This window comes from Frigoribacterium sp. VKM Ac-2836 (assembly GCF_013248995.1).
In the GTDB taxonomy this organism is placed as follows: domain Bacteria; phylum Actinomycetota; class Actinomycetes; order Actinomycetales; family Microbacteriaceae; genus Frigoribacterium.
Genome location: NZ_JABRPK010000001.1, coordinates 1 through 111638 on the forward strand (window position 1 = coordinate 1; position 111638 = coordinate 111638).

111 protein-coding genes (1 of these 111 running past the window's edge) are annotated in these 111638 nt (G+C 72.0%); 49 read left to right on the top strand and 62 right to left on the bottom strand.

What is annotated here, in order from left to right:
* A partial coding sequence (locus HRF36_RS00005) for a CopD family protein (protein WP_173204444.1) occupies positions 1-891 on the bottom strand: 891 nt, incomplete at its 3' end.
* Between the two features lie 231 nt (positions 892-1122).
* Positions 1123-1734 carry a hypothetical protein gene (locus HRF36_RS00010; RefSeq protein WP_173204446.1) on the bottom strand — a complete coding sequence of 204 codons (612 nt, stop codon included), beginning with the start codon at positions 1732-1734 and terminating at the stop codon, positions 1123-1125.
* 126 nt (positions 1735-1860) lie between these two features.
* On the opposite strand from HRF36_RS00010, the gene HRF36_RS00015 reads away from it, so the two are divergent.
* Positions 1861-2058, top strand: coding sequence for a hypothetical protein (locus HRF36_RS00015; RefSeq protein ID WP_173204448.1), 198 nt, complete (start codon positions 1861-1863; stop codon positions 2056-2058).
* Here the strand turns inward: HRF36_RS00015 and HRF36_RS00020 are convergent.
* Entirely contained in the window at positions 2036-2809 is a 774-nt protein-coding gene (locus tag HRF36_RS00020) for a hypothetical protein (RefSeq protein ID WP_173204451.1), read from the bottom strand. The genes HRF36_RS00015 and HRF36_RS00020 overlap by 23 nt on opposite strands.
* A gap of 177 nt (positions 2810-2986) precedes the next feature.
* On the opposite strand from HRF36_RS00020, the gene HRF36_RS00025 reads away from it, so the two are divergent.
* Complete coding sequence (locus tag HRF36_RS00025) at positions 2987-4738, top strand: PHP domain-containing protein (protein ID WP_173204453.1); 1752 nt, start codon at positions 2987-2989, stop codon at positions 4736-4738.
* A gap of 35 nt (positions 4739-4773) precedes the next feature.
* Here the strand turns inward: HRF36_RS00025 and HRF36_RS00030 are convergent, their stop codons facing one another.
* Genes HRF36_RS00030 through HRF36_RS00050 form a run of 5 tightly spaced genes read right to left on the bottom strand, consistent with a single transcriptional unit; the run spans position 4774 to position 9150 of the window.
* Positions 4774-5190 (bottom strand): Rid family detoxifying hydrolase, encoded by a 417-nt coding sequence (locus tag HRF36_RS00030; RefSeq protein WP_173204456.1) that lies wholly within the window; start codon positions 5188-5190, stop codon positions 4774-4776.
* Positions 5187-6350 carry an aminotransferase class V-fold PLP-dependent enzyme gene (locus HRF36_RS00035; protein ID WP_173204459.1) on the bottom strand — a complete coding sequence of 388 codons (1164 nt, stop codon included), beginning with the start codon at positions 6348-6350 and terminating at the stop codon, positions 5187-5189. Before HRF36_RS00035 ends, HRF36_RS00030 begins: the two co-directional genes overlap by 4 nt.
* On the bottom strand, positions 6347-7162 hold the full coding sequence (locus tag HRF36_RS00040) for an amino acid ABC transporter ATP-binding protein (RefSeq protein WP_371739929.1): 816 nt from the start codon (positions 7160-7162) through the stop codon (positions 6347-6349). The genes HRF36_RS00035 and HRF36_RS00040 overlap by 4 nt, the downstream gene beginning before the upstream one ends.
* Positions 7159-8181, bottom strand: coding sequence for an amino acid ABC transporter permease (locus HRF36_RS00045; protein WP_217270837.1), 1023 nt, complete (start codon positions 8179-8181; stop codon positions 7159-7161). The genes HRF36_RS00040 and HRF36_RS00045 overlap by 4 nt, the downstream gene beginning before the upstream one ends.
* Positions 8182-9150, bottom strand: a complete 969-nt coding sequence (locus HRF36_RS00050) for an ABC transporter substrate-binding protein (protein ID WP_173204462.1) — start codon at positions 9148-9150, stop codon at positions 8182-8184. It lies immediately after the preceding gene.
* A 113-nt stretch (positions 9151-9263) separates the two neighbouring features.
* On the opposite strand from HRF36_RS00050, the gene HRF36_RS00055 reads away from it, so the two are divergent.
* A complete protein-coding gene (locus HRF36_RS00055) occupies positions 9264-10001 on the top strand; it encodes a transcriptional regulator (RefSeq protein WP_173204464.1) in 738 nt (245 codons plus the stop codon).
* 17 nt (positions 10002-10018) lie between these two features.
* Here the strand turns inward: HRF36_RS00055 and HRF36_RS00060 are convergent, their stop codons facing one another.
* The 8 genes from HRF36_RS00060 to HRF36_RS00095 form a co-directional block, all read right to left on the bottom strand.
* On the bottom strand, positions 10019-10315 hold the full coding sequence (locus tag HRF36_RS00060) for a transcriptional regulator (RefSeq protein ID WP_173204466.1): 297 nt from the start codon (positions 10313-10315) through the stop codon (positions 10019-10021).
* Complete coding sequence (locus tag HRF36_RS00065; RefSeq protein WP_173204469.1) at positions 10312-10803, bottom strand: hypothetical protein; 492 nt, start codon at positions 10801-10803, stop codon at positions 10312-10314. The genes HRF36_RS00060 and HRF36_RS00065 overlap by 4 nt, the downstream gene beginning before the upstream one ends.
* A gap of 229 nt (positions 10804-11032) precedes the next feature.
* Positions 11033-11503, bottom strand: coding sequence for a MarR family transcriptional regulator (locus HRF36_RS15585; protein ID WP_173204472.1), 471 nt, complete (start codon positions 11501-11503; stop codon positions 11033-11035).
* 80 nt (positions 11504-11583) lie between these two features.
* Positions 11584-12324 carry a ZIP family zinc transporter gene (locus HRF36_RS00075; protein ID WP_173204475.1) on the bottom strand — a complete coding sequence of 247 codons (741 nt, stop codon included), beginning with the start codon at positions 12322-12324 and terminating at the stop codon, positions 11584-11586.
* A gap of 111 nt (positions 12325-12435) precedes the next feature.
* On the bottom strand, positions 12436-13116 hold the full coding sequence (locus tag HRF36_RS00080; RefSeq protein WP_173204478.1) for an SDR family NAD(P)-dependent oxidoreductase: 681 nt from the start codon (positions 13114-13116) through the stop codon (positions 12436-12438).
* Positions 13117-13276: 160 nt separating this feature from the next.
* Entirely contained in the window at positions 13277-13861 is a 585-nt protein-coding gene (locus HRF36_RS00085) for a GrpB family protein (RefSeq protein ID WP_173204480.1), read from the bottom strand.
* 59 nt (positions 13862-13920) lie between these two features.
* On the bottom strand, positions 13921-14418 hold the full coding sequence (locus HRF36_RS00090) for a DUF2231 domain-containing protein (protein WP_173204483.1): 498 nt from the start codon (positions 14416-14418) through the stop codon (positions 13921-13923).
* Between the two features lie 64 nt (positions 14419-14482).
* The gene (locus tag HRF36_RS00095) at positions 14483-15286 is read right to left on the bottom strand and encodes a hypothetical protein (protein WP_173204486.1); all 804 of its coding nucleotides are present in this window, start codon (positions 15284-15286) and stop codon (positions 14483-14485) included.
* Between the two features lie 119 nt (positions 15287-15405).
* On the opposite strand from HRF36_RS00095, the gene HRF36_RS00100 reads away from it, so the two are divergent.
* From HRF36_RS00100 to HRF36_RS15590, 4 genes are read left to right on the top strand one after another with little or no spacing between them, the layout of a single operon-like run.
* Positions 15406-16215, top strand: a complete 810-nt coding sequence (locus tag HRF36_RS00100; RefSeq protein WP_173204488.1) for a phosphatase PAP2 family protein — start codon at positions 15406-15408, stop codon at positions 16213-16215.
* Positions 16212-16841, top strand: a complete 630-nt coding sequence (locus tag HRF36_RS00105; RefSeq protein ID WP_173204491.1) for a DedA family protein — start codon at positions 16212-16214, stop codon at positions 16839-16841. Before HRF36_RS00100 ends, HRF36_RS00105 begins: the two co-directional genes overlap by 4 nt.
* Complete coding sequence (locus tag HRF36_RS00110) at positions 16828-17499, top strand: response regulator transcription factor (protein ID WP_173204494.1); 672 nt, start codon at positions 16828-16830, stop codon at positions 17497-17499. The genes HRF36_RS00105 and HRF36_RS00110 overlap by 14 nt, the downstream gene beginning before the upstream one ends.
* Complete coding sequence (locus tag HRF36_RS15590; protein WP_173204497.1) at positions 17496-18599, top strand: HAMP domain-containing sensor histidine kinase; 1104 nt, start codon at positions 17496-17498, stop codon at positions 18597-18599. The genes HRF36_RS00110 and HRF36_RS15590 overlap by 4 nt, the downstream gene beginning before the upstream one ends.
* 3 nt (positions 18600-18602) lie before the next feature.
* Here the strand turns inward: HRF36_RS15590 and ykgO are convergent, their stop codons facing one another.
* A complete protein-coding gene (ykgO, locus tag HRF36_RS00120) occupies positions 18603-18725 on the bottom strand; it encodes a type B 50S ribosomal protein L36 (RefSeq protein WP_055970826.1) in 123 nt (40 codons plus the stop codon).
* 69 nt (positions 18726-18794) lie between these two features.
* Here ykgO and HRF36_RS00125 point away from each other — a divergent pair, with 69 nt between their 5' ends.
* Complete coding sequence (locus tag HRF36_RS00125; protein ID WP_173204500.1) at positions 18795-19844, top strand: GTP-binding protein; 1050 nt, start codon at positions 18795-18797, stop codon at positions 19842-19844.
* A 38-nt stretch (positions 19845-19882) separates the two neighbouring features.
* On the top strand, positions 19883-20188 hold the full coding sequence (locus HRF36_RS00130) for a DUF1905 domain-containing protein (protein ID WP_173204503.1): 306 nt from the start codon (positions 19883-19885) through the stop codon (positions 20186-20188).
* 6 nt (positions 20189-20194) lie between these two features.
* Here HRF36_RS00130 and HRF36_RS00135 read toward each other — a convergent pair whose 3' ends face one another.
* Positions 20195-21241 carry a hypothetical protein gene (locus HRF36_RS00135; RefSeq protein WP_173204506.1) on the bottom strand — a complete coding sequence of 349 codons (1047 nt, stop codon included), beginning with the start codon at positions 21239-21241 and terminating at the stop codon, positions 20195-20197.
* A gap of 203 nt (positions 21242-21444) precedes the next feature.
* Between HRF36_RS00135 and HRF36_RS00140 the strand changes: the two genes are divergently transcribed.
* Both HRF36_RS00140 and HRF36_RS00145 read left to right on the top strand, forming a co-directional pair.
* Positions 21445-21915: a VOC family protein gene (locus HRF36_RS00140; RefSeq protein WP_173204508.1), complete on the top strand. Its 471-nt coding sequence runs from the start codon at positions 21445-21447 to the stop codon at positions 21913-21915.
* A gap of 91 nt (positions 21916-22006) precedes the next feature.
* On the top strand, positions 22007-22243 hold the full coding sequence (locus HRF36_RS00145) for a hypothetical protein (protein WP_173204510.1): 237 nt from the start codon (positions 22007-22009) through the stop codon (positions 22241-22243).
* 16 nt (positions 22244-22259) lie between these two features.
* On the opposite strand, the gene HRF36_RS00150 is transcribed toward HRF36_RS00145, so the two are convergent.
* From HRF36_RS00150 to aztB, 5 genes are all read right to left on the bottom strand, one after another.
* The gene (locus tag HRF36_RS00150; RefSeq protein WP_173204512.1) at positions 22260-23294 is read right to left on the bottom strand and encodes a helix-turn-helix transcriptional regulator; all 1035 of its coding nucleotides are present in this window, start codon (positions 23292-23294) and stop codon (positions 22260-22262) included.
* Between the two features lie 274 nt (positions 23295-23568).
* Positions 23569-24798: a zinc metallochaperone AztD gene (aztD, locus tag HRF36_RS00155; RefSeq protein ID WP_173204514.1), complete on the bottom strand. Its 1230-nt coding sequence runs from the start codon at positions 24796-24798 to the stop codon at positions 23569-23571.
* Positions 24799-24827: 29 nt separating this feature from the next.
* Positions 24828-25772 carry a zinc ABC transporter substrate-binding protein AztC gene (gene aztC / locus HRF36_RS00160; protein ID WP_173204516.1) on the bottom strand — a complete coding sequence of 315 codons (945 nt, stop codon included), beginning with the start codon at positions 25770-25772 and terminating at the stop codon, positions 24828-24830.
* The gene (locus tag HRF36_RS00165) at positions 25769-27034 is read right to left on the bottom strand and encodes an ABC transporter (RefSeq protein ID WP_173204518.1); all 1266 of its coding nucleotides are present in this window, start codon (positions 27032-27034) and stop codon (positions 25769-25771) included. Before HRF36_RS00165 ends, aztC begins: the two co-directional genes overlap by 4 nt.
* Positions 27035-27087: 53 nt before the next feature.
* On the bottom strand, positions 27088-27972 hold the full coding sequence (gene aztB, locus HRF36_RS00170; protein ID WP_173204521.1) for a zinc ABC transporter permease AztB: 885 nt from the start codon (positions 27970-27972) through the stop codon (positions 27088-27090).
* Between the two features lie 51 nt (positions 27973-28023).
* Here aztB and aztA point away from each other — a divergent pair, with 51 nt between their 5' ends.
* On the top strand, positions 28024-28713 hold the full coding sequence (aztA, locus tag HRF36_RS00175) for a zinc ABC transporter ATP-binding protein AztA (protein WP_173204523.1): 690 nt from the start codon (positions 28024-28026) through the stop codon (positions 28711-28713).
* Positions 28710-29666: a PhzF family phenazine biosynthesis protein gene (locus HRF36_RS00180; RefSeq protein WP_173204526.1), complete on the top strand. Its 957-nt coding sequence runs from the start codon at positions 28710-28712 to the stop codon at positions 29664-29666. Before aztA ends, HRF36_RS00180 begins: the two co-directional genes overlap by 4 nt.
* A 448-nt stretch (positions 29667-30114) precedes the next feature.
* On the opposite strand, the gene HRF36_RS16125 is transcribed toward HRF36_RS00180, so the two are convergent.
* Positions 30115-32703 carry a lamin tail domain-containing protein gene (locus HRF36_RS16125; protein ID WP_173204528.1) on the bottom strand — a complete coding sequence of 863 codons (2589 nt, stop codon included), beginning with the start codon at positions 32701-32703 and terminating at the stop codon, positions 30115-30117.
* A 142-nt stretch (positions 32704-32845) separates the two neighbouring features.
* On the opposite strand from HRF36_RS16125, the gene ligD reads away from it, so the two are divergent.
* Entirely contained in the window at positions 32846-33862 is a 1017-nt protein-coding gene (gene ligD / locus HRF36_RS00190) for a non-homologous end-joining DNA ligase (RefSeq protein ID WP_173204531.1), read from the top strand.
* Between the two features lie 12 nt (positions 33863-33874).
* Here ligD and HRF36_RS00195 read toward each other — a convergent pair whose 3' ends face one another.
* From HRF36_RS00195 to HRF36_RS00205, 3 genes are read right to left on the bottom strand one after another with little or no spacing between them, the layout of a single operon-like run.
* Complete coding sequence (locus tag HRF36_RS00195) at positions 33875-34999, bottom strand: ATP-dependent DNA ligase (protein ID WP_254280978.1); 1125 nt, start codon at positions 34997-34999, stop codon at positions 33875-33877.
* A 50-nt stretch (positions 35000-35049) separates the two neighbouring features.
* On the bottom strand, positions 35050-35463 hold the full coding sequence (locus HRF36_RS00200) for a hypothetical protein (protein WP_173204535.1): 414 nt from the start codon (positions 35461-35463) through the stop codon (positions 35050-35052).
* Positions 35460-36080, bottom strand: coding sequence for a DUF294 nucleotidyltransferase-like domain-containing protein (locus HRF36_RS00205; protein ID WP_173204538.1), 621 nt, complete (start codon positions 36078-36080; stop codon positions 35460-35462). The genes HRF36_RS00200 and HRF36_RS00205 overlap by 4 nt, the downstream gene beginning before the upstream one ends.
* A 102-nt stretch (positions 36081-36182) precedes the next feature.
* Between HRF36_RS00205 and HRF36_RS16155 the strand changes: the two genes are divergently transcribed.
* On the top strand, positions 36183-37280 hold the full coding sequence (locus HRF36_RS16155; RefSeq protein WP_173204541.1) for a glycosyltransferase family 2 protein: 1098 nt from the start codon (positions 36183-36185) through the stop codon (positions 37278-37280).
* Between the two features lie 412 nt (positions 37281-37692).
* Here the strand turns inward: HRF36_RS16155 and HRF36_RS00215 are convergent, their stop codons facing one another.
* Complete coding sequence (locus HRF36_RS00215; protein WP_173204544.1) at positions 37693-38622, bottom strand: endonuclease/exonuclease/phosphatase family protein; 930 nt, start codon at positions 38620-38622, stop codon at positions 37693-37695.
* Between the two features lie 193 nt (positions 38623-38815).
* On the opposite strand from HRF36_RS00215, the gene HRF36_RS00220 reads away from it, so the two are divergent.
* Entirely contained in the window at positions 38816-39619 is an 804-nt protein-coding gene (locus HRF36_RS00220; protein WP_173204547.1) for a sugar phosphate isomerase/epimerase, read from the top strand.
* On the top strand, positions 39616-40743 hold the full coding sequence (locus HRF36_RS00225; protein ID WP_173204550.1) for a Gfo/Idh/MocA family protein: 1128 nt from the start codon (positions 39616-39618) through the stop codon (positions 40741-40743). The genes HRF36_RS00220 and HRF36_RS00225 overlap by 4 nt, the downstream gene beginning before the upstream one ends.
* A gap of 139 nt (positions 40744-40882) precedes the next feature.
* Here HRF36_RS00225 and HRF36_RS00230 read toward each other — a convergent pair whose 3' ends face one another.
* The 10 genes from HRF36_RS00230 to HRF36_RS00275 all read right to left on the bottom strand — a co-directional run bounded on the left by HRF36_RS00230 (position 40883) and on the right by HRF36_RS00275 (position 50492).
* Entirely contained in the window at positions 40883-41173 is a 291-nt protein-coding gene (locus tag HRF36_RS00230) for a hypothetical protein (protein ID WP_173204553.1), read from the bottom strand.
* Positions 41174-41437: 264 nt separating this feature from the next.
* On the bottom strand, positions 41438-42151 hold the full coding sequence (locus HRF36_RS00235) for an SDR family NAD(P)-dependent oxidoreductase (RefSeq protein WP_371739930.1): 714 nt from the start codon (positions 42149-42151) through the stop codon (positions 41438-41440).
* 3 nt (positions 42152-42154) lie between these two features.
* Positions 42155-43411 (bottom strand): exo-alpha-sialidase, encoded by a 1257-nt coding sequence (locus tag HRF36_RS00240; protein ID WP_173204556.1) that lies wholly within the window; start codon positions 43409-43411, stop codon positions 42155-42157.
* The gene (locus HRF36_RS00245; protein ID WP_173204559.1) at positions 43408-44208 is read right to left on the bottom strand and encodes an HpcH/HpaI aldolase/citrate lyase family protein; all 801 of its coding nucleotides are present in this window, start codon (positions 44206-44208) and stop codon (positions 43408-43410) included. Before HRF36_RS00245 ends, HRF36_RS00240 begins: the two co-directional genes overlap by 4 nt.
* 73 nt (positions 44209-44281) lie before the next feature.
* On the bottom strand, positions 44282-45280 hold the full coding sequence (locus HRF36_RS00250; RefSeq protein WP_173204561.1) for an aldo/keto reductase: 999 nt from the start codon (positions 45278-45280) through the stop codon (positions 44282-44284).
* Positions 45277-46107, bottom strand: coding sequence for an ABC transporter ATP-binding protein (locus HRF36_RS00255; RefSeq protein ID WP_071254904.1), 831 nt, complete (start codon positions 46105-46107; stop codon positions 45277-45279). The genes HRF36_RS00250 and HRF36_RS00255 overlap by 4 nt, the downstream gene beginning before the upstream one ends.
* The gene (locus HRF36_RS00260; protein ID WP_173204563.1) at positions 46100-46972 is read right to left on the bottom strand and encodes an ABC transporter ATP-binding protein; all 873 of its coding nucleotides are present in this window, start codon (positions 46970-46972) and stop codon (positions 46100-46102) included. Before HRF36_RS00260 ends, HRF36_RS00255 begins: the two co-directional genes overlap by 8 nt.
* Complete coding sequence (locus HRF36_RS00265) at positions 46969-47982, bottom strand: ABC transporter permease (RefSeq protein ID WP_173204566.1); 1014 nt, start codon at positions 47980-47982, stop codon at positions 46969-46971. The genes HRF36_RS00260 and HRF36_RS00265 overlap by 4 nt, the downstream gene beginning before the upstream one ends.
* Complete coding sequence (locus HRF36_RS00270) at positions 47979-48914, bottom strand: ABC transporter permease (protein WP_173204569.1); 936 nt, start codon at positions 48912-48914, stop codon at positions 47979-47981. Before HRF36_RS00270 ends, HRF36_RS00265 begins: the two co-directional genes overlap by 4 nt.
* Positions 48915-48917: 3 nt before the next feature.
* Positions 48918-50492, bottom strand: coding sequence for an ABC transporter substrate-binding protein (locus HRF36_RS00275; RefSeq protein ID WP_217270838.1), 1575 nt, complete (start codon positions 50490-50492; stop codon positions 48918-48920).
* Positions 50493-50650: 158 nt separating this feature from the next.
* Between HRF36_RS00275 and HRF36_RS15615 the strand changes: the two genes are divergently transcribed.
* From HRF36_RS15615 to HRF36_RS00295, 4 genes are all read left to right on the top strand, one after another.
* Positions 50651-51940, top strand: a complete 1290-nt coding sequence (locus HRF36_RS15615) for a four-carbon acid sugar kinase family protein (RefSeq protein WP_173204575.1) — start codon at positions 50651-50653, stop codon at positions 51938-51940.
* Positions 51937-52980 (top strand): 4-hydroxythreonine-4-phosphate dehydrogenase PdxA, encoded by a 1044-nt coding sequence (pdxA, locus tag HRF36_RS15620; protein WP_173204578.1) that lies wholly within the window; start codon positions 51937-51939, stop codon positions 52978-52980. Before HRF36_RS15615 ends, pdxA begins: the two co-directional genes overlap by 4 nt.
* Before the next feature lie 48 nt (positions 52981-53028).
* The gene (locus tag HRF36_RS00290; protein ID WP_173204581.1) at positions 53029-53805 is read left to right on the top strand and encodes a DeoR/GlpR family DNA-binding transcription regulator; all 777 of its coding nucleotides are present in this window, start codon (positions 53029-53031) and stop codon (positions 53803-53805) included.
* Between the two features lie 140 nt (positions 53806-53945).
* On the top strand, positions 53946-54725 hold the full coding sequence (locus tag HRF36_RS00295; RefSeq protein WP_173204583.1) for an SDR family oxidoreductase: 780 nt from the start codon (positions 53946-53948) through the stop codon (positions 54723-54725).
* Positions 54726-54787: 62 nt separating this feature from the next.
* Here the strand turns inward: HRF36_RS00295 and HRF36_RS00300 are convergent, their stop codons facing one another.
* From HRF36_RS00300 to HRF36_RS00320, 5 genes are all read right to left on the bottom strand, one after another.
* Positions 54788-55558 (bottom strand): gamma-glutamyl-gamma-aminobutyrate hydrolase family protein, encoded by a 771-nt coding sequence (locus HRF36_RS00300; RefSeq protein WP_173204586.1) that lies wholly within the window; start codon positions 55556-55558, stop codon positions 54788-54790.
* Positions 55559-55642: 84 nt separating this feature from the next.
* Entirely contained in the window at positions 55643-56419 is a 777-nt protein-coding gene (locus HRF36_RS00305; protein WP_217270839.1) for a hypothetical protein, read from the bottom strand.
* Between the two features lie 111 nt (positions 56420-56530).
* Positions 56531-58621, bottom strand: coding sequence for a fructose-specific PTS transporter subunit EIIC (locus tag HRF36_RS00310; protein WP_173204590.1), 2091 nt, complete (start codon positions 58619-58621; stop codon positions 56531-56533).
* A 33-nt stretch (positions 58622-58654) separates the two neighbouring features.
* Positions 58655-59623: a 1-phosphofructokinase family hexose kinase gene (locus HRF36_RS00315; RefSeq protein WP_173207700.1), complete on the bottom strand. Its 969-nt coding sequence runs from the start codon at positions 59621-59623 to the stop codon at positions 58655-58657.
* A gap of 59 nt (positions 59624-59682) precedes the next feature.
* Entirely contained in the window at positions 59683-60471 is a 789-nt protein-coding gene (locus HRF36_RS00320) for a DeoR/GlpR family DNA-binding transcription regulator (RefSeq protein WP_173204592.1), read from the bottom strand.
* Positions 60472-60821: 350 nt separating this feature from the next.
* On the opposite strand from HRF36_RS00320, the gene HRF36_RS00325 reads away from it, so the two are divergent.
* Complete coding sequence (locus tag HRF36_RS00325) at positions 60822-61136, top strand: hypothetical protein (protein WP_173204594.1); 315 nt, start codon at positions 60822-60824, stop codon at positions 61134-61136.
* 442 nt (positions 61137-61578) lie between these two features.
* Here the strand turns inward: HRF36_RS00325 and HRF36_RS16160 are convergent, their stop codons facing one another.
* Positions 61579-63255: a GAF domain-containing protein gene (locus HRF36_RS16160; protein ID WP_173204596.1), complete on the bottom strand. Its 1677-nt coding sequence runs from the start codon at positions 63253-63255 to the stop codon at positions 61579-61581.
* A 191-nt stretch (positions 63256-63446) separates the two neighbouring features.
* Between HRF36_RS16160 and hxlB the strand changes: the two genes are divergently transcribed.
* The 10 genes from hxlB to HRF36_RS00380 all read left to right on the top strand — a co-directional run bounded on the left by hxlB (position 63447) and on the right by HRF36_RS00380 (position 75851).
* Positions 63447-64076 (top strand): 6-phospho-3-hexuloisomerase, encoded by a 630-nt coding sequence (gene hxlB / locus HRF36_RS00335; RefSeq protein WP_371739931.1) that lies wholly within the window; start codon positions 63447-63449, stop codon positions 64074-64076.
* Positions 64077-64206: 130 nt separating this feature from the next.
* Positions 64207-65145 carry a hypothetical protein gene (locus tag HRF36_RS00340; protein ID WP_173204598.1) on the top strand — a complete coding sequence of 313 codons (939 nt, stop codon included), beginning with the start codon at positions 64207-64209 and terminating at the stop codon, positions 65143-65145.
* Positions 65146-65342: 197 nt separating this feature from the next.
* Positions 65343-67070 (top strand): ABC transporter substrate-binding protein, encoded by a 1728-nt coding sequence (locus tag HRF36_RS00345; RefSeq protein ID WP_173204600.1) that lies wholly within the window; start codon positions 65343-65345, stop codon positions 67068-67070.
* Positions 67071-67074: 4 nt separating this feature from the next.
* Positions 67075-68028, top strand: coding sequence for an ABC transporter permease (locus HRF36_RS00350; protein WP_173204602.1), 954 nt, complete (start codon positions 67075-67077; stop codon positions 68026-68028).
* Positions 68025-68912, top strand: a complete 888-nt coding sequence (locus HRF36_RS16165; RefSeq protein WP_371739932.1) for an ABC transporter permease — start codon at positions 68025-68027, stop codon at positions 68910-68912. The genes HRF36_RS00350 and HRF36_RS16165 overlap by 4 nt, the downstream gene beginning before the upstream one ends.
* A gap of 7 nt (positions 68913-68919) precedes the next feature.
* Positions 68920-70857 carry a gamma-glutamyltransferase family protein gene (locus HRF36_RS00360; RefSeq protein ID WP_371739933.1) on the top strand — a complete coding sequence of 646 codons (1938 nt, stop codon included), beginning with the start codon at positions 68920-68922 and terminating at the stop codon, positions 70855-70857.
* Complete coding sequence (locus HRF36_RS00365; RefSeq protein ID WP_173204604.1) at positions 70841-72505, top strand: ABC transporter ATP-binding protein; 1665 nt, start codon at positions 70841-70843, stop codon at positions 72503-72505. Before HRF36_RS00360 ends, HRF36_RS00365 begins: the two co-directional genes overlap by 17 nt.
* A 13-nt stretch (positions 72506-72518) precedes the next feature.
* Positions 72519-73262, top strand: a complete 744-nt coding sequence (locus tag HRF36_RS00370; RefSeq protein ID WP_371739934.1) for a GntR family transcriptional regulator — start codon at positions 72519-72521, stop codon at positions 73260-73262.
* Between the two features lie 172 nt (positions 73263-73434).
* Entirely contained in the window at positions 73435-74814 is a 1380-nt protein-coding gene (locus tag HRF36_RS00375; RefSeq protein ID WP_173204606.1) for a hemolysin family protein, read from the top strand.
* Positions 74811-75851 carry a hemolysin family protein gene (locus HRF36_RS00380; protein WP_173204609.1) on the top strand — a complete coding sequence of 347 codons (1041 nt, stop codon included), beginning with the start codon at positions 74811-74813 and terminating at the stop codon, positions 75849-75851. The genes HRF36_RS00375 and HRF36_RS00380 overlap by 4 nt, the downstream gene beginning before the upstream one ends.
* A 33-nt stretch (positions 75852-75884) precedes the next feature.
* Here HRF36_RS00380 and HRF36_RS00385 read toward each other — a convergent pair whose 3' ends face one another.
* Together HRF36_RS00385 and HRF36_RS00390 are read right to left on the bottom strand one after the other, a co-directional pair.
* Positions 75885-76544, bottom strand: coding sequence for a GntR family transcriptional regulator (locus HRF36_RS00385; protein ID WP_173204610.1), 660 nt, complete (start codon positions 76542-76544; stop codon positions 75885-75887).
* 181 nt (positions 76545-76725) lie between these two features.
* Positions 76726-78468, bottom strand: coding sequence for a glycerol-3-phosphate dehydrogenase/oxidase (locus tag HRF36_RS00390; protein ID WP_173204613.1), 1743 nt, complete (start codon positions 78466-78468; stop codon positions 76726-76728).
* Between the two features lie 192 nt (positions 78469-78660).
* Here HRF36_RS00390 and HRF36_RS00395 point away from each other — a divergent pair, with 192 nt between their 5' ends.
* From HRF36_RS00395 to HRF36_RS00415, 5 genes are all read left to right on the top strand, one after another.
* Entirely contained in the window at positions 78661-79560 is a 900-nt protein-coding gene (locus tag HRF36_RS00395; protein WP_254281009.1) for a sugar-binding transcriptional regulator, read from the top strand.
* 109 nt (positions 79561-79669) lie between these two features.
* Complete coding sequence (locus tag HRF36_RS00400) at positions 79670-80236, top strand: type 1 glutamine amidotransferase domain-containing protein (RefSeq protein WP_173204618.1); 567 nt, start codon at positions 79670-79672, stop codon at positions 80234-80236.
* A gap of 171 nt (positions 80237-80407) precedes the next feature.
* Complete coding sequence (locus tag HRF36_RS00405) at positions 80408-81010, top strand: hypothetical protein (RefSeq protein WP_173204621.1); 603 nt, start codon at positions 80408-80410, stop codon at positions 81008-81010.
* A gap of 135 nt (positions 81011-81145) precedes the next feature.
* Entirely contained in the window at positions 81146-82351 is a 1206-nt protein-coding gene (locus HRF36_RS00410) for a GAF domain-containing protein (RefSeq protein ID WP_173204624.1), read from the top strand.
* A gap of 23 nt (positions 82352-82374) precedes the next feature.
* Positions 82375-82704 (top strand): hypothetical protein, encoded by a 330-nt coding sequence (locus HRF36_RS00415; RefSeq protein WP_173204627.1) that lies wholly within the window; start codon positions 82375-82377, stop codon positions 82702-82704.
* Between the two features lie 116 nt (positions 82705-82820).
* Here HRF36_RS00415 and HRF36_RS00420 read toward each other — a convergent pair whose 3' ends face one another.
* Genes HRF36_RS00420 through HRF36_RS00435 form a run of 4 tightly spaced genes read right to left on the bottom strand, consistent with a single transcriptional unit; the run spans position 82821 to position 87147 of the window.
* Positions 82821-83168, bottom strand: coding sequence for a LysR family transcriptional regulator (locus tag HRF36_RS00420; RefSeq protein ID WP_123518545.1), 348 nt, complete (start codon positions 83166-83168; stop codon positions 82821-82823).
* A complete protein-coding gene (locus HRF36_RS00425; protein WP_173204630.1) occupies positions 83165-83992 on the bottom strand; it encodes a ferritin-like domain-containing protein in 828 nt (275 codons plus the stop codon). The genes HRF36_RS00420 and HRF36_RS00425 overlap by 4 nt, the downstream gene beginning before the upstream one ends.
* Before the next feature lie 21 nt (positions 83993-84013).
* The gene (locus HRF36_RS00430) at positions 84014-86329 is read right to left on the bottom strand and encodes an SDR family oxidoreductase (protein WP_173204633.1); all 2316 of its coding nucleotides are present in this window, start codon (positions 86327-86329) and stop codon (positions 84014-84016) included.
* The gene (locus HRF36_RS00435) at positions 86326-87147 is read right to left on the bottom strand and encodes a hypothetical protein (RefSeq protein WP_173204636.1); all 822 of its coding nucleotides are present in this window, start codon (positions 87145-87147) and stop codon (positions 86326-86328) included. Before HRF36_RS00435 ends, HRF36_RS00430 begins: the two co-directional genes overlap by 4 nt.
* Before the next feature lie 98 nt (positions 87148-87245).
* On the opposite strand from HRF36_RS00435, the gene HRF36_RS00440 reads away from it, so the two are divergent.
* The 5 genes from HRF36_RS00440 (at position 87246) to epsC (ending at position 92499) form a co-directional block, all read left to right on the top strand.
* Complete coding sequence (locus tag HRF36_RS00440; protein WP_173204639.1) at positions 87246-88025, top strand: SDR family oxidoreductase; 780 nt, start codon at positions 87246-87248, stop codon at positions 88023-88025.
* Entirely contained in the window at positions 88022-88981 is a 960-nt protein-coding gene (locus HRF36_RS00445; RefSeq protein ID WP_217270840.1) for a lysophospholipid acyltransferase family protein, read from the top strand. The genes HRF36_RS00440 and HRF36_RS00445 overlap by 4 nt, the downstream gene beginning before the upstream one ends.
* Positions 88978-90675, top strand: coding sequence for an FAD-binding oxidoreductase (locus HRF36_RS00450; protein WP_371739935.1), 1698 nt, complete (start codon positions 88978-88980; stop codon positions 90673-90675). The genes HRF36_RS00445 and HRF36_RS00450 overlap by 4 nt, the downstream gene beginning before the upstream one ends.
* Before the next feature lie 332 nt (positions 90676-91007).
* Positions 91008-91946: a cysteine synthase A gene (cysK, locus tag HRF36_RS00455; RefSeq protein WP_173204645.1), complete on the top strand. Its 939-nt coding sequence runs from the start codon at positions 91008-91010 to the stop codon at positions 91944-91946.
* Between the two features lies 1 nt (position 91947).
* A complete protein-coding gene (epsC, locus tag HRF36_RS00460) occupies positions 91948-92499 on the top strand; it encodes a serine O-acetyltransferase EpsC (protein ID WP_173204648.1) in 552 nt (183 codons plus the stop codon).
* 33 nt (positions 92500-92532) lie between these two features.
* On the opposite strand, the gene HRF36_RS00465 is transcribed toward epsC, so the two are convergent.
* Together HRF36_RS00465 and HRF36_RS00470 are read right to left on the bottom strand one after the other, a co-directional pair.
* Entirely contained in the window at positions 92533-93294 is a 762-nt protein-coding gene (locus HRF36_RS00465; protein WP_173204651.1) for an ABC transporter permease, read from the bottom strand.
* A gap of 64 nt (positions 93295-93358) precedes the next feature.
* Positions 93359-94300 (bottom strand): ABC transporter ATP-binding protein, encoded by a 942-nt coding sequence (locus HRF36_RS00470; protein WP_173204654.1) that lies wholly within the window; start codon positions 94298-94300, stop codon positions 93359-93361.
* A 131-nt stretch (positions 94301-94431) separates the two neighbouring features.
* Between HRF36_RS00470 and HRF36_RS00475 the strand changes: the two genes are divergently transcribed.
* Both HRF36_RS00475 and HRF36_RS00480 read left to right on the top strand, forming a co-directional pair.
* The gene (locus HRF36_RS00475) at positions 94432-95568 is read left to right on the top strand and encodes a sensor histidine kinase (protein WP_173204657.1); all 1137 of its coding nucleotides are present in this window, start codon (positions 94432-94434) and stop codon (positions 95566-95568) included.
* Complete coding sequence (locus tag HRF36_RS00480) at positions 95565-96167, top strand: response regulator transcription factor (protein WP_173204660.1); 603 nt, start codon at positions 95565-95567, stop codon at positions 96165-96167. Before HRF36_RS00475 ends, HRF36_RS00480 begins: the two co-directional genes overlap by 4 nt.
* Before the next feature lie 42 nt (positions 96168-96209).
* Here HRF36_RS00480 and HRF36_RS00485 read toward each other — a convergent pair whose 3' ends face one another.
* The 4 genes from HRF36_RS00485 to HRF36_RS00500 form a co-directional block, all read right to left on the bottom strand.
* Positions 96210-97385: an acyltransferase gene (locus HRF36_RS00485; protein ID WP_173204663.1), complete on the bottom strand. Its 1176-nt coding sequence runs from the start codon at positions 97383-97385 to the stop codon at positions 96210-96212.
* A gap of 97 nt (positions 97386-97482) precedes the next feature.
* The gene (locus HRF36_RS00490) at positions 97483-98991 is read right to left on the bottom strand and encodes an MFS transporter (RefSeq protein WP_173204666.1); all 1509 of its coding nucleotides are present in this window, start codon (positions 98989-98991) and stop codon (positions 97483-97485) included.
* A gap of 424 nt (positions 98992-99415) precedes the next feature.
* Positions 99416-99772: a PRC-barrel domain-containing protein gene (locus HRF36_RS00495; RefSeq protein WP_173204668.1), complete on the bottom strand. Its 357-nt coding sequence runs from the start codon at positions 99770-99772 to the stop codon at positions 99416-99418.
* A 73-nt stretch (positions 99773-99845) separates the two neighbouring features.
* Complete coding sequence (locus tag HRF36_RS00500; RefSeq protein ID WP_173204671.1) at positions 99846-100541, bottom strand: MOSC domain-containing protein; 696 nt, start codon at positions 100539-100541, stop codon at positions 99846-99848.
* A 155-nt stretch (positions 100542-100696) separates the two neighbouring features.
* Here HRF36_RS00500 and HRF36_RS00505 point away from each other — a divergent pair, with 155 nt between their 5' ends.
* Positions 100697-102292 (top strand): 3'-5' exonuclease, encoded by a 1596-nt coding sequence (locus tag HRF36_RS00505; RefSeq protein ID WP_173204674.1) that lies wholly within the window; start codon positions 100697-100699, stop codon positions 102290-102292.
* Positions 102293-102537: 245 nt separating this feature from the next.
* Here HRF36_RS00505 and HRF36_RS00510 read toward each other — a convergent pair whose 3' ends face one another.
* Together HRF36_RS00510 and HRF36_RS00515 are read right to left on the bottom strand one after the other, a co-directional pair.
* The gene (locus tag HRF36_RS00510; protein ID WP_371739937.1) at positions 102538-103251 is read right to left on the bottom strand and encodes an ANTAR domain-containing protein; all 714 of its coding nucleotides are present in this window, start codon (positions 103249-103251) and stop codon (positions 102538-102540) included.
* A 43-nt stretch (positions 103252-103294) separates the two neighbouring features.
* Positions 103295-103978, bottom strand: coding sequence for a GAF and ANTAR domain-containing protein (locus tag HRF36_RS00515; RefSeq protein WP_173204677.1), 684 nt, complete (start codon positions 103976-103978; stop codon positions 103295-103297).
* Positions 103979-104212: 234 nt separating this feature from the next.
* On the opposite strand from HRF36_RS00515, the gene HRF36_RS00520 reads away from it, so the two are divergent.
* From HRF36_RS00520 to HRF36_RS00530, 3 genes are all read left to right on the top strand, one after another.
* On the top strand, positions 104213-104368 hold the full coding sequence (locus tag HRF36_RS00520) for a hypothetical protein (protein ID WP_173204680.1): 156 nt from the start codon (positions 104213-104215) through the stop codon (positions 104366-104368).
* Between the two features lie 97 nt (positions 104369-104465).
* The gene (locus tag HRF36_RS00525; protein WP_173204682.1) at positions 104466-105590 is read left to right on the top strand and encodes an AI-2E family transporter; all 1125 of its coding nucleotides are present in this window, start codon (positions 104466-104468) and stop codon (positions 105588-105590) included.
* Positions 105591-105731: 141 nt separating this feature from the next.
* On the top strand, positions 105732-106583 hold the full coding sequence (locus HRF36_RS00530; protein ID WP_173204685.1) for an alpha/beta fold hydrolase: 852 nt from the start codon (positions 105732-105734) through the stop codon (positions 106581-106583).
* A 222-nt stretch (positions 106584-106805) separates the two neighbouring features.
* On the opposite strand, the gene HRF36_RS00535 is transcribed toward HRF36_RS00530, so the two are convergent.
* Together HRF36_RS00535 and HRF36_RS00540 are read right to left on the bottom strand one after the other, a co-directional pair.
* A complete protein-coding gene (locus tag HRF36_RS00535) occupies positions 106806-107045 on the bottom strand; it encodes a hypothetical protein (protein ID WP_173204688.1) in 240 nt (79 codons plus the stop codon).
* A 1219-nt stretch (positions 107046-108264) separates the two neighbouring features.
* Positions 108265-108462 (bottom strand): hypothetical protein, encoded by a 198-nt coding sequence (locus tag HRF36_RS00540; RefSeq protein WP_173204690.1) that lies wholly within the window; start codon positions 108460-108462, stop codon positions 108265-108267.
* A 206-nt stretch (positions 108463-108668) separates the two neighbouring features.
* Here HRF36_RS00540 and HRF36_RS00545 point away from each other — a divergent pair, with 206 nt between their 5' ends.
* Positions 108669-110375 carry an ATP-dependent DNA helicase RecQ gene (locus tag HRF36_RS00545; RefSeq protein WP_173204692.1) on the top strand — a complete coding sequence of 569 codons (1707 nt, stop codon included), beginning with the start codon at positions 108669-108671 and terminating at the stop codon, positions 110373-110375.
* Positions 110376-110396: 21 nt separating this feature from the next.
* On the opposite strand, the gene HRF36_RS00550 is transcribed toward HRF36_RS00545, so the two are convergent.
* Together HRF36_RS00550 and HRF36_RS00555 are read right to left on the bottom strand one after the other, a co-directional pair.
* Entirely contained in the window at positions 110397-111092 is a 696-nt protein-coding gene (locus HRF36_RS00550; RefSeq protein WP_173204695.1) for an alpha/beta hydrolase, read from the bottom strand.
* 39 nt (positions 111093-111131) lie between these two features.
* On the bottom strand, positions 111132-111638 hold the end of the coding sequence (locus HRF36_RS00555) for a LysM peptidoglycan-binding domain-containing protein (protein WP_217270841.1). It continues 519 nt past the right edge of the window; 507 of the gene's 1026 nt are visible here — the last part of the coding sequence; the start codon falls outside the window, past its right edge; the stop codon is at positions 111132-111134.

A 111638-nucleotide genomic window follows, 5' to 3' on the forward strand; every position in this document is an offset into this window, starting at 1 on the left:
CACGTGGCGTCGGTGGAGGGCTCCGGCGACACCGAGGAACACGAGGATGAGGATCTTCGCCGACACGAGCAGCCCGTACTCGGTCGTGACGAGGTCGCCGATACCGGTGAAGCGGAGCGAGACGTTCACGACGCCCGAGAGTGCGACGGCCACGAACGACCACCCCGCCAGGGCAGAGTACCGGGCGGCGACGACGGGCAGGCCACCACGGACCTTCTTCCGCAAAAGGATCAGGGCGGTCAGCCCTCCGACCCAGACGGTGACGCCGAGGAGGTGGATGGCGAGGCTGTTCACCGCGTTGGCGTGCTCGTCGCTGCCCGCCGCGTGCCCGGAGAGCGACAAAGGCAGCAGAGCGAGCAGGGAGAGGGCTGCCGCGGCTCCGGTCCACGAGACGCTGCGGGTCAGGTAAGTGATGACGAACACGACCAGCACGCACAGGGCCGACACGAGCAGGGACTGACCCAGCTCGAGGCCGGTGGCGAAGAACAGGAGCTGGCGGCGGAAGATCGGGTCCGACAGGGGCACCCCGATGACGCCCGCCGCGGTGAGGACGATGACGACGCTGCCCGCGACGAACCAGACGCCGGCAGCCCACGCGGCCCACCGGACGGCGGTGAACTGGGTGGAGCCGAGCACGCCCGGGGCACGGCTCTGCCCCGGGAGGGCGAACGCGGCGACCACCAGCAGCCCGATGGTGAGGGCGGCCGCGAGATCGTGCACGATCCGGGCGACCGGCAGGCCGTAGGTGACGAGGTCTCCGGGGTCGACGATCAGTGTCTGCGTCGTCGCACCGGTGACGAGCAGGCCCACCAGCGTCGCGGCCACGGCGAGGGGCACGCACGCGACGAGGAGCGAGTTGACGGGGCGCAGCGGAAGAAGGGAGGGGAACACGGGGCACGTCCTGACGGGTGCCGGCGAGCGGCACCGAACGGACCTCCCACCACGGCCGCACGAGTCGGGGCAGGGGTCGAGATCACGGTCACACCCGGCACCGGCCGACCCTCGGCCACGTCGTGGGGCAGGGAAGGTCAGGGGCGGGTGTGTGGACACGCTGGCGCCCATCGGAAGGGGGCGCCGAGCGTCACGAGGCGGCACCGGGCGGTGTCGTCGCGGAGGGACAGGTCAGGCGACGGTCGGGGGGCCGCGGTCGGGCTGCGTCGACCAGGCGAGACCCGAGTCGTGGAGGACGAGTCGGGCCGCTGGAGCCACGACCGTCCGGAGCGTCACGGGTTCGGCGACGAGCACGAGGACGACGCCCAGGGCATGGCCGACTGCCGAGATGCCTTCGCGGGCGAGGTCGGCCAGAGACCGTACCGTCCGCTCCGCGAACCAGATGCCGACCACGGTCGCGACAGCGGCGACACCGTGTGCGAGCCACATCGACGGGCCGGCGTGCATCCCCGCCATCGCGGCAGCGTCACCCGTGGTCAGGACGAGTGCGTCGCGCCCGTGGTGTCCACCACCGGTGGCCGTCACGGCCGTGGTGCTCGCGCCGAGGGAGAACAGGGTGTGGAAGGCGAGCTGGGCGAACGTGACCGCGAGCGACAGGCGGACGGCCGAGAGCTTCGTGCCCGTCAGTGCGACGGCCAGGGGGAGGGCGAAGGCCAGGGCGAGGCCCGTGCCGAGGACACCCGGTGCGGAGCCCCCGCCGGCGACGTGCGAGAACGCGGCGACGGTGAGCGCGAGGACGGTGGTCAGTGAACCACGAAGAAGACGTGACCACCTCGAACCCACGACGTTCTCCTCACCGGCTGCCGAACGCACCCAGCTTACGGGGAACCCTCGGACGGCCGTCTCGCAGCGGGGCGACCCCCGGGTGGCCGCCTTGACCTCAGCCGCCGGGCGCGAGAGTGTGAAGACATGGACACCGACGGCGGCCGAAGCGTCAGCAGATCCGTCTCGATCTTCCTGGTGGTCGCCGCGTCCTCGGTGGCCGTCGCCGCGGTGGTCCTGCTCGTGCTCGACGGCTCTCGAACGGCCATGTATTTCACGCTCGCCGGTGCACTCGTGACGATCTACCTCAACGTGAAGAACATCAGGCGCGATCGCGCCGCCTGAGCACGAGGGCAGTGCCGCCCGCCAGCAGGCCCGCGGCGAGGGCGCCGATCCCGGCGATCTGCCCGCCCGTGTACGCCAGGTCCCCGTCGGCGGCGGGTCGTGTGGCGCCCGACGGCCGTGGCGTCGGGTCCGAACCCGTTCCGGCACCGTCGGTCGGTGTGGGGGAGGGCACCGTGCCGGGCTCGGTCGGGACCGCGGTCGGCCCGTCCGTCGGCGGCGTCGGCTCGACCCCGGCGCCGGGCACCGACCACGTCCCCGCGGTGAACGTGATCGGTGACGTGGCCGCCACGACGACGGACGACGGGACGCCGGACTCGACGACGAGGCACTCGAGCGTGAGCGTCGCGCCACCGTCTTCGACGCCACCCGCGACGACCTCCTCGAACGAGATCGCCATCGGCACCTCGACCGGCTGCCCCGTGACCACCGCGACGGTCGGCGAGGTGACGACCGTCGCGCCTCCTGCCGTCACCGAGAGCCGGGCGGCGTCGTCCGCGTCGGCCGGGCATCCCCCGGCGAGCAGCGCCGAGGCGAACGACGGATCGGCGCGGGCGTCGCCCGACGTGACCGCGGAGCCGGTGGCGTCGCGCAGCACGAGCGGTGCCGGATCGGTGGGCGTCGGGGCGGCGAGGGCGGCACCGGGGCCGGCCAGTCCGGCGATCGTGCCGGCACCCCACACCGCGGCGACGAGCAGGGCACGTCCGGAGGCGCGCGAAGGGGAGCGGCGGACGACGGGGGCGGAGGAGGGCATCGGGACCTTCGGTGGGGGCGGTGGGCGTCCGTGGCGGGAGCGCACGGCGAGGCCTGGACTGTGGCGCACCGGGGGGAACGGGTCGTGAACGGCAGGGGTCGCGCCCGACCCCGACCGTTGGCCGGCGGTTCAGGCCCGCTGCCTACGGTCGGGGCGCCCGCCGACGAAAGTGATGCCATGCCCCACGACCCCCGACCCGAGCAGCCCGCACCCCTCGACGAGGCCTCCAGCCCGGCCGCGCCGGGACGCGGTGGGGCCGAACGGGGTGCGCCGGGGCGGTCGGTCGTCTCTCGACGGACGTTCCTCGGGGCCTCGGTCGCCGCGACGGTCGTCGCGGGGGTCACGGCCCAGGGACTCGGGGGTTCGGGCCCCGCCCACGCCGCCGCCCCGTCGGCGCCCGTCGTCGTCGACCCGGCCGCGCTCTCGTGGTTGGTCTTCGACCACCACGTGCACTCGGTGTACTCGCACGACGCGAAGTACCCCATGACGACGATCCTCGACCGGGCACAGCGCCACGGGGTCGACGCGATCGCCTTCACCGAGCACAGCAACAAGGGCCACGCCAACGTCGGCGGGGTGTTCAACGCCGCCCGCGAGATCGAGACGGCGCGGGCGGCGCGCCCCGACCTGCTCGTGCTGCAGGGGCTCGAGTGGTACATCCCCGGCGCCGAGCACGCCACCGTGCTCGTCGCGCCCGGTCCCGCGACCACCCGCGTGCTGCGCCGCTTCGAGCTGGACCACGACGGCAAGCTCAACGGCTGGGAGAAGCCGCGCCCCGGCACCGACGACGCCGCCGAGTGGCTCGTGCACGCCACCGACGCGATCGCCTGGCTCGGTGCCCAGAAGAGAGCGGGCGTCGTCGACGACGTGATCGTCCTGGCGAACCACCCGAGCCGCCTCGGCATCGACTCGCCCGGCGAGCTGCGAGCCTGGCAGGACGCCGACCCCGAGGTGTTCGTCGGCATGGAAGGGGCCCCCGGGGCCCAGGCCGGCGCGATCGCGGCGAACGCCACCGACCGCTCGCGTCGGGGCGAGTACGAGAACGCCCCCAGCGAGTTCTCGTTCCCCGGCTACCCCGCGGAGGCCTACCTGACCCACGGAGGCTTCGACTGGACGACGGCCGTCGTCGGCGGCGTGTGGGACTCTCTGCTCAGCGAGGGGCGGCGCTGGTGGATCACCTCGAACAGCGACCTCCACCTCAAGGAGTCCGACTCGACGCGCGTGGGCGACTTCCCGACCGGGCCCGGCTGGGAGGCCGGTGCGACGCTCGCGAACTTCGACCGTGCCGGTCGTCGGCCCGATCCGATCGTCACGGCCACACCCCAGAACGGCGCCGACTTCTGGCCCGGCGAGTTCAGCAGGACCCACGTCGGGGCCGTCGACCGGACGTCCGCCGCCCTGCTCGACGCCATCCGCGCCGGCCGGCTCTGGGTCGACCACGGGCACCTCGTCGCCGGGCTCTCGGTCGTGCTCCGGGCAGCCGGCGGGCAGGAGGCGCAGGCCACCTTGGGCGGGACCCTCACCGTCCCGCGCGGCACCGCCCTCGAGCTCGTGGTCGACGTCGTGCCGACGACGACGCCCACCTCGCGGGGCACGACGCCGCGGCTCGCCCACCTCGACGTGATCCGCGGCCGGGTGACCGGACGCGCGGCCGACCGTGACGAGCAGCGCGCACCCGGCACCCGGGTCGTCGAGCTGCTCGACGTCTCCGATCGCTCCGCCACGGCGTTCCGCGTGGTGGTGCCGCTCGAGCCCGCGACCGAGGACGGCTACGTGCGACTGCGCGGCAGCGACGGCCGGGTGCACGGTGTGGGCCCGCTCGGCGCCGAGGTCGACCCCCGCGCACCCCAGCCGTACCCGGTCGCCCCGGCCGACCCGTGGGCCGACACCTGGTTGTACGCGAACCCGATCTTCGTCAGCGTGCGCTGAGCCTGCCGCGCCTCACCGTGCGGCGTGCGGCGACGCTACCCGGCGTGCCCCGGCGCGACCGCCGCGACGAACTCGATCTCGACCCGGGCACCCCTCGGCAGGGCGGCGACCTGGTAGGCGGCGCGGGCCGGGAGCACCTCGCCTCGGAACACCTCGGCGTAGGCCTCGTTCACCACGGCGAAGTCGGCGATGTCGGCCAGCAGCACCGTCGTCTTGACGACGAGATCGACGCCCGAGCCCGCGGCCTCGAGCACGGCGGCGCCGTTGCGCAGCGACTGGGCCGCCTCGTCGCGGACGTCCGGTCCGGCGAACTCGCCCGTGGCCGGGTCGATCGGCAGCTGGCCCGACACGAAGACGAGGTCGCCGACACGGACGGCCTGCGAGTACGGGCCGATCGCGGCCGGGGCCGCGTCGGTGTGCACGGCGCGGATGGGGCTCGTGTCGAGGGTCATCGTCGTCCTCCCAGGACGGTCAGGGCCGCGTCGATCGCGGCCGGTGTGGTCGTGGCGTGCACGCTGAGACGCACGCGGTCGTCGCCGTGGACGGTCGCCGTGACGCCGGCGTCCTCGAGCCGGGCGCCGACGGCCGCGGCCTCGCCCGTGGGCACGCCCGCCACGACGAGCCCGGCCCGTCGGCTTCGCTCGACGGGCGAGAGCACGGGCACCCCGGCGGCCTCGAGCCGGCCGATCAGGTCCCCTGCCGTGTCGGCCACGCGGGACGCGACGACGTCGACCCCGACCGACTCGAGCTGCTCGAGCGCCGTGGCCAGAGCCCCCGACGCGAAGGGCGACCCGTTGGTCACCGACAGTCGCTGCGCCCCCGGCAGCGGGGAGTGGGGCACGCCGTCGTAGCGCGAGGCGCCCTCGACGCCCGTCCACCCCCCGAGGACCGGACGGAGGCGCGCCAGGGCTCGCGAGGACAGCGCGACGAACCCGGTTCCCCACCCCGCCCGCAACCACTTCTGGCCGCCGACGACGAGGGCGTCGGCCAGCGTCCAGTCGGCGTCGAGGACGCCGAAGCCCTGGATGCCGTCGACGACGAGCAGGCGATCACCCACGGCCTCCCTCAGCCCGGCGAGGTCGGCGACGGTGCCGGTGCGGAAGTCGACCGCGCTCACGGCGACCGCCACGGTCTCGGGCCCGACCGCCTCGGCCACGCGCTCCGGCGTGACGGGAGCGAGCGGCTGCCCCGGGACGGCGGGCAGCGGACGCACGGTCGTGAGCCCGGCCTCTTCCGAGCGCCACCACGCGTAGAGGTTCGACGGGAACTCGGCGCTGCTCACGACGACCTCGCCCCGCGGCAGACCGAAGGCGATCTGCATCAGCCCGAGAGACGTGCTGCCGGTGAGGGCCACGCCGTCACGGTCGAACCCGGTGAGGCGCGACACCGCCGCGAGGGCACGCTCGTCCTCGGCGTGCAGGCCGGACGAGGGGACGCCCGCGCTCGCCGCGCCGGCGAGGCGACCGATCATCTCGACGACGTCCCGCGACGGGGGCCCGTAACTGCCGAAGTTGAGGTAACCGACGGGCTCGCCGAACGAGGCGAGGTAGTCGTCGAGCGCCGAGCCCGCACGCGTGCCGGTGCCGGTGCCCGTCGGGGGACCCGACGTCACGCCAGCACCCGCTGCAGGAACTGCTTCGTGCGCGCCTCGCGCGGTGTTCCGAGGACCTGGTCCACCGGCCCCTGCTCGACGATGCCGCCGTCCGCCATGAAGACGACACGGTCGGCGACCTCGCGGGCGAACTGGATCTCGTGCGTCACGACGAGCATGGTCATGCCGTCGCGGGCCAGGTCGCCCATCACCTTGAGCACCTCGCCCACCAGCTCGGGGTCGAGAGCCGAGGTCGGCTCGTCGAAGAGCAGGAAGAGCGGCTTCATCGCGACGGCGCGAGCGATCGCCACGCGCTGCCGTTGTCCGCCCGAGAGCTGACCGGGGTAGGCGTCGATCTTGTCGCCGAGGCCCACCCGCTCGAGGATCTCGACGGCCTCGCGCCGCGCCTCCTTCGCCGACCGGCGCTGGACCCGGACGGGTCCCTCGAGCACGTTGCCCAGCACGGTCAGGTGCGGGAACAGGTTGAAGTGCTGGAACACCATGGCCGTGCGCGCCCGCTGTGCCGACAGCCGGCGCTCGCTGAGCTCGTGCAGCACGCCGTCGCGGAGCTCGAAGCCCATCGGCTCACCGCCGACCCAGACCTCGCCGGCATCGGGCTCCTCGAGGCGGTTGAGGGTGCGGAGGAAGGTCGACTTGCCGGCTCCGGACGGGCCGATGATGCAGACCACCTCGCCGCTGCGCACGGTCATCGAGACGTCGCGCAGCACCTCGTGGCTGCCGTACGACTTGCCGATGCCGATGGCCTCGAGGACGGGAGCGGCGTCGGTGGCGGGCACCGCGCCTCCGGCGGTCGTCGTGTCGGTCGTGGTCACGGGGTGCTCCTCACGAGGGGTGCGCGGCCGAGGTCGGCGGCGACTTTGCGGCGGAGGGCGCGGGCGCTCGGTGGGCCGCCGGGGCGGCGGTCCTGCCGGTCGAAGCTGCGCTCGAGGTAGTACTGGCCGACGCTCGCGACGCTGACGATGACCATGTACCAGATGGCCGCGGCGATCAGGGTCTCCATCACCTGCAGGTTGAACGACGCGATGTTGTTCGCGGCCTTGATCAACTCGAGGTAGCCGATGACCGACGCCATCGCCGTGCCCTTGAGCATGTTGATGAAGTCGTTGCCGGTCGGGGGGATGATGATGCGCATCGCCTGCGGCAGCACGATGCGGGCCATGCGCTGCATCGGGGTCTGGCCGATCGACTGCGCGGCCTCGATCTGACCGCGGTCGACGCTCTTGAGGCCGGCCCGCACGATCTCGGCCATGTAGGCGCTCTCGTTGAGGGCGAGGCCGAGGAACGCCGCGACGAAGGTCGTCATGACGGCGTTCGTGCTGACGTCGACGAACACCACGTCGGTGAACGGCACCCCGACCTGCAACCGCGGGAAGATCAGCGCGAGGTTGTACCAGAGCAGGATCTGCAGCAAGACGGGCAGGCCCCGGAACAGCCAGGTGTAGCCGGCCGCGAACGCCTGCGCGACCGGGTTCTTCGAGATGCGCATCAGGGCGATGACGACACCGATGACGACGGCGCTGACCTGCGCGACCACGGCGAGCACGATGGTGCCGACGAGGCCCTGCAGGATGATCGGCGAGACCAGGTAGTACGGGATGTCGCGGTACGAGATGTCGCCCTGCGACGCGCCGTAGACGAGCGCGACGAGCAACACGACGATCACGACGGCGCTGACCCAGCGCCCCCAGTGCTTGAGGCGCACCTGCGGCAGCAGCTCGCGTCCGCCTGCGGGGCCGCCGCCGTGTCCGCCGTCTCGTCCGCCGTCGCGTCCAGCCGAGGAGGTGCGGGTCGCGTCGCCCGGGTCGGTGCCCGTCGGTCGTGCGGTCGCCACCTACTTGCCGCCGTTGACGGTGGCCTCGGTGACGCTGCCCGAGGTGATGCCCCACGCGTCGAGGACCTCGCCGTAGGTGCCGTCGTCGATGAGCGAGTCGAGGGCCGCCGCGATCGCGTCGCGCAGTTCGGGGTCGTCCTTGTTGACGCCTATGCCGTAGGGGGCGCCGTCGATGACGTCTCCGGGGACGACCTCGAAGGCCTCCCCGTCCTGGGCGGTCTTCGAGATGTAGACCGCGCTGGGCAGGTCGTTGACGATGGCGTCGATGCGGCCGGTGCGCAGCTGGGTCTGGTTCTGGCTGTCGCTGTCGGTCACCGTGATGTCGAGGGCCTCTTCACCGTCGGATTCGCACTGCGTGCTGGTGGCCTCGGCGAACTCCTGCTGGCTGGTACCGGTGACCACGGCGATCGACTTGCCGCAGAGCGTGTCGGGCCCGGTGATGTCGTCGGGGTTGCCCTTCTGCACCATCAGGGTGATGCCCGAGGTCAGGTAGTCGACGAAGTCGATCGCCTGCTGGCGCTCGGCCGTGTCGTTCATCGCGGCGATCGTCACGTCGACGCGCCCGGACTGCAGGCTGGTGATGAGCGAACCGAAGTCCTGGTTCTGGTACTCGACGTCGAGGCCGAGCTTCTTGCCGACCGCGGTGATGAGGTCGTGGTCCGAGCCGATGACGGTCGAGCCGTCGGCCGCGTAGAAGTTGTTCGGGGCCGACTGGACGTTCGAGCCGACGGCGAGCGTGCCCTTGTCCTTGATGTCGGCGGGCACCTGGGCGGCGAGGGCGTCGTCGACCTCGACGGCGTCGAGCAGCGCACTCGTGTCGGGGATGGTCGAGGAGGACGACGACGCGTCGCCGGATGCGTCGCCGGGCTGCGGGGCGCTCGGGCCACCGCAGGCGGTCAGGCCCAGGGCCAGGACGGCGCCCGTGGCGACGGTGCCCCAGAGGGCGGAGCGGGAGCGGGTTCGGGTCATGGTCGAGCCTTTCGTGAGCGTCGTCGGTCATCGCAAGTTAGCCGAATGATCGGCACGGTGAGAAGAAATTATCACAGTGCGACGATTTCGTTACCTGCCGGTAACCTGGAGCCATGACGAGAGCCAGCAGCGCCACCGTGGTCGACGCCGGTCGCGTCCTGCGCGCCGAGTTCGAGCCGTACCTGCCGCTGATGGACTTCTTCGCCGAGCTGCTCGGCCCACGGACCGAGGTCGTGCTGCACGACACGAGCGACCTGAGCCGGTCGATCGTGGCCCTGACCAACGGGCACGTGAGCGGCCGCAGCGTCGGGGGGCCGGCGACGGACCTCGTGCTCAAGGTGTTGCAGAACCACGAGCACGACGATCGCGACTACCTGGCGAACTACCTGGCCGAGTCCCGCACGGGTGGCACGTTCCGCTCGTCGACCTTCTTCATCCGCGATGCCGGTGGTGACGTCGTCGGCATGCTCTGCCTGAACATCGACGACGAGCCGCTGACCCGGGCCCGTGACCTGCTCGCGGCCATCACCGCGACGACGGGGTTGGTCAAGGGGGCGACCCCGGGTGCGGACTCCGAGGCGATTCCCGTGTCGCCGACGGTCCCGATGGCGGCCGAGCGGCTGAGCATGAACGTCGACGAGCTCGCCCTCGACGGCGTCGCCCGCATCGTCGCGGCCCAGGGCGTCGAGCCGCATCGGATGACGCCCGACGAGAAGATCGCCGCCGTGCGCGAGATCGAGCGGGCAGGGGTGTTCCTGCTCAAAGGAGCGGTGGCCCAGGTCGCCGAGGCGCTGCACGTGTCCGAGCCCACGGTGTACCGGTACGTGCGGCAGGTGCGGAACGGCGGCTGAGCGGCCTCACCGCAGGGTCAGAGCGGCGCGATGCTCTGCAAGAAGGCGAAGTGCCCACGAAGGGCCTGCGAGCCGGCCGGCGTGAGGGCTACCCAGGTGCGCGCCTGGCCCTTGGGTCGCTGCACGCGACGGAGGTCGACGTAGCCTGCCTCGGTCAGGGTGCGGAGGTGCTTGCTGAGGGTGGCGTCGGAGACGTCGAGCCCCTCGCGCAGGACCGCGAACTCGACCTCGCCACCCCGCGCCAGCATCGCGCAGATCTGCAGCCGTTGGGGGGCGTGGACGACCGGGTCGAAGACCGGCGCCGGGCTGCTCACCGGGCGGCGCCGAGGGTGAGGTCGCTGCCCAGGCGGGTGCGGGCGGCGTGGTCGGCGACGGGACCGAGGGCGGCCATGAGGGCGCCGGCGATGGCTGCCGCCGTCATGACCTGCCAGGTGGGTGCGTCGCGGACGACGACCACGAAGGTCAGTGCGGCCACCACGGCCACGAACGAGATGATCGACCACGGTGCCCCCAAGGCGAGGAAGCGCCAGCGTTCGGGGTTGGCGCGGGCGACGCCGACCTGGCGGGTGCGCCAGCGCGAGAGCGCGACGAGGCCGACGAGGCCGAGCAGCATCCAGACCGAGCCCCCTTCGCCGGAGCCGAGACCGCCGACCATGGTGGCGACGAGGAGGCCGCGGAGGACGTGCAGCCACCACGGCGAGCGGACGCGCGAGGCCATGCGGGCCTGGGCGTCGGTGGCCACGCGGAGCGCGGCGACTGGGTCGACGGGCGAGGACGAGTTGTCGTTCGAATGGCTTTCCATGTCGGCAACACTAAGTGTTTCCGACTCGGAAAGTCAAGGGATGCGAGCGAGGATCGCGCCGTGAGGTCTCGGCGCGACGTCCGATGTCATGCCCGGCAGCAGGGGAGTCGCACCACCGACGTGGTGTCGAACCACCGAAGCCAGTGGTTCGACACCACGTCGGTGGTTCGACCTCGACATGCGCGTGTGGAGCCGGCAGGGGCGCACGCGACGACCGCGGCCAGGGGCGTCAGGAGGCCGCCTCGCGGGCGGCGGCGTCGAGGGCCGCAGCGATGCCGTCGAGTTGGGGGAGGGCTTCGGCGATGGTCTCGTCGGTGCCCGTGGTCGAGAGGACGTACTGGTAGGCCTCGCGCAGGATGGTCGTGGTGTCTTCGCCCTGGGCCGTCAGGTGCAGGAACAGACTGCGGCGATCGCCCGGGTGCCGGGTGCGGGTCACATGGCCCGACTTCTCGAGCCGGTCGACGACGGCAGTCGTCGCCCCGGTACTGAGCAGCAGCTCGTTCGAGAGGGTGCCGGGGGTCATGCCCGGTGTCTCGCCGATCGCGACCAGGGCCGAGAGCTCGGTGTGACCCATTCCGAGGGCCTTGGCGGCGTGGAGCCGGTATCGCCGATGCGCCTCGTCGAGGGTACGGAGGGTCGTCGCGAGTCGCCGGACGGACTCCGGATGGTTCTCCGGGGTGGCGGGAAGATCAGGACTCACGATTGCAGGGTACCGAGCATCCCGCCGAGTGTCGGCGATGCAGCGCAGAACGGATGACCCGGTCGGGTGTGACGCCCCGCTCAGGCGACCTGGTGCACCACGTAGCTCGCGACGAAGCCGAGTACCGTCACCAGTCCCGTCAGCGTCTGCGTCTTGCGGAAGGCCTCAGGGATCATCGTGTCGCAGATCATCGCGAGGATGGCCCCGGCGGCGAACGCCATGACGAAAGACTGCCCGCCCTCGGGCACCCCACCCAGCAGGACGTACCCGCCGAGGGCGGACAGGGCGCACACCACGGCGATGCCCGACCAGAGGCCGAAGACGTACCGGGCGGACCGACCCGACGACTTGAGGTCGGCCGTGCTCGACATGCCCTCGGGGAAGTTCGAGATCACCACGGCGACCAGCACGGCGATGCTGAGCGACCCGCCACCCGTCAGGCTGACGCCCTGGACGGCCGTCTCGGGGACACCGTCGAGCAAGGCTCCGAGGGCGATCCCGAGGCCTGTGCCCGAGCTGGCCGACCCACGGCGATGGTGCTTGTGCCGGAATCCGCCGTGCTCGAGCAGTTGATCCAGGACGACGTACACGACGGCGCCCGCAAGGAAACCGCCGAGGGTCGGGGCGAGCCCCCCGCTGGTCGTAGCCTCGTCGACGAGATCGAACGACAGCGCGGAGATCAGGACGCCGGCACCGAACGCCATGACGAGGGCTACGGCCTCGCGGGGCACCTTGACGAACCACGACACCGCCGCCCCGACGACGAGGGAGAGGCCCGAGAGCAGACCAGCGAGAGCGGCGAGGAGAAGTGGTGACGGCACAAGAACAGGTGTAGTCCGGGGTGGGGCCGTTCGATCGGCAGCGACTGCCGGACACGCAGGAGGCGCGATGCTGGTCTCGAGGACCGGCGCCGCGCCTCCTGAGGTCGCCGCTCAGTAGTCGATGCGGCCCCGACGGTCGTGGAACTCACCGGTGGGTCCGTCGGACCCGAGCAGGGCGAGGGCGACGGTGGCGTCCGTGCCCTCGGTTACGGTCTGGTGGCCGCCGTGCCCGTTGAAGTCCGTCGCGGTGTAGCCAGGGTCGCTGACGTTGACCCGGACGGTCGGGAGGTTCTTGGCGTATTGCACGGTCAGTGCGATGACGGCTGCCTTCGATGACGCGTAGGGGACGGCGGCGACGGGGTACTCGTCGTGGCCCTCGGTGCTCAACCAGCGCGGCCAACCGACGCCAGAGGCGACGTTGACGATCACGGGACGTCGGGAGCGGTGTAGCAGCGGCAGAGCGGCCTGCGTCACGCGGACGAGGCCGACGACGTTGACGTCGAGCACCTCCTGCAGGCTCTCGGGGGTGAGGTCGTCGACGCCGAACGACGAACCAAGGACCCCCGCGTTGTTGACCAGGACGTCGAGCTCGGGCAGGGAGTGGATCGCTGCGTCGACGCTCGTCTGGTCGGTGACGTCGAGCTGCACGGCGTGGGCGCCGAGGGCCCGGACGGCGTCGCCCGAGTCGAGGTCGCGCATGCCGGCGTACACGGTGTGGCCCGCCTCGAGCAGGCGGCGGGCGGTCTCGAGTCCGAGGCCCTTGTTGGCCCCGGTGATGAGTGTGGTGGTCATGGGTCCATGTTGCGCCCGACCCCGCCCCGGCACCCAGGCTCCGCACGACCACCGGTACGCCCCCGGGCGATCCGGCCGGGGGCGGATCGCTCCTCGTGCGCATGACCGGACCGCCGTCGATGGTGGCGACGGCGGCCGTCTGAGGGTGCGAGTGCTCGGGTCAGCTGTCGCGGGCCGCGTCCTGGACTGCACGGGCTCGCGCCTTGATCGCCTGGATGACCTCGGTCTTGGCGTCGGCGTAGTCGTTCATGTCGTCCCAGTGGCGCCCGAGCAGGTCGCGCTTGACGCCGGCGTAGAGCTCTCTGTCGGCGATGTCGGTGCGCAGGTGGTCGCGCAGGAGCACGTACTCGTCGATGGCCTCGGCGCCCTGCTCGTAGACGTGCACGTGGACACTGCGCTCGGGAGTCCGCACGAGCCGATGCCCGGGTTCGCGCACCCGCAGCTCGTACCCCGCGGCGAGCAGCAAGTCGAGATAGTCCTCTTCGGCGGTGATGTCGGGCACGGCGACCACGACGTCGACGATCGGCTTCGCCGCCAGCCCGGGCACCGAGGTCGAGCCGATGTGCTCGACCACGACGTCGAGGCCGGACGGCGCGAGGGCTTCGACGATGCGGCGGCGGTGCTCGGCGAAGGCGACCGGCCAGCGCTCGTCGTAGTCGCGCAGCTCGACGTGGACCGCCTCGGGCCCGCCCACGATCTCGGTGGTCGTGACGTCGGGGCGGCGGGGCGTTCGGTCGGTGGGCATCACGAGATCCTGCCAGACCCCGGCGCCGGTCGCGCGGATCGCCCCTCGGGTCCGTTCTCTCAGCCCTCGCTCGAGTCGGACCAGACCGCCTTCGCGCCCGAGTCGCCGATGCGCACCGTCGTGACGATGCCACCGACGGCCGCGACGGCGACCGCAGCGGTGAGCACGATGCCGACGCTCCTCCGCGTCCCCTTCTTCAGGGTGGGATGCGGCCGCTTCGCGTCCGGGGTCAGCACGAAGTGCTGCCACGCCCACTGCCCCACGGCGACGACGAACACGGCGATCGCCCAGGGCAACAGCGTGTCGCCCAGTTGTGTGTGCATCTCGAGCAGGGCGCTGTGCCCGACCCGCTCCTCGAGCGATTCGCCCGACGAGGTCGCGAGGGGCACCGCGACGAGCGAGACGAGGGCGACGAGCGGCGTGATGAGTCCCAACCGTCGGCGCAGTCGTGACGACACGGCGCCGGCCACGATCAGCAGCGAAGCCGTCGGGAAGGCGACCGTGACGAGGTGCACGATCAGCGGGTGGAGGGGGAGTCCGTTCAGTTGCCAGTCCATGGTGTCTTTCTTCTGGGTCGGTGAGGTGAGGTGAGGTGAGGTGGGTCGGGGTGAGCTGTTGGGCTCAGGCGTGGCGTCCGGGAGAGGTCTCGCGACGAGTCGACACGGTCATCGCCGTCACCACCCCGGCGATCGCCACGAGAAAGACGAGGCTCGTCGCGGTCGGGCCCAGCCCGAGTCCTCCATCGGTCCGGGCTTGCGAGAGGAGGTCGCCGAGAGACGCGCCCAACGGCCGGGTGAGCACGTAGGCCGCCCAGAAGGCGACCACCGCGCCGAGGCCGAGGACACGGTGAGCGAGGGCGACGAGAGCGATCGCTCCCGCGAAGACGAGCGCCGACGACAGGTACCCGAGGGCGAGCTGCTCGCCGAGGAGGTCGCCGACGGCGGTGCCGAGGGCGAAGGTCACCAGGATGGTCGCCCAGTAGAAGCCCTCACGGCGACGGGTCGTGATGTCGTGCACCGACAGCGTCCGCTCGACCGAGTACCAGACGCCGAACACCACGGCGAGTGCGACGGCGAAGACGATCGTCGAGGTCCACAGACTCACCGCGAGCGAGTCGGTGAGGGTGTCGGTCAGCAGTGTCCCCACGACGCTGATGAGCACCACCGTGAGCCAGTAGACCCAGGGCACGTACCGTCGCGTCCTGAATTGCAGCACGAGAGCGACGACGAGCAGCGCCGTCATGACCACGCTGGTGACCGTCAGGCCGAGACCGAGGCCGTCGTTCAAGAAGTCGGCGAACGTCTCGCCCACCGTGGTGCACAGCACCTTGACCACCCAGAAGGCCAACGTGACCTCGGGGACCTTGTTCAGCAGCGACGCGGGTCGGCGGATCGCCGGCTCGGTGCGTTCGGCTCGTGTCGTCATGCGGACGACCCTCGCGAAGCCGGTCCCAGAAACCCCCCAGACACCGGATCGAGGAGGCGCGGGTCGGCTCGATCCCGCCGCTGGGCGGTTTCTGGGAGGGGCGCGACGAGCCTCGAGCCATGACCGAACTCGACCGACGACCCCTGGTGACGTCCCCGGGGGGACGACCCGCGCCTCCTGCCTCTCGTCCCGCTCGTCGGTCGGTCCGCCGCGACGTCGGGATCGCGGCGGCGGGCGGGATCGGCGTCGTCGCCGTCGCCGCGGCCGGTCTCGCGATCACGTCGGGTGCCGGGGGAGTCGCGGCGGCCGACCTGGCCGTCGTCCAGAGCATCAGCGGGATGCACTCGCCTCTGCTCGATGCCGGGGCGCTGCTGATCGACCGCCTGCTCGGACCGCAGCTCGGGATGGCGCTCGTCCTGCTGTTCGCCGTCGCCGTCTGGGTGACGACCCGCCGAGTCGTGGAGGCCCTGACGGTCCTCGGCGTCGCCCTGCTGCCGTGGGCGGCGGCCGAGACGATGAAGGTGGTCGTCGGGCGCGACCGACCCGACCCGCGCCTCCTGGTCGACCCCCTTCTGATCGAGCCGCACTCGTTCTCGTTCCCCAGCGGCCACACCGCCCTGGCGACCGGTCTCGCCCTGGCGATCGTGCTCGTCGTGAGGGGACGGCGTGCGTGGCGCCTGGTCGCCGTCGTGGCCGCGCTCGGCGTCGTCGTCGTGGCGGCGTCCCGCGTCTGGATCGGCGTGCACTACCCCACCGACACGGTCGCGTCGACGGTGCTCGGCTGCTCGGTCCTCGCGCTCGTCCTGCCCTCCTGGCGGCGGCTGGTCGACCGCTTCGACCCCGTCGACCGCCTCGACCGCTTCGACCGACGGACGACCATCCCACCCCTTGCCGCGACGGCACCCGACTCCGAACGGAACCACCCATGACCCTCTTCGACCCGCAGACGTTGCTGACCGCACTCGGCCCCTGGGCCCTGGGCGGTGTGTCCCTCATGGTCTTCATCGAGTCCGGGCTGCTCTTCCCGTTCTTGCCCGGTGACTCGCTGCTCGTGACGGCGGGGCTGCTGCACGAGGGCCTCGGCCTGAGCGTCGTGGCGATCGCTCTCTGCGCCTTCGTGGCCGCCGCCGCGGGGGACCAGGTCGGGTTCTTCCTGGGGCACCGGTTCGGCCGACGGTGGTTCCGGCCCGACGCCCGGGTGCTGAAGACGGCGCACCTCGAGCGGGCCGAGGTCTTCTTCGCGCGGCACGGCGGCCCGGCCCTCGTCCTCGGTCGCTTCGTGCCGGTGGTGCGCACCTTCGTCCCGCTCGCGGCCGGAACCGGCGGCTACCCCTACCGCCGGTTCGTCGTGTGGAACCTTACCGGGGCGTTCCTCTGGGCCGTGGGCATGACCGTGCTCGGCTCGCTCCTCGGCGGGCTGCCGTTCGTCGCCGATCACATCGATCTGCTCGCCATCGGGCTCGTCGCGGTGTCGGTGCTGCCCCTCGCCCTCTCGGCCGTGCGACGATCGGCAGGGACACGACGGCGGAAGGAGGCCCTGGGTGACCGATCCTGATCCGCGCCCGCGCCTCCTGCTGGTCGAGGACGACCCCGCGCTGGGGCCGATCGTCGCCGACGTGCTCGCCGAGGCGTGGCGCGTCGACCTCGTGGCCGACGGCCGCCGGGGGCTCGACGTCGCCCGCACCGGCGTCCACGCCGTGCTGGTCGTCGACCGACGCCTGCCCGGTCTCGACGGCACCGCCCTCGTCGCGGCCCTGCGGCGCGAGCACGTGACCACGCCCGTGCTGATGCTGACCGCGCTCGGCTCGACGGCCGACCGGGTCGAGGGGCTCGACCTGGGTGCCGACGACTACCTCGTCAAGCCGTTCGAGTTCGACGAACTGTTCGCTCGACTGCGGGCCCTGACCCGGTCGTTCGCCTCGCACGAGCCCTGGCTCGATGTCGGCGCCGCCCGGTTCTTCCCCGAGAGCCGCATCGTGGTCACCCCGTGGTCGAGTCGGGTGGTGCTGAGCGACCGTGAGGCCGGGCTGCTGGGTGCGCTCGCCGAGCGGCCCGACCACACGTTCGACCGGGCCGAGTTGTTGGCCGCGGTGTTCCCGCGCGGCGAGCAGCTCGGCACCGTCGACACCTACGTCAGCTACCTGCGACGCAAGCTCGACCGCGACGTCGTGCTGACGGTGCGCGGGCGCGGCTACCGGATCGGGGCACTGTGAGCGGGCGGACCCGTCGCGCCTGGCGACGGGCTCCGAGCACGCCCCCGATCGCGCGGCGGCCCGACCCCGACGCCGCGGCCCTCCACTCGGCGGCGCGGTCGGTGGGCCGTCAGATCGTGCTCGTCTCGGCCGTCGTGGTCGTGGCCGCCCTCGCGCTGACGATCGCGTGGGTGCTGCACCAGACGGTGCCGAGCGAGCGGCTCGAGCAGGTCGCGGCGGCCCGCCGGGGCGAGGTCTTCGTGAGCGCCACCGACGTCGTGGCCGGTCTCGTCGTGCTCGGACTCGCCGGCGTGGTCTTCGCCGGGGTCGTGAGCGTCGTCATCGCCCGGCGGGCCGTCCGCCCGCTCGGCGACGCCCTGCGCCTGCAGCGGCAGTTCGTCGCCGATGCCAGCCACGAGCTGCGCACCCCGTTGGCCGTCCTCGACGCGCGACTGCAAGCCCTCGAACGCAAGATCTCCGGAGGCGCGGTGTCGGCGGACGCGCAGGTCGCCTCGGAAGTCGCGTACCTCCGCGACGACTCCCGGGCCCTGATCGACATCGTCGGCGACCTGTTGGAGGCCGCCGGCGGCGAGGGCCACGACGGTGACGCCCCCGGGGTCGTCGGCGTCGACGCCGTGGTGGCGGAGGTCCTCTCGTCGATGGCCGTGCTCGCCGACGAGCGGAGGGTCCGTCTCGACGTCGTGGCCGGCGGGGAGGAGGCGCGGGTCGCCGTGCCGCGGACGAGCCTGCGACGCTCGGTCCTCGCCCTGGTCGACAACGCCCTCGGCCATGCTCCGACGGGATCGACGGTCGTGACGACCGTCCGTGTCGACGGCCGGGGTGCGGCCGCGACCGTGGTGGTGGCGGTCGCCGACCAGGGGCCCGGGATCACCGGGATCGAGCCGGCGCGCGTCTTTGACCGTTTCGCCCGGGCCTTCCAGCCACCGGGCCCGGCCTCGGGCCCGGCCTCGGCCTCGGCACGCCCGAGCTTCGGCATCGGTCTCGCCCTCGTCCGCGAGATCGCGCGTCGCCACGGTGGCGACGTCGGGGTCGCGTCGACGTCGAGCGCGGGCACGACGATCGAGGTCACGCTGCCGGTGGCGCGCCCGACGGCGGAGTGAGCCTCACCCCTGGCGCGTGTTCCACCGCGGGTCCTTCTTGTTGATGACGTAGACGCGGCCACGGCGGCGGACGACCTGCGAGCCGGGGATCGCCTTGAGTGCCTTGAGCGAGTTGCGGACCTTCATGGGTGCCTCCTGGTGTCGGTGTGGTGGTTTCGGTTGTTAGTGAGAATCATTATCACCTAGCGTGGGGGCATGACCGAATCGACCCGCGCCTCCTCGTCCTCACGCCACCGGGGCGTCGTCCTCGTGACGGGGCAGAGCCCCACCGTGGTGGACCGGGTGGCCGACCGGCTGGCCGGGTCGACCAGTCGTCGAGTGGGCTCGGGGCCGGACGTGCACGACGTCGCCGACGCCGTGCACCGGCTCGCGCTCGACATCGCGCACGACGGGCAGCCGGTCGACGTCGTCGCCACGCTCGCGGCCGGCACGCCGAGCCGCGCCACCGGGCTGCTGCTCGGCTCCCTGCTCGACTCGTCCCTGGGGCGCCCCGATGGTCGCTCGCTGTTGCAGCACGTCGTCTCGGTCGTCAGCGCGGTCGACCTGGCCGAGCTCGTGCTGGGTGGTGTCGACGACCGGTTCCTCGCCGCTGAGCACGTCGTCGACCTCGTCGAGTACGCGACCGTGATCGTCCTCGTCGACACGGCCGCCGTGCCCCCGCGCGACCTGCGGACGATCCGCCGGTTGCTCGCCCGACTGGCACCGGAGAGCCGCGTGTCGAGTGTCGACGCCGTGCGATGCGAGACCCTCGAGGGCCCGGGAGGCGCGGCTCAGCTCGGTGGCGCGGCCGGCTGGATGCAGGCCCTCTCGGAGCACACCCCCGACCTCGACCACGACGGGGCGATCACGACCTCCGTCTACCGGGACGAGCGCCCGTTCCACCCTGGGCGCCTCGCCGCCGTCGTCGAGCGCACCTTCGCCCCCGGTGCGGTCGGAACGGTGCTGCGTTCTCGCGGGTTCACGCAGTTCGCGACCCGCAGCGACCGCGTCGGCTCGTGGTCGAGCGTCGGGCAGATGCTGAGCCTCGACCCGACCTCGAGCCCGTCGTGGCACCCCGATTCGCCACGCGGCCAGCAGATCGCCTTCTTCGGTCTCGACCTCGACGTCGCGACGATCCGTCGAGAGCTCGACACGTGCCTCCTGACCGACGACGAGCTGCTGGGCGATCCGGCGGGCTGGCGCGACTTCGCCGATCCGTTCCCGGTGTGGAGCGGGCCGGGGGCCGGGCCGGGGCACCGGCACTAGGTTCGAGGGACGGCTCGCGGCGAAAAAGGGGGGTGGCCATGGAGTTCACGTTCGACGCCGACCTGTGGCGGTGGGAGAGCCGGCGGGCCTTTTACACGTTCGTCAGCCTGCCGCCCGAGGTCGAGGACCACGTCCTGATGGTGGCCGGCGATCTGCTGCGCGGCTGGGGTTCCGTCCGGGTGGAGGCGCGGGTCAGCTCGTCGACGTTCGCGACGTCGGTCTTCCCTCTCGGTGAAGAGAACGCCTACGCGCTGCCCGTCAAGCGGGCCGTGCGCGACGCCGAGGGCGTCGGAGTCGGAGTCGGCGACACCTTCGCCGTGACGCTGCGCCTGCTCGACTTCTGAGCGTCGTCAGGTCCGAGCGTCCGCGTCGGTGTCGGCGTGGACCTCCGGCTGGGCTGCGTCAGCGGTCCGGCGTTCGGGCCCGGCTTCGTGCTCGTGGTCTCGCGCGTAACGGCGCGATCGGGCCAGCCGCACGAGCGTCAGGGGCAAGAACACGAACAGGACGACGATGAGGAAGGCCAGCAAGAACGGGGCGAAACCGTCCTGCCGGTCCATGATCAACCGAACCTGCTGGAGGGACAGGCCGGCGTAGAGCATGACGAAATAGGTCAGTTGGAAGGGCAGCGTGATGCTCACGATTTGCGCGTACCTCGCGGCGACGGCAAGTTCGCGGGGGTCGAGGTCGAGCTCCTTGCGGCGCAGGACGACCTTGCCGACCTTCCGCAGGAGCACCGGGTCGTCCTCGGCGCTCGTCCGCAGCAGTCGGTTGAGGGGCAGGGTCACGACGATGCAGGCGGCTCCGCCGGCGAACAGGGCGAGCGCCACGGCCAGGCCGATGCCTTCCGCGAGTGCACCCTGCAGGTCGTCGACGGCCGTGAACACGATCACGGCTGCGGCGAGGCCCACGACCAGGAACGACACGAAGACGGCGGCGACCGCGACGACCTTCCGCCCGATCTCGCGTCGTGTCACGGGCACCCACGCCAGGGCTTCCCGTCGGGCGGCGGTCGTCCGCCGACGCAGGGCCCGGCCCACGGCCACAGCGGCGACGGTCGCCACGACACCACCGCCGGTGAAGGCGATCGGCAACCACCAGGGTGAACCGTTGGCCGCCGCGTACGCGATGATCGCCAGGACGCCGGCGACCTCGACGAAGCCGACCGTGGCGAACCAGCGTCGGCCGAGGCGCCGGCGGGCGTCGTCGCCGCCGAGGTCCCACGAGGCGGTCAACGAGCCGAGGATCAGCGGTCCGTAGACGAGGGCGACGAGGCTCGCGGTCGCGAGCACGAGGGTCCAGTCCTCACGAGGGGGCGCGGCAAAAGCGATCAGGACGGTGGCGCCGAGCACCAGGACGCTCGAGAGCGCGACGGAGGCGATGAAGACGGCGATGCGCACGGGTCGGGACCTTTCGGGCGGTCGTGCACGGGTCGGGCACCGGTGCTGACGACTTCTCGACAACCTACCGTCTCGCCGGTCTCGATGGCCCGGCCCGGGATCTCGAGTCCACGGCCCTCATCGCGGACTCGAGGCCTTGACGGAGCGCCGGGGCGGGGCCACGCTGTGCGTCACCACTCGTGCACCGTTCGAAGGAGAACCCGATGTCCATGATCTTCGTCAACCTGCCCGTGACCGACCTCGACCGGGCGAAGTCGTTCTACACGGCCCTCGGCTTCTCGATCAATCCGCTCTTCACCGACGAGAACGCCGCCTGCGTGATCGTCGAAGAGGACCACAGCGCGTTCATGATCCTCACGCGCGAGTTCTTCCAGACCTTCACCGACCTGCCGATCGGTGACCCGACCGCCGCGCCCTCGGTCGCGACCGCGGTCATGGTCGACTCGCGCGACCAGGTCGACACGACGGTCACGGCCGGTCTCGGTGCCGGGGGGACGGAGGCGCGTCCGGCCAGCGACTACGGCTTCATGTACCAGCGCCAACTGACCGACCCGGACGGCAACATCCTCGAGTTCGGCTGGATGGATCCCGCCGCCGCCGAACAGGGCCCCGAGGCCTTCGCCCAGCAGCAGGGCTCCGACCACCAGCAGGGCGCCGACCGCCACGGCGCCTGACGATCGAGTGGGCAGAAAACGTCCTTCGTGCGATCAGGAAGGACTATTTCTGCCCACTCGACCACCGCCGGGTCGTGCACGAAGGCCGAGGATGGCTCATGATGGCGGCGAGGGCTTCCTCCTGACCTGGCGGCTCAGCCCCGACGAGGGCTCGGGCCGCATCAGCCTCTGGTGCGCCCCGGGCATCCCCCTGGCGTTCCGGTACGACGAACCCGTCCGTGCGATCGACCCGTCCGTGGTGCGGGCCCTCGTCACGGCGAGCTACGAGGGCAGCGGCCACCTCGACGTCACCGCCCTGGCCCCCGTGTCGCCCCCCGCCACGACCTGACTGGTCGCTGCGGCCCTCAGCGGGCGAGCGTGTCGCGCGGGTACTCGTCGAAGCGTTCGGCGTAGGCCCCGGCGAACCGACCGAAGTTGCCGAAGCCCCACCGCCGGGCGACGTCGGACACCCGGGTCTCGTTCGGCGCCGCCTCGAGCAGCTCGTCACGGACGCGGTCCAGCCGCACCTGGCGCAGGTAGGCCGCGGGCGACGTGCCGAGGTGCTCCTTCATCGACGTCTGGAGGGTGCGGGTGTGCATGCCCGACGCTTCGGCGATGTCGGCCGGGGTGAGGGGTTCGGCTGCGTGGGCGTGGATGTACTCGACCGCGTACCGCACGCGCGCGGCCTCTTGTGTGCGCAGGCCGACCGGCACGTCGACGGCCCGCCACGGGAAGAGGTCGAGCATGGCCCGGGCGAGGGTGAGCTGGGCCTCGAGCCGGACGAGCGGGGAGGCCTGCTCGGCGACGACGGCCGCGGCGCTCGAGCCGACGGCGGCCCGCCAGGCGGCGACGGCCTCGGGCCGCGGCGTCACGGTGTAGTCGAAGACGATGCGCTGCGACGGCCCACCGTGGCGTTCGGCCGCGGTCTGCTCGAGGAACGCGGTGCCGACCTGAACCATGCTGTTCTTGCGCGGCGTCGACTCGAACGAGAAGGCCTCTTCGGCCGGCATCAGGAACGGCGTCGAGCCATCGCTCGTGAAGGTGTGCCCTCGCTGGTGGAGGGTGGTGCGGCCGTTGCGGTTCCACGCGACGATGTACTGCCCCGGGAAGGGGATCTCGCCCTGCATCGGAGCGGTGAACGACGAGGTCTGCAGCACGAGCCGGTGGTCGCCCGCGAGGACGTACGAGTACTCGAAGGGGCTGCCGGCCGGCTGGGCCCGGAAGCGTCGGCCCCGGTAGTGCGTCTCGAGGCGACGCGTCGCCTCGCGCAGATCGGTGCCACCGTCCTGGACGCGTCGGTAGGTCGACGCGGTGCCGCCCGTGAGGTCGACGGGGTGCGGGGTGATGCCACCCGAGGGGTCCGGTTCGCCGTCGGGCTCGCTGACGTAGAAAGTCGGCATGGTGGGGTGGTCCTCTCGATCCGTCGTTCTGCTGCACCGCCGCGGTGAAGGGCGGCACACGATGGAGACGATGCCCGAGGGCGAAACGTCACGAAATCGTCGGACTCTCTCGATCTTCGGCGCGGTGGGGCGGGGCGACGGGGCCCACGACGCCCCCAATGGGCGGGTCACCGGCCCGGCCGGCGGCGGTGCCGCAGGAGCCGTGCGCAGCCCCCGCGACGCAGGAGGCGCGGTGCCCTCGCACCGCGCCTCCTCGTCCCCCGGGGTGGTCGCGTCAGTCGCCCGTGGCCACGGCGATCTCGTTCGGCGTCACGTCGAGCTCGCGCGAGGACACCACCTCGCCCGTGGTCAGGTCGACGGCATGCACACTGTCCGTGGCGGGTTCGGTGACGTAACCGACGTCACCTGCGACGACGATCGCGGGGTGGGCGTCCTGCCACTCGGCCGGTCCCTCCCACGCGTCGACGACGGGCCACGAGGCCGTGAGCTCGCCGGTCGCGGCATCGAGCACGTGCACGGCGCCGTCGGTGCCGATCAGGTAGGCGAGGTCGCCCGGGCCGCGGGCCACCCCGCGGAAGGTGTACTCGACTCCCTCGGGCAGGTCGACCACCTCGAGCGTCTCGGCGGCCGTGTCGATCACGGTGAGGGCGTGCAGCAGGTAGCCCTCGGCGTCGGGGTCGTCCTTGTGGTCTCCGACGACGAGCGGGCTGGTCTCGCTGACCCACGCGTTGCCCATGCGGCCGTAGGGCTGCGAGGGCGAGTCGAGCTTGGTGACGGTGCCGTCGTGGTAGACCAGCGCGCCGTCCTCGCAGCCGAACACGACGGCCTCGTCGGCCGCGGTGCCCTCTCCGTGGACGCCGGGGCACTGGTCGCTCTGGGCGACGACCGCGCCGTCCGCGTCGCGGACCTCGATGCCCGTGCGGCCGTCCGAGTCGCCGACCGTCGTCAGGAAGGTGCCGTCCTCGAGCACGACCGAGACGCCGTGGTGCGCCTCGACGCCCTCCACGGTTTCGACCGCGGGCAGGTCTCCCTCGGCGACGGCGTCGGTCAGGTCGGCGGACTCGAACACGGTGGTGTCGCTGGTGCCGTCGGCGTAGAGGACCGTCTTGCCGCCGTGCCGGACGACGTGGCCCGCGGTGTCGGCGCCGAAGACGAGGTCGGTGAGGGCGGGCTCGGCCGAGCTGCCGGCCGCGGTGTCGAGCACCTGGAAGCCCTCGCTCGTGGTGACCATGACGTGTCGGCCGTCGCCGGCCGGGTTGAGGCGCGTGAACTCCTCGGAGGTGAAGTCGCCGACGGTCTCGAGGGTCTCGCCGTCGAGCACGACGACGCGGCCCTCGGACGAGACCGCGAGGCGGGGACCGGACGAGGAGGCGCCGGTCGCCTCGTCACCGTCCGTCGCGTCGGAGGCGGTGCCGGGACCGCCGGTCGAGCAGGCCACGAGGGTCGCGGCGACGCCGAGGGCGAGCAGCGTGCCGCCCGCTCGTCGCAGGTGGGGGGTGCGCATGGGTGTTCCTCTTTCTGGTGGGCGGGCGCTCAGGGCGAGAGCCCGGTGGCGATGCGCTGGGTGTTCACGCGCATCATGGTCAGGTAGTCGGGGGCGTCGCCGTCGGCCGCGGTGAGCGACTCGGTGACCAGCTCGACGACGTCGACGTGGACGTCCGCCTCGCTCGCCAGGGCCCGGACGAGCCGGTCGGGTGAGGACGACTCGGCGAACACGGTCGGGACGCCCGTCCTCTCGACGGCGTCGACCAGGTCGGCGAGGTCGGACGCCGACGGTGCCGCGAGGGTCGTGCCGCCGGGGATGACGGCACCCACGACGGCGAAGTCGAACCGGTCGGCGAGGTAGCCGAAGACGTGGTGGTTCGTCACGAGGGCACGACGTTCGGTCGGGACGGCGGCGAACACCGCGGTCATCTCGGCGTCGAGACGGTCGAGTTCGGCGCGGTAGTCCGCGGTGCGCGCGCCGAGCACGGCGGCGTCGACCCCGTCGACCTCGGCGAGCACCGGCTCGAGGGCGTCGACGACGTCGAGCATGCGTCCGGGGTCGGTCCAGATGTGCGGGTCGGGGGCGCCCGCGGCGTCGCCCTCGCGGTAGTCGAGCACGTCGACGGCGTCACCGGCGACGAACGAGGGCACGCCGGCCTCCCCGGCCGCGTCGAGGTGCTGCTGCAGCCCCTCCTCGAGGCCCAGCCCGTTCGCGACGACGAGGTCGGCCGCCCGCATCCGCGCGGCCTGCTGCGCCGAGATCTCGAACGAGTGCGTGTCGGCGTCCGGCTTCATCAGCGTGACGACCTCGGCCTGGTCGCCCACGAGCTCGTCGACGACGTCGCCGAGGATGTTCGTCGACACGAAGACGACCGGGTGGTCGTCGCCGGCGGGGGCGCAGCCGGTCAGGACCAGCGTGGTCGCCGCGGCGAGGACGGCGAAGCGGGCGGCGGCGGGCCGGGCCCGGGGACGGGTCGTGGCCGACGCGTTCATCGCCCGGTCTCCGCGACGAAGGCCGGCTCGGTCGCCGTCTCGAAGCTGCGGGCGATCCGCGCACCGTCGGCGGGGTCGATCTCGTACAGCAGCCCCTCGGTCGGGGCCGAGAGGTACGCGCGCTGCTGATCGGCGATCAGCGTCGGCGTGCGACCCGCGGTGAGCGAGTCGGCGACGAGCGGCGCGGTCTCGGCGAGGACCTGGCCGCTGGCGCCGTCGAGGACGAGCACCCGGCCGTCCTGCGCGAGGGCCAGGAGGCGCTGGTCGGCGTCGTCCACGGCGGTCACCGAGACCAGGGGGGCCGGCGCCGGCAGCAGCGTCCAGGCGCGGGCCCGGGTGTCGAGCAGCCAGATGCCCGCCGAGCCGGCGAGCGCGGCCACGGTGGGCCGCCCCTCCCGGTTGTCGAACGCCGTGGCCGGCGGCGCGGTGCCGCCGGTGGACAGCGCGACGCCCTCGGGGTAGGGGATGCGTTCGACGACGAGCTCGTCGTCGTCGACGGTCGCGAGCAGGGCGCCGTCCGAGCAGCCGACGACGGCTCCGACGCGGGTGGCGATCGTGCCGGCGGCCTCGGGGCAGGCCTGGCGCAGGCCGGTCTCGTCGCCGTCGGCCGTGTACCCGACGAGCGTCGTGGTCGCCCCGCTGCCCTCGGTGACCAGGGCGTACGACCCGACGGGCACGACCATCCCGGCGCCGGGCGCGCCGGCTAAGCGGAACCGTTCGTGGATCTCGCCGCGTGACAGTGCCTCGGTGTCGAGCAGCACCGCGTCGCCGGAGCCGGCGAAGTGCACGCCGGTCGAGCCCGAGGTCGACAGGTTCGTGGTCGCGACGGTGGCCGCACCGTCGCCCTCGAGGGTGCCGAGGAGGCGCGGGTCGGCCCGGTAGTAATGGAAGTGGTCCACGTGGTCCCAGGTCCAGACCCCGCTGTCGACGACTTCGAGGCCGCGAGGGGTCTCGGCGAACAGGTACCGCCCGTCGGTCTCCACGGCCGTCGGGGCCCCGACCGAGCCGAGCTCGACCACGCCCTCGTCGAGCAGGTCGAGGTGGGCGACCGAGCCCGACGGGTCGATGGTGGTGAGGCCGAGGCGGGGCTCGGCGAGTTCTTCGGCGCCGGCGACGTCACCGTGGCCCTCGCCGGGGGTGCCGGTCTCGTCGGCCGTCGTCTCGGCGGCGGGGCCGCCGCCCGGCGAGGTGCCGGTCGAGCAGGCGGTCAGCCCGAGGGCGAGCGTGCCGAGCAGGCAGGTCGTGAGGAGGGGGGATCGCATGCGGTCCTTCCGGGTGGGGCTCGGTGGGGGTGGTCCGGGGTGATCCGGGTCGGTCACGAGGTCGTGGTCAGGACGGCCGGCGACCGCGGGGGCTCCGGCTCGGACGGTCGGCGGCGGCCGACCAGGGCGTGGCAGGCCCCCGAGAGGGCGGCGAACGCGATGGCCGTGGCGGCGATCGAGGCCCCCGCGGCGGTGGCCGCGTGCCACGAGACCAGCAACCCGACGGCCACGGCGAGCACGCCGAAGGCGGAGGACAGGACCATCCGCGAGGGCAACCGGGTCGTCCAGTGGCCCGCCGCGACGGCCGGCGCGAGCAGCAGCCCGACGACGAGCAACGACCCGACGGCCTGGTACGAGGCGACGACGGCGAGGGTGACCAGGCCCACGAGCACGGCCTGGGCCGATCGCGGGCCGAGCCCCAGCACGGCAGCCAGTCGGGGGTCGAGGGCGAGGGCGACCAGGGGGCGGTGGAAGGCGGCGGCGAGGCTCACGCCGACGGCCGTCGCACCGGCGAGGAGCCCGAGGTCGGCCGCCGTGATCGCGAGGACGTCGCCGAAGAGGATGGACGTGGCGTCGGTGGCGAAGCTGCCCGAGTGCGAGATGACGACGACGCCGAGGGCGAGCATCGCGACGAACAGCAGGCCGATGCTCGTGTCGTACGACAGGCGACCACGTCGTTGCAGCGCCGCGACGCCCAGGCTCATGACGACGGCGCTGAGCGCACCGCCGACGAGGACGGGCGCACCGAGCACGGTCGCGAGGGCGACGCCGGGCAGCATGCCGTGCGCGAGCGCCTCGCCGAGGAAGGCCATGCCGCGCACCACGACCCAGGTGCCGACCACGCCGCAGAGGACCGCGACGAGACCGCCGCCGACGAGGGCGCGCTGGACGAAGTCGAGCGCGAACGGCTCGAGGACGGCGGTGGAGAGGAAGGGCACGAGACACGACCGTAGCTGAGAATGAGAACGCTTATCAACTAGGGTGGTCGCATGACGACTGCTGCTGCTCTCTCGTCCCTGGCGCGCCTCCGGGGGGTGGGGGTCTCGTTCGGTGACCGGGTGGCCCTGACCGGCGTCGACCTCGACGTGCCCGGCGGCACCCTGACGGTGGTCGCCGGGCCGAACGGCGCCGGCAAGTCGACGCTGCTCGAGGTGGTCGCAGGCGTCCGCGAACCGACGTCGGGCACGCGCACGGCGAGCACGACGATCGCCTTCGTCCCGCAGCGGACGTCCGTCCCGGACGGGCTGCCGGTCACCGTGCGCGACGTCGTGACGGTCGGCGCCTGGGGTCGCGTGGGCCGGTGGCGCCCCCTCGACCGTCGAGCCCGCGCCGCCGTCGACGAGGCGCTCGAACGCTTGCACGTCGCCGATCTGGCGCCCCGATCGTTCGCCGCGCTCTCGGGCGGCCAGCGGCAGCGTGCGCTCCTGGCCCACGGACTCGCGCGCGGGGCCGACCTGCTGCTGCTCGACGAGCCCACGACCGGGCTCGACGCGGACAGCGCCCAGCGAATCCGGACCACGCTGCTCGACGAGGCGGCCCGGGGCACGGGGGTGCTCGCGGTGTCGCACGATCCGCTGCTGCTCGACGCCGCGCACCTCGTCGTCCGGCTCGAGGGAGGTCGTGTCGTCCGAGGCGGAGCTGGCGACGCGGAGGCGCGGTGCGGCACAGTGGCGTCGTGACCGATCGCAGACCCACGCCTCCCGTCAGCCCCGCCGCCCCCTCGTCGCCGGCCGCCCCGACCGTCGAGGTGCTGCGCCTGACGGCCTTCGCCGACGGGCTGGGCGGAGGCAACCCGGCCGGCGTCGTCCTCGATGCGTCGACCCTGACGGCCGCCGACATGCTGCGCATCGCCGCCGAGGTGGGCTACGCCGAGACGGCTTTCGTGGTGGATCCGTCCGTCGCCGGGGACGACCGACGCGTGGCCGTGCGCTACTTCTCGCCCGGGGCCGAGGTCCCGTTCTGTGGTCACGCGACCATCGCCACCGCCGTCGCCCTGGCCGAGCGTCGCGGGGTCGGACCCTTCACGCTCGTGACGGCGGTCGGCCCGGTCGTGATCGAGACCTCGCGCGCGGGCGGTGACGCTGCCGCGGGCCTGGTCGCGGCGTCCTTCACGAGCGTCGACCCGGTCGTGCGCGACCTCGACCCGGCCGTGGCCGACCGACTGCTGGCGTTGCTCGGCCTCACCCACGCCGACCTCGACGAGCGTCGTCCGCTGCGGGAGTCCTTCGCGGGCAACCGGCACCCCGTGGTGGCGGTCCGCGACCAGCGGGTCTTCGACGACTTCCGTTTCGATCCGGTCGCCGTGCGGGCCCTCATGGACGAGCAGGGCTGGGCCGGCACGATCACGGTGATCCACGACCGAGGGGGCGACGGGTCCTGTTCGACCGTGGTCGAGGCGCGCAACCTGTTCCCGGTCGGCGCCATCACCGAAGACCCGGCGACGGGGTCGGCGGCCGCGTCGCTGGGCGGCTACCTCCGCGCGCTCGACCTGATCGCGCCTCCTGCCCGCGTCGTGGTGAGGCAGGGTCGGCACGTCGGGCGGCCGAGCCTCCTCGTGGTCGATGTCCCGGTCGCCGGGGGCATCACGGTCACCGGCACGGCGACCCCGGTGCTCGCCGCGCCGGCCCGCTGACGCGCCGCCCCGCCAGCCCCCTGGCCGGCTGGCCCGCCGAGTCGCTGCTCAGCCGTCGCTCGACAGCCCGCCCTCGCCCCGCCCTCGCCCCGCTTCCCCGCCGTCGCCGCCTCGCCGGAAGGCAAGGGCATCTCTCTTTCCTTGATCCGGTACGTACCGGATCAGCGGATGCCCGGGTGACGGGGTGGGCGGTGAGATCCGGTACGTACCGGATCAGCGAATGCCGGGGTGACGGGGTGGGCGTTGAGATCCGGTACGTACCGGATCAGCGGATGCCGGGGTGACGGGGTGGGCGGTGAGATCCGGTACGTACCGGATCAGCGAATGCAAGGGAGCCCTGCGCCGCGCCGTCGCCCGGGTGCCGCACGACGACGAACCCCGTGTCGAACGATGAACCCGGAAGCGTGTGGGTGCATCGTTCGACACGGGGTTCGTGGGGCGTCGTGCCTCAGTCGCGGGCGAGCCTGCGGCGGCGGGTGATCACGGTGGCTGCTCCGACGAGCACGAGCAGCAGGGCCGCAGCCGCTGCCCACCGGGCGTCCGCACCGGTGAAGGCGAGCTGCCCGTCGACCGCTGCGGGGTCCGAGCCCTGCCCGATCGGCGTCACGCCCGTGCCGGGGGCGGCAGGGGAGCCGGGACCACCGGGGGTGCCGGGGATGCCGGGCGTCCCGGGGGTCCCGGGGTCACCCGGAGTGCCGGGCGTCCCGGGCTCGGCCGCCACGCCAGGGAAGGTCCCGGCCCGCAGCGAGAACCCGTCCGTGTCGTTGTCGTCGGCGTAGAACGTCTGACGGAACCCGTCGAGGCTCGTCGCCGCCGGGGCGATCGCGAAGCCCTCGTTGGCGAGCCCGCGGTCGGCGTTCGCCGGTGCCTCGTAGACCACGTCCTCGGCGAACGCCCCCGACTCGTCGACCGAGAACAGCGCCGTGCGGCCCGAGCACGCCTCGTCGCACACGACCCAGAGCGCGTCGAGGTCGGCGTCGAACTGCAGGTCGGCGACCAGGGCGAACGACGTGGCGATGGTGGCGACGCGCTCGGAAGAACCGTCGTCCATCAGGGCGTAGGCGTAGACGCTCGCGGTGCCCTCGACGCCGACGAAGAAGAGTCCGTCACCGTGGCCGGCGTAGGTGGCCGGATCGTAGGAGGCGCCGGTCGCCTCGTCGACGAACCCCGCCTCGGTCAGCCAGACGTCGGACACCCAGGTGATGCCCTCGAGGCCCGCGTTGGCCCCCAGTCCGGGGAAGTCCTGGGCGAGGTTCCACTCGTCGGTGGCGACCAGGGTCGTGGCCGGGCTCACGGTCGCGGCGTCGTAGCGCAGCACCGAGGGGCGGCTGACCGAGCCCGAGGCGTTGTTGCGCTCGGTCGACACGTAGACGCCGCCCGTGGACGAGTCGTCGGCGACCGTGACGCCCTCGGCATCGACGATGTCGGTCGCGACCCCGCTCGGGTACAGCAGCTTCTTGCCGGCTGCCCAGCCATCGGTCGTCTGCGGGGCCCACCCGCCGGCGCCGTCCGAGACGATCCGATAGAGCAGGCCGTCGCCGTTCTGCACCGCCCAGAGGGTGCCGGGAGCCGCCGTGCCGGTGGGCTCGTAGTCGAGACCGCTGAGGTCGCCGGTGAAGGTGCCCTCGTCGTCCAGGGGGACCTCGTCGGGTCCGCCGGGCCAGGCCGTCGGCACCAAGACGCCGGCGAAGGTGTTGGCCGAGCCCTTGGTCGGGGCCGACGTGACGGCGAAGTCGCCCGTGCCGTCGGGGCCGCGGCCGTAGGTGGTGGCCGCGTGCGAGGTCCACGAGTACTCGTCGGCGACGGTCGACCCGTCGGCGGCCGTCGTGCCGTCGGGCAGCAGCAGACGGACCGAGTCGGCACCGCCCAGCCCGAAGTCGAAGCCGGCGGTGGTCGGGGCCTGCTCGTCGAGGACGACGAAGCCCCCGGGGGCCACGACCGTGCCGGCCGGGATCACGTAGCGGTGCGACGGGTCGGAGTCGGTCAGCACGTATCCGCCGAGGTCGACCGAGGTGGCGCCCACGGTGGTGAGCTCGACCCAGTCGCCGGGGGCGCCTCCCTGGCTCTCGACCTCGTTGATGCGGACGGGCGAGGAGCAGTCGTTCGCCGCGCCCTTGGTGCTCGCGGTCGTCGTGGTCAGCTCGCCCGAGCCGTCGGGGCAACGGCCGTAGCTGACGGTGCTGTGGACGGTCCAGGCGTACGAGGCGACGAGCGTGCCCGCGGTGTCGAACAGGCGGGCCGAGTCGGGCTGACCGAGACCGAAGTCGAAGCCCACCGGGTTCGAGCCCGAGGCCTGGTCGATCACGAAGAACGCGCCGGGCTGCACGACGGAGCCGGAGGGCAGCGTGAACGGCGTGCGCACGTCGTCCTCGTCTCGGAACGTGTAGCCCGAGATGTCGACGGGTGCGGTGCCGACGTTCGTCAGCTCGACCCAGTCGGTGTCGTCGCCGTTCGACTCGACCTCGTTGATCACGACGTCGGTCGTGGCGGGCACGGCGGGGATCGTCGGGTCGGTCGGGGCGGGGTCCGTCGGGTCGGTCGGCGCCGGCGTCGTCGCGCACTCGTTGGCGGTGCCTCGTGTTCCTGCCGCCGTCGTCGTGAACTCGCCGGTGCCGTCGGCGCAGCGGCCGTAGGTCGTCGTCGGGAACTGCGTCCAGGCGTAGGAGTCGAGCAGGGTCGTGCCGTCGGCGGCGTAGAGCCGGGCGGCGTCGTCGCGTCCGAGCCCGTAGGCGGCGGCGCCCCACACGGCATCGTCGGCCACGTCGACGACGAGGCGCTCGCCGGCGGCGAGGACGGTGCCCGCGGGCAGCGCCAGGGTGCGTGTGTCGTTGTCGTCCCGCAGCACGAAGCCCGACACGTCGGTCGGGGTGGCGCCGGTGTTGAGCAGCTCGACCCAGTCGTCGGTCGTGTCGATCTCGTTGACGACGACGTCCGCGTCGGCCGCGAGGGCGGGCAGGGCGCTCGTGGCCACGAGCCCGGCGGCGGCGATCGAGCCGGCCAGGGTCAGGGCGCCGAGGCGGAGCAGGGGCGTTCGCATGCGGGTTCCGTTTCGTCGGGTGTGGACCGAACCATCTCGGACGGAAGCGACGCCCGGGTGAACGCCCCGTGAACGTCGATGCGTCGCCCCGTCACGGCTCGGTCTCGCCCCGCGGTGGCGAGGCAGGACTAACGTCACGCGCATGGCATCCGAGGCGACGACCCTGCGGGTGGGCGACCGCGACGTCCGCATCAGCAGTCCCTCGCGCGTGCTCTGGCCCGACCTCGGCGTGACGAAGCTCGACCTGGCCCGATACCTGGCCGAGGTCGGCACGCCCTTCGTCGCGGCGAACGGCGACCGCCCCATCTCGTTGCAACGCTTCGGCGGTGACGTCGACGGCGAGCAGTACTTCTCGAAGAACCCGCCGCGGGGCACACCGGACTACGTCCGGGCCGTCGACGTCACCTACCCGAGCGGCCGCGTGCACCCGCAGCTCGTGATCGACGAGCCCGCCGCCGCCGTCTGGGCGGCGCAGATGAACACCCTCGTCTTCCACCCGTGGGCGTCTCGCGCCGAGCAGCCCGACCAGCCCGACCAACTCCGCATCGACCTCGACCCGCAGCCCGGCACGGACTTCGCCGACGCCGTGACCGCCGCACTCGACCTCCGGGGCGTACTCGACGAGGCGGGTCTCACCGCCTTCGTCAAGACGAGCGGCAACCGCGGGCTGCACGTCTTCGCCCCGATCGAGCCGACCCACGAGTTCCTCGAGGTGAGGCACGCCGTCATCGCCGCAGCCCGCGAGCTCGAACGTCGCGCGCCCGACCGCGTCACCACCGCCTGGTGGAAGGAGGAGCGGGGCGACCGTCTCTTCGTCGACTACAACCAGGCCAACCGCGACCGCACCATGGCGGGGGCGTGGTCTCCTCGGGCGCTGCCCCGCGCCTCCGTGTCGTTGCCGGTCACCTGGGACGACCTGCCGGGCATCGATCCCGCCGAGCACACGGTGCTGACCGTGCCCGAGCGGCTGCAGACGCACGGCGACCCGTGGGAGTCGATGCACGAGTCGCCCGGACGCATCGACGTGCTGCTCGGCTGGTGGGAGCGCGACGTCGCCGACGGCCTCGGCGAGCTGCCGTTCCCGCCGGACTTCCCGAAGATGCCGGGCGAGCCACCGCGCGTGCAGCCCAGCCGCGCGCGCAGACCCGCCGCCGACTGACCCCGGGCCCGCCTAGGCGAGCACCTCGCCCAGGTCGTACGCCGCCGGCACCTCGAGCTGGTCGAAGCCGCACGAGCGCGCCTCGCGGTCGTCGCGCCACCGTTCGACCTGCACCGTGTGGCGGAACCGCGAGCCCTCCATCTGGTCGTACCGCACCTCGACCACGCGCTCGGGACGCAGCGGGACGAACGACACGTCTTTGCCCGACGAGAAGCGGCTGCGCTCGGTCTCGGCGTGCCGCACCTCGCCGTCGGCGTCGCGGTCGACGAAGGGGGCCAGCTCGTCGACGAGTTCGAGGCGACGGGCGTCCGAGAACGCGGACGCGCCTCCGACGTTGCGCAGCTCGCCCTGGGCGTCGTACAGCCCGAGCAGCAGCGACCCCACACCCGAGCCGCTCTTGTGCACGCGGTAGCCCAGCACCACCACGTCCGCGGTGCGGTGGTGCTTGACCTTGAGCATCGTCCGCTTGCCCGGAGCGTAGGAGGCGCGGGTCGGCTTGGCCACGACCCCGTCGAGCCCGGCGCCCTCGAACTCGGTCAGCCACCGACGGGCTACCGCGACGTCGTCGGTGGCCTGGCTGACGTGCAGGGGGTGATCCGCGCCTCCTGCCGTGCCGTCGGCACGACGGTCGGGGCCGAGGGTCTCGAGCAGCAGGGCGCGGCGGTCGGCGAACGGGGTCTCGAGCAGGTCCCGGTCGCCGAGGGCGAGCAGGTCGAACGCGACGAACATCGCGGGAGTCTCGACGCTGAGCTTCGCCACGCGTGACGCGGCCGGGTGGATGCGCTGGCCGAGGGCGTCCCAGTCGAGCCGCTCGTGACCCGGCTCGCCGGCGCGCACGACGATCTCGCCGTCGAGCACGCACGGCCCCGGCAGCAGGTGGGTCAGGGCCTCGACCAGTTCGGGGAGGTAGCGGGTCAGCATCTTCGAGCCACGGCTGCCGATCTCGACCGTGAGCGGGGCGGGGGCGGTGGGGTCGGCGGCTGGGTCGACCGCGGCGCGCTCGGCGTAGACGATGCCGCGGAACCCGTCCCACTTGGGTTCGTAGAGGAGCCCGCCCTCGACGGAGTCGGGCTCGGGCACCTGGGCGACGGCCTTGGCGAGCATCGGGACGAGCGGGTCGGCGGCGGTCGGGATCATGCGCCGAGTCTGCTCTCGCCGGGCGGCCGTGGTGAGGCGACACCGTCGGTTCAGAGCGAGTAGAGGTCCATGCCGTCGACGAGACGTCGGGCGTAGCGGAGCAGATCCTCGGCAGTGGCCGCGGTGATCAGCATCGAGCTGTAGTGGACGTTCGTCTTGGCGGTGACGAGTCGGGAGAGGTCGTTCGACAACGGCTTGCCACCCGTCACCGTGGCGAGGAGGGCGACGGCGTCACCGTGGGACGTGGAGGCGGAACGGCGGCCGAGTGAACGGCCGCAGATCGCGTCGGCGGCCGCAATGCCGGAGAGCACGGCGAGTGACGCCACGACGGTCGTCACGGTATCGACGTCGGCGTCGTCGCCCAGGTCGTGGACGAGCTGGGCCGCCTGGAGGTAGGACCGGGCGTGCCGTGCTCTCACGTCGACCTCGTGGCGGTCCATGGGCCGGTCGCGGGGCAGAGTCACGGTACGAGTCCGATCAGGTCACGGAGGGGCTCGCCGAAGATCGTCCTGGCCTCCCGGCGCCAGGAGCCGACCAACGCGTCATGCGCTTCCGACATGCGGGTCAGGGTCGAGCGAGACACGACGACGACGTGGGTCGTATTGCCCGTCGACACCGTGAGCTGGTCGACCAGGTCGTCGACCGTGTCGTCGACGCGTCGTCGGTCGAGCTCGTCGTCGACCACCAGGACGAGATCGAGGTCGCTCTCGTTGGTCGATTCGTGCCTCGCCGTCGAGCCGTAGACCGAGAGGGACGCCGCGTCGGCGGGAAGATGGTCGGACACGATCGTCGAGGCGAGGCCTTCGACGGTGGTGCGCGCCTCGAGCATCGCCTGCACCGACGGCCACAGGACGTGCTGCCGGTTGACCGCGAACAAGGACGACGAACCGATGTCGGTCCGGTGCACGAGACCCAGTGAGGCCAGTCTCGCCAGGGACGCAGCTGATGACGACCTCGAGGTGGAGCCGGTAAGTGCCTGGAGGCCGCGGCCGGTGAGTCCGTCGTTCGCCCTCGACAAGGCGGAGAGGATCAGAGCGTCGGGTCGTCGGAAGAGCCCATCCAACGGCTGCGAGAGATTCATGGACCGATTATAGGTCCACATGGACCTTTTTCTGGTCCGCATGGACCGAGAGTCGGGCTGCGGACGCACACCGGTGTGCCCGCGATCGGGTTGGATGGGCGGGTGCGTGTCTGTGTGGTCGTCCCCGTCCGAGACGACGGAGCCCTGCTCGACACGTGTCTCCGGTCGCTCGGGCGGCAGACCCAGCTGCCCGACGAGGTGATCGTCGTCGACAACGGCAGCACGGACGACACCGTCGAGGTGGCCCTGCGGCACGGCGCGCGGGTCGTCACCGAGGCCGAGGTGGGCATCGCCGCCGCCGCGAGCACGGGCTACGACGCCGCCGCCGGGGTGGGGGCCGCAGCGGGCACCCACACGCCCGCCGACCTCATCGGCCGGGTCGACGCCGACAGCGTCCTGCCCCGCACCTGGGTCGCCGACCTCGTCGGCACCCTCGAGGGCGACCCCGACGTGCTCGCCGTCAGCACGAACGCACGCTTCTACGATGCGCCCGTCGGTGCCGAACGCCTGCTCTCCGCCCTCTACGTCGGCGCCTACCACCTCGTGATCGGGGCAGCCCTGGCGCACTGGCCGCTCTTCGGCTCGACGATGATGATGCGTCGCACCGCCTGGCTCGACGTCCGGGACGAGGTGCACCGGCACGAGACCCTGCTGCACGACGACATGGATCTCGCCCTGCACCTCGGTGACCGCCAGTTGGCCGGCCGGGGTCGCATCGCCTACCGGCGTGACGTCGTCACGGGCATCTCGGCACGACCTCTCGATCCCGGCAACGCCCCCTGGTTGCGGACCTACCGGGCGCTGCATTCGTTCGCGGTGCACGGCACCGACGGGCTGCCGTGGTCCCGCTGGTTGCGCGCCGACCCGGCCGGCCTGTTCACCCGACTCGGCTGGGCGCCGTCACCGGTGGTGCACGCGCGAGCGGCCGTGGCCGACGACGTGGACCCCGCGTCCGACGTCACCGTCGACCTCGCTCCCGGACGAGGAGGCGCGAGCGGCCCGGCCGCGGACGTCACCGCCCACGAGGAACGGCAGCGCCGCTCCGGCCAGCAGCGATCCGAGGCCGCCGGCGGCCAGGTCGCCGATCGTGTCGTCGTAGCCCACGAAGATCGCGGAGTCGATCAGGGTGTGGCCCGCCCACTCGCCCATCTCCCACAGGGTGCCGGCGGCCAGGCCGAACGCGACCGTCAGCAGGACTGAACCGACGCGGGCGGAACGGCCCGCGCCTCCGCGTCCGTCCTGCCCGCGGTCGAGCGACACGACCCATCCCGCGCGCTGGGCGAGCACGACGAACACGGCGGCCAGCAGGCCGTTGAGCACGAAGTGCACGACCGTGTCGTAGCCGGCGACGCGGGTGTAGAGCTCGAAGACGCTGCTCCACGCGGCTCCGAGGGCGGCGAGGCCGACCATCAGGTCGAACGTCGCGCGCAGGCCGAGCATGCGGGGCACGAGGGTACCGAGCAGCGCCAGCATGAGCACGGCGATCTCGACGACACCCCAGCCCACGCCGACCACGACGACGCTGAGCACGGCGACCACCCGGACGGCGTCGGCGACGTACTCGAGTGCCCCGGTCGGGCGACGGAGGAAGGTCTCGGCGAGGGTGGACATCTCAGGGCTCCTGGGGACGGTGTTCGTCGTGCACGTGGTCCTGCCCGGACGCCCAGCGCACGACGGCGTGCACGGGATCGTGGTCGGAGGGGGCGATGCCGCCGGGACGGATGCCCCCGACGCCGGCCCGGTCGACGTGGGCGTCGCCGTCGACGAGCAACCAGTCCAACCGGCGGCCGCCGGTGCGCGGGGGGCCGTAGTTCGAGAACGAGCCCCAGCCGGGGTCGAGGCGTTCGTCGGCGATCTCGCGGCTGTCGACCAGCCGACCACGGGTCAGTTCGCGATGCGCGGGGGAGCCGACGCCGGCGTTGAAGTCGCCCATCAGGGCGACCGGGCCGTCGAGGGCGTCGGTGTAGGTGCGCAGCTGCACCGCCGAGTGCAGCCTCGAGCGGGCCGAGAGGTGGTCGAAGTGCGTGACGACGACGTGCAGGCGCCCTCCGGCCGCGAGGTCCTCGAGCTCGACGTGCACGGCCGTGCGGGGGATCATGTTGCCGTACGAGCGCGACCCGGGCACGCCGGGGGTGGCCGACAGCCAGAGCGCGTCGTGCCGGACGATCCGCAGTCGGGTCGTGTCGACGTACAGTTCGATCCGCTCGCCGCCGCGGTCGCGGTCGCGGCCCGTGCCGACCGACGCGTAGTCCTCGCCCAGCGCGTCCGCGAGCTGCGCGGACTGGTCGGGCAGCGCCTCCTGGATGCCCAGCACCGACGGGCGCTCGGCCCCGAGCAGGAGGCGCAGTGCCGGCAGGCGGGTCGACCAGCGGTCGGCGAGCGCGTGGCGGGTGGTCAGCACCTGCGGCATGCGGCGACGCACGTTGTAGGTCATGAGGTGCAGGTCGGGCGCGTCGACGGGGCCGATCGTGGGCACGATGCGCTCAGGAGCCGTCCCGGAGCCGACGGGGGTGTCGGCGGGGGAGCTGGTCGCGGGTGTCATGGCGTGTTCGACGCTAGGCCGTCCCACCCGCCCGTGCCCGACTGGGCGCCTGCCGGGTGCTCGCAGGATGCACGTCACGTGTCGCCCGGACGATCCGATGCGTCGATTTCGATCGAACTTTTGTCATCCGTCGACATAAGTGACAGAGTTGAGCCCAGACCGCTCGCCCCCCCACGACAAAGGAGTCACCCCCATGACCTCGTCACCCTCCGTGCAGCTCTACACGGTCCGAGACGCCGTCTCGGCCGACCTGCAGGGCGCCGTCGCCCGCATCGCCGAGATCGGCTTCACCCAGGTCGAGCCCTACTCGTTCGTCGAGCGCGCCGACGAGTTCGAGAAGGCCTTCGCGGACTCCGGCGTCACCGCGCCCTCGGGCCACGCCCCCGTGATCGACTCCGACGAGCCCGAGCGTGCCTTCGCCGCCGCGGCCCAGCTCGGCATCGGCACCGTGATCGATCCCTTCATCCCCAGTGACCGCTGGCAGACCGCCGACGACGCCGCGAGGATCGCGGACCGTGTCAACGACCTGCAGGTGCTCGCCGCGGCCACGGGTCTGTCCTTCGGCTACCACAACCACCAGTGGGAGTTCGCGAACAAGGTCGACGGGCGCCCGGTCTACGACTTCTTCCTCGAGCGCCTGAACGACGACGTCGTGCTCGAGATCGACACCTTCTGGTCGACCGTCGGTGGCATGGACACCCCGGCGCTGCTGCGCTCGCTCGGTGACCGCGTGAAGTTCCTGCACGTCAAGGACGGCAAGATCTCGGGCGACATCGCGACCGCGCTGCCCAGCAGCGAGAGCGCCCTCGAGGTGCCCGACGCACTCGCCGCCGCGTTCAAGAACCAGACCCCGGCCGGTCAGGGTGACGTCGACGTGGCGGCCATCCTCGCCGCCGCGCCACACGCCCTGCGCGTCGTCGAGTTCGACGACTACGCCAAGGACGTCTTCGACGGCGTCGCCGAGTCCTTCGCGTGGCTGCAGGAGAACGACAAGTGACCGACCTCGGGTCGACCGCGGGTCGCACGGGTCGCGTCGGCGTCGGCGTCATCGGTGCGGGCGTGATCAGCGGCACCTACCTCGAGAACATGACGCGGTTCGCCGACCTCGAGGTTCTCTTCGTCGCCGACCTCGACCTCGACCGCGCGAAGGCGCAGGCCGAGACCTACGGGGTGCCGGGCCACGGCACGGTCGACGAGCTGCTCGCGATCGACCAAATCGAGATCGTCGTCAACCTGACGATCCCGGCGGTGCACGCCGAGGTCGGACGTCAGATCGTCGCCGCCGGCAAGAACGTCTGGAGCGAGAAGCCCCTCGCCCTCGACCACGGGTCCGCCCACGACCTGCTCGCCGCGGCCGAGGCGGCCGGCGTCCGCGTCGCCTGTGCTCCCGACACGGTGCTCGGGGCCGGCATCCAGACGGCCATGCGCGCGATCGCTCGGGGTGACATCGGCCAGCCGCTCACGGCGACGACGATGTTCCACGTGCCCGGGCCCGAGTCGTGGCACCCCAACCCCGATTTCCTGTTCGCGGTCGGGGCCGGTCCGCTCTTCGACATGGGGCCGTACTACGTGACGACCCTGGTGCACGCGTTCGGCTCGGCCAGCCGCGTCAGTGCCGTGTCGTCGACGTCGTTCGGCACGCGCACCATCGGCAGCGGCCCGCGTGCCGGCCAGACCTTCCCGGTCGAGGTGCCGACGCACCACGCGGCGCTCATCGAGTTCGCCGGCGGGCAGTCGGCCCAGTCGACGTTCTCGTTCCAGAACGCGCTGCCCCGCATGGGTTTCGTCGAGATCAGCGGCACCGAGGGCACCCTCGTGCTGCCCGACCCCAACACCTTCGAGGGTGACTCCAGCCTGTGGCGCTTCGGCCAGGAGGAGCCCGAGACGCTCACGGCGGCGGGGTCGACCTACGGCCGAGGGTCGGGCGTGCTCGACCTCGCGCGGGCCATCCGAGGCGGCGACGCCGAACGGGCCAGCGGAGCCGTGGCCTCGCACGTCCTCGACGTCCTGCTGGCGATCTCGGCTGCCGCCGAGCAGGGTGCGCCGGTGGCCGTCGAGTCCGCCGTGCAGCAGCCGGTGCCGCTCGACGAGGGCTGGGACCCGGCCGCCGCCACCCTCTAGCCCCCGTCCCGGCCCGACCTGGCGCCGAGATGTCACGACGTGCCGCTCACCTGCGAAGGTGAGCGGCACGTCGTGTCTTCTCGGGGGGTGCAGGCCGGCCGGGCGCGAGGGTTCAGGTCGCGCGCCCGGCCGGAGTCGACTACGCGGTGCGGATCGAGCCGGTCGCCGTGTGGATCGAGCCCGTGGCGGTGCGGACCGAGGCCGTCGCGACCGACAGGCGGCGCAGCGCGCCGGCGGTGTAGCGACCGATCGACAGGTCGCGGCGAGCGGGCGTGCTGACGTACGAACCGGGCGCGACGTCGACGGCGACCGAGCCGACGTAGGTGCCGACGGTCGCGGGCGCGGGCGCGGTCGTGCTGACGTAGCGGCCACCGAGCGGGGTGACGGCGGTGCGGGTGGTGGTGGTGGTGGCGGTGGCGGTGGCGTTCACGGTGACTCCTCGGGGCTGGGCGGGTGGTGCTGGTCCGGGGCCCGCGATCGTGGGATCGAGCGGGCGGTCACCGGCGGGGAGGGTTGCGCCGAGGTGCTCGACGGTGGCCCTGGCCTCCGTCGGCGTTGCCACCACCATACGCCTTCTTTTGAATGATTCAAAACAAAACCGGAGTCGGATGGGAATCGAACCGCCGATGTGGCGTCGAACCACCCATGTCGGTGGTGCGATGCCACATCGGTGGTGCGTTCTGGCTGGTGGCCCTCAGAGTGAGGCGCCGCCGCAGACGACGAGCGCCTGGCCCGTGATGCTGCGGCCGTGCGGCCCGAGCACGAACGCCACGAGCGCGGCCACGTCGACCGGGTCCACGAGCGCACCGAGCGGCGGCACGACCGGAGCCGAGGAGGCGCGGGCCGGGTCGCTGAGCATCGGCGTGTCGGTGGGTCCCGGCGCCACGACGTTGGCGGTGACGCCCCGCGGCGCGAGTTCGGCCGCCCAGCTGCGGGCCAGCGCGACCTGCGCCGCCTTCGTCGCCGCGTACTGGCTCTTGCCCGCGACGCCCACGGCCGTGCGGCTGCCGATCAGCACGATGCGGCCGCCGTCGACGAGCCGGTCGACGAGGGCGTCGACGAGAGTCGCCGCGGCCCCGACGTGCACGGCGAACATGCCCTCGAGTGCGGCGGGGTCGAGCCGGCCGAGGGGCGCGGCGACCTGGAACCCGGCCGCGTGGACGATCGCGTCGACCGGTCTCACCTCGGCGACCGCAGCCTCGACGTCTCGGGGCACCGAGAGATCGCAGCCGAGCCAGGTGAACCCCTCACCCAGGTCGACCGCTCGTCGGCTCAGTCCGGTCACCCGCCAGCCCTCGACCAGCAGGTGCTCGGTGATGGCGCGTCCGATGCCCGAGCTGCAGCCCGTCACCACGGCGTGCCGCCCGGCACCGGCGTCGAGGGCGTCCCGTGTCTCGTCGTCGACCACGGCTCAGCCCGCGACGTCCGCGCCGGGCAGGTCGGCCGGCGACAGGCGCACGTGGCGGATGGCCCGGCGGTGCCACGTGTAGGCCACGTGCACCGTGCCGTCGCTCGTCTGCGTGATGCTCGGGTACGACAGTTCGCGGTTCACCCCGTCGCGCGAGTTGTTCGAAAGGCACCAGCCGTCGCCGTCCTCGAGGTCGAGGCGGTGCGGCCAGCTGTGCCCCCCGTCCGTCGACACGGCCAACGACATCGGGGCCCGTGGCGTGCCCCAGAACGCCGTGCGACCCTCGCCCGGCCCGGCCGGGTCGGTCACCGACGACGGCGACGCGGCCCGCGCCTCCTGGTCGCCGTTCGCGTCCGAGCCGGGCGGCACGGCCTGCTCGACGATGCCGGACTCGTCGATCTCGTCGTAGAGGCCGAGGCGCCGCTCGGTCGTGGCGTCGGCGCGGCGGTGGTTGTAGACGATCGCGAGGCGCCCGTCGGCGAGCGGCACCCACTGCACCGACGAGTTGTTGTTGGGCAGCTCGGTCGGCTCGGGGGCCGACCAGGTGCGACCCCCGTCGGTCGAGCGCGACTCGTGCACGGCATCGGCCCAGCGGCTGCGGAACAGCGCGAGCAGCGAGCCGTCGGGCAGCTCGTGCACGTTCATGTGCACGGCTCCCGTGCTGCCCGGGACGGCGACCTCACCCCACGTGGAGCCGCCGTCCCGGGAGATCATCACCGAGCTGGTGTCGAGGTCACCGACCCAGGCCCGCCCGGGCGTCGTCACGCAGCGGAACACCGGCACGAGCAGGTCGCCGGTGCGGGTGACGATCGGCGGCTGGCGCACGAAGACGCCGCCGACCTCGTCGGCCGCGAAGAGGGTCGAGGGTTCGCCCCAGGTCGCCCCGCCGTCGGTCGAGACGCGGCGTCGCACCTCGGCGGAGTCCTGGTTGCCGGCCCGCTGCGCCGTGTAGAGCAGCCAGACGTCGCCCGAGGGGGCCGTGAAGAGCACGGGGTTCTGCTCGGAGCGCGCGGGGTCGTCGCTGAGTCGCACCGGCTCGGACCACACCCCGCCGTCGAGGGTCGAGAACCAGACGTGGATGTCCGAGACGCCCTCCTGCGTGCCGCCGAACCAGACGCAGGCGAGGCGCCCGTCGGGCAGCTCGGCGAGGTTCGCCGCGTGCGACTGGACCGTCGCCGTCGGCAGGTAGGACCAGGCTCGACCGGCCTCGTCGGGGCGGAGCCCCGCCGCCCCGGGTGCCACCTCGTCCTGTCCGCTCACGCCGCGCCTCCCGGGGTCGCGTCGGGGTCGTCCGTCGCGAGCGCCCGCTGCAGGTGGTCGCGCGCGGCGGCCTCGAGGTGGTTGAGGTCGCCCGCGACCGTGGCGAAGGTGTAGCCCGCGGCCAGGCGTTGGCGGGCGACGTCGCCGTGCGGGGTGTGGATGCCCGCGGCGATCCCCGCGGCCTCGGCGGCGGCGGCGATGCGCACGAGGGCCGCGTCGAACTCGACCTGCACGGCCGGGTCGCCCGGGTAGGCGCCACCGACCGCGATGCAGAGGTCGCTCGGCCCGACGTAGAGTCCGTCGAGCCCGGGCGTCGCGGCGATCGCCTCGACGTTGGCGAGCCCGTCGGGCGTCTCGATCATGGCGAGCACGATCGTGGTGTCGTTCGCCTCGGCGGGCACGGGGCCGATGCGCAGGCTCGACCGCATGGGCCCGTAGGAGCGTCGGCCGTGCGGCGGGTACTTCGCGCTGCGCACGGCCGCGGCCGCGTCCTCGGCCGTGTCGACGAGGGGCACGATGATGCCTGCCGCCCCGGCGTCGAGGGCCTTGCCGATGGGCGTGATGTCGTTCGCCTCGACCCGCACGAGGCCGGCGGAGGTCCGTCCCGCGTCGATGGCGAGCAGGCCGGTCATCATGCCCTGGTAGCCGAACAGGCCGTGCTGCGCGTCGAGGCAGACGTAGTCGTAGCCGAGCCGGGCGATGCGCTCGGTCGCCGGCGGGGCGTCGAGGGTGATCCAGTAGCCGACCGCCCTCTCTCGGCGGCGGATCGTGCGGGCGAAGTCGCTGGCGGTGCTCATGGTGCTCTCTCTCGTGCGGTGCGTGCGGGTGTGCGGGGTGTGCGGTGTGTGCGGGACGGTCAGGAGGCGCGGGTCAGCGCGCGTACGGAGGCATCGGCCCCCGCAACGAGCGGCCGACCTCGTCGCAGGCCGTCAGCACCTCGTCGGGCAGCGGCCCGTCGGCGATCGCGGCGACGTTGGCGGTGAGCTGCTCGGGCCTCGAGCCGCCCAGCAGCACCGACCCGACCTGGGGTCGGTACGCCACCCAGCGCAGGGCGAGCTCGACGAGCGTCACCCCGGCCTCGGCCGCGATGCCGGACAGCCGGTCGACCGCGGCGAACAGGCCGGCGTCCCAGTAGCGCTTCGTGTACATCTCGGCGAGGGCCGAGTCGCCGAAGCGACCGCCGGTCGGTGTCTCGTCGAACCGGTGCCGTCCGGTCAGCAGGCCGCCGCCGAGCGGGTTGTAGACCATCGTCTCGAGACCGTGGACGGTAGCGAACTCGAGGTACTCGTCGTCGAGTCGGCGGGCGACGAGGTTGCAGAGCTGCTGCGCGACCACGGGTCGTGGCGCCCCCACGGCCTCGGCGACGCGTTCGACGTCGCCGATCTGCCAGGCGGCGTGGTTCGAGACGCCGAGCGAGAGCAGCTTGCCCTCGGCGACGAGGGCGGCGACGGTCGACAGGGTCTCGTCGAGCGGGGTCAGCCGGTCGGGCTGGTGAAGGTAGAAGAGATCGAGCCGGTCGGTGCCCAGGCGACGCAGGCTCGCCTCGACGCTCGCTCGCAGGGCCTCGGCCGAGAGCGGCGGCAGCCCACCGGCGTCGGCGTGCGGCATGCCGGCCTTCGAGGCCAGCACGACCTCGTCGCGTCGACCGGCGAGCAGGCGGCCGAGCATCGACTCGGTCGCCCCGCCGACGTAGGCGTTCGCGGTGTCGATCCAGGTGACGCCGGCGTCTCGCGCGATGTCGAGCATGCGCCCGGCGGTGGCCTCGTCGACGGTGTCGCCGAAGGTCATCGTGCCCAGCACGAGCCGAGGAGGCGCGGTGCGGGCGGTCGTCCCGTCGACCGTCGCGGGGGTGGTGTCGGTCAGGGTCATGCGGTGGCTCCCAACGAGAGGCTGCGGACGACGTGGCGCGGCTTCACGCCCGTCATGGTGGCGGGGTCGAGGGCGGCCCGCCGCAGCCGCCGCGTGTAGTCCTCGGCGGGCGAGGTGAGCACCTGCGCCGTGGCGCCCTGCTCGACGACGGCGCCCTGCTTCATGACGAGGACGCTCTCGCTGATCTGCTGCACGACGCCGAGGTTGTGCGAGATGACGACGTAGGTGATGCCGGTGTCGACCTGGATCTCGCGCAGCAGCTCGAGCACCTGGGCCTGCACCGACACGTCGAGCGCGCTCGTCGCCTCGTCGCAGATCAGCAGGTCGGGGCTCGACGCGAGGGCCCGGGCGATGCCGATGCGCTGGCGCTGGCCGCCCGAGAACTCGTGCGGCCGACGGTCGAGGGCCGTCGAGGGCAGGCCGACACGGTCGATCAGGCGGGCCGCCTCGGTGGCGCGGTCCTGCGCCGACCGCACGCCCTTCAGCCGCAGGGGCTCGGCGACGATGTCCCGGGCGCTGAGGTGGGGATCGAGCGAGCCGTAGGGGTCTTGGAAGACCATCTGGAACCGATGCCTCAGGGGTCGCAGCCGCGCCTCCGACAGGGTCGCGAGGTCGGTGCCGTCGAGCACGATGCGCCCGCTGGTCGGCTGGAGCAGCCGCATGACGGCCTTGGCGATGGTGGACTTGCCGCAGCCCGACTCGCCGACGATGGCGAAGGTGCTGCCGCGGCGCACCGAGAACGACACGTGGTCGACCGCGCGATGGGCGGTCGAGCCGCTGCCGTAGTCGACGACCAGGTCGTCGACCTCGAGGATGGTGTCAGACACGGGTGGCCTCCGGTCGGTCGGTGAGGGTGGGCGGCGTCTCGTCCCAGACGCCCAGGGTGGGCACGGCCGCGAGCAACCCCTGGGTGTAGGGCTCGGCGGGGTGTTCGACGATCTGCCGCACGTCACCGGACTCGACGAACACGCCGGCCTTCATCACGTGGATGCGGTCCGACACCAAGCGGGCGACGCCGAGGTCGTGGGTGATCATCAACAGGCCGATGCCGCGCTGTTCCTGCAGTTCGAGCAGCAGGTCGAGGATGCCGGCCTGCACCGTCACGTCGAGGGCGCTGGTGGGCTCGTCGGCCACGATCAGCTGCGGTTCGCAGGCCAGGGCGATCGCGATCAGCACCCGCTGCAGCATGCCGCCCGACAGCTGGTGCGGGAACTTCGCCAACTGGGCCGACGGGTCGGGGATGTGCACCTGCTCGAGCAGCCGAACCGCCCGAGCCCTGACCGCGGAGCGACCGCTGGCGGCCCCGGCGATGCGGATCGCCTCACCGAGCTGCGAGCCGATCGACCGCACCGGGCTGAGCGCCGTCATCGGGTCCTGCGGGATCAGGGCGACGGCCCGACCGCGCACCGTCCGCACCGCCGAGGCGGAGGCGAGCACGTCGAGTCCGGTGATGCGGACGTGTCCCGAGACGACGGCCAGGTCGTCGGGCAGCAGTCGGAGCACGCCCATCGCGGTGGTCGACTTGCCCGACCCCGATTCGCCGATGATCGTGACGGTCTCGCCGCGGGCGATGTGGAACGAGACGCCGTCGACGGCGCGCACGATGCCGTTGGTCGTCATCAACTCGATCTGCAGGTCGCGCACCTCGAGCAGCAGGTCGGGGTCGGCGGTGGATGCGGTCGCGGGGCTCATGCGGTCGTTCCCTTCGTGCGGGTGGCCGCCGCTGCGGGGCGCAGCCCCACGAACCGGCGGAGGCGCGAGGCCGTCGACCGCCGCGGACGGTCCCGCAGGGCGTCGCCCAGCAGGTTCACCCCGACGACGAGCAGCACGATGAACAGGCCGGGGATCGTGACCATCCACCAGGCGGTGGTGACGTAGTCCTGGCCGTCCGAGATGATGCGGCCCCAGGTGGCGAAGGGCCGCTGCGGACCGGCCCCGAGGAAGCTCAGGGCGCTCTCGAGCAGCACGGCCTGGGCGAGCAGCAGAAGCACGACGAGCGTCGCCTGCTTGATGACGTTGGGCACGACGTGGCGCAGCAGGATCGTGAAGCGGTTGAGTCCGAGCGTGCGGGCCGACGAGACGTAGGGCTTCTCGCGTTCGACGAGCACGAGCGACCGGGTCAGACGGGCCACCTCTGGCCATTGCGCGATCGCGATGACGAAGGTGATGACGGGGATCGACGGACCGAACAGCGCGACCACGAGCAGCAGCATCATCAGCAGGGGCAGTGACATCTGCGCCTCGAGCAGGCGGCTGATGAGCGTGTCGGCCCACCGCCCGTAGAAGCCCGCGATCGCGCCCAGCACGACGCCGATCGCGCCCGACACGATGACGGCGAGCACGCCGATCGCGAGCGAGACCTGCCCGCCGTGCAGCACGCGCGACAACAGGTCCCGGCCGAGCTGGTCGGTGCCGAACAGATGACCGGCCGTGAACGGAGGTGCGAGGCGGTTGCCGAGGTCCTGCCCGTTCGCGTCCGGCAACGGCAGGGCCTGGGCCAGCACGATGGGGACGATCACCACGAGGGCGCAGATCGCGCCGACCCACAGCTTCACGCGGGCGGCGGAGGTGCGTCGGGCCGCCTCGGACCTCTTCAGCAGGCGCGGCGTGACCGCGGAGGGTCGCGCCTCCTCGGGGCCGCGGTCGACGGGGCCTGCGGCGTCCGGCGCGGACGCGCGTCCGGTGGTGTCGGTGCGGGTCATGCGGCACTCGCCTTTCCGAGCCGCACACGCGGATCGAGCAGGGGATAGGCGAGGTCGATCAGCAGCTGGACGCCGACGGCGAGCAGCGACGTGACCAGCACGGTCGCCTGGATGAGGGGGTAGTCGCGGGTCTCGAGCGCCCGCACGATCAGCGACCCGACGCCGGGCCAGGCGAACACGACCTCGACCACGACCACGCCGTTCAGCATCGCGGCGAAACGCGTGCCGAGGGCGGTGAAGACCGGGATCGCCGAGTTGCCCATCGCGTAGCGCCAGGTGAGCGCCCGCTCCGAGACGCCCCGCGAGCGCGCCACGGTCAGGTACGGCGCCGAGAAGTTCGTCGCCATCTCGCGCCGCACCAGCCGCGAGATGAGGGCCACCTGCAGGATGGCGATCGTCACGGTCGGCAGCACGAGGCCGCCCCAGGTCGCGAAGCCCGAGGCCGGGAAGATCGGGATCACCACGGCGAAGGCGCTGAGCAGCAGGATGCCGGTCCAGAAGTCCGGCATCGATTGACCCGCGATGGCGACGACGTTGACGCCGGTCTCGCTGCGGGTGTCGGTGCGGCGGGCCATCCAGACGCCGAGCGGGATCGACACGACCGCGGCCAGCAGGATCGCGGCGAACGACAGGGTCAGCGTGTACGGCAGGCGTTCGAGCACGACCTGCACGGCCGGCGCCTGGAACGAGTACGAGGTGCCCAGGTTGCCCGTGAACAGCTGCTGCAAGAACACGCCGTACTGCTGCAGCAGCGGGTCGTCGAGGCCGAACTGCTCGCGCACGGCGGCGAGCTGCTCGGAGGTCGCGAGCGGCCCGGCGTACGCCACGGCCGGGTCGCCGGGGGCGAGGCGGATCAGCACGAACACCGTCGACACCGTGAGGAACACGGTGAGCAGGCCCTGGCCGAGACGCTTGAGGATGTAGGTCGCCACGGGTCAGGCCCCCAGTCGGACGTTCGCGAGCGGATACGAGTTCGACGACGCCAGCGCGAGGCGCTCGACGCGCTCGCGGCGGGCGAGCACCGACTTGGGGACGAACGCCCAGGCGCACGGCCAGGTGTCCCAGGCCGCCTGCTGGGCCTCGGCGAGCCGCTGTTGCCGCAGGGTCGCGTCGGACTCGGTCGATGCCCGGGCGATCGCCTCGGTCACGTCGGGCTTCACGTAGCCCTGGTAGGTGTCGCGCGTCTGCTCCTTCTCGGCGGTGCCCGCGTACATGCCCTGCAAGATCGTCAGCGCGAGGCCGGTGGGGGCGGAGAAGCCGTTGCCGAGCAGGTCCCAGTCGCCGGTCTTGCCCTGCCGCCACTGCAGGATGTCGCCACCCGGCTCGAACTGCTGCAGCGTGGTCCGTACGCCGATCGCGCCGAACATCTCGACCAGGGCCTCCATGATGAAGGTGTCGCCGGCGAACTCGCCGGTCTCCCAGATGATGCGCAAGGTCAGGTCGCTCGCCCCGAGATCGGCGAGCGTGCGACGGGCGAGGTCCGGGTCGTAGGTGTACTCGCCCGTCTTGGCGTAGCCGAGCAGGCTCGGCGGCACCACGCCGTCGGCCTGGGTGACCGAGTCGGTCAGCACGTCACGCACGAGGGCACGGCCGTCGATCGCATGGCTGAGCGCCTCGCGCACCCGGGCGTCGGCCAACGGGTGCCCTTCGGGCTTGCGGAAGTTGTAGAAGATCTGGTTGATGCGCAGGCTCGAGGCCTCGTCGAGGGCGATGCCGGGCAGGCCCTGCAGCTGGGTCGCCGAGTCGGGCGTGATCGAGTCGATGACGTCGACCTCGCCGCTGCGCAGCGCGATCACCCGGCTGGACTCCTCGGGCAGGAACCGCACCTCCACCCGGTCGACGCCCGGGGCCTCGCCCCAGTACTGCTCGTTGCGGGTCAGGCTGTAGGTGCCGGCGCCCCGGTTGAAGCGGGTGACGACGAACGGGCCGCTACCCACGCCGTCCTGCAGCTCCTCGGGCTTGTTCGCCGCCGCCGGGGTGATCAGGATGTTGCTCATCAGGGCGTCGAGCACGGGGATGGGCTGCGACGAGTCGAGCGTGAAGGTGCGGTCGTCGATCGCGGACGCGGTGGGGAACTCGGGGAAGAAGCTGGCGACGAACGAGCCCTGCACCTGCTCGTACATCCGGAGTGCCGTGGCGACGTCGTCGACAGTGACGGGTGTGCCGTCCGAGTAGCGCACGCCCTCGCGCAGCCGGACGGTCCATTGCGTGTCGCTCGTCGGCTCGAAGCTCTCGGCGAGCACGAGCTCGGGCGTGATGTCGGGTCCGATCTGCGTGAGCGCCTGGCGCACCGCCCGCTGCACGGTGACGGCCGCGTCGAACTGGTTGAGCTTGTTGTCGAGGCTGACCAGCGAGCGGTTGAGAGCGAGGGTCACGGTGCCGGGCCCGGGCAGTCCGGTCGGCCCGGCGCAGCCGGCGAGGCTGGTGGCGGTCACGAAGAGGCCGGCCGCGGCGCCCCAGCGGAGCAGGGTGCGGCGCGACATCTCGTGGTCCGCGAACGGAACGGTCATCATCGACCTCTCGATCCAAGGGTTCGACGAGGTCGACGGCGCCCGGTCCCGCAGCACTGCGACGCCCTCGTCCGGGCTGGATGACACTGTGCCACCGCTGCGCGTTCCGCGCAAGACCGGTAGCGCATAACGCGCAGTCGTGTCAGGATGGCCGCATCATGACCCAGATCACCGTCATCGCCGACGACCTGTCGGGCGCCGCCGAGACGGCCGAGCAGTTCCGGCTGCGCGGTCACGAGACCGTGATCTCGCTCGGCGTGCCGTCGGGATCGACCGCGCAGGTGACGGTCGTCGACATCGCCACCCGGGCGGGCACCGCCGAGGAGGCGCGGGCCGCGATCGACACGCTGCCCCTGCCGGTCGGCCACCTCGTCCTGAAGAAGACCGACTCCCTGTGGCGAGGGCACGTCGGCCCCGAGCTCGAGGCGTTGACCGCGCGCGGTCACGACCTCGTCGTGGCCGGGGCGCTTCCCGCCCTCGGCCGCACGGTCGTCGACGGGCGGCCCCTGGTCGACGGGCGACCGCTGGCCGAGACGCCCTTCTGGCACCTCGAACCGCACGACGCCCCCACGACCCTCGACGAGCTGACCGACCACCCGTCGGTGTCGGTCGGCCTCGACGTCGTGCGCTCGAGCCGCGACGCGTTCGCCGAGCGTCTGGACGCCGCGCTCGTCGGAGGGGCCCTCGCCTTCGTCGACGCCGAGACCGACGACGACCTCGCGGCCGTCGTGGCCGCCGTCCTCCGTCTCGCCGGCCGGCCCGAGAGACGCCGCCCGGTCGCCCTGGCCGGCAGCGCAGCCCTCGCGGCCGCCCTCGCCGGTGCCGTGACGCCCGCCGACACCTCCGCCGACGGGCCCGCCCCGGGCGGGGCGGACCCGTCGGCCGCGGTCGGGCCCCGTGGCGGAGTCGGGCCCGCGCGACCCGTCCTCGTCGTGGTCGGATCGGCCGCCGAGGTGGCCCGGGGCCACGCCGACGCGCTCGCCGCCACCGGTGCGGACGTGCACGCGCTCGACCCGGCGGACGACGCGGGCCTCGTCGTCGAGGCGACCCGCGCCTCCTTGACCCGGTCCTCCGTCGCCGTGCTCACGGTGACCGCCCGGCGCCTGGCCGACCCGCTCGACGGCTCGGCGGCCCTCGCCGAGGTCGTCACCCGGGTCGCCTCCCACGTCGAGCTCGACCTCGTGCTGACCGGCGGCGAGACCGCTCGGGCCGTGCTCGACCGCCTCGCCACGACCACCCTGCGACCACTCGCGCAGGTCGAGCACGGTGCCGTCCTCTGCCTCGCGAGCGACGACCGGCTCGTCGCCACCAAGCCGGGCAGCTTCGGCGGCCCGACCGTGCTCGCCGACCTCGTCGCCCTGGTGCGCCGCACGCGCACCGGGGCCGCCCCCCACGACCTTGCCGCGTCGGCCGTGTCCGGCGCCCCCACGAAACGGAGAATCCCATGACCACGACGACACCCGATCCCCGACCGTTCATCGCCGTCACCATGGGCGACGGAGCCGGCGTCGGACCCGAGGTGACCGTCGGCGCACTGCTCGACGAGGCCGCCTACCGCGACGCCCGACCGGTCGTCGTCGGTGACGCCCACCGGTTGCGGCTCGGGGCCGCCGCCCTCGGCGTCGAGGCCGAGATCGTCGAGGTCGACGGACCCGCCGCCGCCGTCTTCACGCCCGGCCGCATCAACGTCGTCGACCCGCACCTGCTGTCGGCCGACCTGCCCTGGGGGGCGGTCTCGGCCGAGGCCGGTCACGCCGCGTACGAGTACATCCGCATCGCGTGCGAGCTCGGCATGGCCGGACTCGTGCAGGGCATCTGCACCGCACCGTTGAACAAGGCCGCGCTGCACGAGGCCGGTCACGTGTTCCCCGGCCACACCGAGCTGCTGGCGCACTTCATGGGGGTCGACGAGGTGTCGATGATGCTCTCGACGCCGAAGATCAAGGTGATCCACGTCACGACCCACATCGGGTTGATCGACGCGATCGCCCGGATCGAGCCCGGGCTGGTCGAGCGCACGGTGCGCCGTGGGTGGGAGGCGCTGCGTCGCGCGGGCGTCGAGGACCCCCGCATCGGCGTCTGCGCGATCAACCCGCACGCCGGCGAGAACGGGCTCTTCGGCTACGGAGAAGAGGCCGAGAAGATCACCCCGGCCATCGAGGTGCTGCAGGCCGACGGCATCCGCGCCGTCGGGCCGCTGCCGGCCGACACCGCGTTCTTCCTCGGCGGCCGCGGCGACTACGACCTCATCGTGGCGATGTACCACGACCAGGGGCACGGGCCCGTCAAGGTGCTCGGCATCGAGGCGGGGGTCAACATCACCGTCGGGCTGCCCGTGATCCGCACGTCGGTCGACCACGGCACCGCGTTCGACATCGCCGGCACCGGCGTCGTGGCCGTCGGTAGCATGATCGAGGCGTTGCGCCAGGCCGTCGAGATGTCGCCCAGCCCGGCCGACGCCGCCCGGGTCGGTGCGCCGTCGGCGTGACGTCGCCCGCCACAGCGAACAGGACGGCCATCGCATGAGCACGAGCGCATGAGCACCACCGCACGAGAGCGACGCCGCGACATCGTCGACCTGGCCCACACCACCGGGCTGGCGAGCGTCGACGAGCTGAGCCGCCGCTTCGAGGTGACCCCGTCGACGATCCGACGAGACCTGGCCGAGCTGACCCGCCGCGGCGAGATCGCACGAACCTACGGCGGAGCCATGCCGCTCGCCGCCCCCGGAGCCGAGCCGACCTTCCGCCAGCGCAACCGAGAGGCCGGGGTGGCCAAGGCCGAGATCGCCCGGCACGCCCGGACGCTGCTCCGAGACGGCGAGACGCTGCTGTTCGACGCCGGTTCGTCCGTCGCGGCCCTCGCCCGGGAGGCGCGCTCGGGTCTGGTCGCGACCGTCGCCACGACCTCGATCGCGGTCATCCAGCAGCTCGCCGACTCCGAGGACATCCACCTCGAGTGCCTCGGCGGCACGCTCCGCCCGGCCAGCCAGGGATTCGTCGGGCCGCTGGCCGAGGCCGCCCTCGAACGCCTCACCTTCGACCGGGTCTTCCTCGGCGCCGACGGCGTGCTCGCCTCGGGCCACGTGGTCGAGGCCGACCTCGTGCAGACGCGCCTCAAAGAGCTGATGTGCCGGCAGTCCGAGCGGGTCTACGTGCTGGCCGACGGGTCGAAGCTCGGTCGCGCGACGTTCCGCGCCCGGGCGGCCCTGCCCGACGGGTGGACGCTCGTGACCGACTCCACGGCCGCACCCGAGGCCCTGGCCGAGTTCGCGGCCGCCGGCGTCGACGTGGTCGTCGCCCCGGCCGGCTGACGCCGCCGCGCTCGTCTCACGCCCGCCGTGGGTGCGCCTGCGTCGCACCGCCGGATGGACGTCACACCGCCACATTCGGTGGTGCGACGTCCACTCGGCGGTGCGACGTCGCCCGCTCCGGCTGGGGCAGGATGGGCAGCATGCCCGCACCCACCGCGTCCCTGCCCACCGCACTCGTCACCGGGGCCTCCGGCGGCATCGGCGCCGAGTTCGCCCGCCGGCTCGCGCCCGACCACGACGTGGTGATCGTGGCACGCAGCGGCGACCGCCTCGAGCAGGTGAGGGCCGAGCTCGTGGCGACCCGCCCCTCCGGATCGTTCACGGCCGTGGTCGCCGACCTCTCGACTCCCGAGGGCGTCGAGACCGTGCTGACCGCCGTCGCCGACCGGGCCATCGACCTGCTCGTCAACAACGCGGGTGTCGGCTCGCACGGCGCATTCGCCGAGGCCGCCCCCGAGGCCCAGCTCGCCCAGGTGCACCTCAACTGTTCGCAGGTCGTCGCGCTGACGCGTGCTCTGCTGCCGGGCATGATCGAGCGCCGTCGCGGCACGGTGGTGAACGTGGCCTCGACGGCCGCGTTCCAGCCGATCCCGACGATGGCGGTCTACGCGGCGTCGAAGGCGTTCGTCCTGTCGTTCAGCGAGGCCCTGCACGCCGAGGTGCGTGGGTCGGGTGTCGTCGTCACGGCGCTCTGCCCCGGCGCGACCGAGACCGGGTTCTTCGCGGCCACGGGCAGCGACTTCTTGACCAGCGGTCGCCAGACGCCCGAGCAGGTGGTCACGACGGCGCTCCGGGCCGTGCGCCGCCGCCGCGCCGTCGTGGTCAGCGGGCTCGGCAACGCGCTCGGCGCCCAGGCGCACCGCTTCCTGCCCCGCCGACTCGTGACCGCGGCCTCGGCCCTGATCGTCCGCCAGCGCTAGATATTCGCCCCGCGTCGCACCACGAATCGAACGTCGAACCGCCCATGTGCGCGGTGCGACGTTCAGCCGGCGGTGCGACGCGACCGATCGCCGGCTGACCGCGCGAGGGCGGCGTCGCGCGCCGCGACGAGCAGGTCGGTCAGCACCGTGCCGGTGGCGCTGCGGTCCTCGGGGTGCCACTGGACGCACCACACCGGTGCCGAGTCGTGCTCGACGGCCTCGACGGTGCCGTCCTCGGCCCAGGCCACGGCCCGCAGTCCGTCGCCCAGCCGGCCCACGGCCTGGTGGTGCGAGCTGCGTACGACCAGCGACGTCGTGCCGAGCATCGACGCGAGCGTGCTGTCGTCGGCGAGGCGGACGGGGTGGTCGACCATGCTGTCCGAGACGTCGTCCGGGTTCACGTGTCCGGGGTGCTCGAGGTGCTGTACGAGGTCGCCGCCGAGCGCGACGTCGACCACCTGCATGCCCCGGCAGATGCCGACCAACGGCAGCCGCGCCTCCACGGACCCGCGCACCACCTCGAACTGCACGCGGTCGGCCTCGGCGAAGGTCTGGCCCCGCCCGGGGTAGTCGACGGGGCCGCCGTAGTGGCTCGGGTCGACGTCCTCGCCGCCGGTGACGAGCACCGCGTCCGCCTCGGTCAGGGCGGCGCGCACGTCACCGAGCCGGTTCGCGGGCACCCGGCGCACCACGAAGCCGACCTGCTCGGCGGCGGCGACCACCGAGGTCGACAGGTCGTCGAGTTCGCGCTCGAAGGCCGGGTCGTCGCGGTGCTCGTCGGTGACGTCGAGGACCAGCAGTTTCAGGAGGCGCGGTGCGGGCGAGTCGCTCATCTCGCCATCCTGGCAGCCCGGCCCCGGCCCCGGCCTCGCTGCCCTGGCAGCGCTGCCCCGGCCTCGCGGCCCGAACCCGAGCCGCTAGTCGGTCCCGTCGATGCCGCCGAGCCGCTCGAGCACGCCGGTGAGGATCGTGCCGGCCGCGTCGGGCAGCACGTGGTGGTTCATGTAGATGGCCTCGAGCCAGGGCAGCACCTCGTCGCGACCCCAGCCGACGGCGTCCCAGTCGACGCCGGGCAGGGCCTTGGTGACGGGCTGGTCGGTCCGCGGGTCGAGCCAGGCCTCGGCGATCGGAACGGCGTCGGACGCGCCCTGCGGCGTCCAGCTCAGCGCGATCGGGTGGTCGTCGCCCTCGATGTGGTCGTGCTCGACGGCACCCGAACCGAGCCACGGCAGGGTGAGCAGCTCGCCCTCGATGTCGACCTCGATCAGGTCGAGCTTGCGGGGCTCCTCGACCTCGCAGACGTAGAGGTCGAAGCCCGCGTCGTGCCAGGCGGCGGCCTCGTCGACCTCGTCGAGCAGGTCGGGCATGCGGCGGTGCAGGTCGACGATCAACCGGGTCGACCACTCGACCAGCGCGCGCGTGTCGGCTACGCCGAACGGGCTGAGGTCGCTGTCGTCGCCGTTCGCGAGGTGGAAGTGGTGCTCGACGGCGCCGGACGGCGTGGTCTCGAGGTGCACCTGCCCGGTCTCGTAGCCGACGTACAGCGCCGTGATCAGGTCGTCGTCGTCGTACTCGGCGTAGAGGTTCGGCTTGCCGAGCGCGGTCGGCAGCGGCGTCTGCGCGGCCGGGCGTTGACCCAGGTCGAGCACGGCACGGAAGTGGGTGGTGGGGAGCCTCAGGCTCATGTCGGTCACGGCGTGGGGTCCAATCGGTTGCTCACGCCAGGGTAGAGGACGAAGCGGCCCGGCCGCAGACGAGGAGGCGCGCTCCGGGACTCCCCGGAGCGCGCCTCCTCGTCTGGTCGGCTACGCGGCGACGGGGCTGCGCTGACCGACGACCGAACCGGCCTGGCCGGCCTCGGCCGAGGCCTCGGTCCCGGCGGCGACACCGCGGCGGACGAACTTCTTGAGCAGGATGAGAACGAGAGCGCTCACCACGGTGCCCGCGAGGATGGCGACGACCCACATGCCGAGCCCGGTGATCGCGAAGAACACGAAGAAGCCGCCGTGGGGGGCCTGCGACGTGACGCCGGCGGCCATCGAGATGGCTCCGGTCACCGCGCCTCCGACCATGCTCGCGGGGATCACGCGCAGCGGGTCGGCCGCGGCGAACGGGATCGCGCCTTCCGAGATGAACGACGCGCCCAGCAGCCAGGCCGCCGTGCCGTTCGAGCGCTCGACCTGCGAGAAGCCCTTGCGGTACAGCACGGTCGACGCGAGGGCCATGGCCAGCGGCGGGACCATGCCGGCACCCATGACGGCGGCCATGATCATCAGCGGGGCGGGGTTGTCGGTGAGCGAGCCCGCCGACAGGCCGGCGACGGCGAACGAGTACGCGACCTTGTTGACCGGACCGCCGAGGTCGATGCACATCATGAGGCCGAGGATGACGCCGAGCACGATCGCGCCGGTGCCGCTCAGACCGTTGAGGAAATCGGTCAGGGCGACGGTGAGGGCGGCGATCGGTCCGCCGAGCACGAGCACGAGCAGACCCGAGGCGAAGATCGAGGCCAGCAGCGGGATGATCACGACGGGCATCAGACCGCGCAACCAGCGGGGTACGTCGGGCTTGCCGATCCAGTAGGCGGCGAAGCCGGCGAGCAGACCACCGACGAGACCGCCGATGAAGCCGGCACCCATGAAGACGGCGACGGCACCGGCGACGAAACCGGGGGCGATGCCCGGTCGATCGGCGATGGCGTAGGCGATGTAACCGGCCAGGGCGGCGACCAGGAAGCCCATCGACAGGTTGCCGATCTGGAACGCGGCGGCACCGAGGAAGTAGATCAGGCCCTCGGGCGGCAGATTGAACAGCGAGTAGTCCGTGAGCACGGTGGCGGCGTTGCCCGCGATCTCGTAGCCCGAGAGCAAGAACCCGAGGGCGAGCAGCAGGCCACCGCCCGCGACGAACGGGATCATGTACGAGACGCCGGTCAGCAGCCAGCGCTTCAGTGACGAACCGAAGCCCTGCTTCTCGCCGGTCGAGCCCGCGGCCGTACCGGCGGCACCGGCGGCCGTGCCGCCCACGCGCACGGCGTTCGGGTCCTTCGCGGCGGCCAGCGCCTCCTTCACCATGGCGTCGGGAGCGTCGACACCCCGCTTGACCGGGCCGCGGACGACGGGCTTGCCCGCGAAGCGGCCCTGGTCGCGCACGTCGACGTCGACCGCGAAGATGACGGCGTCGGCCTCGGCGATGACGGCCGGGTCGAGCGGGGTGACCTTGCCCGAGCCCTGAGGCTCGATCTGCAGGTCGGCGCCCAGGCGCTTCGCGGCGGCGACGAGGGCGTCCGCGGCCATGAAGGTGTGGGCGATGCCCGTGGGGCAGGCCGTGACGCCGACCAGCTTCGGGCGGCGCGCACCGTCGCCCGGGGCGTGGCCGGCGGACGAGGAGGCGCTGGTCGCCGCAGCCGCGGAGGTCGCGGTGGCGCCACGTGTCTCGGCGACCTCGCCGCTGACCTCGTCGTCGACCAGTGTCACGATGTCGGCGGGCGTCTTCGCTGCGCGGAGGGCGGCCGTGAAGTCGTCGCGGATGAGGGCGCGGGCGAGGGTCGAGAGCACCGTCATGTGGTCTCCGTCGGCGCCCTCGGGCACGGCGATCATGAAGACGATGTCGGCGTCGCCGTCGGGGGCACCGAAGCCGACCGTCCGTGCGAGGCGTGAGAAGGCGAGCGTGGGCTCGGTGACCGAGGCCGACCGGGCGTGGGGGATCGCGATGCCGCCGGGGACGCCGGTGCCGACCGAGGCCTCACGGGTGATGGCGTCGTCGGCGAGCGAGTCGGCCGAGCCGGCACGGCCCGAGGCGGCCACGCGGGCGGCCAGGGCCCGGATGACGTCGGTCGACGTGCCGCCCAGGTCTTCGTCGAGACCGACGAGGTCGGTGCTGATGAGGGATGACATGGTGTTCTGCTCCTTGGGGTTGGGCGACGCTGCTCAGAGGTGCCCGACGGCCGCGGGGGCCACCGGGACGACGTCGATGTCGTCAGGGAAGGTCTGGTCGAGGCGGGGGACGATGCTGCCGGGCAGGGCCGCGGCGGCGGCCCCGGACGCGACGGCCTGGGCGAGGCGGGCCGGGGCGGAGGCGCCGGTCGTCTCGGCGAGCAGGTAGCCCGACAGCGACGAGTCGCCGGCGCCCACCGTGCTCAGGGCGGTGACGACGGGGGCGGCGGCGAACCACGACCCCTCGTCGTCGATCAACAGGGCACCCGCGCTGCCCAGGGTCAGCAGCACGGTCTCGACCCCGAGCTCGCGCAGGCGGCGGGCCCCGGCGACCGCCGAGGCCGGGTCGGCCTCGTAGGCCTCGGGGTCGCCGCCGACGATCTCGGCGAGCTCGTCGGCGTTGGGTTTGACCAGGTCGATGCCGACGCCCGACGCGATCAGGGCGGCGAACGGCTCGCCCGACGAGTCGACCGCGATGCGCGGCGAGGCGTCCCCGCAGGAGGCGCGCACGGCCCGGACGACGTCGGCCAGCCAGGTCGTCGGCAGGCCGGGGGGAAGCGAGCCCGCGAGCACCAGCCACGAGGCGAGGGCCGCGTGCTCGACGACGAGGGCGGTGAGTTCGTCCACGTGGGCGCCGAGGTCCGGGCCGAGTTCGTTGATCTTCGTGGTGGTGCCGTCCGGCTCGGTCAGCGTGACGTTGGCCCGGAGGCGCTGCGCGATCGGCAGGTTCACGGTCGGCACCCCGCGCTCGCGCAGAGCGACGAGCACCGGGTCGTCGAGGGCGCCGGGCAACAGGGCGACGGTCTCGGCCCCCGACGCGGCCAGGGCCCGGGACACGTTGACCCCCTTGCCGCCGGGCTCGTCCGTGGTGCTGACCGAGCGCTGCACCGCACCTCGCTGCAGGGTGCCCGGCAGGTCGATCGTGCGGTCGAGCGAGGGATTCGCGGTGACGGTGAGGATCATGCGGGTGCCTCCTGGCAGCGGTGCGGTGTCGTGCCACGAGGGGCGGGGCGGCGGGGTGCTCACGCGACGATCACCTCGACGTCGGCGAGCTCGAGCGCGTCGCCCAGGTCGGAGGCGGGGGGCGCGTCGGTGACCACGGTGTCGATCTCGGCCAGGCGTGCGAACCGGACCAGCGCCTCCTCGCCGTGTTTGGTCTGGTCGACCACGGCGACGACGCGGCGGCCGGCTCGGACGTAGGCCGACTTGACGGCCCCTTCGAACTCGTCGGGGGTGGACAGGCCGAAGCCGGCGCTGAGGCCGTTCGCGCCGACGAAGACGATGTCGGGGCGCAGGGCCTGGATCTGCTCGACGGTGCTCGTGCCGACGGCGGCGCTGGTCAGGCCGCGGACGCGCCCGCCGAGCAGGTGCAGATCGACGTGGGGGCTGTGCTGCAGCAGGGCCGCGATCGGGACGGCGTTCGTGATGACGGTGAGGACGGTGCCGGGCGTCGCCGGGGTCCAACGGGCGAGCTCGGCGGCGACCGCGGCCGTGGTGGTGCCGGCGTCGAGGGCGATCGATCCCGTGAAGGTCGGGGGCACGAGGTGGGCGGCGGCCTGGGCGACCGAGGTCTTCTCGGGGCTGTGTCGGGTCTCGCGTTCGCTGAGGCTGAGCTCGCTGACGCTGGAGCGACCGGCGGTGACGGCACCGCCGTGCACGCGCTGCAGCAGGCCCGCCTGCTCGAGGGCGTCCAGGTCGCGGCGGACCGTCTCGGCCGTGACGTCGAGACGCTGGGCGAGGTCGCTGACCGACACCCGACCGGCCGAGCGCAGGGCTTCGGCGATCGACTCGTGTCGTTCGGTGGCGTACATGCGACCTCCTCGTCGTCTCGCGGTGTTGCCGGCTCGTGCTGTCGGCACCTGTGCTGCTGGCGCCCGTGCTGCCGACGCCTGATCGGCGTCCTCGCGTGCCGGTGGGCCGACTGTACGTGGCTTCCACAGAGAAAACAAGACAAAAGCAGAAAAACGAAGAAGAACGCAGATCGTGCACGGGCGTGGCCGACCATGTCCGCAATGCGCACTTTCGGCGATCTGGCTAGTTCATCTAGCTATCCACCTGCCACAGTGATGCATGTACCGGTTCACGGCGGTACGGGCACCGACTTCACGGGCGGTGCCGCAGGTTCCTCAGGTGGCGCAGGGTCATCAGAAATGAGCAGAACATGAACATCAGCAGCACCTCCCTCCAGGGCCTCGGTCACGAGCAGCTCGTCTCCCTCGTCCGGGGAACCGTCGGCTCGGCGCGGCCCTCGGCCTCTCGTCCGACCACGGCTCGAGTCGACGCCGGTCTCTACCGTCGCGACCCCCGCGTCCCGGCCGTCCGCATCGAGACCTACCCCCGTCGTCGTCGGGCTCGCGTCGCGGCATCCGCCCTCGCCGCCCCGATCTCGGCGGCCGTGTCGGCCGTCGCCCGGGTCGACGAGCCCACCTACGCCGACTTCCTCGCGGCCGCCCCGGCCCACGCGATGTCGGCCTGAGGCAGGCACGATGACCTTCGCGCAGCGCATCCTCGCCGATCAGGTCGGCGACCACGTGTCGTACTTCGACACCGCCCTCGACGACACCGACGACCTCGACTGAACGGCCCGACCATGAACTCTTCGCTTCCCTCGCTCGACACCCTCGTCCACCCCGACCTGCACGACTACGTCACCGACCGCTACCCCTTCGTGGCGGGTCCGGTCGACGACGACCAGGTCTGATCCCTCCGGGCCTCGGCCCGGTGCACGACTTCGGACGGGCTGACGCCCGGCCCGTCGACGGTGCGTACCAGCGACCCGCAGCGCGGGACGCCGACGAGCACCCCACGAGAACCCCCTCGCCCCACGGTGAGGGGGTTCTCGCGCGTGGACCGCGAGGCCCCGGGAGGCACGGTTCCGGTCAGCTGGTGACTAACGCCTCAGGTGGTTCTAGGCGTGGTCAGGGGGCGGCGTGACGCCCGACGCGGGCCGGGACCGGCGCGACCGCCTCCGGGGCGCGACCCGACACGGCCGCCGCGACCGCCGCCTCCCGCGTCTCGTACATCGTCGGCAGGTCGTGACCGCCCTCGGCCGTCTCGTAGCTCTGCAGCTCGATCTCGGCCAGGCGGGCGAACTCGGCCAGCTTGTCGGACGAGACGCTCTTGGCCTTGCGGGGACGCGTGTTGTGCAGGCAGAACGTACCGATCGCCTCGCCCGTGGACGAGTGGATCGGGTGCCCGGCGTAGAAGTAGCCGTGGTTGAGGTCGAGGTAGGGGTTGTCCTTGAACCGGTCGTCCTTGCGGGCGTCCTCGACGATCACGGGGGCGTCGGCCGCCACGGTCACGTCGCAGAACGTGAGCTCGCGGGGGATCGACACGGGCAGCAGCTCGGTGTTGACGGCGTAGTAGAGCTTCGAGCCGTCGAGCAGCGAGACGACGGCGACGTCGACGCCGAACTCCTTCTCGGCGCGGCGGGCCAGGTCCTGCAGGGTGTCCGACCCGCCCGTGCTCGCGAGTTCGACGAGCGTCTCGGCGCCCGACCACTCGAAGGTGGGCTCGGGCAGCACCCGGCGCGGACGGGCAGGAGGCGCGGTGTCGGTCGACGGAGCCGGCGCGGGTTCCGGCGCGGGCGGCCGGACCGCCTCGGCCCGGACGGCCTCGAGCCGTGCGGCTTCGGCCCGGACGGCCTCGAGCCGTGCGGCTTCGAGTCGGGCCGCTTCGAGTCGGGCCGCGATCGGGTCGACGGCCGCGGGGGCGGTCGCCGGGGGCACCGGGCTCGTCGCCCCCGTGGGCGCCGGCGCCGCCACGGACGCCGCGAGTCGCGCCACCTCGAGCTGCGCGGCGACGCGCTCGGGCACCACCGGAACCACCGAGGTGCGTCCGATGTGCTCCACGGTCTCACCGCGGCGCACCACGTCGAGGATCGGGGCGACCCGGTCGGCGACCACGGCACCCCACTGCCGGTACATCGTCTCGCAGCCGTGCGGTCGGCCCGGCTGGAGCTCGCCGGCCGGCAGGCGGAAGTACGAGGTGGACGGGTGCTGTGACGCGATCCGCTCGGTGATCTCGTTCATGCGGGCCGCGTGCCGTTCGGCGACCGACCCGAAGGGGTTGTCGAACCGCGTCACCGAGCGCACGGGCTGCACGCCGACCAGCACGATGCGGGCGGTCGGATGGACGCGGCGCGTGAGGTCGGTGACGAGCCTCGTGACGTCGCGCTGCCAGCCGTCGAGCGGGGTGAGCATGACGGCGTCGTTGAGCCCGAGCATCACGACGACCGTGTCGTACAGGCTGAGGTCGTGGTCGCCGATCCACGAGCGGGCCGAGCCGGCGTTCATCATCTCGTCACCGATGTAGTCGACCGAGCAGGCCCGACCGGTGCTCTTCGAGGTCTCTTTCGCGATCTGTCCGGTGAGCGCCTGCTCGTGACTCGTCACGCCGAACCCGTGGGTCGGGCCCGTGCCGATCAGCAGCACGGTGTCGGGATCGGGGGAGTCGGCCCGGTACGTCGGCCGGCCGCGAGGTGAGGGCACGTGCCGCGAGCGAGAGAGGGTCCACAGGTAGAACAGGCGCATGGCGGGGCGCAATCGTTCGTAGCTTCGCGTCGGGTGCGCGGGTGTGTCGACCGTCCTGGTCACGTGATGCTCCTCGGGTGTCTCGCGGTGTGTCGTCCCCCCGTCCCAGGCTAGGCAGCGGTCCGAAGCCGGGCTGCCCCCAATGCGGGTCGACGGTGGCCCCCCTTCTGGTCTCAGGCCCGGCCGGCCCCCGGGTCCGAGGCGTTCCGCGCGAACCTGGACGCCGGAGGCGCGGGGCGAGCAGGCTGGAGGGCGTGACCACCGCAGACAGCACGGCCCCCGACGACGACCACGGCTCCGTCGCCACCGCCCTCGAGCTCGTGGCGGACGAGGTCGACGCCGCCGTCTCGGCGGTGCTCGACGCCGACGCCGGAGGGGACGACTCGTCCGACACGTCCGGTCAGCTCGACGCCTTCGCCGACCTGATCGACGACGCCGAACGGGTCTTCGTCCACGGAGCCGGCCGTTCGGGTCTCGCCCTGCGGATGACCGCGATGCGACTCATGCACCTCGGCCTCGAGGTGCACGTCGTCGGCGAGGTCACGACGCCCGCCATCGCCGACGGTGACGTGCTGCTCACCGCGAGCGGGTCGGGCACCACGTCCGGCATCGTCGCGGCGGCCCGCACGGCCGTCGACGCCGGGGCCCGGGTGGCCGCGATCACGACCGCCGCCGACTCGCCGCTGGCCGACCTGGCCGAAGCCGTGCTCGTCGTGCCCGCCGCCGACAAGCAGGACCGCTCGGGCGCCGCGTCGGCGCAGTACGCCGGCGGGCTGTTCGAGCAGACGGTCGTGCTGCTCGGCGACGCCGTGTTCCACGCCCTCTGGAAGCGCTCCGGTGCCGATGCCGACGAGCTCTGGCCCCGGCACGCCAACCTCGAGTAGCCCTCCCGCGCCTCCGCACCACCTGCTGAACGACGCACCGTCGAGAAGGGCGGTGCGTCGTTCCGTTCGTGGTGCGCGCGATCCTGTGGACAACCGTCGCGGCGGCCCGAGGCTCTGCCACGGTGGCGGAGTGACCGAACGACCTCTCCCACCGCTCGTGCGGGTGTCCTCGATCGGCAACCAGAGCCGGGAGGCAGCCGGCCTCCGACGCCGTGCCGCGCGAGGTGAGGTGCGGGCGATCGCCACCGGGACGTACGTCGAGTCGTCCGCCTGGTCCGAGTTGACTCCCCGGCGACGGCACGTGCTGCGGGCTCGCGCCGTGGTCGACCGTCTCGACCCGGGTGTCGTCGTCTCGCACCGTTCGGCGGCCGCGGTGCACGACGTCCCCGTGATCGGTGACTGGCCTGAGCGGGTGCACGTCATCGACCCTCGACGGCGCTCGGCCCAGACCACGACGGGTGTCGTCCGTCACGCGGCGCCGCTCGCCCCCCACGAGGTGCGGGTCGCCCACGACCTGCGGGTGACGTCCGCGGCACGCACCGCCCTCGACCTCGCCCTCACGTCGTCGTTCCGTGATGCCGTGGTCGCCGTCGACGGGGTCTTGCACAGGGGTTCGGCGACTCGCGGCGAACTGCTCGCCGGTCTCGACGCTCGGTCGACGGCTCGCGGATGCGTCGGAGCCCGTCGGGCGCTGGACTTTGCCGAGGCCGGGTCGGAATCGGCCGGCGAGTCCTGGTGCCGTGTGCTGTTGAGGCAGCTGGGGGCCCCCGGGCCCGTTCTGCAGAAAGCGTTCCCCTGGGCTCGGGGGCGCGACATCGTCGACTTCTGGTGGCCCGAGTTCGGCGTCGTGCTCGAGTTCGACGGTGTCTCGAAGTACACGAAAGCACGCTGGCTCAGGGGGAGGTCGCCGCAGCAGGTCGTCGTGGACGAGAAGGTCCGAGAGGACCGCATCCGTGACCGGCCGGAGGTCAGGGGCTTCGGTCGCACCGTCTGGGCCGAACTCGAGCGACCGGAACTGCTCCGGGCGGAGCTCATCCGGGTCGGACTCCCGCTCCGCACCATGCGGTGAGCGTGGAACCACCGGCATGCGTGGTGCGACGTCGAGTCCGTGGTGCGACCTCGGTGCTGGTGCGGGTGCGGGGTGCGGGTGCGTCGGGGCGACGTTTTACCCGCGTGAAACAATTCGTATACAAAACTAGGGCGTGCGGCGGGATTGTATGCAATCTGCGCTGCGCAGACCGATACCACCTGAGCATCGGAGGCCCGATGGCCCGCCCACCCCGCCCGACCCGCGCCGCGACCGCGCCCGGCGCCGCGACCGCGCCCGGCGCCGCGACCGCGAGTGCACCCGCCGGCCGTCGCCGGCTGCACCGAGCTCTCGTGCTGCCGGCCCTCGCCGCCGCCGCGACGTTCGCGCTCGCGGCCTGCGTCCCCCAGCAGCCCGCGGGCACCAACCCGCCCGACAAGACCGACGTCACCACGGCACCCGTCGGCGACAGGACGATCGTCGAGGGCGGCGACCTCGTCATGGCGCTCTCGGCCGAGCCGGACGCCCTCGACCCCACGACGTCCTCGTCGCTCTACACGCGGTACGTCATGGAGACGGTCTGCCAGAAGCTGTACGACATCGACGCCGACGGTGATCTGGTGCCGTTGCTGGCGACCGAGTTGCCGACGCTCTCGGACGGCGGGCTGACGGTCGACATCCCCGTGCGGACCGACGCCGTGTTCGCCGACGGCACTCCGCTCGACGCCGACGCCGTGGTCACGACGCTGCGTCGCCACCTCGACAAGCCCGACTCGTCCCGGGCCAGCGAGCTCGGTCCGGTCACCGGGGTCGAGGCGCGGGGCGCCGACACGGTGCGCCTGACCTACGAGCGTCCCTTCGCGCCGCTCACCGCGGCCCTCGCCGACCGCGCCGGCATGATCATGTCGCCGACGGCGCTCGAGGCCGAGGGGGACGACTTCGGGGACGCCCCGGTCTGCGTCGGCCCGTACAAGTTCGTCGACCGCGTGCCGCAGACCTCGATCTCGGTCGAGCGGGACCCGCTCTACTACGACGCCGAGGACGTCCACCTCGACACCATCACGTACCGCATCATCACCGACGCCAGCATCCGGGCCGCCAACGTCCGCGCGGGTGACGTCCAGGTCGCGGACTCGATGTCGACCATGGACGTCGACGCGCTGATGGCCGACGACGGTCTCACGGTGCTGCAGGTCGGCTCGTTCGGTTACCAGGGCGTGACGGTGAACATCGGCAACCAGGACGGCGTCGGCACGGACCCCGTGCAGCTCGACACCCCGCTGGCGAGCGACGTGCGCGTCCGGCAGGCGCTGGCCATGTCGATCGACCGCGACTCGCTCGTGCAGAGTGTCTTCGGAGGGTGGAACGACACCGCCTGCTCGCCCATCCCGCCCAGCAGTCCCTTCGTCACGCCCGCCAGCGAGGCCTGCCCGGCGTACGACCCCGAGGGGGCGAAGCGCCTCCTCGAGGAGGCCGGCGTGACGCTGCCCTACGAGATCGAGATGCAGGCCAGCAACAACGCGGACACGCTCCGCGTCGTGCAGGCGCTGCAGGCCCAGGTCGCCGAGGGCGGGTTCCGCCTGTCGATCACGCCGGTCGAGTACTCGACCCTGCTCGACGTGCAGTCGCGTGGTGACTTCGACGCGCTACAGCTCGGCTGGTCGGGCCGCGTCGACCCGAACGGCAACATGGTCAACTTCTTGCGCACCGGGGGTGGCAACAACTACTCGGGCTACAGCAACCCCCGGGTCGACGAGCTGCTGGCCGATGCCGCCGCGACCGTCGACGTCGACGAGCGCGCCGCGCTCTACGGCGAGGCCGTGACGCAGGTGCAAGAAGACGAACCGCTGATCTATCTGTATCGAACCCGGAGCCTGACCGCGCTGACGAACGAGGTCGCCGGGGTGTCCACCTACGCCGACGGCGTCGTACGTCTCAGCAACGCCGCGTTCGTCGAAGGGGAGTGACCCGATGACCCGTTACCTGCTCACCCGACTCTGGCAGTCGGCCGTCACGCTGGTGATCGCCTCGATCGTCGTGTTCTGGGGCGTGCGTCAGCTGCCCGGGGACCCGGCCCTGGCCCTCGCCGGAGAAGAGGCGACGCCCGAGCGCGTCGCAGCCATCCGGGCCGACCTCGGCCTCGACGACTCACTGCTCGTCCAGTACGGCCGCTTCGTCGGCAACTTCGTCCGTGGCGATCTCGGCGAGTCCACCCGGACCGGCACCCCGGTCACCGAGTTGATCGGCGCCACCCTGCCGGTCACGCTGTGGCTCGCCCTCTACGCGATCGTCGTCGCCGTCGTCGTGGGCGTCGCCCTCGGTGTCGTGGCCGAGCGCTACCGCGGTCGCTGGCCCGAGTGGATGGCCAACGCCGCCGCCCTGGTCGGCCTCTCGGTGCCCAACTTCTGGCTCGGCATCCTCGCCATCCTCTGGCTGGCGGCCGGTCTCGGACTGTTCCCGGCGTCGGGCTACGTGCCCGTGGCCGAGAACCCGGCGAGCGCGTTCTACCACCTGACCCTGCCCGCCGTGATCCTCGGCACGAGCCTCGCCGCCGTCATCATGCGGCAGACCCGGGCCTCGATGATCGAGACGATGAAGACCGACTACGTGCGCACGGCACGGGCCAAGGGTCTCGGTAGGGGCCGGGTGCTGATGCGGTACGGCCTGCGCAACTCGATGATCGTGGTCGTGACGATCGTCGGCCTGCAGCTCGGCGGCCTCATCTCGGGCGCCGTGGTCACCGAGCGCATCTTCGCGCTTCCGGGCTTCGGCAAGCTCACGCTCGACTCGGTGTTCACCCGTGACTACCCGGTGATCCAGGCCGTGGTGCTGATCATCACCGTCGGCTACATCGTGATCAACCTGGCGGTGGACGTCCTGTACTCCGTCATCAACCCGCGCATCAGGGTAGGAGGCGCATCGTGACCGTCATCGAGACACCCACCACCGCAGGGGCGGGACTCGGCTCGGGACGCGGACGCGTCTGGCGTGGCCTCGTCCGCAACAAGCTCGGCGTCACGGGCGGCGTCATGCTGCTCGTCGTCCTCGTCGCCGGCCTCGCCGCGCCGCTCATCGCCCCGTACGACCCGACCCGGGTGAACTTCGACCTGCCGTTCCAGGTGCCCGGAACGGTCGGCTACGTGCTCGGCACCGACGACCTCGGCCGCGACATCCTCTCGCGCACGGTCTACGGCATCCGCGTCTCGCTGCAGGTCGGCGTGCTCTCGGTGCTGCTGGCCGTCGTGGTCGGCACGCCGCTGGGTCTGCTGGCCGGCTACTGGCGCTGGCTCGACGGCGTCATCTCGCGACTCACCGACGTCATGCTGGCGTTCCCGTTCTTGATCATCGCCGTCGCGCTCGCCGCGATCAGCGGTCCGAGCCTGACGAACGCCGTGGTCGCCCTCGGCATCGCCCAGGTGCCGACGATGATCCGTGTGGTGCGGGGCGAGACCCTGCGCATCAAGTCGACCGACTTCGTCCTCGCCGCGACGACGATGGACGCGACGGGCCTGCGGGTGATCTTCCAGCACGTGCTGCCGAACTGCGTCTCGGCGATCATCGTGCAGGCCACGGTCATCATGCCGGTCGCCGTGATCGGCGAGGCCCTGCTGTCGTTCCTCGGGCTGGGCATCCAGCCGCCGACGGCCAGTCTGGGCATCATGCTCAGCGACGCGCAGCAGTACCTGGCGAAGGCGCCGTTCGCGGCCGTCGTGCCGGGTCTCGCGATCGCCGTGATCTGCCTGGGCTTCAACCTGTTCGGCGACGCCCTGCGCGACGCCCTCGACCCCACCGCCAGCGACCGGAAGTGACCCCCTCGTGACCTACACCACCCCCGACGAGTTCGTCACCCGCCCCGACCTGCACGGCACCTTCGGCATGACGTCGTCGACGCACTGGCTGGCGACGGCCTCGGCCCAGTCGGTCCTCGAGCGCGGCGGCAACGCGTTCGACGCGGCCGTGGCGGGCGCCTTCGTGCTGCACGTCGTCGAGCCGCACCTCAACGGCCCCGGCGGCGACCTCACCGCCATCTACGCGACGGCCGAGGCCCCCGACGCCCCGACGGTGCTCGTCGGCCAGGGCCCTGCCCCGGCCGCGGCGACCCGCGAGCACTACCTGGCCGAGGGCCTCGAGCTCGTTCCCGGGTCGGGGGCCCTCGCCGCCGCCGTCCCCGGTGCCGTCGACGCCTGGCTCAAGCTGCTGGCCGAGCACGGCACCTGGGCGTTGGCCGACGTCCTCGCCTACGCGATCGCCTACGCCCGCGACGGTCATCCGATCGTGGCGCGCGTGGCGACCACCATCGAGACGGTCGCCGGCCTCTTCACCGAGCACTGGCCCACCTCGGCCGCCCAGTGGATGCCCGGCGGCGAGGTGCCGCGCGAGGGCGACCTGCTGACCAACCCGGCCTACGCGGCCGTCCTCGACGAGCTGGTCGCGGCCGGGGAGGCCCTCGGGCCGGACGCGAGCCGCGAGGCGAAGATCGAGGAGGCGCGGGTCGAGTGGGGCAGCGGGCACGTCGCGCAGGCGATCGACGCGTTCGTCCGCACTCCGCACCGTCATTCGTCGGGCACCGACCACGCGGGCGTCATCACGGCCGCCGACCTGGCCGCCTTCCGCGCCACGACCGAACCGGCGACCACCGTCGAGTTCCGGGGGCACACCGTCGCCAAGACCGGTGCCTGGGGTCAGGGGCCCGCGCTGCTGCAGGTGCTGGCCCTGCTCGAGCCGCTCGGGGACGAGCTGCTCGACCCCTCGACCGCCGACGGGGCCCACACGATCGTCGAGGCGCAGAAGCTCGCCATGGCCGACCGCGAGGCCTGGTACGGCCCCGGCGACGTGCCCCTCGACACCCTCTTGTCCGCGGCCTACGCCGAGGAGCGCCGGGCACTGATCGGCGAGCGGGCGGCGCACGAGCTGCGACCCGGCGACGTCCCCGGGCGCGAGCCGTTCGCCCTGCCCACGATGCGCACCGAGTACCTCCCGCCCGCCCTCGGCGAGGCACCCGTCGGCGTCGGCGAGCCCACGGTCGCCGCACCCGCCGCGCGCGCCGCGACGACCTCGGCCGCATCGAGGGTGCCCGTCGCGCCGGCCGAGGACGCCTCGCCGACCGGCACCGCGCCTCCTGCCGACCGCCTGGCCGAGCCGTTCACCGAGCCGACCGGCGAGACGAGGGGCGACACCTGTCACCTCGACGTCGTCGACCGCTGGGGCAACGTCGTCTCGGCGACCCCGTCGGGTGGCTGGTTGCAGTCCTCACCGACCATCCCCGAGCTCGGTTTCTGCCTCGGCAGCCGGCTGCAGATGTCGTGGCTCGACGAGGGCACGGCCTCGACGCTCGAACCCGGAACGCGCCCGCGCACCACGCTGACGCCCACGCTCGTGCTGAAGGACGGCGAGCCCGTGGTCGCTCTGGGCTCGCCCGGCGGCGACCAGCAGGACCAGTGGCAGTTGCTCTACCTGCTGCGCACGATCGTCGGCGGCTACACGCCGCAGCAGGCGATCGACGCCCCGGCCCTGCACACCACGTCGTTCCCCGGCAGCTTCTGGCCGCGCACCTGGGAGCCCGGAGGCGTCGTGGTCGAGGACCGCCTCGGCGACGAGGTCATCGACGCCCTGGTCGCCCGCGGCCACGTCGTCACCCGCGCCGGCGACTGGTCCCTGGGCCGACTGTCGAGCGTCTCGCGAGACCCCGAGACCGGCGTGCTCTCCGCCGCCGCCAACCCCCGAGGAGCCCAGGCCTATGCCGCAGGACGCTGAGAACACCATTTCCCCGCTGCTGAGCGTGCGCGACCTGCGCGTCTCGTTCGGCGACACCCCTGCGGTGCACGGCGTCGACCTCGACGTCCTGCCGGGCGAGCGGGTGGCGATCGTCGGCCAGTCCGGCTCGGGAAAATCGACGGTGGTCGCGGCCATCCTGCGACTGCTGCCCGGTGCCGGCCACATCACGGGCGGCTCGATCGAGCTCGCCGATCCCGACGGGGGCACCCTCGACCTCGCGCAGGCGACCGAGGTACCGATGCGCCGTGTGCGAGGCGCCCGCATCGGTCTCGTGCCGCAGGACCCGTCGACCAACCTGAACCCCTCGATGAAGGTCGGCGCGCAGATCGCCGACGCGTTGCACGCCCACGGCCTGCGCGGCCACGACGAGGTGCAGCGTCGTGTCGTCGCCCTGATGACCGAGGCGGGCATCCCCGAGGCCGAGCGCCGGGCGGGGCAGTTCCCGCACGAGTTCTCGGGCGGCATGCGTCAGCGCGTGCTGATCGCGATCGCCCTGGCGCGCGAGCCGCAGCTGCTGATCGCCGACGAGCCCACCAGCGCGCTCGACGTGACGGTGCAACGGCAGATCCTCAACCACCTGCAGACCCTGGTCGAGAGCCGGGGGACGTCCTTGCTCTTCATCACGCACGACCTCGGACTCGCCGCCGACCGCACCGACCGCATCGTCGTGATGCTCGAGGGGCGCGTCGTCGAGCAGGGCACCCCCGAGCAGATCCTGCGTCGCCCGCAGCACGAGTACACGAAGCGCCTCGTCGCGGCCGCGCCGACCCTGGCCTCGGCCACCGCCCTGCGTCGCGGCGAGACCGTCCTCGACGAGGGGGTCGGAGCCGAGGAGGCGCGGGTCGACCCGATCCTGACCGTCACCGACCTGGTCAAGGAGTTCCGCCTCCGTGGTCGCCGTGGCGAGCAGGTGCGGGCGGTCGACCACGTCTCGTTCGAGGTGCCGCGCGGCACCACCACGGCGATCGTCGGTGAGTCCGGGTCGGGCAAGACGACCGTCGCCCGCATCGTGCTCGGCCTCGAGTCGGCCACGAGCGGGTCGGCCCTGATCGACGGCGAGAGCATCACGGTGAGCCGTGGTGCGTCGCGTCGCGCGCTGCGTCGCCGGGTGCAGCCCGTCTTCCAGGACCCCTACGGGTCGCTCGATCCCTCGTACAGCGTCGAGCGGCTGATCGACGAGCCGTTGCGCATCTTCGGTGTCGGCGACCGCGCCTCCCGCCGGCAGCGCGTCGCCGAGCTGCTCGACCAGGTGGCCCTGCCGCGGTCGGTCGCACAGAGCCGGCCGAACGAGCTGTCGGGCGGGCAGCGGCAGCGCGTGGCCATCGCCCGGGCGCTCGCGCTCGAGCCCGAGCTGTTGATCTGCGACGAGGCGGTCTCGGCCCTCGACGTGCTCGTCCAGGAGCAGATCCTCGACCTGCTCGGCGACCTGCAGCGCCGGCTCGGCCTGAGCTACCTGTTCATCACCCACGACCTCGCGGTCGTGCGGCAGATCGCCCACGACGTGGTGGTGATGCGCAAGGGTGCCGTGGTCGAGCGCGGTAGCGTCGACGACATCTTCTTGTCGCCTCGTGCCGAGTACACGACCGAACTGTTGGGAGCCATCCCCGGTGCCAGCCTCGCCCTGTGAGGGCCCGTCGCCCGTGGTCCTCGTCGACGCCCTGCGTCGCGAGATCGTCGAGGGCACCCTCGTGCCGGGGACGCGCATCACCGAGGCCTCGGTCGCCCGCCGCCACGGGGTCTCGCGCGTCCCGGTGCGAGAGGCGTTGCGGGCCCTCGAGGCCGAGGGCTTCGTCGAGTCGACGCCGAACGTGGGCAGCCGGGTCGCGGCGATCCCGGTCGACGAGGCCGACGACCTCTTCGCCGTGCGCGAGGCCCTCGAGATCTCGACGGCGCGGCGGGCTGCCCTGCGGGCGCGCGGACTCTTCGGCGAGCCGCGTCCGCCCGAGGACTGGTGGCGTACCCGGCGCATGCTGGGGCAGCTGCTCGACGACGGGGACGCCGCCGTCGAGGCCGGCGACCTCGACCGTCTGGTCGAGCTCAACGACCGCTTCCACGTCGGCGTGGCGCATCTGAGCGGCAGCGCGACCCTGGCGACCCTGCTGCGGCAGCTGTCGAACAAGATCGAGTGGCTCTACGCGCTCGACACCTTCTCGCGGGGCAAACGGCTGTGGCCGGACCACCGCCGCATCCTGGCGGCGATCGACGCCGGTGACGAGGCACGGGCCGCCGAGCTGATGGGCTGGCACGTGCGCGAGTCGCGCATCGGGTTCCTCGCCCGCTCCGAACCGGCCGACCGGGTGGCCGACCTGCGGGCCACGCCGCCCGCCCTGCCGCCCACGATCCAGACGCCCACCATCCCGACGCCCACGATCCCGACGGCCTGACCCGCGCCTCCCGGGCTCACCGCCAGCGGCACGTGCACCGGCTGCACGTTCCCAGGCATCGGTCGGCGATCCTGCTTACTGTTCTCGGTCATGGACGAACCTCCCTCTCACATGCCCTGGCCTCTCCCACGCCTGACCGCTCGCGCGGTCGTCACAGACGGGGAGGGGCGACATGAATGACTGGGTCATGGTCGGCATCGGCCTCGTGCTCACCGTCGGCACCGGCTTCTTCGTCGCGTCCGAGTTCTCGCTGGTCAACCTCGACCGCAACGAGCTGGAGGCGCGGCGTGACCGGGGCGAGAAACGCCTCGGCCCCACGATCAAGGCGTTGCGCATCACCTCGACGCACCTCTCCGGTGCGCAGCTCGGCATCACGCTCACCACGTTGCTGACCGGGTACACCTTCGAGCCCGCCATCAGCTCGATGCTGAGCGGCCCGCTCGGTTCCTTCGGCGTGCCCGCGGCGGTCGTGCCGGTCGTCGGCAGCATCGCGGGCATCGTTCTCGCCACGCTCTTCTCGATGGTGGTCGGCGAGCTCGTGCCGAAGAACTTCGCCCTCGCTTTGCCGCTGGCCACCGCGAAGTTCGTCGTGCCGTTCCAGGCGGCGTTCACGACCGTCTTCAAACCCCTCATCCTGCTCTTCAACAACACCGCGAACGCCGCCATCCGCGCCATGGGCATCGAGCCGAAAGAAGAGCTGTCGGGTGCCCGCTCGGCCGAAGAGCTGAGCTCGCTCGTGCGCCGATCGGCGCTCGAGGGGCAGCTCGACCAGGACCACGCGACCCTGTTGGGGCGCACCCTGCGTTTCTCGCAGCGCGACGCCTCCGAGGTGATGACGCCGCGCGTGCGCATGACGACCATCGCCTCCACCGGCACGGCCGCCGACATCGTCGAGGCCGCCTTGGCCTCGGGGTTCTCCCGGTTCCCGGTGATCGGTGACGACAGCGACGACATCGTCGGCGTCGTGCACGTGAAGCACGCGTTCGCCGTCCCGCTTGCCGAACGCGCCTCCGTCGCCTCGACCTCGCTGATGCAGGAGGCGCGCTTCGTGCCCGAGAGCATGGGCACCGATTCGCTGCTCGGCCTGTTGCGCCACGGTGGGCTGCAGATGGCGGTCGTCCGTGACGAGTTCGGTGGTACCGCGGGGCTCGTCACGCTCGAGGACGTCGTCGAGGAGCTCGTGGGCGAGCTCGAGGACGAGCACGACCGCGCTCGCGTGGGCATCGTGCGCCAGGCCGGCACCGTCCTCTTCGACGGTGCCCTCCGGCCCGACGAGTTGGCCGACCGGGCCGGCATCCGCGTGCCCGACGACGGTGACTACGAGACCGTGGCCGGGTTCGTGATCGACCGGCTCGACCGCCTGCCCGAGGTGGGCGACGAGGTCGCCCTCGAGAGCGGCAGCGGCAGCCTGCGGGTCGAACGCGTCGCGAACGGACGCCTCGAGCGCCTGCGGTTCGTGCCCGCCCCACCGGCCGACGGTCTCGACGCCGTCGCGCCCACCACCGAGCACGACCGCGTGGTCGCCTCGCTGACCGAAGGGGTGACCCGATGAACGAGTACCTGCCCGGCATCCTCTGGCTCGTCGTGCTGCTGATCGTCAACGGCTTCTTCGTCGGCGCCGAGTTCGCCGTCATCTCGGCCCGCCGTTCGCAGATCGAACCGCGCGCCGAAGCCGGAAGCAAGGCCGCCAAGAAGACCCTCTGGGCGATGGAGCACGCGACGCTGATGCTGGCCACCAGCCAGTTGGGCATCACCGTCTGCTCGTTGGTCATCTTGAACGTCTCGGAGCCGGCGATCCACCACCTGCTCGAGATCCCGCTCGGTCTCACCAGCCTCTCGGCCGAGGCCATCGGCGTGGTCGCCTTCGTCGTGGCGCTCGTCCTCGTGACCTTCTTGCACGTCGTCGTCGGCGAGATGATCCCGAAGAACCTCTCGTTCTCGGTGCCCGATCGGGCGGCGCTCATCCTGGCACCCCCGCTGGTCTTCGTGGCCACCGTCTTCAAGCCGGTCATCTGGTCGCTCAACGCCGTCGCCAACGGCGTGCTGAGGGTGTTCGGGGTGCAACCAAAGGACGAGGCGACGAGCTCGTACACCCTCGACGAGGTCGCGACGATCGTGCAGCAGTCGACGCGCGAAGGGACGCTCATGGACTCGTCGGGCACCCTGTCGGCGGCCTTCGAGTTCACGACCCGCAAGGTGCGAGACGTCGAGGTGCCCCTCGACGAGATGGTGCACCTCGCGCCGGGGTCGACCCCGGCCGACGTGCAGCGGGCCGTGACGGCTCGGGGGTACTCGCGGTACGTGCTCACCGACGGTGACGGTCAGCCCACGGGCTACCTGCACCTGAAGGACGTCATGGACCTCACCGACGACGAGGCGTTCGAGGCGCCCGTGCCCGAGAAGCGCATCAGGCGCCTGGGCGCCGTGGGGCGCGACACCGACCTCGAGGACGCCCTGGCCTCGATGCGTCGGGTCGGTGCGCACGTGGCCCGTTCCGTCTCGCCCGAGGGCGTGACGACGGGGGTGCTGTTCTTGGAGGACATCATCGAAGAACTCGTCGGCGAAGTGGACGACGTCACCGCGGTCTGACGGGCCCGGGCCCGGCCCGGCGTCCTCGTCCCCTCAGGCGACGGGGTCTCGGCCGGGCAGGGCGTGCAACTGCTGTGCGGCGAGTTCGGCCGCCAGGGGGTCGCCGGCTTCGGTCGCCTCGCGAAGGGCGACGAACGCGGCGGCCATCGACTCCCAGTGCAGCACCTGGACGATGTCGGGCACGCGCAGCTTGTAGGCGAGGCCGTCGGTGACGTCGGTGCAGAGCTTGACCAGGGCGGCGTTGCCGCAATGGTCGACGTAGGTCGTGAAGAGAGCGATGCCGTGGGCGTTGAGGGCCGGGCCGTCCTCGCGGTCGAGGTCGGACAGGCAGACGTCGATCATGCGGACGATCTCTCGCGTGACACCGGCCGACAGGCGTGGCACGGCCAGGCGGGCCGCGCCTCCGAACAACACGCCGAGGGTCTGCACCGCCTCGACGGCCTCGTCGGCGTTGGGCATCGCGACCTTCGTGTAGCGGTTCGGAGCCATCTCGACGAGGCCGGCGCGGACCAGGTCGCCGAGGGCCTCGCGGATCGGCGTGCGTGAGACCTGGAGCCACGCGATCAGCTCGTCGTCGTGCAGGCGTTCGCCGGGCTCGAGCGTGCCGTCGATGATCGCGTCACGGATGCGGGTGCGGACCGTGTCGCGCAGCAGCTGTCGCTCGGCAGCGGGGGGAGTGGCGGGAACGGGCATGCGGCCTCCTGGATGATCGTGGTCGAGTGCTCGGCCAGAACTCTATCCGAGAAACGCCACATTTTGCCCATTGGGCACCGAAGGCGACATGTGTGATTCCCGCGATCGCATACGAGACCACCGAACGACGAAGCCCCGCCTCCTCGACGGGGGCGGGGCTTGTCGATCCGGGTCGGTTCTCTTACTTCGTGGTGACCGGGGCCGCCACGGGCACGTGCTGCGAGGCGACCTCGACGCCGTGCGCGTCCCGCAGGGTCGTCAGGGTCCGCTCGATCTCGTCGTCTCGCTGCTCGGTCGTCCAGCCGAGCGAGGCGGCCATGACGTCCGCGATCTCGGTGAGCAGCTCTATGGTGACGCCGCCGACGAACGCGAGGTTCGTGCGGCGCAAGACGACGTCGGCGAGGTGGACGGCGTCCTCGTGCTCGGCGAAGTAGGCGATCTCGGCGGTGGTCAGCGTGGGATCGGCCTCGAGAGGCTGCGACGGCTGGTCGAGCAGGACCTCGATGACCTCGGAGGCGCGGGTGCCGTAGCGGGTCAGCAGGCGGTCGACCTGGTCGCGGTCGAGCCCGTCCGTGTGCGCCGCCACCCAGGTGGTGCGGGCGCCCTCGGTCGTCGGGAATCCCTTGCCCCCGCCGATGGCCATGCCGGTCGTGTCGACGGACCGCTTCACGCCCAGCTTGGTCGTCGCCTCGGTCGAGAGGTGGGCCGACAGGGCGCGGAAGGTCGTCCACTTGCCGCCGACGAGGCTGAGGACGGTCGTGCCGGGCAGCTCGGCGACCTCGGTCTCGACGATGCGGTAGTCACGCGACACGAAGCCGGCGGCGAGGTCGTCGTGCTTCGGCAGCGGGCGGACGCCCGAGTAGCGGTAGACGATGTGGTCACGGCTGAGCTCGATGTCGGGGTAGACGTGCTTGACCAGGTCGAAGAAGTAGTGCACCTCTTCTTCCGTGCAGACGGCGGGCTCCGCCATGTCCGCCTCGAGATCGGTCGTGCCGATGAGCACGCGGCCCTTGAGCGGGTAGATCAGGACGATCCGGCCGTCGTTGTTCTCGAAGAAGATCTCGCGACCGTTCGTGGCCTCGAGCAGCTCGGGGCTGTCGACGACGATGTGCGACCCCTTGGTGCCGCCCATGTACTGCGACTCGGCGCCGAAGGCCTTGTTGGTGAGGTCGGTCCAGGGGCCCGACGCGTTGACGACCACGTCGGCCGTGACCGTGAACTCGGTGCCGCTCACGACGTCACGGAGGGTCACCCCGCCCTCGGAGGTGCCGACGGCTTCGAGGTAGTTGGCGCTGCGAGCGTTGTCGCCCGCCGCGAGGCCGTCCTTCAGCACGTCGAGCGCGAGGCGCTCGGGCTCGTGCACCGACGCGTCGTAGTAGGTGCCCGTGTACTTGAGCGCCTTGTTGAGGTGGGGCATCTCGGCGAGTGCCTTCTTGCGCCCGAGGAACCTGTGACGCGGAACCGATCCGCCGTCGCGGGAGAACGAGTCGTACATCGTCATGCCGACCTTGATCAGCAGCGCGCCGCGCTCTTTCGTGGAGCGCTGCTTGTGCGTGAGCATGCGCAACGGGGCGTTCATGATGCCGCTGAACGTCGAGAAGATCGGCATCGTGGTCTGCAGGGGCTTGACGTAGTGCGGAGCGATCTTGAGCAGACCGTTGCGCTCCTCGACGCTCTCGCGGACGAGGCGGAACTCGCCGTTCTCGAGGTAGCGGATGCCACCGTGGATCATGTGCGACGAGGCGGCGGAGGCGCCCGAGGCGTAGTCGGCACGCTCGACGAGCACGACGTCGACCCCCTGGAGGGCGAGGTCGCGGAAGGTCGCGATGCCGTTGATGCCACCGCCCACGACGAGCACCTGTGCCGTCGGGCGGTCGACGATGCGCTGCACGTTGGGACGGATCGAGTCTGTCTTCTTCGACATGGTCACTGCTTCTTTCGAGATGCGATGTCTGGTGGTGGTGACCGACTCGTCCTGCGGGCCGGTAGATTCATGGTCGTCCCGATGCACACACGGTGCAACGGATCTGCACGAACGTGCAAGGAGGTCTCGTTGGCCGTCGGCGATCAGTCGGAACGCACGCAGGAAGCCCTGCGCGCCGCGCATCTGTACTACATGCAGGACCTCACGATGGAGGCGATCGCGCATGAGCTGCAGACGTCCCGCTCGTCGGTCTCGCGCCTCCTCAAGTCCGCTCGCGAGACGGGACTCGTCGACATCCAGATCAAGTCCCCGCTCGACCAGCCGACCGCCGTGGGCGAGGGGCTGCACCGGCGGTTCGGCGTGGTCGCCCACGTCGTCCCCGTGCCCGACCAGACGGGTGACGTCGACCGGCTCGACCGGGTCGCGCTCTCGGCTGCACGAACGCTCACCCAGTACGTCGACTCGAACATGGTCGTCGGGGTCGCCTGGGGCTCGACCGTCAGCGCGGTCAGCCGGTACCTGGTGCCCAAGACGACGCACAACACCGTCTTCGTGCAGTTGAACGGGGCGGCCAACACCCGCACGACGGGCATCGAGTACGCCAGCGAGATCCTCCGGCGCTTCGGCCACGCGTACGGCGCCCTGATCCAGCAGTTCCCCGTGCCGGCGTTCTTCGACGACCCCGGCACGAAGCGGGCGCTGTGGCGGGAGCGCAGCACCCGTCGCGTCCTCTCGCTGCAGGGTGCCATGGACCTCGTCGTCTTCGGCGTCGGATCGCGCGAGGCGCACGTGCCCAGCCACGTCTACTCGGGCGGCTACCTCGAGCAGAGCGACCACGAGAGCCTGGTCCACGACCACGTGGTGGGTGACGTCGCGACCGTGTTCTTCCGCGAGGACGGCTCGTCGGCCGACATCGAGCTCAACCAGCGCGCCACGGGCCCCGACCTGGCGACCATCCGGCGCACGCCGCGTCGCGTCTGCGTCGTCGCGGGCGAGGCGAAGGTGGCCAGCGTCCGGGGTGCGCTCGCCGCGGGCCTGGTCACCGACCTCATCCTCGACGAGGGGACGGCCAGGGCCCTCCTGGCCAGCTGAGGACGGAGGCGCGGGCGGGGTACAGCGGGCCAGCCGCGACCCAGCCCGGACGCGTAGACGGGACGGGTAGCACACCGGGCCCTCGACGGGCCCCGAGAGGAGCATCACCATGGCCAGCACCGAACTCACCGGACGCCGCGTTCTCGCGATCGTCACCAACTACGGCGTCGAGCAGGACGAACTCGTCGTCCCCGTCGCGAAGCTGCGCGACCAGGGCGCGACCGTCGTCGTGGCCGGCGTCTCCACCGAGCCGATCGGGACGCTCGTCGGCGACAAGGACCCGGGCGAGACCGTCCGCCCCGACACCACGATCGCCGAGGTCGACGCCGCGGACCACGACCTCCTGCTCGTGCCCGGCGGCACCATCAACGCCGACACCCTCCGCACCGAGGGTGACGCGGTCGACCTGATCAAGGCCTTCGCCGCGGCAGGCAAGCCGATCGCCGCCATCTGCCACGGACCGTGGGCCCTCATCGAGGCGGGGCTCGTCCAGGGCAAGGAGCTGACGTCCTTCGCGTCGCTGCAGACCGACGTCCGCAACGCCGGTGGCACCTGGGTCGACCGCTCGGTCGTGACGGACGTCGAGCAGGGCTTCACGCTCATCACCTCGCGTGACCCCGACGACCTCGACGACTTCGTCCGCGAAGCGTCGACGGCCCTCGCCGCGACGGCCTGACCGGACGACCCCCGGCCCGGCGCGTCGGTCCACCTCGGTGGGCAGACGCGCCGGGCCAGGGGTCTTTAATGGGACGCAGGGTCCGTCGCGGCCCGTCCCCGAGGCGCACCGTCTTCGAGACGTACCGTCCCCGAGGAGCCCCGGCGTCCGACCGGTCGAGAGAGAGGCGCGATGAAGTTCGGCAAGGCGAGCAAGGTCCCCTCCGAGCCGGCGACACCCGACCCGGTGGCCCTCGAGCGGGCCGTCTCCGAGGGCGTGCTCATCTCCCGTGCCGCCGCCGTCGTCTCGGTCGCCAACTCGATCGTCATCCGTGCCCTCCGGGACGACGAGCACTTCGACCACGAGCGCACCCGCGAGGCCGTGCGGACCATCCTCGGGCGTCTGGCGGCCGAGCAGCGTGAGCAGAACGAGCGCATCGGTGGCGAGCGTGCGAAGGCACTCAAGGCGAAGGGCCGGTCCCGGCACCAACACGACTACCGCCGGGGTGACGACGACACCCTCTGGTTCCGTGAGAAGACCTACACGGCCGTCGCCGAGAGGTTGGACGATCTGCAGTCCGACGACGACTTCGTCGACGGCATCGTGGCCTCGGCGGTCGACCGGGCGTGGGGCGACGTGGGCGCCGTGATCGTCACCAAGGTCTCGGCCGTCGAGGCGGTCGACCCGGCGTATCCCGACGAACGCGAGCAGCGCCTCCGTGAGTTCGTCGACGTCGACATCGCGCGGCTGCTGGCCCAGCCTCCGCCGGGGTCCGACGCGCCGCGCTCCACCTGATCCACGACTCCGTCCATCGGCCCCCGACCTGGGGCTTTCCCGGGCCTGACCGGGAGGACACCATGGGGGGACACGCTCGGCCCTCACCACGCGGAGCCCTCGTCGATCAGGCCACCGCTGTGGGAGGAACCCGGCATGAACCGTTTCGTGAGCCCCGTCGTGCGCGGGTTCATCCGTCAGCGCAACCGCTGGTTCGACCGTCGCCTCGGGTTGCCCCGGCCCGAGGGCGTGGCCCGGACGCACGCGCCCGGCACGAGCCCCGATCGCGTCCTGCTGTTCGGCAGCGGACCCGCCGTCGGGTGGGGCGTCCGCAGTCACGACCTGGGGCTCGCCGGCCATCTCGCTCGCGCGGTCTCGCTCGCGACCGGCCGTGGAGTCGACGTCGACGTCGTGGCCGACCCGGCCATGCGAACCGCCGACGCCAGACGTGTGCTCGGAGATCGTGACCTCACCCGCTACGACACGGTCGTCCTGGTGACCGGCATCAACGACGCCCTCGAGATGACGGACGTGACGAGGTGGCGACGCGCCTTCGTCGACCTGCTCGTTCACATCGAGACCGAGACCGGAGGGGCGAGCAGCCCCGTGCTCGTCACGGGCGTCCAGTCACCCAGCGAGGTGACGGTGTTCCGCATCGCCGGCGGGGGTCTCGTCGACCGACACGCGGCCGAACTGAACGCGGTGATCCGCGACGTCTGCTCGACGCATCCCCGCGTGCACGTGCTCATGCCGCCCTCGCCGCTCTCGGGCCACGACGACCGCGACCGGCTGATCGCCAAGTACGCCCGCTGGGGCGAGGCGCAGGCCGAGATGCTCGCGCCCATGCTCGACGCCCAGATGTCCGCCGGTGGAGGGGTGGCCCGTGCCCGCCGGCACGCACCGCAGGCCGAGGTGGACCGGGTCGAGGCGATCCGGTCGCTCGGCCTGCTCGACACCGATCCCGAGGAGCGTTTCGACGACATCGTCGAGCGAGCCCGGACCCTGCTCGGGGCGAGCGGAGCCGCGTTCTCGCTCGTCACGGCGGACCGGACCTGGAACAAGGCGCTCGTCGGGGGCGGTGACCGCGAGATGCCGGCCGCGCTCTCGTTCTGCGCCCACACGGTCGCCGGGGGCCAGCCGTTCATCGTCGAGGACGCCTGGGCCGACGAGCGGTTCGGCGTGGCGGCTCCGGCCCGGTTCTATGCGGGGTACCCCGTCGAGAGCCCGGAGGGCGTCCGCATCGGTGCCCTGTGCGTCGCCGATCCCGAGCCGCGCACGGTCGAGAGCGTCGACCTCGTCATGCTGCGCGAGCTCGCCCTCAGCGTGCAGCGCGAGCTCGCGAAGCAGGTCGTCGCGCGGTGACCCCCGCGGTGCAGAATCGACGGATGAGCGCCGAACCCCTCGTCACGCCCGACGGCCGCTATCTCGTGGTTCGCGGACGCCTGTGGCGGCGGACCGATCCCGGTCTCGACGAGACGACCCGCGCCTCCTTGGTCCACGAACTGATGGAGGCGCGGCGCGCGAAGAAGACGGCGCGGGCCGCCGAGGACGCTGCCGCCGTCGAAGCCGCCCGGGCCCGGGTCGACGCGGCCAAGACCTCGCTCGGCGAACGCGGGCCGGTGTGGTGGGACGACGACGCCCCCGACGAGACCCGCCGCATGGCACGGAACACGCGCTACGCCGAGTGGTTCGCGGGCGTCGAGTCCACGAGCTGACTAGTGCGCGATGCGATGCACCCCGCACCACGAAGTGGACGCCACACCACGAGAAAACGTGGTGCGGTGTCCACTTCGTGGTGCGGTGGCGGGTTGGTTGCCCGCCGCGGCCCGGACTAGCGGCCCTGGCGCTTCTTGAACGGCTTGGGCTGCCCCTTGACGGCGGGAGTGCGGCCCTTGCCCTTGGACGCCTTGGCCTTGCCGCCGGCCGGAGGGGGCGGCGGCGGCGTCGGGGTGGACGGACTCGCCAGTTCGTCCTCGGCGACGACGACGGCCGCCTGGCCGGCCTTGGTCAAGCGGTAGGGGGTGGCGTCGCGATCGAACAACTTGGCACCGAACTCGAGCTCGAGCGCCTCGATCGACGACTCGAGCTTCTGGCGTGAGATGCCGAGCTTGTCGGCCGCGACCGGGAAGTGCAGCACCTCGGCGGCGACGAGGAAGTGTCTCAGGTGACTCGTCTTCACGCGGTGGCGACCGAACCGCCGGTGGGGGAGTCCGCCCGGATGCCCAGGCCGTCGAGCGCCTTCTGGAAGATCGTCAGACCGCTCATGCCGGGCAGGTTCGAGATGTTCTGGTCGAGCTTGACCGCGGCCTTGCGTCCTTCTTCGCCGCTCATCAGCTGCCCGAAGACGAACTTCACGTCGTCGACCTCCATGATCGAGGAGCCCACCGGCGCCCAGACCTTCGACAGCAGGAAGCGCGTCAGCTTCTGAGCCTTCTTGCTCGCCAGCAAGCGCTCGCGGGCCTGCGAGACGTAGAACGCCACGTGGCGGGCCTCTTGCTTGGCGATGCGCTTCAGCAACTCGGCGAGGACGGGGTCCTGCTCGAGCTCGGCCATGCGCTTGTACGCCGACACGGCCGAGTACTCGTTGGCCGCGCCCCACGACATGTGGACGGCGACGAAGTCCGAACCGACGATCTTGCCCAGCAGACCCTGCTTGACCGGGTCGAGACGCTCGCGCCAGCCCAGCTTGAGCCGGTTCGCCCGCAGCTGGTCGTAGTCGACCGTGATGCCGTGCACCTCGAGGATCGCGGCCAGGGCCTCGCCGTGCCAGAACTCTTCGCGGTTCCACATGGTCATGAAGGTGGTCATCTCGTTCTCTTTGTGAGAAGGAGTCGTGAGCAGGTCACGGGTGTAGCAGACCGTGTGGTACTCGACGTCGGCCATGTACCGCAGCGTCCGCAGCGAGTCGGCCGACAGGGGGTTCTTACGGAAGTGGTCGAGGTCGAGGTCGTCCCAGCTCAGTCGTTCGGAGGTCGCCGCGAACTTGTCGATGTCGAAGGCCATGTGATGTCAGGAGGCGCGGGCTCAGGCCCTGCCTCCGTCTCCTTTCGCTGTGGTGCCGCTGGTGCCGCTGCGCGTCCAATCCCGGATGCTCCATCTTCTTCGGAGCGCTTCGCGTGCCAGATTGCTGTCGGGGTTGACCGCGTTCGGATGGCCGACCATCTCGAGCCAGGCGAGGTCGGCGAACGAGTCACCATAACCGTACGACCCCGAGAGGTCGATGTCGTTCGCCTGGGCGTACTGGCGCAGCCATGCGCCGCGGGCCTCGTCGACCAGGGGAGGTTGCGCGAGGTAGCCGGTGTAGACCCCGTCGCGCTGGTGCATCGTGCTCGCGACGACCTCGTCGAACAGGTGCGCCAGGGGAGTCGTCAAGGTGTCGATCGACCCCGTGACGAGCACGGTGCGGTGCCCGGCGGCGCGGTGCTCGGCCAGGCGGGCGAGCGCGTCCGGGAGCGTGTGGCGGAGGACCGTGTCGGCGTAACCGCGTGAGCGGACCACACCCGAGAGACGGGCCACGGGCATCCCCTCGTACCGACGCGAGAAGGTGCGGATGAACTCGCCGCGGTCGCGGCCCTCGGCGCGCAGGTAGCGAGGCAGCGAGGTGAGCAGGCTGGCGACCTCGCCGGGCCAGGCGGCCTTGCGGAACCCGGCCGACCGCACCCAGAGATACTGCTCGACGATGTTGCTGTCGAGCACGGTGCCCTCGAGGTCGAACACGGCCACGACGTCGTCGCGCCGCGGCAGGGCCCGCGTGTCGGCGACGACGGCCGACGCGGCGGGTCGCACCGAGAACGCCCGGGTCATCGAGGTGATGGACGGGAAGTGCACCTCTTGGAAGTAGGCCTCCCAGTCGACGTCGGTCACGTCGAAGCCGATGTCGGCGGGCGAACCCACGGGAAGCCCGGCGTGCAGGGCGCGGGTGCGGCGGTCGTCGAAGATGATCTCGGACTGGACGTAGTGGCGGTAGAGGTCGGTCAGGCTCTGCAACGACTCGAGGTCGGCCCGGCGGGTCTGCACCCCGGCCAGGGCCGTGCGGGTGCGGAGCGTGCTCGGCATGCGGGTCAGCACGGCCTCGCGGACGTCGTTGACGCGGTTGGCGGTGCGGATGGCGCCCTCGACCTTCCGCACGCCCGGGAACTTCCAGTGCGGGGCCTCGATCGACGAGTGCTCGTCGCGCGGCAAGGGGTTCGCCGTGAAGAACGCCTTGAGGTTCTCGAACATGCGCAGGATCGAGAACGGGTTGCTGCCCCCTGAGCTGGCGTGGAAGTACTGGGGGCTGCCGGCCTCGACCGGGTTCGCGGCGACGGCGAGGATGACGTTGACGACGTAGTCGACCGGGATCACGTCGAGCACGCTGTCGGGCACCCCGGGGAACTCGGGCAGCAGTCCGCGGGCGTACGACATGATCAGCGGGTCGGCGACCTTGAAGCCGTCGATCCACCCGGGGTAGGGGTGCCGGTGCGCGCTCTCGACGATCGCCGGTCGGACGATCGACAGGCGGTGCCCGGCGTCGGCCCAGAGCTCTTCGGCGGCGCGCTCGGCGAACGCCTTGGTCAGCGTGTAGACGTCCGTCCAGCCGAGTGTCTCGGCCCTGGTCCGCCCGTAGTCGACGAGACGGGCCTTGACCCAGGCGACACGCGCCTCCTCGGCCGCCGCGGCGACGGCCTGCGGGCCGGTCTTGCCGTGCGCCGCACGACCCTGCGCGAGGAAGGTGCGCAGTGTCTCGGGCTGGCGGGAGGCGGCCTCGACCCGGGCACGGGCGTCGGCGGCCGCGGAGCGCTCGACCCGCCAGTCGACGGAGTGGGCCAGGGACGCCTCGGGGAACACGCCCTTGCGGATGCCGCCGACGTAGGCCGTCGAGACGTGGACCACGTGCGGGTCGGTGCCGGTCTTCCGCAGGGCCTCGTACAGCCCGACCGCCCCGCCGACGTTGGTCTCGAAGGCCTGGTCGATCGGCGGGTCGAACGACACGGTCGACGCACTGTGGATCACGACGTCGAGGTCGCCGGGCAGGTCGGGCAGGTCGCCGAGTCCGCTCTCGATCACGCGGAGTCGCTCGGCGAGGGCCTTCTCGACACCGTCGGACCCCATGTCTTCGCGCCAGGACGAGAACACGGGCTTCTTCAGCAGATGCCGCAGGCGACCCTCGGCCGAGGTGCCGGCCTTGGGGCGGATCAGCAGGGTGACCGTGGTGCCGGGGTGTGACGCGAGGAGGCGCTCGAGGATGGCCTGGCCGACGAAGCCCGTGCCGCCGGTCAGCAGGACGTGCGAGTCGCCCAGGTCGACCCGGGTGGCGCCGGGCGTGCGGTCGGGCAGGGCGAGGCCGGGGGCGGAGCTCATGAGGTCAGCTTTCTGGTCACGACGGCCGCGACGGTGGCGTCCATGCCCGGCAGGTCGGCGACGAGTGCGCCCACGCGGTCGGCGCGCAGGTGACCGTCGGCCCCGCCGAACACGGTGACGTCGAAGAAGGTGCGTTCGGAGTCGGCACGCTCGACGGCGCCGACTGGCCACACGGCCGTCAGCAAGGAGGCGCGGGTCATCTTCACCGAGCGGCGCGAGTCGCGCAGGCGCCAGTCGGCCTCGCTCGCGAAGAAGCGTTCGTGGCGGGCCTTCACCACCCGGGCCCGGTCGATCACGGTGGTCAGCGTCGGGTGACCCCCCAGCTCGTCGAGCCGGTCGTATGCCTCTCGGAGCACCCATTCGTCGACGGCACCCGTCGTCGTGTGGACGGCGACGATCGGGGACCCCACGGTGATGGCCTGGAGGGCACGCGTGATGGGGCCGCGACGCTCGACGGCCTCGGAGGCGGCGTGGCGCTTCGGGCCCTCGGGCACGTCGCGGTTGCGGGGCTCGCCGTGGGCCTCGAGGACGGCGTCGAGGGCGTCGGCCAACCAGAATTTCTCGAACGCCCAGGTGACGAGGAACGCGGTGACCCTCGTGTCTTTGTGGGTGGCCGTGACCAGCAGGTTGCGCAGGTTCTCCATCGTGGCGCTCTCGAGCCGACCGAGGTGGCGGACGAGGCGTAGGGCGTCGGGATCGAGGGGCGTGTCGGTGAATCCGGACAGGTCGAGGTCGGGACGCCAGTTGCCCTGGGCCGTCCTGGTGAACTCGCGGATGTCGAAGTCGAGGTCGGTGCGCGGGGAATCTCTGGTCGTCATGACAGGTGATCCTCCGGGGCAGAAGTGGACGAGGCGAGAAGGGCCTCGAACGGGTCTCGATGCGCGCAGTCTGCTCTCAGCACCGTATCGTAAGCGGCATGGCTGTAGCGCTCGTCACCGGGGGCACGTCCGGCATCGGAGCCGAATTCGCCCGCCAACTCTCCATGCGCGGCTGGGACATCGTCCTGGTCGCTCGTGACCTCACCCGACTCGACGAGACGGCGACCGCGCTGCGCGCGCTCGGGCGTGACGTCGAGGTCGTCGCGGCCGACCTCGGCGACCGTCGCGACGTCGACCGGGTGGCGGAGCGGCTGGCCGATCCGACCCGTCCCGTCGACCTCCTGGTGAACAATGCCGGTTTCGGCATGCACACCCCGCTGACCTCCCCCGACGTCGCCGCGCACGACCTCGCGTTCGAGGTCATGTGCCGAGCCGTCCTCGTGCTCTCGGGCGCCGCCGCCCGGTCGATGCGCGAGCGCGGGCACGGCCGGATCGTCAACGTGTCGAGTACCGCGGGCCTCATGGCCATGGGCAGCTACTCGGCCATCAAGGCGTGGGTGACCTCGTACAGCGAGGGCCTCTCGGTCGAGCTGAAGGGCACCGGCGTGGGCGTCACGGCCCTGCTGCCGGGCTGGGTGCGGACCGAGTTCCATCAGCGCGCCGGCATAAAGTCGTCGTCGATACCCAACGCCCTGTGGCTCAGCGCCGAACAACTCGTCGTCGCGTGCCTGCGCGACGTCGACAAAGGCAAGGTGATCTCCATGCCCACGCTTCGGTACAAGGTGCTGATGGGATTGGTCCGGCATGCCCCGAAGGGTGCCGTCCGCGCCGTCTCGGGGGCGATCTCGTCGAGCCGCCGCAAGCCAGGGGGGCAGTGAGCGTGCGAAACGATCGTGACGGGCGCCGCGAGCACGCACGCCTCGACGCCGTGGCCCAGCGGGTGGACGACGTCAGGGCCGACGTGGCGCAGCGCGCGGGCGACGTGGCCCAGCGCGCCGGCGGCGTGGCGAGCGACGTCCGCGACCGGTTCAGTTCGCGTCGGCACGCCATGGCGCGCTACGTCGCCCAGCGCATGGTCCTGAAACCGACGATCTGGTCGATCACCGACGTGACCGTCATCGACCGTGACCGCGTCGAGGGCCTGACCGGCGGATTCATCGTCGTCGCGAACCACTCGAGCCACCTGGACGCCCCGCTCATCCTGGGAGCACTGCCCCGCAAGCTGGCCCGCTACCTCGCCACCGGCGCCGCGGCCGACTACTTCTTCGACGTGCCCTGGCGTCGTCAGCTGACCGAACTGTTCTTCAACGCCTTCCCGGTGCAGCGGGGCTCGGGGACGCCGGCGTCCGCGGCCGACGCGGCCCGCGCCTCCTCGTCCGGTGCGTCGGCGGGGTCGACGCCGCAGAGTTCGGCCCGTCGGCGGGCCGCGGCCAAGGCGGCCGCCCGAGGCCGCCAGGGACAGCCCACCGTCAGTGCGCGATCGCTGTTGCAGCGCGGCTACCCGGTGCTGGTGTTCCCCGAGGGGACCCGTTCGAAGGACGGCGCGGTCGCCGCGTTCAAGCCCGGTGCCGCCGCCCTCGCCTCGGCCTGCGGCGTACCGGTGGTCCCGCTCGCCCTGATCGGTGCCAACATCGCCCAGCCCCGGGGTCGCAGTTGGCCTCGACCCGGTCGACTGCCCGTCGGGGTCGCGTTCGGCGACCCGATGCGGCCCCACGACGGCGAGTCCGTCACCGACTTCTCGACGCGCGTGCGCACCGAGATCCTGCGTCTGAAGGACGCCAACACCGCCCGCATCCTGGGCCCGTCAGACCCGCTCGAAGGAGAACGCCCGTGACCGACGTCCAGCAGAAGAAGAGCCCCGCCGTCGACGGCGTCAAGCACATGAAGTGGTGGGGTTGGGGCGTCGAGGGTGTCGCGTTCCACCACGACGACAAGCCCGCCTTCGCCCCCTTCGTCAAGAAGATCGTGGGCGTCGAGCTGTCGCAGGGTCACGACACCGGCCTCTCGTTCGACGACCTCGACGTGCCCGCCTCGCGGGTCGGCACCGAGGTGCTCGACTCGCTCGTCCAGATCGTGGGTGACGGCCAGGTCGTCACCGAGGACCACGACCGGGTCGTCCACACCTACGGCAAGAGCATCCGCGACCTGATCCGCATCCGCGCGGGGCGTCTCGACCGCGTCCCCGACGTGGTCGTCTACCCGGCCGACGAGGACGAGATCCAACGGATCGTCGACCTCGCCGTCGCGAGCGACCTCGTGCTGATCCCGTTCGGCGGCGGCAGCAACATCGTCGGCAGCCTCGAACCGTTGCCCGCCGAGGAGCGCACGGTGGTCTCGCTCGACATGGGGCGCCTCGACAAGGTGCTCGACATCGACGAGGACGGCGGACTCGCGCGCATCCAGGCCGGTGGCCAAGGCCCCGACCTCGAAGAGCAGTTGAACGCCCGCGGCTGGACCCTCGGGCACTTCCCCGACAGCTTCACCCACTCGACCATGGGCGGGTGGGTCGCGACCCGGTCGTCGGGCATGCAGAGCGACAAGTACGGCGACATCGCCGACATCACCAAGGGCTTGCGGGTGGTCCGCCCCGGTGGCGTGCTCTCGATCCGCGCCGTGCCCAGCGCCTCGACCGGGCCGTCACTGCGCGAGATGATCATCGGCAGCGAAGGGCGCCTGGGCGTCATCACCGAGGTCACGGCCCAGGTGCACCGCCTGCCCGAGAAGCGCGAGATCCTCGCCTACCTGTTCCCGTCGTGGCACGACGGCCTCGCCGCCATGCAGGCCATCGCCGAGAGCGACGTCAGCCCCTCGGTCACCCGCGTCAGCGACGCGCACGAGACGGCGTTCTCGTTCGCCACGTCGAAGCCGGGCAAGGGCATCTCGCAGAAGGTCACCGACGCCCTGCCGCTGCTGTTGAAGGCCAAGGGCTGGGACGTCGACGCCATGTGCCTGTCGTTCATCGGCTACGAGGGCAGCCCCGAGCACGTGGCCCACACGCAGAAGGCCGTCGCCAAGATCGTCAAGGCGAACAAGGGCATGAGCGTCGGCAAAGGACCGGGCAAGCTCTACGACCAGAAGAAGTTCGACACGCCCTACCTGCGCGACTTCTTCATGGACCACGGAGGCGCGGCGGACGTCTCCGAGACCGCCGCGCCCTGGTCGAAGCTGCGCCTCGTGTCGTCGCGGGTCTACGCGGCGGCGAACCAGGCGTTCGACCAGATCGGCAAGCAGGGCTGGATCATGGGTCACCTGTCGCACTCGTACCACTCGGGGGCGTGCCTCTACTTCACCTTCGCGTTCGAGCACGGAGACGACGCCGAGGCCGAGTACGACGTGGTCAAGCACGCCATCCAGCAGGCCTTCATCGACACCGGGGCCACCGTCTCGCACCACCACGGCGTCGGGCTGGAGCACCAGCCGTGGCTCGCGCAGGACGTCTCGCCCGAGGGCGTGGCCGTCATGCAGGGGCTGTTCGACTCGGCCGACCCGGGTCGCGTGTTCAACCCCGGGAAGGTGACGGGCGCCTAGTCCTCGCGCCGCGCCTCCTGCGCTGCCGCCCCGCCACGCCACGCCACGAAATGGTCACAGCACCGCGATTAGTCCTGGTGCTGTGACCATCTCACGGTGTCCTCCGACCGGACGTGTCTCGTGCACAGGGGGGACGACGTGAATCCCGTCCACAGGGAGGCGCTGGTCGACGCTCGAGGGCGGTGGGCGCGGACAGGGTGGGGGCATGACCGCTGCGCTTCCACTCCTGGGTGGCGGGGTGACGGGGACACACAGGGGCACGGCGCAGGGAGGCTGCCTAAGATGAGCATCGATTCGTCCGCACGGACCCTGTTCACGGAAGAGACCCACGCATGCCCGGAATCCACGCCGACATCACCTCGGCCTTCGGCAACACCCCGCTCGTGAAGCTCAACTCACTGCCCGCCGAAGGCGGTGCCGAGGTGCTGGCGAAGCTCGAGTTCTACAACCCGGGCGCCAGCGTCAAGGACCGTCTCGGCGTCGCCATCGTCGACGCCGCCGAGGCATCCGGTGACCTGAAGCCCGGTGGAACGATCGTCGAGGGCTCGAGCGGCAACACCGGCATCTCGCTCGCCCTGGTCGGGGCGGCCCGGGGCTACCGGGTGATCGTGACGATGCCCGAGACGATGAGCGTCGAACGACGCACCGTCATGAAGGCCTACGGCGCCGAGATCGTCCTGACCCCCGGCCCCGAGGGGATGAAGGGCGCCGTCGAGCGCGCGAAGCAGATCGCTGCCGAGACCGAGAACGCCATCTGGGCGCAGCAGTTCGAGACCCGGGCCAACGCCGAGATCCACCGGCGTACGACGGCCGCCGAGATCCTGCGCGACACCGATGGCGAGATCGACTTCTTCGTCGCGGGCGTCGGCACCGGCGGCACGATCACGGGCGTCGGTCAGGTGCTGCATGAGAAGGTCCCGGGCGTGAAGGTCGTCGCCGTCGAGCCCGCCGACTCGCCGCTGCTGAGCGAGGGCAAGGCCGGGCCGCACAAGATCCAGGGCATCGGGGCGAACTTCGTCCCCGAGGTGCTCGACCGTTCGCAGATCGACGAGGTGTTCCCCGTGCAGCTCGAGGACGCCCTGCGCGTGGCCCGTGACCTGGCCAGCCGAGAGGGCATCCTCTCGGGCATCTCGTCGGGCGCCATCATCCACGCCGCGCTCGAGATCGCGAAGCGACCCGAGAACGCCGGCAAGCGCATCGTGGCGATCGTCTGCGACACGGGCGAGCGCTACCTGTCGACGGTGCTCTTCCAGGACCTCGCGGACGCCTGACGTGCACCTGGTCGCCCGCCTGCGGGAGGACCTCGACACCGTCACGGGGCGGGACCCGGCCGCTCGAGGACGCCTCGAGACGGCCCTGGTCTACTCGGGCCTGCACGCCGTCTGGGCGCATCGCGTCACCTCGCGACTCTGGCGTGCGGGGCCGGCACCGCGCCTCCTCGGGTCCCGGTTCGCCGCCCGGGTGATCTCGCAGCTCGCCCGGTCGGCGACCGGCGTCGAGATCCACCCCGGGGCGCGCCTCGGGGCCCGTCTGTTCATCGACCACGGCATGGGCGTCGTCATCGGTGAGACCGCGGTGGTCGGGGACGACTGCACGATCTTCCACGGCGTGACCCTCGGCGGCAAGGGACGAGGAGGCGCGCTCGGCCGCCGGCACCCCACCGTCGGCGACGGCGTGATGATCGGTGCCGGCGCGGCCGTGCTCGGCGGCGTCACCGTGGGCAGCGGCAGCGTCGTCGGAGCCAACGCGGTGGTGACGAAGGACGTCCCGGCGGGCTCCGTGGCCGTCGGTGTCCCCGCCGTCGCCCGACCCCGCCGACCCTGACGACGCCGCACGTGACGACGCTGCCGGGTCCGGTCAGCGGCGGGGCTCCCAGCGGAAGAACTTCATGGCGGCGACGGCACCGAGGGCGGCCCAGACCAGCGTCGGAGCCAGCAGCACGGGCACGAGCGACAGGTCGCCGCCGTTCCAGGCAAGGGTGATCAGCTCCATCAGCCCACCGCCCGGCAGGATGCGCTTCAGCCACAGAAGGTCGTCGGCACCCGTGATCGTCCACCAGATCGCCACGCCGAGCGTGATCAGGTAGAGCGGCATGGTCGTGTACTGCGCGTGCTCCGGCGAGGTGCTGAAACCCGCCGTGGCCAGGGCGAAGCCGGCGAACATGGCCTCGGCGATCAGGACGGCCGCGACGAGCAGCCCGGCGTGGACCGGGGGTTCGCGCAGGCTCAGGACGCCGAGCACGATGGCGAGTTGCGCGACGCTGATCGCCACGACGGGCAGCACGAGGCCGGCGATGATCCCCGCGTCGCCGACCGATCCGCTGCGCAACCGCTTCAGGTAGAGCGACTGCCGACGGGCCGCGAGGGTGGTTGTCGCGGTGATGTAGACGCCGAGGCCCACCATGCCGATGATCTGGACGCCGGCGAGCATGCCGGCTGTGCCGTACGAGTCGAAAGCGTAGGTGACGGCCCCGAATCCCAGGGGCAGGAGCAGGGCGCAGAGCGCGACGGTTCGGTTGCGAACGAGCATGCGCAGCTCGGCGAGGGCGATGGCGAGCGGGCCGGGACGACGGCGTGACGCCGTCGACGGGGTGGCGGAGGCGCTGGTCACGGTGGTCATGGGGGGTCCTTTCGGAGCGGGGCGGAGCGGAGCGGGGCGGGGCGGGTTCTGGGCGACCGGACGGTCAGGAGGCGCGGCTCAGCTCTCGGAACACGTCGTCGAGTCCCGACTCGTGCACCGTGAGCCGGGCCAGCGTGCGGTCGGCCTCGGCCGCCCAGCCGAGCAACAGCCCGAGGTCGCGTTGGGCGTCGACGGTCTCGACCACGACGAGGTCGTTCTCGGTCCGGGCGACGGCCAGCGGCAGGCCGTCGAGCGGGCCGGGGGCCACGAAGCGGATAGAGGTCGTGCTGCCGGCCGTGAGGTCGGCGACGGTCCCTTCGCGTCGGATGCGCCCTCCGTGCATCAGGCCGATGCGGTCGGAGTTCTCGGCGGCTTCTTCGAGATAGTGGGTGGTCAGGAGGAACGTGACCCCCGCCTCCCGCAGTTCGGTGACGACGGCCCACAGGGCGTCGCGTGCCGCGGGGTCGAGCCCGGTGGTGGGTTCGTCGAGGAAGACCAGTTCGGGCGTGCCCCAGACGGCCGCCGCGAAGTCGACCCGTCGACGCTCGCCGCCCGACAGCTGGGCGACACGGGCCGTCGCCTTGTGGTCGATGCCGACCAGGCCGAGCACGCGGTCGACGTCGTCGTCGCGACCCGAGACGGCGCCCGACAGCAGGACGCTCTCGCGCACGGTCAGCTCGGGGGCCAGACCGGAGTCCTGCAGCATGGTGCCGATCCGGGGCCGGATGCGCCGGCGGTCGGTCGGATCGCCACCGAGGACCTCGACCCGGCCCGCCTCGGCCGTGCGATGCCCCTCGAGCACCTCGAGCGTGGTCGTCTTGCCCGCACCGTTCGTGCCCAACAGGGCGTAGAGCTCACCGCGACGGACGGTCAGGTCGACGCCGTCCACGGCGGTGAAGGAGCCGTACGAGCAGGTGAGGCCGCGCGTCGAGATGACGACGTCGCCGCGTTCGGCGGAGCCCGGCGTGACGGCCGGTCGGGGCGTGGTGTCGATGGAGTTCGTCATGACCTCGACGATCTCGCGTCGGACGCGTCGCGGGTAGTGCCGACGTGGCACCTGTGGATGGTGACATCGGTCATGCACAGGCATGACATCGCGAGGGTCCGGTCCTGCGGCGCCTCCGTTAGCGTGGACGCATGCCCCGCCTCCCGCTGACCGTGCGCCCCCGATCGGGCGGTCGGCGGCCACCGCTGGCCCGCATGCGGCGCTACGTCACCTGGTCGTTCGTGGCGCTCGCCGTCTTCACCACCCTCGTGCTGCTCGCGACGCTGGTGGCCGAGCGCGCCTCCCCGTGGCTGCTGGCGGCTTCCGCGGCGGCCGGCGTGCTCGTCACGGTCCACTCGTTCTTCTGGGAAGGCAGCCCGCCCGTCCTGCTGACCGCCGGGGGTCTCGTCGTGTCGTACGGGGTGTGGCTGGCGGTGCCGCTCGGGGGGCACACCACCCTGTTGCTGTTCTTCTTCGGTCTGACGGTGGGTTACCTGACGACGACGCCCCCTTTCGCTTCCTGGCGGTGGGCCGTCGTCGCGGTGGTCGCCGCCCTCGTCCCGGTCGTCGTCACCGGGGCGGACGAGCCCGCTCGGCTCGTGGGTCTGTCATTGGCGGTCACGATCGGCCTGCTGTCGCTCTACGCGATCTGCCGCCTGAACCGGTACGGCTTCGACCTCTACCTCGAGATCGACTCGGCCCGCGAGACGCAGTCCGAGCTCGCCGTCATGCGAGAGAGGTACCGGTTCTCGGCCGATCTGCACGACATCCAGGGCCAGGCGCTGCACGTCAGTCGCCTGCAGCTACAGCTCGCCGACAAGACCCTCGACCGTGACCCGGTCGCCGCACGACAGCACCTCCGCGAGGCCGAGCAGCTGATCGTGCAGACGATCGCCGAGACCCGCCGGCTGGCCTACGGCGAACGCACCCTCACGCTGGCGGGCGAGCTCGCCAACTCGACCGAGCTGATCCGGGCCGCCGGCATCGTCCTGGACGTCACGGGTCGGGCACCGGTGGGGCACCCGGCCGACGACCTGTTCGGTCACACGGTGCGTGAGGCCACGACCAATCTGCTGCGGCACGCCCAGGCCGAGCACGTCACGATCGACCTGGCCGACGACGCGGTCGTCGTGGTGAACGACGGGGCGAGCACGCCGATCCGGGGGCTGAGCGGCCTGGCGCGTCTGGCCGATCGCTTCGCCGAGGTCGGGGGCACGCTGACCACGAGCCACCACGAGGGCGTCTTCCGCACCGAGGCCCGGGCACCGCGATCGAGGAGTGCCGAGTGATCCGCGTGCTGCTGGCCGACGACGAGACGTTGCTGCGGCGGTCGATCGCCGCCCTGCTCGACCTGGCCGACGACATCGAGGTCGTGGCTCAGGCCGCGGACGGCCTCGAAGCCGTCCGCTTGACCGCCGAGCACGAGCCCGACGTGGTCTTGCTCGACCTCGAGATGCCCGGCATGGACGGAATCGAGGCCGCGACCATCATCCTCGCGCGGCGACCCGACCAGGCCGTCGTGCTGTTGACGCGACATGGTCGCCCGGGGGTGTTGAAGCGGGCGCTGACCGCGGGCGTCCGGGGGTTCCTGCCCAAATCGGTCGACCCCGACGAACTGCAGCGGGTCATCGTGCAGGTGCACGGCGGGCGTCGGTACATCGACGCCGACATCTCGGCATCGGCCATGATGGACGACTGCCCGCTGACCGACCGCGAGCTCGACGCCCTGCGCCTGACGACCGACGGCTTCTCGGTACGCGAGATCAGCGCACGCTTGCACCTGGCTTCGGGCACGGTGCGCAACTACCTGTCGTCCGCGATGCAGAAGACGGGCAGCTCGTCGCGGCACACCGCCGCCCGCTTGGCGCGAGAACGCGGCTGGCTCTGACCGACGGTGCGGCGGGGCACCTGGGGGGTCAGTAGTCAGCCGTCAGGCGTTGGTGAGTTCGCGCCCGCGCGATCCGTCGGTCGCCGAGGAGGCACGGCGGGGCTCGCGGGGCTCGAAGCGTCCCTTGAGCTTCAGGGCGGGTTTCTCGACGAAGTGATGCGAGAGCACCGACGTGCCGATCGCGAACGCGAGCACGAGGACGATGCCGAGGGCCCCTTGGACGAAGGGTTCGACGAGTGCGATGAAGACGACGTGCCAGAGGTACAGGGGGTACGAGATCGCCCGTCCGAACCAGGCGACCGGTGCCAGGGACAACACCCACGCGACGGGGGACGACGCGGTGACCAGGCCGCCGATCAGGAGCACGGAGGCGACCCCGACGGCGGGCAGCATCACGGCGAAGGTGAGCACGCTCTGCTGCCAACCCGACCCGATGACGAACAACGAGCCGACGACGCCGCCGAGACCGAGCCAGGTGGACAGGGCACCCCAGCGACCGGCGAGGGCGGTCCGCACCCGCTCGGACCGGAGGACAAGCGCGAGTGCGCAGCCCATCAGCAACGGGGCCACGTTGAGGACGGGGCTGAAGTAGATGTCGGGGGTCGCGCTGCCCGACGGGCGGTCGTAGAGGAACCACGTCGCCACCGCCGAGGCGACGATGACGACCGACAGCCCGGCGACCAGGGCTCGGCGCTTGACCGCGACGGCGAGGAGGAGCACGAGCACGGGCGGCCAGACGAGGTAGAACTGTTCTTCCATCGACAGGCTCCACATCGGGGCGAAGACGCCCTGGGACGTGTCGAAGAAGGCGCGGGCGAGGTTGCCCGTGTAGGTCAGGGCGATCAGGGCGGCACCGATGGGACCGAGGGTCGAGCCTTGGTAGTCGCCGACGAGCCACCACAGAGCCACGCCGACCACGACCACGGCCAGCAATGTGGGGTACAGCCGCAGCAGACGTCGCACCCAGAACCGACCGAGGCGGATGCGTCCCGTCGTGGCGTGCTCGCGGAGCAGAAGAGTAGTGATCAGGTAGCCCGACAGCACGAAGAAGACGTTGACGCCCACGAACCCGCTGCCGAATCCCGGCACGTGCAGGTGGTACAGGACGACCAGGACGATGGCCATCGTGCGCAGTCCGTCGAGGGGCAGCACGCGATCCCGGCGCGTGGCCGATACGGGGCGCGCGGTCGGCTCCGTGGTCGGCAGGGCTGAGGGCATCGTTGCAGTGTGCCTCAGTATCCTTGGTGCCGCCCGAACGAGCAGGGCCAGGTTCGCTTCCCGGCCCTGCTCGTCGCGCGTGACGACCCGGGTGGTCCTAGCCGCGCTGCTGCGGGACGCGACGCGGCAGGGCGAACACCAGCACGAACGAGGCCAGGGCGAAGATCGCGCTGACGAGCATCGCGTGGGCCGCCGCGTCGGTGAACCCGGTGGCGACGTCGGCCGGCGTGCGGCCCGAGATGGTGAGCGTGCCGAACAGCACGCTGCCGATGATGGCGATGCCGACGGCCGAACCGATGCGTTGGATGGCCGAGATGACGGCGCTGGCCGATCCGGCGTCCTGCCGGTCGACGGTGGCCACGATGAACTGCACGTTCGGAGCGATGAAGAAACCGTTGCCGAGGCCGGCGAGCAGCAGCGGCACGAGCAGCATCCAGTTGGTCAGATCGGCGGCGTCGACGGTGACGAGCACGAGCCACATCCAGGTCAGGCCGATCGTGACGAGTGCCGTGCCGAGGATCAGCACGCCTCGCCCGAGCCGGGCGGCGACCCGGTTGCTCTGGGAGGAGCTGATGATGCTGCCGACCGCGAACGGGATCGCCACGGCGCCCGAGGCCAGTGCGCTGTTGCCGAGGCCCGACTGCCAGAGCAGCGAGATGGTGAAGAAGATGCTGGTGAAGGCCGCGAAGTAGACGAGCGCGAGCACGACGCCGCCGGTGAACGACGGGTGCGAGAAGAGCTTGGGCGGGACGAGGGGGGTCTTGCCGCGCTTCGTGTACGCGACCTCCCACAGGCCGAAGAGGGCGAGCAGGACGACGCCTGCGGCGATGGTCAGGTAGGTCCACAGGGGCCAGCCCTCGTCCTGCCCCTGGATCAGCGGGACGAGCAGGGCGACGAAGGCTCCCGAGACCAGCACCAGACCGATCCAGTCGAGCCCGCGGTCCGGGCGGGGCACCGACTCGTCGCGCTTGGGCAGCAGGACGGCGGCGGCGATCAGGGTGATGACGCCGAAGGGCAGGTTGACGTAGAACACGAGACGCCAACCGTTCTCGTCACCGAACGCCTGGATGATCAGACCGCCGATGATCGGGCCGAGCGCCGACGAGACGCCGATCACGGCACCCATGATGGCGAAGGCCTTGCCGCGCGAGCGGCCGGGGAACAGCAACTGAATGAACGCCGTGACGGCGGGGACGAAGATGCCGCCGGCCAGACCCTGCACGACGCGGAAGACGACGAGCTGGGTGTCGTCCTGGGCGAGACCACAGGCGAGCGATGCGAGCGTGAAGAGCAGCACGCCCGTGAAGTAGACCCACTTGTGGCCGATGCGGTCGCCGATCCGGCCGGCGGGGATCAGCGCGAGCCCGAAGGCGAGCGCGTAGCCCGAGATGATCCACGACAGGGTCGACTCCGAGGCGTCGAGCGTCGTGCGGATCGTCGGGAGGGCCACGTTGACGATCGTCGTGTCGAGCAGGGCGATGAACATGCCGAGCAGCAAGGCGACGAGCGCGTACCAGGCATGACGAGGCACGCCGGCGGGCTGGCCGGGACCGGCCCCGGGGGAGGACGGCGACGAGGCGCCGGTCGGAGCGGAGGCGTGGGTCATGGGGGTGGCCTTTCGGGCGGCGGCACGGGCCGTGAGGCGAGGCGGGGAGGGCGTGGGGCGAGGCGGGAAGCCAGGGGCGGCACGAGGCCGGAGCGCGTGACGTCGGCGTCGGGGCGGGCGCGGGACGCAGGAGGCGCTGGTCACCGACCAGCGCCTCCTGATTTTTGCACGTTCTGCACCCGAGCGCGCACCGCCGTCGCTCTGCCTGCGCAATTCGCGACACCTCGGTGGCGACATGCCGCGCGGTGGCGAAATTGAGCGGCGTGTCGCCCTCTCGATGTCGCGAATTGCACACCCGGAGGCGCGGTGCCGGTCGCGAATTGCCCGCCCGGAGGTGCGGCGCGAACTTTTCCCGTCTCTGCTGAGGCGACGTCGAAGGGCCCCGCCGGTACGGCGGGGCCCTACGACGAACGAGGTGTCGAGGTCAGCGGCGGCCGAGGCGACGTTCGCCGGCCGTGCCGGTCTGGTACACGAGGCCGTAGTGCTCGAACACGGCGGGCTCGCGGGCCGCCTCGAGTTCTCCGTCGGTCTCGATCGACGGAGCGTCCTTGATGAGCTTCTTGGCGAACTGCACCTTGAGGTGCTTGGGGGCGACGACCGCGCCCTGCAACGGCACGAAGACCAGGCGCGAGCGGCCGAGCAGGCCGGCCGTCACGGTGGCGAAGGCGGGCTGGTCGGCGGCGGTGTCGAAGTAGATGCTCTCGAGCGAGCCGACCTTGTCACCGTCGGGGTCGACGACCGGCATGCCGATCCAGTCGCGGATATTCTCGGCTTCGAACATGGTGTGCCTCCTCTGGCGCGGGCCGCGTCCCGGCCCGTCGAATCCGAGGCTAGTGGTGCCCGGCCCCGAGCGCTCAGGCGGGGAAGCGCCCGCGCAGGGCCTTCTCGGCGAAGCCCCGCACCTCGTCGGTCAGCCTCAGCCGGTCGGGCCCGTCGACGGCGGCCAGCAGGGCTTCGGCACGGTCCGGCTCGAGCCCGGTGAAGGCCTCGCCGATCGTCACCCCGTGCGACGGCCGCGACAGCACGCTGACCCCGTCTCCTGCCTCGACGGGCCCCGCTTTCACCACCCGCAGGTAGGTGCCCGGGCGGCCTTCGGCGAAGAACCGCTTGACCCATCGGGTCTCGCCCAGGTGCCGGGCGAACGTGCCGCAGGGGACGCGTGGCTTGGTGACCTCGAGCACGAGGGTCTCGCCCACCGCCCAGCGTTCTCCGATCACGGCGCCCGTCACGTCGACCCCGGTCGTCCGCAGGTTCTCGCCGAACAGCCCGGGCGTCACCTCACGGCCGAGCAGCTCGGCGAAGTGGGAGGCGTCCTCGTCGGCGTACACGTACACCGCCTGGTCGAGGCCGCCGTGGTGCTTGCGATCGGCTTGCAGGTCGGCCCGCAGGCCCAGGGGCCGCACGTGCACGGGCCCGTCCACGGCGCGCTTGTCGATGGCGGTCACACCGATCGTGCCCGAGTCGGGCAGCAGAGCGGACACGCGGCAGACGGCGGTGACGGTGGCCGCGACGACGGTGGCAGGGGCGACGGTGGCGGGGGCGACGGTCATGCCCTCCATCGTGGCGGACGACGCGACCGACGGGTAGCGCCGGCCCGCGCCTCCTCGGTCTGCGTCCCCCCACCGCCCCACGACGGGTGTCACCCGATTGCGGGCTGGCTGCCCATCGGGCAACCTGCCAGGCTCGGCGCGACGAAAGGGATGACATGGTTCACGGCGGCTACGCGGTCATCGACGTCGAGACGACAGGCCTCTGGCCCGGGCGGCACCACCGGGTCATCGAGGTCGGCATCGTGCACCTCGACGCCCACGGCGATGTCGAGGCGTCGTTCGAGACGGTCGTCGACCCCTCGCGGGATCTCGGGCCCATCCACGTGCACGGCCTCCGCAGCGCGGACGTGCGCGGGGCACCGCGGTTCGAGCACATCGTCGACGATCTCTGCGACCACCTGCGCGGCCGAGTCGTCGTCGCGCACAACGCCCGCTTCGAGGCGCAGTTCCTCGCGGCGGAGTTCGCGCGCCTGGGGCTGGTCTCGCCGCTCGGACCCGACGGGGCCGGTGCCCTGTGCACGATGAAACTCGGGCCCACCTACCTGCCCGGTGCCGGCCGGACGCTCGCCGACTGCTGCGCCGCCATCGACGTCGACCTCACGGTGGCGCACGAGTCGTTGGCGGACGCGACCGCGACGGCTCGCCTGCTGGCCGCCTACCTGCGCATGGGCGACGCCCAGTCGGCCTGGTGGCAGGACTGGGGTCGATACGCCGCGCTGCAGCAGTGGCCGACGGCCGAGACCCCGAGGACGACGCCGAACCCCCGGTACGCAGGAGGCGCGGGCGGCGCCGACGACGGAGGCCACGGTCCCGGTCGCGCGGCCTGGCGATCCCGGCGCCGGGTCGTCCGCGTGCCCGAGTTCGCCTCCGCTCCGTCGGCGGGCGCGGTGCTCTCGGCGTCCGGTGCCGTGGCCCCCACCGCTCCCGCGGCGGTGCCCCCGGCGAGCCCCACGGGCAGCATGCACCTGACGGGCCCCGTCGACCTCGATCTCGACCGCGACGTCTACGGCTTGCCCGTCGAACCGGCGCCGGCCGAGCCGCGGTTCCTCGAGCGGGCCACCGAACTCCTGCCCCAGCTCGACCTCGACCGTCGGCAGAACCAGTACGCGGCGATGCTCGACAAGGCACTGTCCGGCGGCTACCTCTCGACGGACGAGGCCGGCAACCTCGCGACCCTCGCCGAGGAACTCGACCTGGACGAGTCGGCGCGGGCCCTGCTGCACGACCGCTACTTCTCGTCGCTGGTCTCGACCGTGTGGGCGCACGACGTGCTCTCGGACGACGAGCGGCGGCAGGTCGACGCGGTGGCCGAGTTGCTCGGCATCGCACCGCACCGACGCGATGCCGCTCTCGTGCCTTCGGTGCTCGAGCGCGCCCCCCGCCCCGCGGACGAGGACGAGCTCGACGAGTTCGAGGTCATCGAGGGGCTCGACGAGACCCTGGGGGTCGCATCCGAGATCCGTACGCCGACCCTGGCCCGGCCCGACGTCGGCCCGTTGGCGCCCGGCGCGCAGGTCGCGCTCACGGGACCGCTGAGTCAAGGACGGGAGGCCCTGTCGCGCACGCTCGAGCGGGCCGGTCTGGTGGTGTGGCCGGCGGTGACGACCGCGACCTCGCTGGTCGTCGCGGCGGACGTCGCCAGCGCCTCGGGCAAGGTCCGCAAAGCCCTGCGCTACGGCGTCCCGGTGGTCGACGAGACGCAGCTGCCGTTCGTGCTGGCCCGCTCGCGCCGATCGCGCACCGCCGCCTGACGACGAGGCCCGCGGCTAGAGCCCCGGGTCGTCCTGGAGGTGGTCCTCGGTGTCGAGTGACGGCCACCCGGTCGAGTCGTCGGAGGCTGTCGCGTCGAGCGGAGTGCGGGGCATGGGTTCCGTCGGATCGAGGTGCACGGGGACTCCCGTCAGTCCGCCCGCGAGCTGCGAGAGGGGGGCGACCGGGGTCTGGGGCTGCGAGGCCCCACCGTACGCGCCTCGGAGGCCTGCGCCTAACGCTGCGGTCAGACGGTCAGGCGTCGCGCCACGACAGCGGCCGCTACTTCGACCAACGGGAGGCGGTTCGACCGCGCGTGCCGACGGATGCGCTGGAACGCCTCGTCCATGTCGACGGACTGCGTGTACGACACGACGCCCTTGGCCTGCTCGATCACGACACGACCGTCGAGGGCTCGTTGCAGTTGTTCGCGGGTCGAGTCGACCTCGCGCAGGGCACGCTCTTGCAGGATGCTGATGGTCGCCACGTCGGCCAGCGCTTGGGCGGCCGTCGCGTCGTCCTCGTTGAGGGTGCCGGTCGAGTCGCGGAACAGGTTCAGCGAGCCCAACGTCTGGTCGCGCAGCCTCAGCGGGATGGCGTGCACCGAGCCGTAGCCCGAGTCGCGCGCCAGGTCGGCGAAGACCGGCCAGCGGTCGTCGATCTCGCCGAGGTCGGGGACCGAGACGACGGTGCCGGTGGAGTACGACTCGACGCAGGGCCCTTCGCCGGCGCGCAACTGCAACAGGCCGACGAGCTTGCTGCGTTCGTTGGTCGAGGCGATCACCTCGAGGTCGCCGGTCGAGCCGACGAGGATGATTCCGGCGTCCGAGGCGTCGAAGAGGGAGGTGGTGCGCTCGACCAGCATCTGCAACACGTCGATGGTGTCGAAGCCGGTCACGAGCGAGTCAGCGAGCGTGACGAAGGTCTGCAGGAGCTGGGTCTCTCTGTCGCGGTCGGTCACGGGCGTCAGCCTAGGCCGTGTCGCCGACGACCGTTGCCGGACGTCACGAGAAGTCGAGCCTCCGCAGCACGATGTCGCTCGCGATCTCGCGGAGCGGTCGCCCACTGGACCAGGCGTGGCCGCGGATGACGAGGAGGGCTTCGTCGACCCCCACGCCGAGCTGCATCATGACCATTCCCGAGGCCTGGTGCACCTCGCGGGGGAAGGTCGTCGGGAAGAGGCTGTCGTCCCCGGACTCGAGCGCGTCGAGCGCCCGGGTGAGGACGCTCTTCCCGGCGATGCAGGCGAGGGTCCGGGCTTGGTCGACCTCGTCGTCGGTGAGTTCGCGGCGCTCGTCACAGTAGAGGTCCACGGCGCCGAGGTCGAGGCGACCGTACGAGAGGGGGAAAGCGGCGACGCTCACGACACCGGCCTCGGTCAGGGCTGCCGCGGCGGCCGGCCAGGCCGTCGGCGGAGCAGTGGCGAGATCGTGTTCGACCACCGGGCGGTTCGTGCTGTGGGCCTGCCAGCACGGGCCCTCGCCGAGGTCGAACTGGATCTCGTCGCGGCGTGCCGACACCGGATCGCTCGAGCACACCGGGCCGGTGCCGAGAGGTCCGCTGAGTGTGGAGACCGCCGCGCCGGACACGCCGAAGGTCTTGCGGAACGGGAGGCACAGGTCGCTGCCCGCCGTGGTGGCTCGGGCGAGGGCGGCGGCCGCAGCCCGGACGACGCGCGCCTCAGCCACGTCGAGCCTTCCGCGCGTCGCTCGACGAGGCACGGGGTGGAGACGGGTACACGAGTTCCTCCACTAAGGCCTGGGGCCATCGGGACGACTCTAGTCGGTCCGGGCTCCGACACGCTGGCGGCGGATGGTGCCACGATCGACGCCGTCGGCACGCCCGCGTCGTCTGGCACGGGCGGCTCACCGCGACCGACGTCCACCCCGCCGCACCCCGGCGGTAGGGCGTAGCGTGCGGGCATGACCCACGACAACGGCATCCCCGACGGCTCGACCGACATCACCGACGACGACAAGAAGTACACCGAGGACCTGGCCGACGGGTCGAAGGAAGATCTCGTCGACGACTCCGAGCAGAGTGACGACAGCGAGGTCTCGGACGGCAAGGACCAGTAGCCGCCCGGCCCCGGAACAGACTCCACCGTTCTGACGCGAGGGCCGTCATTCGCGGCGGTCTCGGCCCCCGGCGCGCCCGACACGCCAGGATGGACGGATGCCCTCGTCACCCCGTGCCCGTCTCGTCCGTCGATCGGCCGGTACGGCCACGAAGACGGACACGCCGCCCAGTCCGATGCAGCGCCCCAAGGCGTTCCGGTTCGGACTGATCGCGACCCTCGGCGGAGGACTCGGTGTCGGCATCATCGTCGCGCTCATGGCCCTCTCGACGATCCTCGTCTACATCGGCCTCGCGTTCTTCCTGGCGCTCGCCTTCGAGCCGGTCGTCCGACGCCTCGCCCGGGCCGGCGCGCCCCGCTGGGTCGGGGTGATCGTCGCCGTGGTGCTGGTCGTCGGGGTCGTCGTGGGCATCGTCGCCGCCGTGGTCCCGGCCCTGGTCGAGCAGATCGGGCACGTCGTGCGGACCGCGCCCGGCGCCCTGCAAGAACTGTCCCGTCAGCCGTGGGTGCAGCAGGCCGTCGAGACCGTCGGATTCGACGTCGACGTCGACGACGCCGTCGGGGCCATCACCTCGTACCTGCTCGACCCCGACCAGTTGCTCGCCCTCGGTGGGGGACTGCTGGCCGTGGGGCAGGGGATCACCAACGCCATCACCGCGGTGATCGTCGTCGCGATACTCACCCTCTACTTCGCGATCACGCTGCCGCAGATGCTGCGTTCGCTCAGCCGCGCCGTGCCGCGCAGCCATCGCGAGAACGTCATGAGCATCTCGGACGAGATCTTCCTGTCCGTCGGCCGCTACGTCGCCGGGCAGGTCGCACTCGCCGCGATCAACGCGGTGTTCGTCTTCATCGTGCTGACGATCGCCGGCGGACCGGTGCCGGTGCTCTTCGCGACCCTGGCCTTCCTCGGGGCGTTGATCCCCGTGGTCGGCACCGTCGTGGCCTACGCGATCATCATCGCCGCCACCATCACCGTCTCGCCGGTGACCGCGATCGTCGTCGGCATCGTGCTGCTCGTCTACGCCCAGGTCGAGGCCTACGTGCTCACCCCGCGCGTGATGTCCAAGGCCGTGGCGGTACCGGGGGCTCTCGTCATCGTGGCGGCGTTCGGCGGTGGGGCGCTCGGCGGAGTCCTGGGCGCCCTCGTCGCGATCCCGATCGCCACGGCCGGAGTGGTCGTCTTCGAGCGGGTCGTCGTGCCTCGGCAGCAGCGCGTCTAGACGTACTGAGCCGTCGGGTCGACGTCACGCGGTCTGCCGAAGTCGTGCCGTGGTCGCAACCGAGAGAGAGATCTCGGAGCGTGGGGCTCGGGGGGTCTCGAGGTCTAGGCAGCCGCGCCGTGCGGCGCTACGGTGGCCCGCATGAGCGCTGGACGAGTGGACGTGACCCTGTCGGACGGCTCCACGCTGGCGGTCACGAGGTGGCCGGGCGACGGGCCCACGGTGGTCATGCTGCACGCGGGCGTCGCCGACCGACGGAGCTGGACGGCCGTCGCCGACGAACTCGCGGGCGACGGGCTCGACCTCGTCGCCTACGACCGCCGGGGCTTCGGCGAGAGTCCGGCCGCGCCCGAGAACAGCCCGGCCACGCATCTCGGCGACCTCGTCGAGGTGCTCGACCACCTCGGCGTCGACCGGGCGGTCCTCGTCGGCAACTCGATGGGCGGCGCGCTCGCGCTCGACCTCGCCGTGACCGAGCCCGAGCGTCTGGCGGGCGTGCTGCTGATCGGCGCGGCGGTCAGCGGCATGACCGACGAGGACACGCCGTTCGACTGGACGCCCGATCCGGCGTCGACTCCACTGATGGAGGCCCTCGACGGTGCGTCGGGCATCGGCGACGTGACGGAGCAGGTCCGCCTGCTCGCCCACCTCTGGCTGGACGGTCCCACCTCCGAGGAGGGGCGGGTCACCGGAGCCCCGCGAGAGCTGTTCGCCCTCATGAACGAGCGCATCCTCGAGGTCGCCGCCCCGGACGGGGCCGGCGAAGCGGGGCTGGACACCTGGAGTCGTCTCGACGAGGTGCAGACCCCGGTCCTGGTGACCTGGGGTGCACTCGACATCCCTGCCGACGAGCCGTTCTACGCCGAGACGGCGCGACGTCTCGGACGGGGGCCGGGTCGGGTGCTGCCAGGCGTCGCGCACCTGCCCGGACTCGAGCGGCCCGAGGCCGTGGCCGACCTCGTCCGCGAGGTCGTCGCAGCCTCCCTGCGCTGAGGCGGTCCGACAGGCCTCGGCAGTCGGGCGAGGTGTGCCCACGGGAGGGTGCTGCCGAGTGGGGGCCCGGCGGATTCAGGACGCCGGACCCCCATGGCCACGTCGACGCCGTCGAGAGTCTCGACGGCTGAGCATGGCAGGGCTGGCGGGGTCTGGGCCTACGAGGAATGTAGCGCCCCGGGGGCTCGACGTGAAGGGGGTTAGGTGAAGCCGTGCAGGACGTCAGCCGAGGGGGCCCGTGGGGGCTCCCGAAGCCGGAGGAGCCGTCGGGCCCGCCGGGCCGTCGTCCGCGAGCAGGAGGTCGATGCGGAGCTCGCGTTCACGCGTGTAGGCGGTCAGGGCCCGGATCACCCAGAGAAGGGTGCGGACGAGCAGGACTCCGAGGGTGAGGGCGAGGGCGATCACCACCACGAAGAACACGGGGTAGAGGATGCCGACGATCGAATAGCCGTTGGAGAACATCCCCCGACGCTAGATCACGGGAGAGGCCGAGGGGCTCCACCTCGCGGTGGAGCCCCTCGGCACGCTGGCTCACTCCTCGGCTCTGGGTGGCTCGTGGGGCCTCGCGGGAAATATAAATAGATATATCCGTCGTCCGAGGGAGGCCCAAGGGTTGTGCGCTGCACCAGGGTGGTTCACGCTGCTCCGCATTCTGCGGGCGGAACGAGAGGCACGTGCCGTCTCACATGAGTAGGAGACCAGTTATGAAAAAGGCAATGAGAACGGCCCTCACGGGCGGGGTCGGGGTGGTTCTGGCACTGGGGCTCATGTCACCCGCCGCGGCGGCACAGGACGTCGAGAAAATCCCCTTGTAACCATGAGCTCGCACGACTCCGGGGACTCGTACGCCACCTATACGTTGACGCCGGGAAAATACGAGGACGGCACCGGAAGGGTCTTCGCACAGGCCACCGCGAAGACCTACTCGTGCACGGGAACGAGTGACCGGCCTCACTGGTCGCGGGGTGCCGCGTCGGTGATCTCGAAAACCCGAGTCTCGTGCACCGGCCCAGCGGGCAGCAAGATCCCGGTACGGGTCTACTCGGTCCTGGCTCGCACCTCATCGAACAACGTGAAGTCTCTGAGAAGCGTGGCCGAGACGAGTTACGTTCAGAACGTCGCTGTCGGTGGATCTCGGCAAACGTGGTACGTGCCACTTGAGAGGAGTTCAACCAAGCTCAACAAGGGCTACTACTACCGGGCCGCGCATTCACAGCACGTGGCTCCGCCTCTTATTGGCGGGGCTGTGAGAAGCGGTCGTTCTGAGTTCGTTCTGGTGAAGTAGTACGGAGTTGAGAGGAAGTGACCGTGAGCCTGCGGTCTGCGTCACGGTGCCTCCGGGCCAGCGAGACGCGTCAGGGTGACTGATCCATTCGAAGCAACCTGCTCTGCGTACAGGGTGAAGAGGACTTCCGGCCTGGTCGATGTCGCCCAGGCCAATGCTTGCCGCACGTCCTTAACTCCCGTCAGGCGCCATTCCTCGGACGCGAAGGCCACAGGCCGCGGCGGGGTTCCTTCGACATCGATGTCTCGGCGCCAGAAATCAATCCGATAGGACGACGGCTCCGTCTCGCTCACCGCTGATCTCGGATCGATAATGAATGCGTCCATCAGGCCATTTCATCCGCAATTGGCCTCGAAGTAAAAATCACCTCGCGGTGGAGCCCCTCGGCACGCCAACTCACTCCTCGGCGTCGGCCGGGCTCTCGTCGGCCTGCGCGGTCTCGTCCATGCGGTCGCGCAGCTGGTCGGCCATCGAGGCCGCCCCCTCGTCGCCGTGATCTGCCTCGACCTGTTCGATCAGGCCGCTCAGCTTCTCCTGGTCCGTGGCCTCGGTGGCGCCGTCCATGACGGGCTCTGTCTGCTTCTCGTCGCTCATGGGCCGGACGCTACGCCCTGGGGGTCCGCGCTGCCTGGAGCCGCGCCTCCGGACGGGGCCGTCGACTCGACCGGCAAGTCGAGGGGTAGCATGCCCGGCCCGCGACGGGTGGGGTACGCACAGGCCGGGCATCGGCTGGCAGACCTGCGCGTGTCGTCCCGCACCTGTCTGGAGTGGAATCCTGCCCCACCGGAACCGAGGACCACATGAGCACCACGAAACCCACCGCACCCAGCCGCACCGCCCAGGCCGACCGTCGCGACGACATCACGCGCGCCGCCGCGGACCTGTTCGGCTGGACCGACCTCCACCCCGCCCAGCTCGAGGCCCTGGAGGCGGTGGTCGCCGGTCGGGACACCCTCGCGATCATGCCGACCGGCTTCGGCAAGTCGGCGATCTACCAGGTGGCCGGCGCCGTGCTCGACGGGCCGACCGTCGTCGTCTCGCCCCTGATCGCGCTGCAGGCGGACCAGATCGCCGGCCTCGTCGGTCGACCCGACGCCCCGCCCGCCGTCGCCATCAACTCGGGCCACACCGACGCCGAGAACGACACAGGCTGGGACCGGCTCGCGGCCGGCGAGGTCACCTACGTCTTCCTCGCCCCCGAACAGCTCGCCCGGGACGAGACCGTCGAGCGCCTGCGGGATGCCGGCGTCGCCCTCGTCGTCGTCGACGAGGCGCATTGCGTGTCGTCGTGGGGCCACGACTTCCGTCCCGACTACCTGCACCTCGGCGAGGTCGTCGAGCGCCTGGGCGGGCCGACCGTGCTGGCGTTGACGGCGACCGGGTCGGGGCCGGTGCGCGACGAGATCGTCGAGCGCCTGCGCCTCGACGACCCGCTCGTGCTGAGCCACGGCTTCGACCGGCCCAACCTCGCGCTCGAGGTCGTGCGACACGAGGACGACGACGAGAAGGTCCGGGCCGTCGTCGAGCAGGTGGCCGCGTCGACGACGCCGGGCATCGTCTACGTCGCCACCCGCAAGGCCACCGAGCACTACGCCCGGGCGATCGCCGAGCGTTGCCCCGACCGCACCGTCGTCGGGTACCACGGCGGCCAGCGCTCGGCCGAGCGGGGCGAGCTGCACGAGCGGTTCCACGCGGGCGAGGTCGACGTGGTCGTGGCGACGAGCGCGTTCGGCATGGGCATCGACAAGCCCGACGTGCGGTTCGTCGTGCACGCCGACGTGCCCGACTCCCTCGACGCGTACTACCAAGAGATCGGTCGGGCCGGGCGTGACGGCGACCCGGCCGTCGCGACCCTGCACTACCGGCCAGAGGACCTCTCGCTGCGGTCGTTCTTCGCCTCGGGGCTGCCGGGGCGGGCCGATCTGCGCGGCGTCTTCACCGCGCTCTCGGCGGCCGGCCGCCCCGTCCGGCGGTCGGAGGTGTCCGACCAGCTGGCGCTCGGGGCCCGCACGGTCTCCCGTCTCGTCGACCTGCTTCTCGAGGGCGGTGCCCTGTCCGAGTCGTCGAGCGGGTTCGAGCCGGTCGCGGGCTTCGACGCGAAGGGTGCGGCCGAGGCGGCCCGAGGGGTCGCCGTCACGCGCGAGCGGGTCGAGCGGTCGCGCATCGAGATGATGCGCACCTTCGCCGAGGCACCCGGCTGCCGACGCCACTTCTTGCTCGGCTACTTCGGCGAGCAATCGCCCGAGCGGTGCGGCAACTGCGACGGGTGCCGGGCCGCCGCGCGGGCCGGTGACACCGAGGAGGCGCGGGAAGGCGAGCCGGGCGACGTCACCGACACCGCGCCTCCTGCGTTCGCGAACGACGCTCGCGTCGTCCACGCGACCTGGGGCGAGGGCACCGTGATGAGCACGGACGCGGACCGCATGACGGTGTTCTTCGAGAGCGAGGGCTACAAGGTCCTGGCCGTGGCCGACGTCCTCGAGCACGAGCTGCTCACACCGGCCTGACCCGGGCGTCGAGTCCGCTCGTCAGGCCGGCTCGGCCGCGGCGGCGAGCACGGTGGCGATCGTGCGCGGGTGGGCCAGAACCCGGAAGTGACCGCCCGCGTGCAGGCGGACGTTGACGGCGCCGGGCAGTTCGCTGCCCTCGGGGATGTGTGGGTCGAACTCGCCGTAGACCGAGGTGATGCGGGCGTTGGCCGAGTCGTCCCGTGCGAGCAACATCGTCGTCGCATCGCGCGGCGAGAAGGCCCGCAGGGCGGGCAGCACCAGCCACGTGGCGTACCGCGACCCCGAGAACGGCGAGCAGACGGCGACCATGGACCGTACCCGGCGCGTCTCGTCGAGCAGCGCCATGACGTACTTGCCGATCAGGCCGCCTTTGCTGTGGGCGACGATCACGACGTCGGTGAGCCCGTGCCCGAGCAGGTACGCCGCGACGTCGCGAGCGGTGGCCTCGACCGGACGGCTGTTCCAGCGCAGGTCGTCCAGCACGTGCACGGGGTGGCCCTCGGCGTGCAGGCGCTCGATCATCGGGCGCAGGAACGCCCAGGTCTCCCAGACGCCGGGGATCACGAGCACGGGCCGCCCGGTGCCGTCGAGGTAGCGCTCGGGGTCGCGCGGGCTCGTGACGGCCCGCACCTGCCACACGGCGGCGTAGCCGTAGTCCTGCACCCACCAGACGGCGTGGCGGACGAGCCGGCCGGGGGCGAGGTGGTGGAGCACCACTCGACCCTAGGCGGGCCGGGTGCCGGACGTCTCGGGTCAGACGCTGTCGGGGTCGAGGACGAGGGTCGTGCCCTCGAAGAGGTGCTGTGCGTCGTCGATGACCTGCAGCCCCTGGTTCATGAAGAGCAACGCGGAGACCGAGATGCCGAAGCGAAGGGCGACGACGTCGATCAGGTCGTCGGGTGCGACGGTGTACCGCTTGGGTGCGCCGGACGACGTGGTCGCTTCGAGGGTCCCCGTGGCGAAGGCCACCGCGCCCGAGTCGACCGGGACGATGTTCGTCTGCCGCGGTGGCACCGACCAGCCGACCGGTGCGACGGCGAGGACCTTGCCGTTCGCGATCTCGACGGGGACGTCCGAGGAGGTGCTGGTCGAGTAGACGACGAGGGTCGAGAGATACGACGGCTGGCTGACGGAGCCGAACGTGCCAGAGGCCGCCACCGGGGTCGTGGTGGACGCGCCGAGCTGGACGCTCCCGTCGCCCCCGTACGAGGTGCCGTCGCCGACCGAGGGCGCGACCGGGAAGAACGCGACCGCGACCGG

Coding starts and splice junctions, on each gene's coding strand:
- HRF36_RS00015 (WP_173204448.1), top strand. CDS start 1,861: ATGGACACCGACGGCGGCCGAAGCGTCAGCAGATCCGTCTCGATCTTC.
- HRF36_RS00020 (WP_173204451.1), bottom strand. CDS start 2,809: ATGCCCTCCTCCGCCCCCGTCGTCCGCCGCTCCCCTTCGCGCGCCTCC.
- HRF36_RS00025 (WP_173204453.1), top strand. CDS start 2,987: ATGCCCCACGACCCCCGACCCGAGCAGCCCGCACCCCTCGACGAGGCC.
- HRF36_RS00030 (WP_173204456.1), bottom strand. CDS start 5,190: ATGACCCTCGACACGAGCCCCATCCGCGCCGTGCACACCGACGCGGCC.
- HRF36_RS00050 (WP_173204462.1), bottom strand. CDS start 9,150: ATGACCCGAACCCGCTCCCGCTCCGCCCTCTGGGGCACCGTCGCCACG.
- HRF36_RS00055 (WP_173204464.1), top strand. CDS start 9,264: ATGACGAGAGCCAGCAGCGCCACCGTGGTCGACGCCGGTCGCGTCCTG.
- HRF36_RS00065 (WP_173204469.1), bottom strand. CDS start 10,803: ATGGAAAGCCATTCGAACGACAACTCGTCCTCGCCCGTCGACCCAGTC.
- HRF36_RS00080 (WP_173204478.1), bottom strand. CDS start 13,116: ATGACCACCACACTCATCACCGGGGCCAACAAGGGCCTCGGACTCGAG.
- HRF36_RS00085 (WP_173204480.1), bottom strand. CDS start 13,861: ATGCCCACCGACCGAACGCCCCGCCGCCCCGACGTCACGACCACCGAG.
- HRF36_RS00090 (WP_173204483.1), bottom strand. CDS start 14,418: ATGGACTGGCAACTGAACGGACTCCCCCTCCACCCGCTGATCGTGCAC.
- HRF36_RS00095 (WP_173204486.1), bottom strand. CDS start 15,286: ATGACGACACGAGCCGAACGCACCGAGCCGGCGATCCGCCGACCCGCG.
- HRF36_RS00100 (WP_173204488.1), top strand. CDS start 15,406: ATGACCGAACTCGACCGACGACCCCTGGTGACGTCCCCGGGGGGACGA.
- HRF36_RS00105 (WP_173204491.1), top strand. CDS start 16,212: ATGACCCTCTTCGACCCGCAGACGTTGCTGACCGCACTCGGCCCCTGG.
- ykgO (WP_055970826.1), bottom strand. CDS start 18,725: ATGAAGGTCCGCAACTCGCTCAAGGCACTCAAGGCGATCCCCGGCTCG.
- HRF36_RS00125 (WP_173204500.1), top strand. CDS start 18,795: ATGACCGAATCGACCCGCGCCTCCTCGTCCTCACGCCACCGGGGCGTC.
- HRF36_RS00130 (WP_173204503.1), top strand. CDS start 19,883: ATGGAGTTCACGTTCGACGCCGACCTGTGGCGGTGGGAGAGCCGGCGG.
- HRF36_RS00140 (WP_173204508.1), top strand. CDS start 21,445: ATGTCCATGATCTTCGTCAACCTGCCCGTGACCGACCTCGACCGGGCG.
- HRF36_RS00145 (WP_173204510.1), top strand. CDS start 22,007: ATGGCTCATGATGGCGGCGAGGGCTTCCTCCTGACCTGGCGGCTCAGC.
- HRF36_RS00150 (WP_173204512.1), bottom strand. CDS start 23,294: ATGCCGACTTTCTACGTCAGCGAGCCCGACGGCGAACCGGACCCCTCG.
- aztD (WP_173204514.1), bottom strand. CDS start 24,798: ATGCGCACCCCCCACCTGCGACGAGCGGGCGGCACGCTGCTCGCCCTC.
- aztC (WP_173204516.1), bottom strand. CDS start 25,772: ATGAACGCGTCGGCCACGACCCGTCCCCGGGCCCGGCCCGCCGCCGCC.
- HRF36_RS00165 (WP_173204518.1), bottom strand. CDS start 27,034: ATGCGATCCCCCCTCCTCACGACCTGCCTGCTCGGCACGCTCGCCCTC.
- aztA (WP_173204523.1), top strand. CDS start 28,024: ATGACGACTGCTGCTGCTCTCTCGTCCCTGGCGCGCCTCCGGGGGGTG.
- HRF36_RS16125 (WP_173204528.1), bottom strand. CDS start 32,703: ATGCGAACGCCCCTGCTCCGCCTCGGCGCCCTGACCCTGGCCGGCTCG.
- ligD (WP_173204531.1), top strand. CDS start 32,846: ATGGCATCCGAGGCGACGACCCTGCGGGTGGGCGACCGCGACGTCCGC.
- HRF36_RS00195 (WP_254280978.1), bottom strand. CDS start 34,999: ATGATCCCGACCGCCGCCGACCCGCTCGTCCCGATGCTCGCCAAGGCC.
- HRF36_RS00205 (WP_173204538.1), bottom strand. CDS start 36,080: ATGAATCTCTCGCAGCCGTTGGATGGGCTCTTCCGACGACCCGACGCT.
- HRF36_RS00215 (WP_173204544.1), bottom strand. CDS start 38,622: ATGACACCCGCGACCAGCTCCCCCGCCGACACCCCCGTCGGCTCCGGG.
- HRF36_RS00220 (WP_173204547.1), top strand. CDS start 38,816: ATGACCTCGTCACCCTCCGTGCAGCTCTACACGGTCCGAGACGCCGTC.
- HRF36_RS00245 (WP_173204559.1), bottom strand. CDS start 44,208: ATGAGCACCGCCAGCGACTTCGCCCGCACGATCCGCCGCCGAGAGAGG.
- HRF36_RS00250 (WP_173204561.1), bottom strand. CDS start 45,280: ATGACCCTGACCGACACCACCCCCGCGACGGTCGACGGGACGACCGCC.
- HRF36_RS00260 (WP_173204563.1), bottom strand. CDS start 46,972: ATGAGCCCCGCGACCGCATCCACCGCCGACCCCGACCTGCTGCTCGAG.
- HRF36_RS00265 (WP_173204566.1), bottom strand. CDS start 47,982: ATGACCCGCACCGACACCACCGGACGCGCGTCCGCGCCGGACGCCGCA.
- HRF36_RS00275 (WP_217270838.1), bottom strand. CDS start 50,492: ATGACCGTTCCGTTCGCGGACCACGAGATGTCGCGCCGCACCCTGCTC.
- HRF36_RS15615 (WP_173204575.1), top strand. CDS start 50,651: ATGACCCAGATCACCGTCATCGCCGACGACCTGTCGGGCGCCGCCGAG.
- pdxA (WP_173204578.1), top strand. CDS start 51,937: ATGACCACGACGACACCCGATCCCCGACCGTTCATCGCCGTCACCATG.
- HRF36_RS00290 (WP_173204581.1), top strand. CDS start 53,029: ATGAGCACCACCGCACGAGAGCGACGCCGCGACATCGTCGACCTGGCC.
- HRF36_RS00295 (WP_173204583.1), top strand. CDS start 53,946: ATGCCCGCACCCACCGCGTCCCTGCCCACCGCACTCGTCACCGGGGCC.
- HRF36_RS00300 (WP_173204586.1), bottom strand. CDS start 55,558: ATGAGCGACTCGCCCGCACCGCGCCTCCTGAAACTGCTGGTCCTCGAC.
- HRF36_RS00310 (WP_173204590.1), bottom strand. CDS start 58,621: ATGTCATCCCTCATCAGCACCGACCTCGTCGGTCTCGACGAAGACCTG.
- HRF36_RS00315 (WP_173207700.1), bottom strand. CDS start 59,623: ATGATCCTCACCGTCACCGCGAATCCCTCGCTCGACCGCACGATCGAC.
- HRF36_RS00320 (WP_173204592.1), bottom strand. CDS start 60,471: ATGTACGCCACCGAACGACACGAGTCGATCGCCGAAGCCCTGCGCTCG.
- HRF36_RS00325 (WP_173204594.1), top strand. CDS start 60,822: ATGAACATCAGCAGCACCTCCCTCCAGGGCCTCGGTCACGAGCAGCTC.
- HRF36_RS00345 (WP_173204600.1), top strand. CDS start 65,343: ATGGCCCGCCCACCCCGCCCGACCCGCGCCGCGACCGCGCCCGGCGCC.
- HRF36_RS00350 (WP_173204602.1), top strand. CDS start 67,075: ATGACCCGTTACCTGCTCACCCGACTCTGGCAGTCGGCCGTCACGCTG.
- HRF36_RS00365 (WP_173204604.1), top strand. CDS start 70,841: ATGCCGCAGGACGCTGAGAACACCATTTCCCCGCTGCTGAGCGTGCGC.
- HRF36_RS00375 (WP_173204606.1), top strand. CDS start 73,435: ATGAATGACTGGGTCATGGTCGGCATCGGCCTCGTGCTCACCGTCGGC.
- HRF36_RS00380 (WP_173204609.1), top strand. CDS start 74,811: ATGAACGAGTACCTGCCCGGCATCCTCTGGCTCGTCGTGCTGCTGATC.
- HRF36_RS00385 (WP_173204610.1), bottom strand. CDS start 76,544: ATGCCCGTTCCCGCCACTCCCCCCGCTGCCGAGCGACAGCTGCTGCGC.
- HRF36_RS00390 (WP_173204613.1), bottom strand. CDS start 78,468: ATGTCGAAGAAGACAGACTCGATCCGTCCCAACGTGCAGCGCATCGTC.
- HRF36_RS00395 (WP_254281009.1), top strand. CDS start 78,661: ATGCAGGACCTCACGATGGAGGCGATCGCGCATGAGCTGCAGACGTCC.
- HRF36_RS00400 (WP_173204618.1), top strand. CDS start 79,670: ATGGCCAGCACCGAACTCACCGGACGCCGCGTTCTCGCGATCGTCACC.
- HRF36_RS00405 (WP_173204621.1), top strand. CDS start 80,408: ATGAAGTTCGGCAAGGCGAGCAAGGTCCCCTCCGAGCCGGCGACACCC.
- HRF36_RS00410 (WP_173204624.1), top strand. CDS start 81,146: ATGAACCGTTTCGTGAGCCCCGTCGTGCGCGGGTTCATCCGTCAGCGC.
- HRF36_RS00415 (WP_173204627.1), top strand. CDS start 82,375: ATGAGCGCCGAACCCCTCGTCACGCCCGACGGCCGCTATCTCGTGGTT.
- HRF36_RS00425 (WP_173204630.1), bottom strand. CDS start 83,992: ATGGCCTTCGACATCGACAAGTTCGCGGCGACCTCCGAACGACTGAGC.
- HRF36_RS00430 (WP_173204633.1), bottom strand. CDS start 86,329: ATGAGCTCCGCCCCCGGCCTCGCCCTGCCCGACCGCACGCCCGGCGCC.
- HRF36_RS00435 (WP_173204636.1), bottom strand. CDS start 87,147: ATGACGACCAGAGATTCCCCGCGCACCGACCTCGACTTCGACATCCGC.
- HRF36_RS00440 (WP_173204639.1), top strand. CDS start 87,246: ATGGCTGTAGCGCTCGTCACCGGGGGCACGTCCGGCATCGGAGCCGAA.
- cysK (WP_173204645.1), top strand. CDS start 91,008: ATGCCCGGAATCCACGCCGACATCACCTCGGCCTTCGGCAACACCCCG.
- HRF36_RS00465 (WP_173204651.1), bottom strand. CDS start 93,294: ATGACCACCGTGACCAGCGCCTCCGCCACCCCGTCGACGGCGTCACGC.
- HRF36_RS00470 (WP_173204654.1), bottom strand. CDS start 94,300: ATGACGAACTCCATCGACACCACGCCCCGACCGGCCGTCACGCCGGGC.
- HRF36_RS00475 (WP_173204657.1), top strand. CDS start 94,432: ATGCCCCGCCTCCCGCTGACCGTGCGCCCCCGATCGGGCGGTCGGCGG.
- HRF36_RS00485 (WP_173204663.1), bottom strand. CDS start 97,385: ATGCCCTCAGCCCTGCCGACCACGGAGCCGACCGCGCGCCCCGTATCG.
- HRF36_RS00490 (WP_173204666.1), bottom strand. CDS start 98,991: ATGACCCACGCCTCCGCTCCGACCGGCGCCTCGTCGCCGTCCTCCCCC.
- HRF36_RS00495 (WP_173204668.1), bottom strand. CDS start 99,772: ATGTTCGAAGCCGAGAATATCCGCGACTGGATCGGCATGCCGGTCGTC.
- HRF36_RS00500 (WP_173204671.1), bottom strand. CDS start 100,541: ATGACCGTCGCCCCCGCCACCGTCGCCCCTGCCACCGTCGTCGCGGCC.
- HRF36_RS00505 (WP_173204674.1), top strand. CDS start 100,697: ATGGTTCACGGCGGCTACGCGGTCATCGACGTCGAGACGACAGGCCTC.
- HRF36_RS00520 (WP_173204680.1), top strand. CDS start 104,213: ATGACCCACGACAACGGCATCCCCGACGGCTCGACCGACATCACCGAC.
- HRF36_RS00525 (WP_173204682.1), top strand. CDS start 104,466: ATGCCCTCGTCACCCCGTGCCCGTCTCGTCCGTCGATCGGCCGGTACG.
- HRF36_RS00530 (WP_173204685.1), top strand. CDS start 105,732: ATGAGCGCTGGACGAGTGGACGTGACCCTGTCGGACGGCTCCACGCTG.
- HRF36_RS00535 (WP_173204688.1), bottom strand. CDS start 107,045: ATGTTCTCCAACGGCTATTCGATCGTCGGCATCCTCTACCCCGTGTTC.
- HRF36_RS00540 (WP_173204690.1), bottom strand. CDS start 108,462: ATGAGCGACGAGAAGCAGACAGAGCCCGTCATGGACGGCGCCACCGAG.
- HRF36_RS00545 (WP_173204692.1), top strand. CDS start 108,669: ATGAGCACCACGAAACCCACCGCACCCAGCCGCACCGCCCAGGCCGAC.